The sequence below is a fragment of the Flavobacterium glycogeni genome, assembly GCF_048286775.1.
Classification (GTDB): domain Bacteria; phylum Bacteroidota; class Bacteroidia; order Flavobacteriales; family Flavobacteriaceae; genus Flavobacterium.
The window spans coordinates 57672-173014 of the sequence record NZ_JBLVPV010000007.1; the positions used below are offsets into that span (position 1 = coordinate 57672).

The window sequence follows — 115343 nt, forward strand, 5'->3', positions numbered from 1 at the left end:
ACTCGCTTCACTTTCGGCTTCGTTTGCTAGCGAATATTTGATAGCCTGCTCTCTTGTCCAACCTTTGGAGTGTAATCCAGTGTCCACGACTAATCGGACTGCTCTGTGCATTTCATTACCGAGCATTCCAAAATATTGATACGGATCTTGGTACAATCCAAGCTCTTTACCTAAACTTTCGGTGTATAAAGCCCAGCCTTCACCATAAGCACCAAACCAATTGAATTTTCTAAAATCTGGAAGACTGGCATTTTCTTGTTGCAATGAAATTTGGAAGTGATGTCCTGGAATGGCTTCGTGTAAAAATAAATCTTCATCTCCATAAAGATTATAATTGGCTACATCAGGGATTGGAACATAAAAAATACCGGGACGCGAACCGTCTGCCGTTCCTTGCATGTATTCGGCACTCGCCGTTTTTTCTCTAAAAGCTTCCGTTCTTCTGATTTCAAATTTTGTTTTGGGTTGCAGTGCGAATAATTTGTCTACATTCGGTTTTATTCGGGTATAAATACTTTGAAAATTAGCAATAACCTCTTCTGGTTTTGTGAAAGGTTTTAGCTCTTTTTTGTTTCTAACTTCTTCGAAAAATTGTACTAAAGTTCCTTTGAAACCTACTTGAGTTTTTACTTTTTCCATTTCGGCATTTAATCGAGCTACTTCTTTTAATCCCAATTCATGAATTTCCTCCGGGGTCATTTCGGTTGTAGTCCATTGTTTTACATGCGTTGCATACAAATCCTTTCCAAAAGGGAAGCTTCCTATTCCGCTGGTTGCTCTTGATGCAGGAAGGTATTCCTTGGTCAGGAAATCAGCCATTTTCTTGTATTGCGGAATCAATTTGTCATTGATGGTAGCCGTATATTTTGTGGTTAAGTCTTTTTTTACAGCATCAGAAAAAGAAGCAGGCATCAGTTTTATCGACGAGTAAAATAAATTATCTTCAATTTTTGGCGTTGCCATTTCAGCAAATTGTGGAATCAATTTGGTTGTTAATGATTTAGGCAGCACAATTCCTTTTGCTATTCCTTTTTTCATATACACCATTGCCGAATCGATCCAAACGGAGTATTTGTCCATTCTTTTCAGGAAATTAGTGTAGTCTTTTTCGGTTTTAAAAGGTTGTGCGCTGGTTCCTCCCGCAAATTGTCCCATTGTTAGGTGTGTTCCCCAAAATTGATGAACAGGCATGAGGTTTGTAGGTTGTTTTAGTAAATCTTTACCAATCTCAACTTCCCATTTGATGATTTCGTAGCTGTTTTTTTCTTCTTCGGATAAGCTTTCTTTATCAATAGTTTTTAGAGCAGTTTGATATTTATCAAAAAAAGCTTCTTGCGACTTTCTGTAGCTATCCGTCATTTCAAATTGCAACTGATCGTTATACTCATATTGACCATTTTGCGTGGCATCCAAAGGACTCATCGCATTTCTGTCGTCAAAATAGTTTTTGGTCAAGGTACTAAAATCTTCTTTTTTGTCTTTGGATTTACAGTTTACCAGTACTAATGAAATAATTGATGTAATAAAAACAATGGTTATTTTTCTCATAATGATTGATTGTTAAATAATTGTAGCTAATTTACCAAAAAAAATGAATTATTGACCAAATATATTGCTATCTTTAAATAGGGACTTTTTCTGTTTCCAATGCTTGTCTCAAAAGAAAAATCCCATTCGGTTTAAAGCGAATGCGATTTTGATGTTCTGTTTTTCTAAATTCTATTAAAAACTGAATTGAAATAAAAAGGAGATTTTATCCGTGATATACTCGGGACGCAATTATTTTATTTTCTTTGATGTCTAAAACTTCCGCCACCAGTAAGTCTTCTTCACCAACAACCGTTCGAATATATTCCATAAAAACGCGGTCGCCATTTGCGGTCAGTGATTTCACTTTATAATTTAAACTGGGTAAACGCTCAAAAGCATCCTGCCACCATTCTCGCAGCGCCTCTTTACCAGTAACAAAACCGTTAGTTTCCGGTTTGTACATTTTTAGTTTCGGGCTGAAATGGACAGCATCTTCATCATATAAAGACAATAGTTTTTCTAATTCTTTATTGTTAAAAGTTTCAAACCATTTAAAAGCAATTGATTGTAGTTTTTCTGGTGTCATGGTAATTAGGATTTGTTTTTAATTAAAAAATCCCTTTTCGCTTTATGCGAAAGGGATTTTATTGCTATAATTTCAAAGAAATATTAAACGTTCTTCAAATTGATAATTTCTTGTTCGGTCAGTAATCTCCAGTTTCCTCTTGGCAAATTCTTTTTGGTTAAACCAGCAAAAGCAACCCTGTCAATTCGCAACACATCATAACTAAAGTGTTCGAAAATAGAACGAACCACTTTCACGTTAGCCGATCTTAATTGCAAGCCAATTTCGCTTTTTGCTTCACCATCAATGTAGCTTACATCTTCCACAAAAACGCGGTGTCCGTCAAGTGTCAAACCTTTGTTTATTTTTTCTAAATCCTCAAATTTCAAGTTTTTGTCTAGTGAAACTTGGTAGATTTTAGATGATTTTTGACTTGGTAACGTAAACTTACGAATCATATCCGTATCATTCGTGAACAATAACAATCCAGTTGTGTTCTTGTCCATTCTTCCAACTGCACCAATTTTTGCAGTCGTAGAACCTTTAACTAATTCCAATACATTACGATATTCCTGACCTTCGTCCATGGCTGTCGTAAAGTTTTTTGGTTTATTCAGTAAGATGTACACTTTTTTCTCCGGTGTCAAAGTGGCACCGTCAAAATTCACAACATCTCCCGGTTTTACCATGTATCCCATTTCGGTAACAGGAATACCGTTTACTTTCACGGTCCCGGATTGAATATAAATATCAGCATCACGACGCGAGCACGCACCAGAATTAGCAATGTATTTATTCAAACGAATTTCGTCTTTTACTTTCGGTCTCTTTGGTGCTTGATTTGGTTTTTTCTCTACTTTATCAGTAGCGATATCGGCAACTTTAGTATTTACTTTAATTTTTTTCGGCCCTTGAGCGCGCTTCTGCATGGCAGGTTTTGGCTTATTCGAACTTGGTCTTGAGCTACTTGCTCTTGGACCACTTTTCTTATTATTGCCTTCCTTGTTATTCATAATATTCCAATAATTTGTGCAAAGATACTATTTATATAGTTGACAATCAATAACAGCCAATTATAAAAACGCTAACTATCTAGTTAATAAGCTAATTAATACGTTTTAGTTTCATTTTTTGGAGCTATTCCCGCTATTCATTACAATCTTTATATTTTTAAAGAAAAAATATAAAGGATTTCCATTGCTATCGGGGCTAACCAAATGGAGGAATTTGGGAGTTGTTGAGAAAATTGTTTTCAACCTTTTATAATCCCAAAGCAGAAATAATCTAAACCGTCATCAATAATCTTTTTCCGTGCCATAAAACACTCGGATTAATCAATACAATACAAAAAACGCCAGCTACGATAAGGAATTTGAGGACATTATGAAGTAACAGGAATTGTGCTTTTGTGTTTGATTTCCACAAGTAGGTCAAGAAAAAAATCAGACTGATGAGACAGGAATAAAAATAAATATCCATATAACCCACATCGTAAATTTCGATTAAAGCGTAAACTGGGAATACAGTTAGAATTGTCAAAACAGTAATGATTTTTTTGGATATTTCTTCGCCATAAACAATTGGAATCGTTTTGTAATCATTGGCTAAATCACCTTTTAGGTTTTCTAAATCCTTAATCATTTCTCGAATCAATAATAGTAGAAACAAAAAAGAAGCATGAGAAAAAATTACTCCAAGTTGTCTTTTGTAATTTTCGATTTCTTCAAACGGAATCTGATTGTAAAAATACAACAGTATCGCAAAAAAAGGTAAAACAGCCAGTAATGCAGCAGTTAAATTCCCTATTATCGGATATTTTTTTATTTTATGGGAATAAAACCAAATGGAAAATATATACCCTGAAAAGAATAAAAATACGCGCCAGGAAACAAACATAGCTATTAAAGCCACAATAAAATTGAGTGTAAAATAGACGCTCAGTTTGGTTTTTTGACTCACTAATCGATCCAGCATCGACTTATTAGGGCGATTGATTAAATCTTTTCGACTGTCATAAAAGTTATTGATAATATATCCTGAGGCTATCGTGAGTGAAGAGGCAAAAACAAGTATAAATAAATTGAAATCGAGTAGGATGTCAAGCGCTCTTTTTTCGGGAGCCAGAATAAATATTGCCGAAAGGTATTGCGCCAAAATTATTATTGGAATGTTATACCCTCTGACAACAGAAAATAAACTGATGATTTTCATCACTAAAAGCTTATGTTGCCTGCTTAACATTTTTTAGTAGTAGTTTTTTGTCAAGTTTTTACAATGGTATAGCAAACTTGCCTATTTATGCTCAAATTTAGGATTTTGTTTTTAAAATCAACTTGATTTCTTTGCAAAAACACACTCATGGGAATTCTTTTAAGAGGATATTGTGAAATAGCACCATTATTTATGGAAAATATAGTAGCAATAATTCTGATTTCATTTGATTCAAAAATGATTGTACTATTTTGGAGAAGAATCAGGATAAATCATTTCTCCAAATTCTTTAATTGGTAAAGGTTTGCTTAAAAGCGTTTTTACATATTTATTATTTTTTGCTTGTGTAATATCATTAGGATCTAATGTAGAGGAAAGCATGAAAATTTGAGTTTTCTTTTTCAATTCTTCGGGTAGCGTTTCATATTCCAAAAGGAATTCGAATCCATCCATTTCGGGCATTTTAATGTCTAATAGAATAATTAGAGATTCTTCAAAACTCTTTCCGTGATCAATAAGCCATTGAATTCCTTCTTTGCCATTATTGGCAGTACTTACATCAGTTATGTCAAGTGTTTTTTTTAGTAATTGTTTGGTGACAATTTGATCAATTGTATTGTCGTCAATTATCAAAATTTTATAATTGGGCCTCATATTGTTTCGGTATCGTTACTATAAATTTACTTCCAATATTCATTTTAGAATCTACGGTTATGTTTCCATTAAGATTTTCAACAGCTTCTTTTACTAAATAGAGACCTAAACCGGAGCCTTTCTTGTTGTTGTTAGTCACAAAAAACATTTCAAAAATTTTGACATGGTATTCATTATTAATTCCGATGCCATTGTCTTCAATTTCTATTTTGTAAAATTCCCCTTTGGCATACGTTTTAATTGAAATGTATTTTTTTTCTTTGCTTTCGTCAGTATATTTGATGGCATTTGACAATAAATTATTTAAAATAATTTTCAGTCTCAAGCCGTCACTAAAAACTTCATCAACTGATAATTCTTTTTTGATAGCAATTTCATTCGTCCCTTTAATATATAGATGTTGAGCAATAATCTCATCTATAACTTTATTTAAACTAACGGAAGCAACGGTTATTTTTTTTCTCTTATTTCTCGAATAATCGATTATCTCTCTTATAAATTGATCTTGCTTATCAAGGCTTTGATGCATTAGGTCTAAATAATCCCTAATTTGATCCAGATCATCTTCTAATTTCACAATTTCAATTAATCCTTTTAAAGAAGAGATAGGAGACCTTAGATCATGTGAAGCACTGTAAACAAACTTGTCAAGCTCCTTATTGGCTATTATTAAATTCCTGTTTTTATCCTCTGTTTCCTGTTTCGAGCGTCTTAGTCTGTTAACCATTACAGAATAGTAAAGGCTTACACTTCCAATGATCATCAGAGTAAAAAAGATATTGGTAAAAAGAAGATAGGTTTTAATTAAGCGAGTGCCTTCTCCAAGTGCATCAGAGAAATTACGCTCATTTATTGTTAATTTATCAGTAATGATGTTTATCCTTTGGAGAATTTTTTGCCTGTCGTCTGATTTTGAAGTATTAGCGCTTATTTTTTTATTGGCTTCATTTCCAATCGAAGCAAGTTGGTCAATTAAATAGTCAGCTTTTTTCCATTCATTAATAGCTTTTGCCAAGAAAGGAACAGCGTGGAAATGTCTAAATAGCCAAACCATATCATCCAAATCTTTCTCGTGGTTTCTGCCAGCCCTTAATCCATTTTTAATGGTGTTAATGTCATCATTATTGGTCAAACCAATTCGCGCAATACCATCTCCTTTCGGAACACTTAATTCTTCGTTGAACAATTTCCATTGAATGGGATCTTTAGTATAAAGGTAGGTGATAAGGTGGCGGGCTGCATCTTTTTGCCCTTTTGAATAATGGGATTCTCCATTTACATACGCTCTGGATGCTGACAAGATTTTAATAGTCAGGTAGTTGATGATAATCAACGAAGAGCAAGATAGAATTACTATAATCAGAGGTATGAAAATATTGCGTAGCTTAAAACTTTCAATTATTTTACTTTCAGACATATAGCTTTTTTTGTAGGTAGTAGGGCAAAAAAATCAGATGCTTAAAGATAAGATGTTTTTCTATTGAAATGTAAGATTTTGTTTAAATTTATTTTAATTTTTTTATGCAGAATAATTTGATTTTTTATTTCAAAGTTTTTTGTCGAAAAAAAAACAGGCTTCTCAATATACGGTATTGCCACAGAACCATGAAGAAATACGAATGTTACAAGACAACTTTAGCCCCGTAAATTCATGATTTTCTAGTGAGAAATAGAATTGTATTCAAAAAACAAATGGAATAGATGCAATAATAAGGATAGCAAACGGACAGCATTCAATATATAGAATTGGGCTGTCAGTTTAAATTTGCAGTAGTTTAAAGTTAGAAGTTTCTAGAACTGATACACTACTTCTAGTTTATAATCCTTCAGGGAAGCTTTGGCTTTTTCTAAATCTTCAGTGAAGCCCAAGATGTAACCGCCACCACCAGAACCACATAATTTTAAATAATAATCATTGCTGTCAATTCCTTGTTGCCAGATTCCGTGAAATTGTTCCGGAATCATTGGTTTGAAGTTATTCAAAACCACTTTTGATAATTTTTTAGTGTTCATGAACAATGATTTCATGTCACCACCAAGGAAATTTTCCACACAAGCATCAGTGTATTTCACAAATTGATTTTTCAACATAGTACGGAAACCTTTGTCTTTCAGGTTTTCCATGAAAATGTTGACCATCGGAGCGGTTTCGCCCACAATACCGGAATCCAACAAAAATACAGCGCCTTTCCCGTCAAAACTTTGATTCGGAATTCCTGTTGCTTGAATATTGTCTTTAGAATTGATCAGTATTGGAATGCTCAAATAACTGTTTAAAGGATCTAAACCAGAACTTTTTCCGTGGAAAAAACTCTCCATTTGAGAAAAGATGTTTTTTAATTGCAATAATTTTTCACGAGTTAAATTTTCCAGAACCGTGATTTTATTTTGTGCATATTTATCATAAATAGCTGCTACAAGTGCGCCACTGCTGCCTACACCATAGCCTTGAGGAATGCTGGAATCAAAATACATTCCGGTTTCAACATCATTTTTTAACGTATCTAAATCGAAAGTGACTAAATCAGGCTGTTCGTTTTGTAACGTTTCCAAATAGATAACAAAACGTCTCAAATTTCCATTTGATTTGATGGCTTCTTCAGACGGGTTTTCATCTCTTTTAAGCGCACCGTTGTAAAAATTATAAGGAATAGACAACCCTTTTGAGTCACGAATGATTCCGTATTCTCCAAAGAGTAATATTTTTGAGTAAAATAAAGGTCCTTTCATATTTAGATTGTAAATTAACAATTTGGGGTTGGTAATTATATATTGTGACAAATAATTTTTTTATAAATCAACTTGGTCTCCACGATTTGCCTCTTGAATTTCAAGATCAATTTCTTCCTGTTGTTCGGGAGATAGTTCTTTCCAGACATCTTTTTTTGGAGAGTTGAAAATAATTTTTATAGCCTCGATTATGGCCTTGTCGTCAGTTTCTAACAACATTTTGATCAATTCTAATTTCTCGGATTGAATGTCCATATTTTCAGCTCTTTAAAGAAATAAAGATAGGAAAAAAACAAATTAATTCAACAAAGCTCCATTTCCAATTTCGTCACAAATGTACTGACCATTTTGACAATAGCCAACTAATTCGTTCTTAATAAATTGTAAAACAGTAACCGCTACATTTTCAGGATATAAAACATGCACATTTGCACCGGCATCCAGCGTGAAGCAAACCGGAATTTTAGTTTCATTTCTAAATTTCCAAATCGCATTTATAATCTGTAATGTGTTCGGTTTCATCAATATAAAATAAGGCATCGAGGTCATCATCATGGCATGTAAAGTCAAGGCTTCACTCTCCACAATTTTGATGAATTCTTCCAGATTGCCGTTTTCAAAAATAGAAATCAGTTGGTCTAAATTTTCATGCGCTTGTGCAAATCGCCTTTCGGCAAAAGGATGGTTGTGCATTAAATCATGTCCAACGGTGCTGGAAACTTGTTTTTCGCCTTTGTCAACCAATAAAATGGTGTCTTGAAAATTTTTAAAATTATCATGAATTGCATTTGGAAATTCAATGCCAAAAAAATCGGAACTTCCTTCAATATTGGCGTGATTTCCCCAAACTACAACACTTCCTTTTACACTTCTGCAAGCACTACCAGAACCCAAACGTGCTAAGAAAGACGCTTTTTGAAAGAAATACTCCTCTGTCATTGCTGGGTTTAATGCTTTTTCTAAACTCATTAGGTTCATTGCCAAAGCCGCCATTCCTGATGCTGATGAAGCAATTCCGGAACTGTGCGGAAAGGTGTTTTGGGTGTCAATCGTAAAATGATAGGCTGCTAAAAACGGTAAATAGATTTCAATTCGCTCTAGGAATTTTTGGATTTTTGGTTTGAAATCTTCTTTTGGTTGTCCTTCAAAAAGCAAGTCGAATGAGAAATTATTACTCGTCACATTGAGCGCATCCCGATAGCTATCGGGAGAAATGTCTTTTTTGGCGAAAGCCAGTTTGGTAATGGTTTTACAATTATTTAACGTAAAACTTACCGAAGGATTCGCAGGAATTTGATTGTCCTTTTTCCCCCAATATTTCACCAATGCAATGTTACTGGGTGCGCTCCACTGGAAATTTCCTTCTTCAACCGAATGCGTATATTTTGATGGAATAAAATCCTTTGCTGAAATCATGAATTTAAAAATTTACGCAAAGATACTTTTTTTGGTTTATTTGTTTATTCGTTTATGTGGTTAATCGGTAGAAAGATTTAAGTAAATTTGGCCAATAAAAAAATAACCATATAAGTTGTATAAGTCCATCTAAGGGCTTGTTTAATACTCTTTTTTTTAACTTATGTTTTCTTAAATGGCTTATATGGTTTGAAAAATATTCTATTTCAAAAATTTTAAAATATAAAAATGAATAAAATTACCCGAATATTAGCTGTTGTTGTTACCTGTCTTGCTATTGGTTATTTCTCTGGAATGGTGACTAAATCAAGCATTGAAACTTGGTATCCAACGCTGATAAAACCAAGTTTTAATCCACCCAATTGGGTTTTCGCGCCTGTTTGGAGTATGCTGTATGTAATGATGGGTGTTGCTGCAGGATTAGTTTGGGACCGAATAGAAGCGGAGAAAGAAGTCGTGAAAAAAGCGTTGGTTTTCTTTGCCATTCAACTCGCACTAAATGCATTGTGGTCCTATTTGTTTTTTGGATTGCACAACCCAATGTTAGCCGGTTTAGAAATTATTGTATTATGGTTGATGATATTTGAAACGTACATTCAATTTGCCAAAATCAATAAAATTGCAGGATATTTATTGCTTCCGTATTTGGCTTGGGTAAGTTTTGCCGCCGTTTTAAATGGAAGTATTTGGTGGTTGAATAAATAATTGGCAGTTTTCTGTCGCAGTGATCAGTTAATCTTGTAATGATAAAACTAAATTATTTTGCAAAGTCTTATAACTTCTTAAATTCAATGTTCTTGGTCGATAAAAAATCCATCATCGATAAGATATTACTGTTCTCTAATAGTGTTTTCGATTTTGGATCTGCATCACAAAATTGAAGAAAAAGAGCTATTTCCTCTGGTTTTAATTTTAAAGTTTCAATATAAAATTTGTGATTGCAGGTAGTTGTCGCTAATGCTTTAAACTCAATTTGAGGAACAGTCTTTTTAACTTTCTCTTTTTCTTTTACGAATAGACCTAAAATCATTCCGCCAATTCGCATAAAATCCATTCCGTTTTCAATACTTCCATCGTAAACACCCGTTTTTAGCCTTTTTGCAGCTTTCTCTAAAGCCAATTTATCCAGCTTTCCTTGTTCATACGCTTTATCGGTACTTAATTTAATGGAAGGCATTTTTGTAACCACAACTTCTTCTAATTGTTCTGGTTTTAGGATTAACAAAATTATAAGATTACTTTTGTTAATGGTCTTTTGATCCAATACAATTTTTTTAATATCATGGTCTTTTGAAATAAAAATGAGTTCATCACCCGCTTTTACTAGCATAGAAAATTCTCCAGATGCATTTGTAATGGTAGTTTTTTTAGAACTGAAATTAGCAACTTCGACTTTTCCAACAGGAAATTGTTCGTGTAAAACTTTACCGTTAATTAGTTTTTCTGATTGTGAAAAACCAGATTGAAATACAAAAACCAATAAGGAAACAAAAAAGTAGTTTTTAATCATTCGTAATATTTTAATTACAAACATATTGAAATCATTCTATGAAAATCAAAACAGAATAATAAATTCCTGTTAATCAAAAACTAAAGTTCTCTTAATTAAAGTCTTGTAGGATAATTGCTTTAGTCTTTCATTTTTAGTTCAGTTTGTAGTAGAAAATTGTAAATGAAAACAATTTTCTTTTTTTAAAGTCTTTATAGTTTTTTGAATTCAATGTTCTTGGCATATAAAAAATCCATCATCGATAAGATATTATTGTTCTCTAATAGTGTTTTCGATTTTGGATCTGCATCACAAAATTGAAGAAACAGGTCTATTTCATCTGGTTTTAATTTTAAGTTTTCAAGATAAAACTTTTCGTCACAGCTGCTTCTTGCCAATTGTTTGAATTCAATTTGAGGTGCTTTGTCACCAGGTGTTTCTTTTACCAAAAGTTTAAATATTGTTTTTCCAATTCGAGCTAAATTCAGTCCTTTATCAATGGAAAGGTCGTCAATCCTTGTGTTTTTTAATCTTTTTTCATCTCTTTCTGCAGTAATCTCATCTCTTTTTACTTGTTCCCATTTAGTGTCTAATTTCCAATCAATCTTTGGAGTTTGTCTAATTATAATTTCTTCCAGTTCTTCGGGTTTTTTTACCATTGAAACTGATATGTTATTGGTCGTAATATCGTTTGGACTTAATTTGATTCCTTTTAAATAATATTCTTTTCTGTAAAAAATAATACTATCATTGACCTTGGCTGATAATACAAACTCACCCTTGTCATCTGTAATAGTACTTTTTTGAGTTGTTTTATTGATTACATCGACATTTTTCAGTAGGAAATTGTCGAACATGACTTTGCCGCTAATTAATTTTTCGGTTTGTGAAAAACCAGATTGAAATACAAAAACCAATAAGGAAACAAAAAAGTAGTTTTTAATCATTCGTAATATTTTGATTACAAACATATTGAAATCATTCTATGAAAATCAAAACAGAATAATAAATTCCTGTTAATCAAAAACTAAAGTTCTCTTAATTAAAGTCTTGTAGCCGCTTTGAATGCGAGTATTTGGGGGTTGAATAGATAAAAATAGTTTGAACTTATTTTTACTGATTCCTCAGTTTTTTTTAATATAAGTTATTGATTTTTAGTAACTTTGAGTTGATTGTTGAATTTATCGAACCGACCGCACCACAAAGTCTTTGGCTTTGAGGTAGTGACTTTCAGTTTTTTACCGACCTTGTTTTTGGTTTGTTTTTCAATCTTCAATCTTTGTGTCAGTCTAAGACTGGTTAACACATCCTCAAAGGCAGAGACTTTGCGGAGCATGGGTAGAGCTAAAACAGACTCTGTTGCTAAAATAGAACAACAAATTAACTTAATAAATTATAATTATGAATTCATCTGGTATATTAATCCCGATTTTAATAGGCCTAATTTGTGCAGTATTAGGCTATTTACTTGGTAAAATACTTTCCTCCGGCAAAGTCAATTCAAGCAACTTGCAATTAGAATTAGACAATTGCAGAGCCAAATCGTCCAAGCTAGAGGCTGAGTTAGCAACTTTAAAAGCTAAAAGCAGCAGCTTTGTAGCACCACATGCAGTTAATTCTGGACTTATTGGGGCTTATGTTCCTTTTGATGCGGATTTAGCATCCTCTGATTTTGGAAAAAAAGTAAAAGAAAATGATTTAAAAATCATTGAAGGAATTGGTACAAAAATCGAAGAGCTGTTCCATGCTAATGGAATTTTAACATGGGAAGTACTTTCAGAAACTTCCGTTAATCGATGTCAGGAAATTTTGGACAAGGAAGGAGAACAGTTTGTTGTTCATGATCCGAAAACTTGGCCACATCAGTCAAAATTAGCCTTTGAAGGAAAATGGAAAAAGCTGAAAGATTGGCAAAATGCACATATTGGCGGAAAAAAATAAAACTTAAAAAGCTCTCGTTGGAGAGCTTTTTTTATATGTTGTTTGCCAAAATAAATCCACTCGTCCACGCATTCTGAAAATTGAATCCGCCTGTAATCGCATCAATATTCACGATTTCACCTGCAAAATAAAGGTTTTCATGCAATTTGCTTTCCATCGTTTTGAAGTTGATTTCTTTTAAATCAATTCCGCCGGCAGTCACAAACTCTTCCTTAAACGTGCTTTTTCCGTTGACCTGAAAAGTGCCATTCGTTAACTGATTGGCTAGATTTTGTAATTGTATTTTTGACAAATCAGCCCATTTAGTTTCAGCTTCAATTCCTGAAGCGAGTACCAAACTTTCCCATAATCTATTGGTTAATTCGAAAGGGGATTTTTTTGAAACCGATTTTTTCGCGTGTTCTTGTTTTAAATCTTTTAGAGTTTTTTCGACATCATTTGTGTCAGCATCATTCAGCCAGTTTACAAAAATGGCAAACTGGTAATTTTTGTCATGCAAGATTCGTGCGCCCCAAGCGGAGAGTTTCAAAATTGCCGGCCCGCTCATTCCCCAATGCGTAATTAACAATGGTCCTGTTGAGCTGAGTTTGGTATCTTTTACCTTTACGGTTACTTGTGCTGCAACTCCGGGCAATTCTTTTATTCTGGAATCTTTGATGTTGAAAGTGAATAGGGAAGGAACCGGACTGACCACAGCATGTCCAAAATTCTGCAACATTTCCCAGACTTTAGGATTACTGCCTGTAGCTAAAATTAGTTTTTCGGCAAGATAATTTTCATTTTGGGTTTCTATTTTCCATAAAGTATCTTTTTTGAAAATAGATTGCACACTTTGTCCTGTAAGTACTGCAATTCCCAGTTTTTGTGTGGCTTTCAGGAAACAATCGATAATCGTTTGAGACGAATTCGAAACCGGAAACATGCGTCCGTCTGCTTCAATCTTTAATTCTACACCATGTTTCTCAAACCACTCGGTAGTATCACCTGAGCAAAATTGATGAAAAGGTCCTCGTAATTCTTTTTCGCCACGCGGATAAAATTTCACTAATTCATTCGGTTCGAAACAAGCGTGCGTCACATTACATCTTCCACCACCGGAAATGCGAACTTTATTCAGCACTTCTGCACCACGTTCCAGAATGGCTACTTTTAGCTTTGGGTTTTTTTCCACAATGTTGATTGCCGTAAAAAATCCTGCGGCACCACCACCTACTATTATAATGTCAAAATTTTGATTCATTTTTTTAAACCATTAAGTGAGTTAAGATTTTTAAGTTTAATCATCAGCTAGCCTTGAAAAATATTCGTTAATTAAAGGTTTGGAGGATTTTGTTATGTTGGTAGTGTTAAAATTAATAAGCAATCCTTGTGGAATACTTAGTAGTTTCATGTAGGTTAATAGTTTTGCTTCATCAATTGGATGGAATTTTTCAACTGTTTTTAACTCAACAATAATACAATCATTTACTAATAAATCCAATCGTAATGGATGCGCTAGTTCTAAATCATAGTAATCGATTGCTACATTAAATTGTTTGCTTAACATTGTACCCGTTTTTTTCTAGCTCATATTTTAAGCATTCTTCATAAATTTTTTCTAATAAACCTGGCCCTAGTTTTTTGTGAACTTTTATGGCATAACCAATAATTTCATAGGATAATTGCGTTATTTCTTTTTTTGTCATAAACTGAACTATTTACCTCGTTACTTAATTGACTTAACTCACTTAATGGTTTAAAAATAAAATCTTATTTGGAACAACGGCTATTATTATATCGAAATTCTGGTTCATATTCTATTTGGGAAATCAGTGATGATTCCGTTTATGTTGAATGTTTTTATTTTTTGAATATCTTCTAATTCATTTATGGTCCAAGGGAAAACCTGCAATCCTTTTTGTTGCATTTGAGCTGTATTTTCTTTTGTTAATAAATGAAAATGCGGATGAATGGACTTTGCCTGAATGAATTTGGCGAAAGCCAACGCCAAGTCTAAATCGGTTTCTGTTAAAACGCCAATTGGAATTTTATCATTCAAAAACGCCACTTGTTGCAACGCATTCCAATCGAAACTGGAAATTAAAAAACAATCGTATTTCCACCCTTTTTTAGCAACATATTTCTCAATAAGGGAAACCACTTTGTCTGCCGCTTCATAACTTTTAAGTTCAATATTGATAAAACAATCTTGGTTTACCAAATCAAAAACTTCCTTCAGCGTTGGAGTTTTATGTGCTCCATTTATTCGAAAAACGTTCAATTCTCGCAAAGATAATGTATTTACAAAGCCCTTTCCGTTGGTTGTTCTGTCAATGGTTTCGTCGTGAATAACAATTATTTCGCCATCGGCGCTCAAATGCACATCGAGTTCTATTCCGTCCACTTGCATGTCTAATGCTTTTTGGAAAGAAACTAATGTGTTTTCAGGTTCATACCCTTTGGCACCGCGATGTCCTATTTTGAGAATTTTTATCATAGTTTTTGCAAAGATAGACATAAAAAAAACGCCTTCATTTCTAAAGGCGTTTTGGTGAAAATTAAAATTTAATTTCTTTCTGATCCTATTTTGGAATTTAGGTTTTAATTCAATTCTAAAATCAGAACCGATTTTCCATCCAATGAAATCTCGTTTTTCAAATCGATTGTTTTTCCTGTAAAAACATCTTTTCCAGATTTGAAATTTTTGATGTTTTCCTGGAAACGATTTGTCTTGAACGTTTTCGCTTCCGCAGCATTGTTGATGACCACCATAACGGTTTCCTTCTCGTTATATCTAAAATAAACATAGACGTTGTTTTCAGGAATATAATGTGTCATTTTTCCGGAATGGATTACCGATTTCCCTTTTCTCCATTGAAACAATTTCGATGTAAAATCAAAGAATTTATTCTGTTCTTCGGTTCTCCCTGCTTTTGTGAATGCATTGTTTGTATCGCCAGCCCAACCTCCCGGGAAATCTTGACGGATGTCTGCATCGCCTTTGCCTTTGTCGCCGGCCATCCCAATTTCTGAACCGTAATACGTCTGCGGAATTCCACGGACTGTAGCAATCAGAGTCATTGCCATTTGGTATTTTTTGAAATCATTTTCATAAATGTGATTGAATCTTCCAGTGTCGTGATTTTCGACGAAAGTCAACAGGTTATTCGTATTTGTATATAAAAAATCGTTCGTGAAATTGTCGTAAACCTTAATCATTCCATCGTTCCAAGTTGCGTTGTCTTCGTTGAAAACATTCCCGAAAGCATCGTGCAATGTGAAATCCATTACACTTGGCAAATACGAATTATAGCTTTGAATGGCACTTATCGGGCTGTCTTTTTGCCAATAGGACATTTGCGCTTGGTCGTGCATCCAAACCTCTCCAACGATGTTGAAATTCGGATATTCGTCTGTAATGGCTTTGGTCCATTTTGCAATTCCAACTTTGTCATTATAAGAATACGTATCAACTCTGAACCCGTCTAAATCGGCATACTCAATCCACCAAATGGCATTTTGAGTTAGATAATTTAGAACCAAAGGATTCGATTGATTTAAGTCAGGCATTGACGGTACGAACCAACCATCCATACAGTTTTTGGCATCAATTGCTGAAGCATTGGTATCAAATTGAGTTGTCATTCTGTAGTTCGATTGCGAAAATCCTGGAAATTGATGCACCCAGTCATAGGTTGGCAAATCTTTATACATCCAATGTTCGGCACCCCAGTGATTAGTGACATAATCTTTGACCAATTTCATATTTCGCTTTTTCAATGATGCCGAAAGGCGAACATATTCTTCATTGGTTCCATAGCGCGGATCTATTTTGTACACATCCGATTGTCCGTAAGTATGGTAGGAATAGGCTTTGTCGTTGTCTTCGCAAAGCGGCGTGCTCCAAAGTGCGGTAACTCCCAATTCTTCCAGATAATCCAGGTTTTTTATAATTCCATCGATATCGCCACCATGACGTCCTCCGGGTAAACTTCTGTTAGCTTTTTCGGTAACCGATTTGTCGCTGTCGTTATTTGGGTTTCCGTTAGCGAAACGATCCGGCATAAGCAGATACATCATATCTGATGAATCGAAACTTTTGCGTTGAGCGGAATTCGGTCTCCTTTGTTTTAAAGCATATTTTTTTGTGAAAGCGACTTTTTTGTTTTTAGAAAAGGAGAAAACCAATTCCGATGCAGGGCTATTTTTGGTGTCGATGGTTACAAAAACGTAGTTCGGATTTTCAGTTTTTTTAATGTCTTTTATAACAATATTATTGGAAACAGAAACTTCATTTTGAGCAATATTTTTTCCGTAAAACATAATCTGAAGCTCCGGATTTTGCATGCCAGCGTACCAAAACGGAGGCTCGGTTTTCTGAATTTGAGCATTTACTGAAACGGATATCAATAAAACGATAACCATTATTTTATTGAATAAAAAGGTATTTATGTTGAATTGTATTTTTTGAGTACTCATAATTATTTTGTTGAATTAAGGTTCTACTGGAAATATTGTGAAACATCAAAATAAAATTTAAACCATATAAGAAATATAAGGACATCTAAGAGAAATCTATCGAAGTCTCAACTTAAAGGAACTTATATTTCTTATATGGTTAACTAAAATATTTATTTATTTTCAATTATACTAATCGCGTAACCGCCACCTTGCACAGAAAGCTGCGATAATTTTGATTTGTTGGTTACAGCCACTTTCTTGATAGTGTAAGCCTGCGGATTTGTTTTGTAATGAGCATCCTTGGCATCAGCATAAATGGTTGCCGTGTATTTTTTGCCTTTTTCAAGGAAGCTGAAATTGATGTTTGAGGTACGGCTTGTATCCCCGTTTACATTTCCAACAAACCAGTTATTGGTTCCTTTCGCTTTACGGGCTACAGTTACATAATCGCCAGGTTCAGCTTCTAAATAGTTGCTTTCATCCCAATCGATTGCTACATCTTTAATAAACTGAAATGCATCAGCAAATTTAGTGTAATGCTCAGGAAGATCCGCGGCCATTTGTAACGGGCTGTACATGGTTACATATAATGCCAATTGATTTGCCAAAGTGCTGTTTACATGCGATTTGTTATCAGGATTCAATTTGCTTAAATCCATTTCGAAAATACCAGGTGTATAATCCATTGGTCCGCCAATTAAACGGGTAAAAGGCAATACCGTTACGTGATTCGGTTTAGAACCTCCAAAAGACTGATATTCCGTTCCTCTTGCTGCTTCGTTGCCAATTAAATTCGGGTACGTTCTGCAAATCCCTGTTGGGCGAACGGCTTCATGCGCATTGACCATAATTTTATAATCGGCTGCTTTTTCAAGGGCATATTGGTAATGATTTACAATCCATTGGTTGTAATGATTTTCTCCACGAGGCAAAATATCACCTACATAGCCACTCTTCACCGCATCATATCCATTGTCTTTCATGAACTGATACGCTTTGTCCATGTGACGCTCGTAATTACGTACGGAACTAGACGTTTCGTGGTGCATAATCATTTTTACTCCTTTTGATTTTGCATACTCGTGTAAACCTTTCACATCAAAATCCGGATAAGGAGTCACAAAATCAAAAACATAATCTTTGGAGTGTCCAAACCAGTCTTCCCAACCTTCGTTCCAACCTTCAACCAGAACACCATCAAAACCATTTTGGGATGCAAAATCGATATATTTCTTTACATTAGCATTATTTGCTCCGTGTTTGCCATTGGGTTTTGCTTTTGTAAAATCAGTAACGCCAAGTAGTACCGAAGGATACTCATCCGTATAAGCCCATGAGCTTTTACCTGTAATCATTTCCCACCAAACACCAATATACTTAACTGGTTTTATCCAAGAGGTGTCCTCAATTTTGCAAGGATCATTCAAGTTTAAAGTCATTTTTGAACCCAAAATGTCTTTCGCGTCATCGCTAACGATTATCGTTCTCCAAGGAGAAACACTCGGTGCTTGAATGTATCCTTTGTCGCCTTTGGCATCTGGTGTAAGCCATGATTCAAAAACCATGTTTTTATCATCTAGATTCAAATGCATGCATGAATAATTGATTAACGCCGCTTCATGCAGATTAATATACAATCCGTCTTTAGTTTTCAGCATCAATGAAGTTTGAACTCCGGTTGAAGAAAAATTCTTTTGTGAAACGTTTGCGGTATAGGCGGCTTCAGATAATCCTCTGATTTCAGATAATTTCGATTTTGTATAATCGTATTCCTGCGTGTCATAATCGCCCGGAATCCAAAAAGCAGTGTGGTCACCCGTCATGGCAAATTGCGTTCTTTCTTCTTTGATTACAAAATAGGTAAGGTTTTTTTGAGAAGGGAATTCATAGCGAAACCCAAGACCATCTTCAAACAAACGAAAACGAATTATTAACTGTCTGTCGGTTCCTTTTTGGTTTAAGGTTACCGCAAGTTCGTTATAATGATTACGGATTTTTGCCACTTCTCCCCAAACCGGTTTCCAAGTTTCATCAAAAGTGGTTGTTTTAGTATCAATAACAGTAAAATCATTCAGTAATGATTTCGTGTCATTTTTTAGTTCAAGTCCCAATTTGCTTGATTTTACAACTTCTTTGTTTTTGTATGTAAGGTTGTAACTTGGTGTGCCATCTTTTAGAAGTGAAAACTCCATTGCAAATTTTCCTCCAGGCGATTTTAACTGTTGGGCTATAGCGATGTTGCATAAAGTAAACCAGATACAAGCGGTAAGAATTAAATTTTTCATTTTTTTTAAATTAAAAAAGTTATAAACCTGAGTTCGATTATTATTCTGTTTTTAAACTGTCGTTAATGTGTGAGATATAATTTATGTCTCTATCCTGCAAGGTCTTTTTTTGACCTTGTAGGTATGACAAATTAAACTCAACATACCTACAAGGTTTTTGAAACCTTGCAGGACTCCTTAACTTTCTAATAGTCAATAAATTATTAAAGCCGTTATTTTAGGCCATTTCAAATTTTGTAGCGATTACAGTTTGCCCATTTACGACAATGGCTAAATCTGTATCTCCATCCACAGAAAAAGTGGTTTCCTCATGATTGATCGTTACTTTCAGAATCTGATTTCTGAAATTGATTTTAAACGAATACCCTTTCCATTCTTTTGGAATTTTTGGAGAAAAATGAAGTTGGTCTTCTTTAACTCTCATTCCTCCAAAACCTTCCACAATACTCATCCAAGTTCCTGCCATCGAGGTGATATGGCAACCTTCTTCCACTTCTTTGTTGTAATCATCTAGATCCAGACGCGAAGTTCTCAAATAGAACGTATACGCCATATCCATTTTGTCTAATAAAGCGGCCTGAATCGAATGTACACAAGGAGAAAGCGAACTTTCATGAACCGTAAAGGATTCGTAAAATTCAAAATTGTTTTTTAGTTCTTCTTTCGAAAAATGATCTTCAAAGAAATAGAAACACTGTAAAACATCGGCTTGTTTGATGTAAGGCGAACGTAAAATTCTGTCCCAAGACCATTTTTGATTGATTGGTCTTTGGTTTTTGTCTAAATCGGCTACGCGAACTAATTCTTTGTCCAAGAAACCGTCTTGTTGCAAATACACGTTATGTTCTTCGGAAAAAGGGAAGTACATATTATCCGAAACTTTTTTCCAAGATTGTAATTCAGCATCCGTGATTTTTACTTTTTCGGTAATTCTTTTGTGATCCGAAGGATATTCCAATGATACTTTTTGAATCTGTTCGTACGTATATTCCAGACACCATTTGGCAATATAATTGGTATAGAAATTATTGTTTACGTTGTTTTCGTATTCATTTGGACCGGTAACGCCAAGAATTACATATTGGTTTAAATTAGTCGAAAAGTTGGCTCTTTGGTGCCAGAAACGAGCAATTCCTATTAATACTTCCAATCCTTTTTCAGGAATATAACTGTAATCGCCGGTGTATCTGTAAAAGTTATAAATGGCAAATGCGATGGCTCCATTTCTATGAATTTCTTCAAAAGTAATCTCCCATTCATTATGGCATTCTTCACCGTTCATCGTTACCATTGGATACAAAGCGGCTCCGTTAGTAAATCCTAATTTGGCAGCATTTTCAATGGCTTTGTCCAATTGATTGTAACGGTAGGTCAATAAATTTCGAGCCACTTCTTGGTCTTTGGTCGCCATGTAAAACGGAATGCAATAGGCTTCAGTGTCCCAATAGGTAGAACCTCCGTATTTTTCTCCCGTGAATCCTTTTGGTCCAATATTCAAACGGGAATCTTTTCCTAAATAGGTTTGGTTTAACTGAAAAATATTGAAACGAATCCCTTGCTGTGCTTTTACATCGCCATCAATGGTAATGTCTGACATTTCCCAAATTTTTGCCCAGGCATCAATCTGGTCTTGCATCATTTGGTCGTATCCTAATGTTAATGCAGACTGAATTACTTTTTCCGCAGCAGTATTTGTATTTTCATGGTTTAAAGAAACCGTGTACCCGCCAATTTTTTGGATGGATGATTTTTGGCCTTGAGCCACAATAACATCGTAACTAAATTGAATTTTATCGGATGTTGCATCAATATTGGAAGGAGAAATAGCTGTTTTTTCACCATTAGTCAAAATGCTATTCTGCATGAAAGTAGTTACTTTGAAATGTGTTTTGAACGTTTGAGCCGTTACAAAAGCTTCATTTCCAGATTTTTTTACGTCAAGCGGTTCCCAGAATTTTTCTTCCCAGTTGGCATCTTCATTGGTTACACCAGCGTCGATATACGGTTTGTAAATTATTTTTGAATCTTTGTTTAAAGGGATGATTTCGTAATTAATAACCCCGACTTCATCCAGAACGATTGAAAGAAAACGACGAATAGTAACTGAAATTTCAGTTCCGTTTTTTAAAGTCGCTTCAAAAGAACGATTGTACCAACCTTCTTTCATATTCAGCTCACGACGAAAGTTTTTGACTTCTGAACAGGTATTCAAATCTAATTTTTCTCCATTGATTTCGATGTCGATTCCAATCCAATTGGGTGCATTTAAAACTTTGGCAAAATATTCCGGATAACCGTTTTTCCACCAGCCCACTTTGGTTTTGTCGGGATAATATATTCCGGCAATATAACTTCCTTGGAATGTTTCTCCAGTATAATTTTCTTCAAAATTAGCACGTTGCCCCATTGCCCCGTTTCCAATGCTGAACAAACTCTCAGATGATTTCACGCTTTCTGCATCAAATCCCTCTTCTATGATAGACCAATTATCTGGTTTTATATAATCTTGATTCATTTTTTCTAATTTAAAGATTCAAAAATTTTAAAATTTAAAGATTGTAATGCTATTCTTAATCTCAAATAATTTTTGATTCTAGTTTTTTAATTTTTTAATTTTCAGTTGTTTATTAATTCCTTAATAAAGTTGGTGTCAATTTCAGTGAAATCTTCAAATATGTATTTTGCTTCATGCAAAATCGCTGCTTCACCAATTCCTACACTGGTCATGTTTCCAATATTGGCAGCTTGAACTCCTGCAACTGAATCTTCAAAAACAATGGCGTCTTCTGGTTTTGTGTTTAATAATTTAGCCGCAATCAGGAAAACTTCAGGATCAGGTTTTGCATTTGACACATCATTTCCATCGACAATAGCGTCAAAATAGGGTAGTAATCCTGTTTTTTCCAGAATGGGTCTGGCATTTTTGCTGGCTGAACCCAATGCGATTGGTTGTTTGTTTTCTTTCAGAAATTTTAAAATTGTAAAAACTCCAGGAAGAATTTCACTTTCGTCCATGTCGACTAAGTAGGATAAATAATCTTCGTTTTTTTGGATTAGCCATTTGTTTTTATCTTCTTGTGAAGCTTCCACTTTTCCTAGTTCTAATATAATATCCAAAGAGCGCACGCGGCTCACTCCTTTTAATAATTCATTATGCTCCAGTGTAAATTCAATATTTAATTCATTTGCGATTTTTTGCCACGCTAAATAATGGTATTTAGCGGTGTCAACAATCACTCCGTCCAAGTCGAATATAAATGCTTTTTTAATCATTGATTATTGTTTTATTACGTCATCAACATCCTGTACTTTAACTACTAAAACAGCAGCAATCAAGAAGCTGACTCCACTAGTGACTAATGCAAATATGGCATTGTCATTGTATAAATATTTTACTAATGGTCCGCCAATTAAGGCGTTGATAATTTGAGGGATAACGATAAAGAAGTTGAAAATTCCCATGTAAACTCCCATTTTCATTGGAGAGATTGATCCGGCTAAGATGGCATAAGGCATGGATAAAATACTCGCCCAAGCTATACCAACACCTATCATAGACAGAACTAGCCAATCTTCGTTGGGTACAAAATAGATGGAAATCAATCCAAGACCACCAACAATTAGTGAGATAGAATGTGTCAATTTTCTACCAAATTTTTTTGCGATATAGGGTAAAGCAAAAGCATAGAACGCGGAAACCAAATTGTATATGCCAAACAGTACGCCAACCCAGTCGCCGGCATTTTGATAGGCGGAACTTTTGCTATCCGTAATGGGTAAGCCGTAAATATGATGGGCAATGGCAGGAGTAGTAAAAACCCACATTCCAAAAAGACCAAACCAAGAGAAAAATTGTACCCAACTCAATTGTCTCATTGTAGTGGGCATTTTTCTAAAATCGTCAAAAATGTCTAATAGACTGGATTCTTTTTGATTGGTATCAGAAACTCTTGTTTCCTGATGTGCCATTTCGTCTTCAAATTGTGCTAATTCTTCCGGGGAATATTCTTTGGTAGTAAAAATGGAAACAAGAATTGAAGCGACAAGAATGATTGCTCCAATGATAAAAGATAAAATCAGGTGCATAGGAACGCCGCCATCTTCATTTTTATTTGAAACGCCAAACCAATTCGTCAAAACATACGGCAGCCAAGAACCAATAACGGCACCAAAACCAATTAAGGCCGTTTGTACACTAAATCCCAGCGTTCTCTGGTCGGTTCTTAAATTGTCACCTACCAATGCTCTGAAAGGTTCCATAGCAATATTGAAAGAAGCATCCATAATCATCAGCATTCCTGCACCAACCCATAAGGCAGGTAGAAACGCAATAAAAATTTCGGCTTGCGGCATTAATATTAAACCAATTGAGGCTAATAAAGCACCGACTAAAAAGAAAGGTTTTCTTCTTCCAAATTTCCCCCAAGTTTTGTCACTGTAGTGTCCAATTATAGGTTGAACAATAAGTCCCATTAAAGGGGCAATGATCCAAAACCAGGAAAGTTCGTGGACATCAGCACCAAAAATTTGAAGAATTCTGCTGGCATTAGCATTTTGAAGGGCAAAACCCATCTGTATTCCCAAGAAACCGAAACTCATGTTCCAAATTTCCCAGAAACTTAATCTACGCTTTTTCATTATCGTAATTTAAAAAATTAATACGATAAGCGCTATGCTTATCAAAACTTATCTTATTTTCGAAGTAAAAGTTGAAGCTTTGATGGGGTAAATATAAAAATATATTTCAGATTTTTATTTTTTAAAAACAAATAAAAGTAAAGAATTTCAACTACAAGGTTGTAGTAATGAATAAATTAACAAATAAAGCCTAATTAGTTGATTCTCTTTCTATCAAATGAGTTTCAATTACTTCGGTTTTATAGTTTTCATCTTCTTCATTTTCCTCAGATTCGAGTCTTTCTATTAACATTTTTGCCGCTTTATTTCCCATTTTTATTCCACTCTGACTTACGGTTGTAATAGTAGGTGTAGAATATTTTGAGATTATGCCATCGGTAAAGGCAATAACCGCTAAATCTTTAGGGACGTTTAATCCTATTTTGCTTGCGGTTTTAATTATGGTTACTGCAAAAAGCTCATTTACTGCAAAAACAGCATCAATGGCTTTGTCTTCCAGCAGTTTTCCAATGGTGATTTCGCAGGTGTCAATATCTTCAATTTTAATAATTAGGTTCTCATTAAAAGGGATCCCGTTATCCAGAAGTGCTTTTATATAACCGTCAGTCCTTAGTTTGCCTACGCTAACATAGTCAACGGTAGTTACCAAGGCAATTTTTTTTCTTCCTTTGTCAATCAAACTTTGAACCGCTTCATAAGCCGCAGATTGATCGTCTATGATTACTTTGTCGCAAAGGATGTCATTTGTAACTCTGTCAAACATCACAACCGGCATTCCTTGATTGATTACTTCTGTAATATGATGAAAGTCGCCTCTGAATTGGGTTTCTTTTGAAAGTGACATAATGAAACCGTCAATGCTGCCATTAGCAAGCATTTCCATGTTTAAGACTTCTTTGTCAAAGGAGTCGTCCGATAGGCAAATGATTACACTATAGCCGTTTTCATTGGCTACCTGTTCTATTCCGTTAATAACCGTGGAGAAGAAATGGTGAACAATTTCAGGAATAATGATCCCAATAGTTTTAGTTTTTCTGTTTTTTAGGCTAAGGGCTATATTATTGGGCTTGTAATTATAGAATTTAGCAAAGGCCTGCACTTTTAGTCTGGTTTCTTCGCCTATTTCAAGACTGTTTCTCAGAGACTTTGAAACAGTAGAGATTGATACATCTAATTCTTTTGCAATTTGTTTGAGCGTTATTTTCCTTTTCATGATGAAGATGTGGTAATAATTTATTTCTTAATAAAGATAAAATTAAATTTTATAAATGGTAATTAAACTGATAAAATTTTATGTAAATCAGAAAGTTTTCAACACTATTACGTTTTCGTAACTCAAATAAAAAGGGGTCATGTCGGAGGTGACAAATTTTACATAAATTTAACATTCGAAGTAATAGTTAAGCATAAAAATTCAAGAAAAAAATTAAATTAATTTAAACAAAAAGTATGAAAACAATTTATAAAAAGTTGTTAATTTTAGTACTGCTACTCCCTCTTAATATTCTGGCTCAGAATACTATTGGCGGAACTGTTCTCGATAAAGTATCAGGACAGCCTATTCCGGGAGTAAATATAAAAGTACAAGGTACCGCTAATGGAGTTTCTACTGATTTTGACGGTAAATATCAGTTATCTAATGTTAAGAAAGGCGATAATATCGTGTTTTCTTATATTGGATACAAAAATACGGTTGTTAACTACGATTCTCAAAAATCACTAAATGTATCTTTAGAAGAAGATTCAAATCAATTAAAAGAAGTTGTAATTCAAGTGGGTTACGGTACCGTTAAGAAGAAAGATGCTACGGGATCTGTCGATTTGATAACTTCAAAGGATTTTAATAAAGGAGCCATTACAACTGTTGATGGTTTGCTTAATGGGCGAACTCCCGGCGTTGTGGTAACTTCATCTGGTACGCCAGGCAATGAAGCTGTTATCAGAATTCGTGGTGGTTCTTCTTTGGCGGCAAGCAATGACCCATTAATTGTAATTGATGGTTTGCCAATCGATGGTGGGCTTTCTGCGGTTAATCCAAACGATATTGAAACATTCTCTATATTAAAGGATGCCTCTGCAACTGCAATCTATGGTAATAGAGGTTCAAATGGAGTGATTATCATAACTACTAAAAAAGGATCTAAAAAAGACCTTGAAGTTTCATTAAATACCTTTACTACGTTAAATACTTTGGCTAAAAAGATTGAAGTATATTCAGCTGATGATTACAGAACTTTGGTTGGCCAAGTTGCACCGAGTAAAATTGGACTTTTAGGTAATTCAAAAACAGATTGGCAAAAAGAAATTTTCCATACATCTGTTACATCAGATGTTAGTTTATCGGTAATGGGTAATTTGCTTGGAAAAATTCCTTCACGATTAACAGTTGGGAATACTGATAATAGTGGTATTTTAAGAACTTCTAATTTTAAAAGATCAACGGCATCAGTGTCATTAAATCCGACTTTTTTAGACAATCATTTAAAAATTAATCTTACCGGAAATTATTCTTACACTTACACAAGAAAAGCCGATGAAGGAGCGATTGGAAGTGCGATCTCTTATGATCCTACACAATCTGTATATGATGCCAGTTCTATTTTTGCAGGATACACTGAATGGACAGATCCAGTTTCCGGAAATCCAAGAGGAACTTCAAATCCTGTAAGTTTGTTAAATGAAAAACGAGATATTTCGAATAAACATAGGTTTTTTGGAAATATTAATGTGGATTATAAATTCCATTTTTTGCCGGAGTTAAGAGCAATATTCAATGCAGGAATGGATAAACAAGATGGAGATGGTAGTGTAACCGTGAATCCTCTTTCACGTTCAGGTTATAATTCAAGTGTTGTTGGTAATGAACAAATAGGATCTTATTCTGAGACTTGGTTCCGTAATGACAATAAAAACGTGAGTGCCCAATTAAACTATAATAAGTCATTTGGTAAACTGGATGTAGATGTTTTGGGAGGATATGAGTACCAACAATTTGATAAAAGAGATTATAAATCAGGTAACAGAAATCTTTTTGGATTGAATCTTGGGGAAGAAAAGAATGAAGATGTGTATACTGATCCAGGGAATAAACTGGGGGCTTATTTTGGACGTGCTAACTTAGGGTTCAATAGTAAATATTTGTTAACAGTTAACTTTAGAAGAGATGGTTCTTCAAAAATTTCACCGGAAAATAAATGGAAAAATTTCATGGGTTATGCTTTGGCATGGAAAATTAAAGAAGAAAGTTTCTTGAAAGATTCTAATGCGATTTCTGAGTTAAAATTGAGATTGGGTTATGGTGAAGTTGGTCAACAAAATATTAATGTTCCTATAGATTGGTTTAAAAGATATTCTACATCAAATAATAACTCCTATCAATTTGGGAATTCATTTGTAATTATATCTAAGCCAGAGGGCTATAACGAAAATTTGAAATGGGAAAGAAGCACTAAATATAATGTAGGTTTGGATTTTGGCTTTATGAATAATCGTTTAAAAGGATCTTTGGACGGTTATTTTTCAGAGACGAATGATTTATTCTCTCAGGTTGCTGAAGGATCATTACAGAATTTAAGAGTATACGGTTACAGAAATATTGGTTCCCTAAGATCTAAAGGAGTTGATTTTTCATTAAACTACCAGGCTGTACAAAATGAAAAGTTTGATCTGAATTTGAACTATAATATTGCGTACAACAAATCAGAGATAACCGATTTATTCTCTGACGGACTGCAAGTAGGAGGAGTAGGACTGGGAGGTTTTGTGCAAACACATAAAATTGGATTAGCGCCTTTCTCTTACTGGGTATATGAGCAAGTATATGATGTCGCAGGGAAGCCTATTCAAGGTGTTTATGTGGATAGAAATAACGATGGCGCCATTGACAGTAAAGATAAATACAATTACAAAAAGCCCCAAGCGGATGTTACTATGGGCTTTATGGCAAATGCAACAATCTATAAAAACTGGGATTTCTCAATGGCTTGGAGAGCAAGTTTAGGAAATTACGTTTATGATAGAATATCTGCGGATAGATCAGTATTAACTTCCATTAATAATACAGTCGATAATACCTTAAATAATGCACCGGTTGATTATAGTAACACCTTTTTTGCTTCAACTGTAAAAGAGTCTGATTATTATGTTAAAGATGGTTCCTTTTTGAAATTAGACAATATTACACTAGGATATAAATTCAACAAGGCTTTAGGAGGAAAAACATCTTTAAGATTCTATGGTGGAGTTCAAAATGTACTAACAATAACGAATTATAAAAACATTGACCCGGAAGTTTTTAATGATGGTATAGATGGGTCTATTTACCCTAGAGCAAGAATGTATATGTTGGGTGTAAATGCTAATTTTTAATAAAAAAAATAATGAAAAAATATAAACAATATTTTGACATAAGATGGGTGTTGATTACATCTCTCTTAGTAACGTTAGCTTCTTGCAGCTTGGATATCAATCCAAAAGATGATGACGATTTTACTAGCGATCAATTTTATGCTGCCCCGGATTCATATAGACAATTTTTGGCAAAAATTTATGCCGGTTTGGCTGTAACTGGTCAAAAAGGCCCTGATGGGGAATCAGATTTAGGATCTGGTGCTGGGACAGTTAATGAAGGTTTTTCTCAATATTTAAGAGGATATTGGCAATTACAGGAGCTGACTTCTGATGAGGCCATTATTGCTTGGGGAGAAAGTGACAATCCAACAATTAAAGATTTAAATTTCAATACTTGGAATGCAGATAATGTTTTCGTAGAAGCCTTTTTTGCCAGAGTTTTTTACCAAGTTAGTTTGAGTAATGAATTTTTAAGAGAGACTACTGATGCAAAACTGGATGGTAGAGGAGTTACAGGAACTTTAAGGGATGAAATTAAGAGATACAGGGCCGAGGTTCGTTTTTTAAGAGCTTTATCCTATTATCACGGTATTGATATTTTTGGGAAATTACCTTTTGGAACAGAAACGGATGCATTAGGGACGCCACCACAAATGCAAAGTAGAGCGTTTGTTTTCGATTATGTATTAAGTGAGCTTGCTGCAATAGAGAATGATATGGCTGCGCCAAAAGCAAATGAATACGGTAGAGCTGACAGAGCAGCCCTTTGGATGCTTAAGGCTAAATTATTGTTGAATTCATCTGTTTATACAGGAATTGACAGGAGTGCTGATGCATTGACCGTTGTAAATTCTATTATTGGTTCCGGATATACAATCGCGCCAATACCCTATGCTAATTTGTTTAAAGCAGACAACAATACGAATGGCGCTCAAAACGAAATTATTTTTCCTGTTATGTTTGATGGAGTAAATACAAAAACGTGGGGAGGTATGACTTATTTGATTCATGCTTCTTGTGATGGTGCTACAGCTCCATCACTTGGTATCGATTTTGGTTGGGCAGGATATAGAGTTCGTAAAGAATTTACTGACGCTGTTGGGACATCTGATGCTCGCGTTATGTATGTTTCTGGTGATACCAGTCCAGCTTCAATTTCTGATTATTCTAAGTTTGCCGAAGGGAAAAAAATAGTAAAATTCTCTAACAAGACTTCTACTGGCGGAACGGGTAAAGATCAAACACATCCAGATACTGATTTCCCATTGTTTAGAATGGCGGATGTATACCTGATGTATGCTGAATTGGCTGTTGTAAAAGGAAAAGGAAGTACCACTACAGCTTTGGGATATATCAATGATTTGAGAAACAGAGCCGGGGTTACTGCTGCTCTATTATCTGATTTGACGCCTCAATTCATATTAAATGAAAGAGCCAAAGAGTTGTACTGGGAAGGACACAGAAGACAAGATTTAATTAGGTTTAACAAGTACTTGAGTGGGTATAACTGGCAATGGAAAGGCGGAAGCCAGTCCGGTTCAGATTTGTCTTCTAATAGATCGATATTCCCGATTCCAAATAAGGAATTGAACGCTAATGTGAATCTTACTCAAAACCCAGGATATTAATAAAAAACGCATTGGGTAGTTTCTAACCAATGCGTTCCAAATAAATTTTTTATTATGAAAAAAATATTTTTAAGTTTAATTGTATTGACAGGAGCGATCAGTTCGTTAGTTTCTTGTAGTACTGAGGATCGTGATCCTGTTGCATCCGTGGTTCAAGATATTGTTTTGAGTACACCGGCAGGAGGGAATTATGTATTAACAGCCCCAACGGCAGGTACTGATGTGGTTGTGGTAAAGTGGTCGTCTGCTGATTTTGGTTATTCGTCTGCAGTGACCTATTCTTTACAAGTTGCCAAAGCAACCGATGATTTTTCTAATCCACAGTCTTTTGTTCTTGGAAGTTTTAACGAAAATTCGAATGCTACCTATGAAAAAGCGTTAACCCAAAGACAATTGAATTCAATGCTTTTAGGTGCTGGAGGAGCGATTGGAGCTGAAGGAAACTATAAAATGAGAGTTGTGGGAAGACCATCTACTCAACTTGCTTCCTCTTCAAATGGAATTAAGTCAGTTTCCCAGGAAGTTGGTTTTAAAGGAAATCCATATGACACATTTGATGAATTTGACAGAATTTATGTTCCGGGTAATTATGGTGGAGCAAGTACTTTTGCTGATTGGGCACCAGATAACGCGCCAAGATTGTTTTCGGCAAATAACAACGGGAAATACGAAGGTTTTGTGTGGATGAATAATGCTTCTCCTGCATTCAAATTTACCCCTGGTCCAGCTTGGTCTGGCGATAAGGGGGATCTTACTGAAAATCCAAATACATTTACAACATTAGGTGGGAAAGATATTAAACCAGTTGATGGCGCAGGAACTTATTTCTTTACTGTAGATTGGACTGCTGGGACTTATACTATTAGAAAAATGCAAATTGGTATTATAGGAGGAGCTACGCCTAACGGATGGGGAGCTTTAACTTATTTGGATTTTGACACGAACCCGGCTTCTCCTTATTACAGAATGTACACCAAAGATTTAGCTTTAACAGCTGGAGACTTTTTAGTTCGTCTAAAAGATGATTGGTCCGTAAAAATGGGTTCCGCATCCGGAAACAAGGAAACGATTCCTACTGGAGGTCAATTTAAAATAAAATTTGGAGGTGGTGATATGACAGTGCCAGCGGCAGGTAATTATAAAGTAGTTCTAGATATTAGAAACTCGGCCAACTACAATTTAAGGTTAATGCCAAATTAATTTTTAATCATTTATTTATATCCCATTTGAGAAATCGAATGGGATATTTTTTTTATAAAGCCATGAAATGAGCATATCGGAATTGCGAAGCAAACACCGATGAAGATATGCGAATGACGTATGACCGATAAAAACAATAAACAGTAACATATGAAAAAAACGATACTTTTATTATTATTTTTCCTTTCAATTGTAGCTTCTGCCCAGAAACAAACGGTACCTTATTCTATAAATCCAGCCACTTTTGAGGAGACAACTGCTATTACCATTACCATCAATGGAAGTAGTGTAAATGAAGCGACTTGGGGAGTTACCGGAAACGCATTATACATGTGGACCTGGTCTTTTGACAGCAATGATGCTAACAGTGTTGATTGTCCTACTAATGGTTCGTGGACTGCATCCAATGAAGCGAATAGGTTTGCCTATAATTCAATTACCGATACGTATACTAAAACCTTCACGCCAAATACCTTTTACAATAGAAATGGAATAGGTAAAATAGGGTTTCTTATTAAAGCAAAGGATGGAACTGGAGATAAAAAATCGCAAGATAATTTTGTCGAAGTTGGAATTTATCAGGTTGCATTGACTGCTCCGGCTGAGAATAGTTCTACCATTATTGCTTCAGGCGGAAGTTTGACTATTGCAGCCACTAATACCGGTGGAAATGCCAGTTATGTATTGAAAGCAAATGGCACAAATTTAAATACAAATGCCGCTACTTCAACTTATTCATATAATCATACGAATATTACAGGAAATCAAAATTACGAACTGCAGGTTACTCAAGGAACAACTGTAATCACTAAAAAGTTCAGTGCTATAGTTAATCCGAATGTAGTTAGTGAGTCTATGCCGGCAGGTTTATTGGATGGGATTAATTACAATAGTTCAGATGTGACCAAAGCAACTTTAGTTTTGGATGCACCGTTCAAAGATTTTATTTATGTAGCGGGAAGTTTCAATAACTGGCAACCTACGGCTTCTTATGCCATGAAAAAAGATCCTGTCTCTGGCAAGTTTTGGTTAGAATTAACCGGATTAGTTTCAGGTACAAATTATACGTATCAGTATTGGGTAGTTGATGCAACGCCTCTTGCAGGAACGCCTTCTTTAGTGAAAACTGCCGATCCGTATTCGACACTTGTTTTGTCTCCTTATGATGATCCTTATATTCCGGCTTCGACCTATCCAAATCCTCCAGTGTATCCTCCAGGTCAGGAACGTGAAGTGACGGTATTGCAAACGGGGCAAACGCCTTATGCTTGGAGTAGCGCCACTACAAATTTTGTTAAACCCGCTAAAGAAAAACTGGTAGTTTATGAATTGTTGGTTCGCGATTTTGATGCCAATAGAAGTTATCAGGACTTGATTAATAAAATCGATTATTTCAAAAATTTGAAAATAAATGCGATTGAGTTAATGCCCGTAATGGAATTTGAAGGCAATGAGAGTTGGGGATATAATACCTCTTTTCACATGGCTTTGGATAAATTTTATGGTACTTCAGATAAATTAAAAGAATTTGTGGATTTATGCCATCAAAACGGAATTGCCGTTATTCTTGATGTGGCATTGAACCATGCTTTTGGAAGAAATCCAATGGTTCGTATGTGGATGAACGATGCTGATGGTGACGGTTGGGGTTCTCCTTCAACGGAGAATCCGTATTTTAATGCAACGGCAATGCACAGTTATAGTGTGGGGGAGGATTTTAATCATCAACAACTTAGAACGCAGAACTATGTGCAACGTGTGATTAAACAATGGGTAGAAGAATATAAAATTGACGGGTTGCGTTGGGATTTAACCAAGGGGTTTACCCAAAATTGTCCGTCTAATGTTGCTGGTGGTCAAGATCCATGTACCAATGTTAAACAACAAGATCGTGTTGATGTTTTGAAAAAATATGCCGATTATTCTTGGGATTTAGACCCGACTCATTATACTATTTTTGAACACTTAGGGAATGATGATGAAGAGCAACTTTGGGCGAATTACAGAATTAATGAAACGCCAAGTAAAGGAATTATGATGTGGGGAATAATGACCAGTCAATACAATGAATTGTCTATGGGATATTCCGGAAATATTTCTCGTATGAATAGTACGAGCAGAGGTTTTGCCACAAATAGATTGATGGGTTATGCCGAAAGTCATGATGAAGAACGTTTGATGTATAAAAATTTACAATTCGGGAATAGTTCAAATACGGCCCATAATGTAAAAATACTAAATGTAGCTTTGTCTAGAATGTCAGCAATTGGAGCCGTTTCTTTATTGGTCCCGGGACCAAAGATGATTTGGCATTTTGGTGAGCTAGGTTGGGAAAATTCTATTTTTGCTTGTAACAATGGAACGGTAAACACTTCGTCAGATGCAATATCTGGGGATTGTAAATTAGATACCAAACAGCAACCGCAATGGGTGAATAATTGGCTTGAAAATACCAACAGAAATAAAATTTACAACGATTGGGCCAAAATGATTACGATGAAAACTGTAGAGCCTGTTTTTTCTGGAACTGCAACCATATCGAATACCAGTTCGTTGTATCCAAACATCAAAATTACCAATAGTGCTTTGGCGTCAAGCCAACTTAAAGATGTTTTGATCTTGGCTAATTTTAATGTAACCGCACAAAATGTAGCAACTGGATTTCCTTACACTGGAGAGTGGTACAATTTGATGGATAATACGACAATTACGGTTACGAATGTAAATGATCCAATAACAATTCCGGCTGGTGAATATCGAATCTATGGAAACAAAACGGCCTCTTTGGCAATAATTGATTATGAAAAAACACCAACTGTTTTGTTGTATCCAAATCCGGCTTCCAGTTATTTTACCTTAAATGCTGCGACTTCTAAAGTTCAAATTTTTTCTATAACGGGACAATTGGTAAAAACTTTTGATGCAAATCAATCCGAAGGGCATCAATTTATGATTTATGATTTGAATCAAGGTCTTTATATAGTAAAAGCGTATGATGAGAATAACGGAATTCAGGTGATGAAGTTCATTAAGAAATAATACAGTTTGTTTGTTTTAATGTTTGAAAGGCTGTCTGTAAAAGGCAGCTTTTTTATGTTTTTAAATGTGTGTTAATTGTTTTTTTCATCGTAATCACCCATTAAGGCATAATACCCAAAGGTGCCTAATCCTAACACGATTAAGGGTGTAAGTATAAAAAGGATGATAATTCCAAATACTAAATCTTCTTGTTTGCCTGACATAAATTTTGGCAATCCAAAAGTAAAGATGCAAAAATAGGCTGCTGCAGCTGCTAATGCGATCCAAACTAATCCTAAAATTCTTTTTATTTGATTCATAGCTGTGTTTTTTAAATGTGAGCGTTTTTGTCTTTATTTTTAATATAAACCATTCCAACTACAAAGCTGACTGCAGCAATAACAATAGGATACCAAAGGCCTTCGAGGTAAAACTCCGGATGACCCAAGTCTTTTGCATTGGTTACAAAATAGGTTGAAATAGCAGGAAGTAATCCTCCGAAAATCCCATTTCCTACGTGATATGGCAATGACATGGAAGTGTATCTAATTTTTACTGGGAACATTTCTACAAGAAAAGCAGCAATTGGACCATAGACCATGGTTACAAATAATACTTGGATGAATACTAGAAATACCAATGACCATTTATCATGCGAATTGATGTTAATGGTTGTTTTGATTTCCGCTTTTTGTTTTCCATTTGCTATAGATCTAGTTTGGATGTTTTTTGAGGTTGTTCCATCGGCATATTCATTATTTGTTGTTATGTAAGACTCTCCTTTTTTGATGTCAAAGGCAACTATATCATAAGTTTTTGAAAGTTTTTTGTTATTTACATTAACCGTTTCATACATGCTTTTGTAAATAGGTCTGTATAATAGGATTGCTAGTAACATCCCGCCCATCATAATGTATTTTCGACCTACTTTATCACTCAGCCAACCAAAAAAGATGAAAAATGGTGTACCAAGGATTAATGCAATTCCAAGTAATGTATCTACTTGGGAAGAATCTATCGCCATTACTGTTTTTAAAAAACTCATCGCGTAAAATTGACCGGTATACCAAACAACTCCTTGTCCCATAGTTGCTCCAAATAAAGCCAACAATACAAATTTCAAGTTGTAACGATTTCCAAAACTTTCTTTCAATGGATTTGTACTCGTTTTTCCTTCGCTTTTCGCTTTAGCAAAAACTGGAGATTCATCCATGTTTTTTCGAATCAAATACGAAACTCCAACCATGATAATAGAAACCCAAAATGGAATTCTCCATCCCCAAGCGTCAAATTGTTCTGGTGTAAGAATGTTTCTGGTGGCTAAAATTACCATCAAAGAGATGAATAATCCAACCGTTGCAGTAGTCTGAATCCAAGAAGTCCAATATCCTCGTTGCCCAACGGGAGCATGTTCGGCTACATACGTTGCAGCTCCGCCATATTCACCACCCAGCGCAAGGCCTTGAAGCAAACGAAGAATTAATACTAATAAAGGCGCCATAAATCCAATGGTTTCATAACTCGGAATACAACCGATCAGGAATGTCGCGCCACCCATTAATAGTAAAGTGACCATGAAAGTGTATTTTCTTCCAATTAAATCGCCTAATCTTCCGAAGAAAAGGGCTCCAAAGGGGCGAACTACGAATCCGGCTGCGAATGTTGCCAAGGTCGACAAGAATGCTGCTGTTGGATTATCTGAAGGGAAAAACTTTGTTGAAATTACAACAGCTAAACTTCCAAAAATGTAGAAATCATACCATTCAATCATGGTACCCATTGAGGATGCGGAAATGACTTTCCAAATTCCTTTTGTTGATTTAGTACTCATAAATTATTCTTTTTAAAATATTTTTTTGGAACAAAAAACGATATAGTTATGTTTTTACGAATATAGAATGTTAAAAGATAACTATATCATTATCTTTTTAATAAAAAGAAAATTTTTTTGTTATTCCTATGTTTTTTGAAAGATGAATTTGGAAAGTTACGGGCTAATTTAATAAACATTGGCTTTTGAAGTCAAGCCGTAAAGTGGGAGAAAATATTAAAATAAAGTCATTTGTGTTTTAATATTCTTTTTTCTGTGTGTAGATTTTGAATAAAGAATATAAAGATGGTGCGTCTTTAGAAATATAATAAAAACAAAAAACCCACTCGTTATGAGTGGGTTTTGTGGTACCTCCAGGGATCGAACCAGGGACACATGGATTTTCAGTCCATTGCTCTACCATCTGAGCTAAGGTACCTCGCTATTGCGGGTGCAAATATAGAATGATTTTTAGTTTATCCAAAACATTTTTTAAAAAAAATCAATTCGTACCTTCGCAACATCAAAAACCAAATTATGATTTTAGTTGTCGATGTTGGAAATACCAGAATTAAAGGCGCTGTATTTGAGGGTGCTATACTTTTTGAAATTTTTGTTTTTTCTAAAATAGAACTTCAAAAAAATATTGAAAATATTTTAAAAAAATTTGAAAAAATAACGGATTTGGTCGTTTCGTCTGTTGGGGATGTCGAAAAACAGTCTTTTTTAGCGCATAATAAAGTGCTAAATGTGCATTTTCTGTCTCATGAAGATCCATTTCCGTTCAACAATTGTTATGCCACTCCAAAAACTTTGGGAATTGACAGGATGGTTCTTGCTGCAGGAGCAACGCTGCAGTTTCCAAATCAGAATCGATTGGTTATTGACGCTGGAACTTGTGTTACGTATGATTTTATAGATCAGGAAAATAATTATCTGGGAGGTGCTATTGCGCCAGGATTGCGATTGCGGTACGAAGCGTTGCATAATTTTACGGCCAAACTTCCTTTATTATCCTTAGAAAGTCCGAAAGATTTCATTGGAACATCCACTTCAGAATCGATTCATTCTGGTGTGGTTAATGGTTTTGTCTATGAGATTGACGGTTTTATCGATGAATATAAAGCAAGGTATTCAAATTTTATAATAATTTTAACGGGTGGGGACACAGATTTTTTGGCTAAACGATTAAAAAATACCATATTTGCCAATTCAAATTTTCTTCTGGAAAGTTTGAATCAAACATTTCAATATAAAATCAAAAATGATTAAAAAAATTATAATAAGCGCATGTTTGCTTTTATCATTAGTGTCTTTTGCACAAGAGGGAACATCTTCTCCATATTCTTTTTACGGAATAGGGGATGTAAGATTCAAAGGAACGCTTGAAAACCGCTCTATGGCAGGAGTAGCTGTCGAACAGGACAGTATACATATGAATTTACAAAATCCAGCCAGTTACGCGAGTCTTAAATTAACTACTTTTACTCTAGGCGGGACTTATGGTACTACCACTTTAAAAAACAGTACAGAATCAGCGAATGCTAGAAGAACTACTTTGGATTATCTCGCAGTTGGTTTGCCTTTGGGTAAGTTTGGATTGGGTTTTGGATTGATTCCGTATTCTTCTGTTGGGTATAAAATTGAATCTATTTCAGAAAACGCAACAGAAAATAACAAACGTTTTAACGGCACGGGTGGTTTGAATAAAGCTTTTTTTGGTGTAGGATATAAAATTGCGCCAAATTTTAGCGTTGGTGCCGATGTGAATTATAATTTCGGAAAAATTGAAACGAATAATCTTGAGTTTATTACTGGAGTTCCTATTGGGACACGCGAATTGAATTCAGCAGATTTATCAGGAGTGAATTTTAATCTTGGAATGATGTATCAAACGAAGATTAACAAAAAAATATCTGTTTTCAGTAGTTTAACGTATTCCTTAGAAAGTACTTTGACGTCTAAAAACACTAGAAGCATTGCTACGGTAATGTATGATTCAAATTTTGGTTTAGTTGTTGTAGATCCGTTGGATGATGTTAAAACAGAGGCAAGTATAACAATGCCAGGTAAAATAGCGTTAAGCGCAGGAATAGGAGAGGCTAAAAAATGGATTGTCGGCGGTAAGATTTCGTATGGTAAAACTTCAGGTCAGTCAAATGATTATAATGACGAAGCCAATGTAGGTTATGGGAAATATGGCAGCGTTAGTTTAGGAGGATATTACATTCCTAATTACAATTCGTTTACAAGTTATGCGAAAAGAATTGTTTACAGAGCTGGTATTAAATATGAAAAAACAGGATTGGTTATCAATTCTGAATCTATAAACGATATGGGATTGACTTTAGGTTTAGGACTTCCTTTATTCGATGTTCCATTTTCTAATGTAAATTTAGGTTTTGAATTAGGGAAAAAAGGAACTACAAAAGCAAATCTTGTTCAAGAGAACTATGCAAACTTAAGTGTGAGCTTTTCACTTAATGATCAATGGTTTGTAAAACGAAAATTCAACTAAAAACAAGAATTGGCACTATTGCCAAATTTCTTCGCCAAGTTCAGCGTATGACTTTAGTCAAAAAAAAGTATATTAAATCAGTTGTCACAGTTTTTGCTGTGACACTGTTTTTTGGTTGCGAAAGTAATTTTAAGGAAATTCAGAAGATTAATTTTTCAGAATTTATTCCTACCAGTGACGCTGATATAGTAAATTTGAAATACACTGATTCGGGACGTATTACTGCAATTCTGGTAAGTTCTAAAATGCTGGATTATTCCAGTGTTGATTTTCCTTTCACGGAATTTCCAAAAGGAATTGATGTTACTTTATTCGATAAAAAAGCGAAGAAAACATTTATAAAATCCAATTATGCTATTTCTTATAAAGGCACAAGCGTCATTGATTTACAAGGAAAAGTAAAAATATTCACGGAAGATGGTCAGACGCTAGAAACGGAGCAGTTGTATTTTGATCAAAAAAACGAATGGTTCTTTACGGAAAGAAAGTTTAAATTTACGGATCCAAAAGGGACTTCAAATGGACAAGGAATCGATTTTAGTAAAGATTTCAAAGTGATTAATTCTCAAAAAATAACAGGCGAAATAGAATCTGCCGATTAATACAATACATTATGAATTACCTAAAATACACACAATACGTTTACCTTGTTTTTGGAGCTTATTTCATTTATGATGGTGTCACTAAATTAAATGATTCTGCAGGAGGAACGCCTTGGTTGAGTTTCATGATTGCAGGATTGGCTATTTTTATGTTTTTCTTTAGAAGAAAATTTGCCAAAAAATTTGATGATCGAAACAAAAAATCCTAATTAATGGAAGTTAGTATTATCATATTGTGTCTAATACTAAGTGCTTTTTTTTCAGGAATGGAGATAGCCTTTGTCTCTTCAAATAAAATTTATCTTGAAATTGAAAAAAAACAAGATAATTTCGTTTCAAAAATACTCACAAAGCTTACTGAAAAACCCACTAATTTTATAGTAACCATGCTTATTGGGAATACGATAGCGATGGTGGTCTATGGTTTTTTTATGGGCGAATTGTTGATGCAGTGGTTTGCTGCTTTAGGATTTCATTTATCAGATTGGTTAAGTTTAGTGCTTCAAATTCTGGTTTCGACACTAGTGATCTTGATTACTGCCGAGTTTCTCCCTAAAGTTTTTTTTCAAATCTATGCGAACTCATTAATTAAGATTTTTGCAGTTCCGGCGTATGTTTTTTATAAATTTTTCTATTTCATTTCTGCTTTTTTTATTGGGATTTCCGATTATATTTTAAGGAAGGTTTTTAAAACACAAAGGGATAATGTTGCGTTTTATTTCAGTAAAATAGAACTGGGAAATTATATTACGGAACAAATGAGCAGTGTTGAGGATAATGAAACTGTAGATTCTGAAATACAGATGTTTCAAAATGCCTTAGAATTTTCTGGTGTGAAAGCCAGAGATGTGATGAGTCCCCGAACAGAAATTATTGCGGTTGATGTGTTTGATTCAATAGAGAATCTAAAAGAATTATTCATAGAAACCGGTTACTCTAAAATTGTGGTGTATCAAAATTCTCTGGATGATATCATCGGTTATGTTCATTCATTTGATTTGTTTAAAAAACCAAATAACATTAAGGAAATTGTGATTTCGGTTGAGTTTGTTCCGGAAACAATATTCATAAAAGATGCCATGAATTTGCTTACTAAAAAGCGAAAAAGTGTCGCAGTAGTATTAGATGAATACGGAGGAACTTCGGGAATTATTACCATAGAAGATATTGTAGAAGAGCTTTTTGGTGAAATTGAAGACGAGCACGATTCAGACGAAGAATTGATAGAAAAAGAATTGGGAGAAGGAGTTTTTGTTTTTTCAACTCGTTTTGATGTTGAATATTTGAATGACACCTATAAATTGGCTATTCCTGAAAGTGATTCTTATGGAACACTTGGCGGTTTTATAGTAGACTTCACAAAAGAAATTCCTCAAAAAGGCGAGGCAATTACCATAGGCAGCTATCATTTTATAATTGAAGAAGCCACAAATAAGAAAATAGAATTAGTAAAAATGACCGTACAAGAGTGATTTTTTTTAAGAAAATAAAATTTCTTGCAAAATAAAACGCTACTAGTATAATTATTAATTAGATAATTGTATTTTCGCAAACTGAATATAAAAATTAACAACAATAAAATGGCAGTTTTACAAAAAATTAGACAACGTTCACTTCTTCTGATACTCGTTATCGGGTTTTGTTTATTAGCATTTATCATAGGTGATATATTCAATAGCGGTGGTTTTAGTAGTACATCAAAAGATGTAGGAAGCATCGATGGAAAAGATATTTCATTTGAAGATTTTAGAGTTAAAGTAAGTAATGTTGAAAAAAGTGGTCAAGGGATTACTGCAACAGCAGCTGCAAACAGAGTTTGGGAACAAGAAGTTTCTATAGCTTTACTAACTTCTGAATTTGATAAATTAGGACTTAGAGTAGGTGAAAAACACTTATTGGAAGTTTTGAAAGCGGATCAAAATATTGGTGGAAACCCATTGTTTTTAAATGCTGCCGGTATTTTTGACGTTGCAAAATTCAAGGAGTATTTCAAAGCTAATCCTGCACAAGCTCAATTCTTGAAAGATAGAGAGAAAGATGCTGATTTGAACGCTAAGTACCAAATGTATACTACTTTGATTAAAGCAGCAGTTTATACAACTGAAAGCGAAGGAAAGTTGAAATATGAAATGGAAGCGAACAAAGTTAACTTTGCTTACGTTGCAGGTTTATATTCTACAATTAAAGACAGTGAAGTGAAAGTTACTGATGCTGAAATTGTTGATTTCATGAAGAAAAATGAAAAAAAATACAAAGCTGACGAATCTCGTGAAGTAGAATATGTTTTGATTGAAGACAAAGCTTCTGCTACGGATGAAACGGAAGTAAAATCAAAAATAAATGCATTGTTAACCGGAAGTGTGGTTTACAACCAAGCTACAGGTAAAAACGATACGTTGCCAGGATTTAGAACAACGACGAACACAGTTGAATTTGTGAATTCAAATTCAGATGTTCCTTATGATTCAACTTACATTGCTAAAAAAGATTTACCGGCTGTAGATGCTGATAAATTGTTTAACCTTGCTCCAGGTGCAGTTTATGGGCCATATATGTTTGGAAAATACTACTGTATTTCAAAATCAATGGGAATGAAATCAGGAGTTAATGCTAAAGCAAGTCATATTTTAATTGGTTATGAAGGAACACAAGTTCCTAACCAAAAAGAAAAAAGAACAAAAGAACAAGCAAAAGCAAAAGCAGAAAGTATTTTAGCACAAGTAAATGCTAATCCGGATAGTTTCATGATGTTGGCTTTCACAAGTTCTGATGATTCATCAGCACAACAAGGTGGTGATTTAGGTTATTTTGGTCCAAACCAAATGGTGAAACCTTTTAATGATTTTGTTTTTAATAACGGTATCGGTAAAGTTGGTTTAGTAGAAACTGATTTTGGTTTTCATATTATTAAAATTACGGACAAACAAGACGGAATTCGTTTGGCTACTGTAGCTCAAAAAATTGAAGCTTCAGAAGCAACTTCTGATAAAATATTTACTCAGGCAACTAAATTAGAAATGGATGCTGCAGATAAAGATTTTAATAAAGTAGCAAAAGAAATGGGACTTAAAGTTGCTCCGGCTGTTTCTGTAAAAGGAATGGATGAAAACTTTGGAACACTAGGAAATCAAAGAACAATTGTAAGATGGGCTTTTGAGGATGGAGTTAAAGTAGGAGCTGTAAAAAGATTTGAAGTAGCTAATGTAGGTCACGTTATTGCAAAACTGAAAAGCATTGACGATTCGGGTTTAGTAGCAGTTTCAGTAGTTAGACCTTATGTGGAGCCAATTCTTAAAAACAAGAAAAAAGCAGAACTTATCAAAGCAAAAATGTCAGGTTCTTCTCTTGAAGCAATTGCAAAAGCAGTAGGAGGAACAGTGCAACAAGCAACTGGTCTTACTATGGAAAACACCATGTTGCCAGGTGTTGGTCAAGAGCCAAAAGTAGTTGGAAATGCATTTGCATTAGCGGCAAACAAATTGTCTGCTCCAATTGAAGGAAATACAGGAGTTTATGTGGTGAAAAATACCAGCACAGTAAAAGCGCCAGTTTTAAAAAGCCACGCTGCTTATGTAACTAAATTAAAAGCACAAACCGCTTCAGATGCAAATAGAGTTGTTCCTGCATTGAAAGCGAACGCTAAAATTGAAGATAACAGAAAAGATTTTAATTACTAATTCTCTAAGAAGTAATTAATCAAAATAAAAAACCCGATACATTCTGAATGTATCGGGTTTTTATTTTAATAGTTTTATCCGAAAGTCGGGATCTAATTATAGAAACTAAGACAATATCATTTCATTATACCGAATGATAGTTTTATATCCTTTTTTATTAAAGTAATCAGTAGGGTTTTCAGTTGCAATCGCCATGACAAAATCGCCTCCCCAAGCACCAAGACTTTTTATCACGCCATTAAAATCAGGAAACAAGGATTCTTTTATAGTATGTGTTTCCAGAATAATACTCATTTGTACTTCGTGTTTTTGTAATGCTGTAGCAAAAGATTGAAGCGTAGTGGCATTCAAAACTTCTGAAGTTATCTGATCATTTAAAGCAATGTTCTTCGCCAGATTATTTTTCTTATTTATGTTGTAAGCCGCTATTGCGGTTTTACTGCTTTGTTTTTTGTTGAGATACACAAAGTATAAGTTTTGTGTGAATTCAGGATTAAAGGATACTTTTTCAACCATAGGATTGCCTTGTTCCAGATGATATACAATAGGAGTGTCGTTTTGTGCGCATGCAATATCGTAGCCACTTCCTCCAAAACTGTTTTTAAGCAGTATAAAGGCATCGATTTGTAGCCATTGGGCAATATTGTTTATTAAGGTCGATGACGTTCCCAGGCCCCAGCTTTTAGGGAATCCAAGTTCAGTGTTAATGCGGTATCCGTCTGAATTTGAAATAAAATCAGGATTTAATTTAAAAGCTTCGTGTAAAATGGTCGTAAGTGTTGCTTTGACCGATTCGTTTTCAGTAATGGCTTCCTTTGAAATATCAGAAAATAAAATGGTGTCTTCAAACCAAATGCTCCCGTCAGCATCATAACTCTTCCAGATGATTTCCTTGTTGTTTCCTTCTTCTATAATGAGGTTTTGTCCCATTTTTGTGGGTAATGCAAAGGCTTTTGCACCATCAAGAACCAGATATTCTCCTGTAATTAAAAGTTTTCCGTTACTGTAGAATGTTTTTTTCATTATTCTTATTTTAATCCCTGTCAGGGTTCTAAACCCTGATAGGGATGCCGAAAATCAATGTTATTTTCTTAAATTTTCAATATAGGTAACCACAGCGCTATGTGAAACGGTATTCTTTTTGAAATATTTCTGGATTAAAATGCGTTCTTCATCATTGGCTTCAAACTGGTTGATGATGTTGTTCAAATGCATTTTCATGTGTCCTTCCTGAATTCCTGTTGTAGTCAAGGAGCGCAAAGCGGCAAAGTTTTGGGCCAAACCGGCTACGGCTACAAACTGCATTAATTCCTTGGCAGATGGTTTTTCCAGCATTTCCAATGATAATTTTACCAACGGATGCAGGGAAGTCAAACCACCAACAGTTCCTAATGCTAAAGGGATTTCCAGCCAAAAAGTAAAAATACCATTTTCTGTTTTGGCATGGGAAAGACTGGAATATTTTCCGTTTCGGGAAGCATAGGCGTGAATTCCTGCTTCGACGGCGCGGAAATCATTTCCGGTTGCCAAAACTACGGCATCCACTCCGTTCATGATTCCTTTGTTGTGCGTTACGGCACGATACGGCTCGACTTCGGCGATTTGAACGGCTTGCACAAATTTCTCGGCAAATTCTTGAGGATTCGGAATGTGTTTTTCTTCCAAGTCAGCAATCGGACAAGAAACTTCGGCTCTTACGATGCAATTTGGAACGTAATTCGAGAGAATACTCATCACCACTTCAATGTCTTTTTCAGTTTCCGTGAACAAGTCATAGTGGTGCACTTCTTCTTTCAAAGTTTTGGCAAACTGTTCCAGACACGAATTAATGAAATTAGCACCCATGCTGTCTTTGGTTTCAAAAGTGGCATGCAGCTGAAAATAATTGGGCAATAAATCAGTTTTGTCTTTTAGGGTAATGTCTAAAATTCCGCCACCGCGTTTTTGCATATTTGTTGTAATCGATTCTGTTTCTGAGAAAAATTTGCTTTTGTTTTGGGCAAAAAATAAATTCAGTTTTGAAACATCACCTTTATAGATAAAATGAACCTGACCAATTTTTTCGGTGTTGATTACGGTTGTTTTAAACCCGCCACGAGTGGACCAAAATTTAGCAGCTTTTGCGGCAGCGGCAACAACAGAACTTTCTTCAATGGCCATGGGAATGGTGCTGTATTTTCCATTAATTAGAAAATTTGGAGCAACTCCCAGCGGAATGTAGAAATTAGTTATCGTGTTTTCGATGAATTCATCATGTAATTTCTGTATTTTTTCATCAGAATTCCAGTAGTTTTTCAGCAAGGCGATGGCTTCTGTAGGTGTTGAAAAATATTGATTGGCAATCCATTTAATTTTTTCTTCTTTGGATAATTTGGAAAATCCGCTAATGGCCTTATTCATTCTCAATTGATTATAGTATGTATGCGTGCAAATATACGCTTTTAGCCGTTTTGTTAACAATCATATTATCCTCAATAAATAGGCATTAAAAATATTGTTTTTAACATTTAACACATAGAATGTAAAATTATTGTAAATTTTTCACTAAAATTGACGGTTTTTATATTTAAATAAATATCATGTATTCGAAAAAAATTATTGCATTATTTTTATTCCTATGTTTTACTGTTGTCGGCCAGCAAAAAATCACAATTGATGAAATTTATAACGGCACATTTGGTGCTCAAGGAATGGATGAATTACAGTCCATGAAAAATACAAATCAATACACGGTATTGAATTTAGACAGCCAGTCCAGAAGTGTGCAAATCGATTTGTATGATTTTGCAACTTTAAAAAAAACAGCTACACTTATAGATACAAAATCCCACAAGGATTTATCAAACGGGATTGACAGTTATACGTTTGATGCTTCAGAAAAAATGATTTTATTGGCTTGTAACACCAACCAAATCTTCCGTCACTCGTTTACTGCTGATTATTATTTGTACGATATAGCCAGTAAAAAATTAAAAAAGTTATTTGATTTTCAGGTTCAGGAACCCACTTTTTCACCGGACGGAAAAAAGATAGCATACGCCAAAGAAAATAATCTGTATGTATATGATTTAGCTTCTAATAAATCGACTCCAATAACTACAGACGGGCAAAAAAACAGTATTATCAACGGTATTACGGATTGGGTTTACGAAGAAGAATTTGCTTTTGTGAAAGCTTTTGATTGGAGCGCTGACAGCAAAAAAGTAGCTTACATACGTTTTGACGAAAGTCAGGTTCCGGAATTTTCGATGTCAATGTTTGGTAAAGAGTTGTATCCAATGATGCAAACCTTTAAATATCCTAAAGCTGGTGAGAAGAATGCTTTAGTTTCTTTACATATTTATGATGTAAACTCGAATGCGGTAAAAAATATAAATCTGGGGAATTACAATGATTTTTATATCGCCAGAATGAAATGGACGAATGATGCGAATACATTGTCTGCCCAAGTATTGAATCGCCACCAAAATAATTTGGATTTGTTGTTTATCGATGGTAATTCAGGCGCTGCAAAAGTAGTTTTGAACGAAAAAGATAAAGCGTATGTTGATGTTACGGATAACTTGACTTTCTTGAAAGACAATAGTTTTATTTGGACCAGCGAGAAAGATGGTTTCAATCATATTTACTTATATGATAAAAACGGAAAATTGAAAAACCAACTGACCAAAGGAAAATGGGAAATAACTAATTACTATGGTTTAGACGAAAAGACAAATACGGTTTTCTATCAGTCGGTTGAAAATGGATCGATTAATAGAGATGTGTACAGAATAGGTCTTGACGGGAAAAATAAAATACGTTTGTCACAAAATACAGGAACGAATGCGGCGACATTCAGTCCGAGTTTTCAATATTACATCAACACGTTTTCTAGTGCGTCTCAACCTACGACTTATACGTTGAACGATGCTAAAGTTGGAAAACAAGTACAGGTTATTGAAAACAATGAATCATTGGCTACAAAACTAAAAAGCTATAATTTACCGGCTAAAGAGTTTTTTGTTTTAAAAGCAGAAAAAGGTAATGAGCTAAATGCTTGGATGATTAAGCCAAAAGATTTTGATCCAACCAAAAAATATCCTGTTTTCATGTTCCAATATTCTGGTCCGGGTTCACAACAAGTGAATAATGATTGGAATAGCACGGATGATTATTGGTTTATGATGTTGTCACAACAAGGTTATATTGTGGCTTGTGTTGACGGACGAGGAACTGGTTTTAAAGGAGCTGAGTTTAAAAAATGCACCCAAAAAGAGTTAGGGAAATACGAAGTGGAAGACCAAATTGATGCTGCAAAAGTAATAGGAAATTACCCATTTGCGGATAAATCTAGAATTGGTATATTTGGCTGGTCGTATGGAGGATTTATGGCTTCGAATTGTATCATGAAAGGAAATGATGTTTTCAAGATGGCAATTGCTGTAGCTCCGGTTACGAACTGGCGTTTTTATGACAGTGTGTACACGGAACGTTACATGCAGACTCCACAGGAAAATGCAAGCGGATATGATGATAATTCACCTATAAATCATGTGGACAAATTGAAAGGAAAATTTCTTTTGATTCATGGTTCGGGAGATGATAATGTTCATGTTCAGAACTCCATGCAGATGATGGAAGCGTTGATTCAGGCCAACAAACAATTTGATTCACAAATTTACCCAGACAATAATCACGGGATTTACGGCGGTAAAACCAGAATTCAATTGTACACAAAAATGACTAATTTTATCAAAGAAAATTTATAACAGCACTTTATGACAAACGACTCATTGAATAAGAAAGAATTTTTTGGACATCCAAGGGCGCTTTTTATATTGTTTTTTACGGAGATGTGGGAACGGTTTTCGTTCTACGGTATGAAAGCACTTTTGATTTTTTACCTAACAAAGTACCATTTGTTTTCGGATACTGCTGGAAATTTATTGATTGGTAGTTATGCGGCTCTGGTTTATGCAGTGCCGGTAATTGGTGGTTTTATAGCTGACCGGTATTTAGGATTTAGAAAAGCAATCGTTTTTGGAGGAATATTGCTTGTTCTGGGGCATTTAGGAATGGCTTATGAAGGAAATGCCGCCACACAATCAGTCACTGGTGAGATTACAAGAGATGATGCGGCGTTACAAATATTTTACTTTTCATTATCCTTAATAATTGTTGGTGTCGGTTTTCTTAAAGCCAATATTTCTTCATTAGTTGGGGAATTGTATGAAACGGGTGATAAAAGAAGAGATTCTGGATTTACCTTATTTTATATGGGAATCAACTTAGGTTCCTTTTTGGCTACACTAATTTGTGTTTGGCTTGGTGAAAAATATGGCTGGAGTTACGGATTTGGAGCAGCGGGTATAGGGATGTTTTTTGGATTATTGACTTTTATTTCCGGAAGGAAATTGTTGATGGGAAAAGGTGAGTCTAAAGTTCCTGAAATTCTGGAGAAAAAATCTTTTGGCATCAAGAATGAATGGCTAATATATTTGCTAAGTGCTTCATCGGCATTGATTTTTTGGCAAATGGTTCAAAATCACGATGCAGTTTCATGGTCTTTAAAAATTGCAGGTGGTATTTCCTTTATTTATATTGTTTATTATGCTATTACACAGTTAGATGGAAAAGCACGTCACCAATTGATTGCTTTGACCATTTTGATAGTATTTACAATTGTATTCTGGGCATTGTTTGAACAAGCTTATACCTCTATGAATTTATTTGCTGACAGGATTTTAGACCGAACTATATTTGGTTATGAAGTTTCTGCCGGACAGTTCTTAAGTTTTAATGCCTTATTTATAATTTTGCTAGCTCCAGTTTTTGCTTGGATATGGCCAAATTTAGGAAAATATAATCCTAATACAGCTGTGAAATTTGCTTTAGCATTAGCTTTAGTTGGTTTAGGTTTTGGAGCATTAGTTATGGGAATAAATCTTTCTGGCGCAGGAAAAGTAGCAGCAATTTGGTTAATATTAGCTTATTTTTTACATACATGTGGAGAATTGAGTTTATCGCCAGTAGGACTTTCTGCAGTGACTAAATTATCCCCAGCAAAAATCGTTGGGTTCATGATGGGAGTTTGGTTTTTGGCAACAGCCAGTTCCGAATTTATTGCTTCAATTTTAGCTAATATTGCTTCTGTAGATACTTCAAATGGTACAGCACCCGATTTAAATTTAGCAAAACAGAGTTACTTAACGCTTTTTGAATACCTATTTTATACTGGACTTGGTTTTGGAATTGTTCTATTGGCACTTTCGCCAGTAATAAAAAAATTAATGCACGGAGTAGATAAAGAATTAAACAACTAATTATATGAGTCAGAATACTACAGATCAATTTTTTAAGAGTACCGTTTTAGGACATCCTGCGGGACTATTCGTTTTGTTTTTCACAGAGATGTGGGAACGTTTTTCATTCTACGGAATGCGTTCTTTATTAATATTATTTTTAACCGCTTCCTTTACAGACGGTGGTTGGGAATGGACTCGTGAAAATGCTTCTGCGTTATTTGGATCCTACGTAGGTTTGGTTTATTTATCCACAATGTTAGGCGGTTATTTTGCCGATAAAGTAATTGGTTTTAGATGGGCTGTTGTTGTTGGCGCAAGTTTGATGACTTTAGGACACGCTTCTATGGCTGTTGAAACAGAATTTTCTATTTATTTAGGATTAGTATTGTTGGTTTTTGGGAATGGTTTTTTCAAACCAAACATGACATCCATCGTATCCGAAATGTACAAAGACCGTCCGGAGAAAAAAGATGGTGCTTATACTTTATTTTACATGGGTGTAAACGCTGGGGCTTTCTTTGGTATTTTACTTTGTGGTTATTTAGGAGAAAAAGTGGGGTGGACTTATGGTTTTGGTCTTGCCGGTATTTTTATGTTCTTTGGAATGTTACAGTTTTGGTTGTCTCAAAATATCTTTGGAGATATTGGTTTAAAACCAAACAAAGAAAGCAAAGCGAAAGCAGAAGCTTTAGATACGGATAAAAGAAATCCTTTTTCACCAATACAATTAGTAGCTATTGCATTTTCATCATTAGTGGCTTTGTTGTGGCTTTTAAATGATCCAGCTTCCAAAATATCTGGAGGTAAAGTAAATATTTTTTCTTTCTTAGGAGCGAATGGTAATTCTATTGCTATAGTTTCAGCACTGGTTGTATTTATTATATTGTTGATTTATAGATTTACTCAATATTCTAAAATTACCAAAGAAAAATTAATAGCAGTTACATTCTTCGCGTTTCTGACTATTTTCTTTTGGGCCATTTTCGAACAGTCTCCAAACAGTTTAACCATTTTTGCGAATGATTACACGGATCGAGTTTTAACAGGTAATTGGAGTGTCGTATTCTTAGTGATGAATTCATTGATTACTATTTTACCATTAGTGATTATCACTTGGGTATTGATCTTATTATTCAAACAAACTTTTAAACTTTATGCTATTGCAAATGTTATTCTAAGTGTGAGTTTTGTGATTATTTGGGCAATAGCAATATGGATGTTGGCTAAAGATTATTACACTGCAGGATATTTATCATTGTCAGATGATACTTTGCAGGCGTTAAAAATTGATAAAGTGACTACTGCATTGACCGAAGTTCCTGCAACTTGGTTTTCTACATTAAATTCATTGTTCATTATTTCATTAGCACCATTATTCTCAAAATGGTGGGAAAGTAAATACAATCCTTCGGCTAATTTAAAATACGGAATTGGTATGGGATTATTAGCACTTGGTATGGCTTGTGTGGCTTTTGGTGCAAACGGAATCGAGGCAGGTGCAAAAACAGCTTCAGTAAGTATGATTTGGCTTATTTTGGTCTATCTTTTCCATACTATGGCTGAATTGTGTATTTCTCCTGTAGGATTGTCTTATGTGAGTAAATTAGTTCCTGCGAGAATGATTGCATTTATGTTTGGAGTTTGGTATCTTGCAGTTGCAATAGGAATGAAAGGAGCTGGTATGTTTGGAGAAAATATTGATAAAATTGCCAATGAGCATGGATTGAGTTATTTCTTCTGGATGTTAGCCATAATATCTATTGTGGTGGCTTTATTTTCTATTTTGATGGGGCCGGTAATTAAGAAATTAATGCATGGTGTTCGATAATTTATAGGCATCATTTTTGATTTGTCAATGATTAAAAATTATAAATATGAAAAAATTAATAGTTGCTTTAGTATTGTTTGCGGGTTCATTTGCCGTTGAAGCACAAGAATTAGTTTGGGAAACCAATGTCACTAAGGCAATGGAAGTTTCTAATAAAACTAAAAAACCAATGTTGTTGTTTTTTACGGGAAGCGACTGGTGCGGTTGGTGTATCAGGTTGCAAAAAGAGGTTTTGAAAACACCTGAATTTGCTGTCTGGGCCAAAAAAAATGTGATTTTAGTTGAATTGGATTATCCTAGAAGAGCACTACAGACTCCTGAGATTAAAAAACAAAACGAGGAATTACAACAAGCTTTTGGAATCCAAGGATTTCCTACAATCCACTTTGCTAATGGTACAACCAAAGAAGGTAAAGTAAATTTTGAAGGTTTAGGAAGTACAGGTTACGTTGCTGGTGGTCCATCTGCATGGTTAGCTGTTGCAAATGGATTTCTACATAAGAAATAATTAGTAGTTCAATTTATAATATCCCTTTTCACTCGTAGCGTGAAAAGGGATTTTTTGTTTCATACAAGTCGCTTTCCACTGTTTTTGAATCGTTTTGTAATTAGATGCATCCGCTACGACCATCTTTGGTTTTATTGTCAGTAACAGGCGATCAAAATTTATTTTAGGAGATTGAGTCAGTATGATGACATCCGGATTTATATTTTTTGGAAAAACGCCGGAACTGTCTAAAATAAAAATCTTTTTTCCATTAAAATAAAAAAGGTTTTGTAGTTCTTTTTTCTCTTTCAGAGTGCTTAAATTCTCCACTCGATACGACTTTAAAGCATTGTTTTTTTGAGCGGTTTTCAAAATACTATCATTGGCGTAGACCGCTATGTTTTCCCCGTTCCGCTCTGCAAGCAATGTGTTTCTTCTGATGTTGAAAACAATCCATTCTTGTTCGTTTTGAATGTTCCATTGAATACCCAGTGACGAAATTTGTACAATGATAATTGAAACCAAGGTCATTACTAACGTATTAAAACTGGGTTTCTTTAGCCAAATGATTGCAGTTATAATTACCAAATAACTGCTAAGCAACAGATAAAAATGCAATGGAATATCTTGTATTATAAATTGTTCCAAAGACGCAATTGTATTAATGATTTTATTCAAGAAATAAATGCTCCATTCTAGTAGTTGTGAAAGGAAGACAGGAATGCTGTTAAATACAGCTAAAAGCATGACTAAAACGCCCAAAATCATAATGATGCTCAGAAATGGAATGATAATTAAATTGGTCACAAAAAATAAACCCGGAAACTGATGGAAATAATAAATGCTCAAGGGTAAAGTGCCCATTTGTGCGGCAAACGAAACGGTAAGAATGTCCCAAATATATTTTGAAACCTTGTTTTTCGGTAACCAAATTGAGGCTAAAAGCGGTTGCAACCAAATAATGAAAAATAAGGCCAGATAGCTTAACTGAAAACCAACATCAAATAAAAAGGAAGGTTCAAAAAGCAGAATCAGTAATATAGAAACCAATAAAGTGTGATAAATATTGACACTTCTTCGTAAATGATTTCCAATGGCAACAAACGAAAACATAGTTACGGAACGCACTACCGAAGGTGCTAATCCCGCAATGATTCCGAAAGTGAATAAAGAGGCAAGAATGATAAGTAATTTTATGAATGAGCCGCGTTTAGTGTTAGGAATAGGTTTTAGGATGAAGGTGACAAAAATTAAAATGAATCCAATGTGCAGTCCTGATACCGATAAAATATGCACTGCTCCGGCATATTGATAATCCCGAATAATTTCAGGTGAGATATCCTGCTGTTGCCCCATTATTAAAGCTATGGCGACATTTAATTCGGTTTTATTAAAGTTGTTTTTTTCTAAATTATGAATAATTCTTGTTCTTAATTTAGAAGAATAGTACCAGATATTTTTCTCTATTTCAGAACCAATTTTGATTTCATCAGCATCAGCATACAGTTGCGCATAGATTTGTTTGTTCTCGAGGTATTTGCTGTAATCAAATTGGTTTGGATTATTAGGAGGTCTGTTTTTAGATAAAACTCCCTCAATAAGTAAAGGTGTCCCAATCTCGAATTCATGATGCAAGCTGTCCTTTTGAAGGTTTAAAATGATTCTTCCAGTTTGTTTTTTCTCATTTATACGATTTATAATGGCAATGTAGCGGTCACTAAACGGAGAGCTTTTTAGCTTTTCGCGAATGATTATGGAAATGGAATGTGGTTGTTCAAAAATAGCTTTATTGTGGATGTAATTGCTTTTTTGAAAATAATCAATGTGAATTACTTGGGTCGAAATTCCAATAAGAAAAGACAGGATATAAGTTGTAAAGCCAAAATAGAAAACATTCTTGCTTTTATTTTTGAATAAAAAATACAATGCTCCAAAAATACTGATGGATATGAAAAGTAAAATAAAGAGTACTGATAGCGGTGGATGAAAGTAATAAGCAAGAAGGATTCCTGAAATAAATCCAATTGTTATTCTCGCTAAAGGAAATTGGAGTACTTTCATAACTCTAAAGTACGCATTTTCAGTAAGAAACAACTTTGTTTTTTTGTGGAGTAATGGAGTGCTTTTGGTTGTTTATAACACTCTATTCAATTGCGCAAAGGCTTTCTTATAATACGGTTCTTTTGTAGAGGAAATAATTACTCCTTTTGTAGTAGAAGAATGAATGAATTTTATCTCATCATCATTGGCTTCAATGACGATTCCTACGTGATTTATTTGTGAATTTTTGTTGGTTTTAAAAAATATTAAGTCCCCTTTTTGTGCTTGTTCACGTTCGGGATTTATAACGACACCTATTTTTGACTGTTGATAAGAGTTGCGTGGAAGGGCTATATTGTTAGAGTCAAAAATAGTATACATCAAACCGGAACAATCAAAACCTGCTTTTGTTGTGCCTCCATATTTATATTTTACCCCAAGATTTTCAGCTGCTGCATCAATCAGTTCTTCTGCAAGACGATTTGTTTTTCTTTTATCGGATTTCGTTAGTTTCTCTTTTTTTGTGTCGGTTTTTTTAGAAGTGACTATGGGAGAAGTCGATTTACAAGCCGTAAAAAAAATAAGAATCAATAGTAGGAATGCGAAATGTTTCAAAAGAATATATTTTTGATGAATGTAAATAGTTACAAATTAGTTGTAAACTATTGTAAATCAGAAACAATGAATTTAGCGGTTTTTTCACTAGCACCAATGCCACCTAATTTGTCTTCTAATAACGCATATTTTTCTAAAAGCGTATTGCGATGATTGGATTCCAGGATTTTTTTTAGTTCTTCTCGAATGCGTTTTGTGGTACATTGCTCTTGAATCAATTCGGTGACCACTTCTTCATCCATTATCAAGTTTACTAATGAAATGTATTTTAGCGTAATGATTCGTTTCGCAATTTGGTAGGAAGCCCAGCTGCCTTTGTAACAGACCACTTCCGGAACTTTAAAAAGTGCCGTCTCAAGTGTAGCAGTTCCAGAAGTGACTAATGCTGCTGTTGAATTCCGCAATAAATCATAGGTTTTATTGGAGATGAATTTTATATTTTCATGAGAGATGAAATCTTTATAAAAAGAAAATTCCTGACTTGGAGCGCCGGCAATTACAAATTGATAGTCAGGGAAATCATTTACAACGCTCAGCATTACAGATAGCATTTTAGTGATTTCCTGTTTCCGGCTACCCGGTAAAATAGCGACAATTGGTTTTTCGTCTAATTGATTTTCTTTTCTAAAAAGAGTTGGATCAACTGCGGGTTGGTTGTGAATAGCGTCAATCAGCGGATGCCCCACAAACTCAACCGGGAAATGATGTTTGTCCTCGTAGAATTGTTTTTCGAAAGGTAAAATCACGTACATTTTATCAACGTCGTGTTTGATATCGGTAATTCGGCTTTCTTTCCAAGCCCAGATTTGAGGGGAAATATAATAGTGTGTTTTCATGCCTAACGCTTTGGCCCATTTTGCAATACGCAAATTGAAACCTGGATAATCTATGAAAATAAGAACATCGGGCTGAAATTCAAGAATGTCTTTCTTGCATATTTTGATGTTATTCAAAATGATTTTTAAGTTAAAAATCACTTCAATGAAGCCCATAAACGCTAATTCCCGATAGTGTTTGACTAAAGTGCCGCCAACATTTTTCATCAAATCTCCACCCCAAAATCGGATGTCAGCATTTGGGTCTTTTTTATACAGTTCTTTCATCAAATTTGAACCATGCAAATCGCCTGAAGCTTCACCCGCTATAATATAATATTTCATGCTTTCTTGATTAGGAGTTTATAAATTTGGATTTCAAACGTATAAAATCATATTTATTTTTAATAATCTGTTTTTCAATTTGCAAAGATAAACTAATATGACTGTCCGCAAAGCGGACTAAATTTACAGGACGCAAACTCTTTGAAAAAGGTAGCCACGAATTACACAAATTTTCACTAATTTTTTAAAAATTAAAATAAGAATTCGTGGCAATTCGTGTAATTCGTGGCTGAAATAATTAGTTGGTATTAGTTACGGATTGTCATGTAAACTAATAACATTTCTTAGATAAACATAGTGATAATTGCCATTATTATTACTGCTAAAACCACACCGCGAGCCATTGTTTCTTTGTTCATTTTTAGTAAAACACCAAATGTGATTAGCGTAAGAATAGAACCCAACGTTATGATTTTACCCAAGTTTCCCTGTGATTTCATAATTTCAATTCCAGCAACGAAATTAAATTCAGTAAAAAAAGTTATAAAAATATAACTCCCAAGTAGGGTAGTGGCAAATCCAATTAAAAATCCGATAAACAAGTCTGTTTTATTCATTCCATTTCCAGGTGTTAAGTTGTTGTACAGCATGATGCGCCGTCAAGTCAAATTGAACAGGAACGACGGATATGTATCCATTTTGCAAAGCCCATTCATCAGTGTCTTCGCCTTTGTCTTGGTTTACAAATTCTCCGGCAAGCCAGTAATAATCCCTTCCTTGAGGTGTTTTTCTTTTGTCAAATTTCTCTATCCAAATTGCTTTCGCTTGACGGCAAATTCGGATTCCTTTAATCTCTTTTTCTTCTAATTTTGGAAAATTTACATTCAAAACAACTCCTTCCGGCAGTCCGTTTTCTAAAACTTCTAACGAAATTTTTCGAATAAAAGATTTTATAGTGTCAAAATTGGCATTCCAATCATAATCCAATAAAGAGAATCCAATGGCAGGAATTCCTTCTATCCCTGCTTCAACAGCGGCGCTCATGGTTCCGGAGTAAATTACGTTTATGGAAGAATTTGATCCGTGATTAACACCGGAAACACATAAATCCGGTTTTCGTTTCAGAATCTCATTTACAGCAAGTTTTACGCAATCTACTGGTGTTCCAGAACAACTGTATTCTATAAAAGGATCATTTTTCTTAGAAATTTTATTCAAATACAAGGTGCTGTTTATGGTAATGGCATGACCCATGGCACTTTGAGGATTGTCAGGAGCGACCACCACGATCTCGCCTATTTCTGCCATAACGGCAATTAAAGCTCTAAGTCCGGGTGCCGAAATACCGTCATCATTTGTTATTAAAATTAAAGGTCTGTCTTTTTTCATTATTTTATGTTGCAAAAAGGGATTGATTATTGATACTTTTGAAGACAAATGTAATAACACAGAATGGAATGTGTCAACAAAAGATAAAAATATGTTATGTTGGTTCATTTAACTTAAAACAAAAGAACATTTTTATATCTTTAACAAAAATTTATGGAGACCCTGCCACTGTTGGCATAGTTTTTACCGTAACTTCGATTAAAAGATTCATGAATACTATTATAAACTTTATGAAAAGAAATTATAAAATACTACTTCTTGTTGTATGCCTTTCGGTGACATTGTTTGCGTTCAAAATGAATGCAACAAAATCAACCGATCCCGAAAAAGATAAATTGCTTTTAGAATTATTAACTTTTGTTATAGAGAAAGGGCATTATAGTCCAGCTACAATTGATGATACGTTTTCTAAAGGAATTTATAAAGATTATATTGAGGCTTTAGATCCCTCTAAGCGATTCTTTTTGCAATCAGATATTGATGAATTTTCAAAATTTGAATTGCAATTAGACGATCAGTTATTGAATAAGGATTTGACTTTTTTCAATCTGACATATGAGCGTTTGATCAAGCGTATGGAAGAAAGTAAAAAGATTTATAAGGATGTTTTGAGTAAACCTTTTGACTATTCAGTGGACGAAAGTTTCAATGTTGATTATGAAAAAGCACCTTATACAAAAAATGTGTCTGAACTTAGCGACAAATGGCGTAAGCAAATCAAATTATCGACACTTTCTTCTCTTGTTGACAAACAAAAATTAGAAGAAGATAAAAAGAAAAATGATGCCACTTATCAAATCAAATCTTTTGAGGTTTTAGAAAAAGAGACTAGAGAAAGTTCTGCAAAATCATTAGACGAATACTTTGGTTTTATTAAGGATTTAGATAGAAACGACTGGTTTTCAGTGTATATAAATTCCATAACAGCACGTTTTGATCCACACACAAATTATTTCGCAGCGGAAGAAAAAGAGCGTTTTGATGTAAGTATCAGCGGTAAGTTAGAAGGAATTGGAGCTCGTCTACAAAAGAAAAACGATCTTACTGAAATTTCTGAACTTATTTCTGGTGGTCCCGCTTGGAGAGGAAAACAGCTAGAAGCTGGAGATTTGATCATGAAAGTGGCTCAAGGTAATGGAGAAGCGGTAGATGTTGTTGGAATGCGTTTGGATGATGTTGTGAAGAAAATTAAGGGACCTAAAGGTTCAGAAGTTCGTCTTACCGTTAAAAAAGTGGATGGAACAATTAAGATTATTTCTATTATCAGAGATATTGTTGAAATAGAAGAAACGTATGCGAAATCCAGTATTGTAAATAAAAACGGATTGAAATACGGCGTGATTTATTTGCCAAAATTCTACATTGATTTTGAAAATAAAGACGGAAGAGATGCAGGAAAAGATATTGCCTTAGAAGTTGACCGATTAAAAAAATCAGGTGTGAACGGTATTATTCTTGATGTTCGTGATGACGGTGGAGGTTCTTTATCGACTGTTGTTGACATTGCTGGATTGTTTATTGAACAAGGTCCAATAGTTCAGATTAAATCAGCCGGTCTGCAAAAAGAGGTTCTTTATGACAGAGATAAAAAAATTGAATGGGATGGTCCTTTAGTAATTATGGTGAATAGTTTCTCCGCTTCGGCTTCAGAGATTCTTGCTGCTGCAATTCAGGATTATAAAAGAGGAATCATCATTGGAAGTAAGCAAACCTATGGTAAAGGAACGGTTCAAAATGTAATTGATTTAAACCAGTTCGTAAGAAGCAGTTCAATTGGTGATTTAGGAGCCATTAAAACCACTACACAAAAATTTTATAGAATTAATGGTGGATCTACCCAATTAGAAGGTGTGCGCAGCGATATTGTTATGCCGGACAGATATGCTTATTTAAAAATGGGAGAGCGTGATATTGATAATGCAATGCCTTGGGATAAAATCGATCAGGCAGATTATAGTGTTTGGAATAATAATACCAACTTTAATCAGGCAATTGTCAATAGTAAAAACAGAATTAGTACAAATCCGCAGTTTCAGTTAATCGAAGAAAATGCGAAATGGATTGACAGTAGAAGTGAAGAGAACGTTTATAGTTTGAACATTGATAAATTTAAAATTGCTCAAACTCAAATTGAAGAGAAAGCTAAAAAATATAAGCCAATTGTAAATTACAAAAGCACATTGACATTTACTTCTTTACCTTATGAAACAGAAGCGATGAGTAAGGATGTTTCGTTGAAGGAAAAAAGAGAAATGTGGCATGAAGCTTTATCAAAAGATATTTATGTGGAAGAGGCAATTAATGTTTTGGATGATTTACAACCCAGAGCAATCTCGAAAAGAAATATTCCGGTTAAAATAAAAAAGGATAAATTGGCAAAATCTTAATAAGCAAGTTGTTAACAGCTAAAACATAGAGTCATTAGTAACTAAAAACGCTCCAGAAATTCAAGAAGAATTTTTGGAGCGTTTTTAGTTTTGGTTGGTTAGGGTTTTTGTAAAAACAGTTCAGAAATCTGAATTAGAAGTTATTAGATTGTTGTACATTCAATCAAACAACAAGATCAGGAATGTATTCTGTCTTAAGTTTTAAATAGTAAAGAGTAGTAATGATTTTTATAAATAATTTAGAAATGAAAAACAGAAAATTATTAGTTTTAATATTTGTTCTTCTTAATGGAATTCTTTTTTCTTCCTGTAAAAAGAATGTGGAAGTGGATAATTCGGCAAATAATGAGAGAAGTAAATATGACTTAAAAGCAAATAAAAAACAGTTTGATAGTTTCGAAAATAATGAAACATCGATAGCTGAAATGTTTGATTTTTTGCCGACTTCCACCACCAATCTAGTTGTGAAGCACCAGTATTACACGTTGTCATATAATGAAGTTCATGAGCAAGCGGAGTGGGTGGCTTATGAATTGAAGAAAAATTATATTAAAAATAATAATTTTAAGCGTCCTTTTTTTATTGAGGATACTAAAGTAAAAACGGGATCGGCTGATTGGCGAAATTATAAAAAGACCATGTATGATAAAGGGCATCTTTGTCCGGCAGGTGATATGGAGTTTGCTTTAGATGCGTATAATGAAACTTTTTTCACTTCAAATATTTCTCCTCAAGTGCGTAATTTTAATAATGGAGTTTGGAATAGATTAGAACAAAAAGTACGGTATTGGGCTGTAAAATATGATGGAATTTATGTAATTACAGGCGGAGTTTTGGACTCTTCATTAATGACAATAGGAAAAGAGAAGGTTTCTGTTCCTGAGTTTTTTTATAAAATTTTATTGGATGATTCTGGAGAGAACTTGAAGATGATTGGTTTTCTGGTTCCCAATTCAGAAAGTAATAAACCATTATATAGTTTTGTGGTGTCAGTTGATCATATCGAAAAATTGACCGGAATTAACTTCTTTCCTAAATTGAATGACAACATTGAAAATCAATTGGAAAAAAGAACTGATTATAAAAATTGGAGTTTTAATTAGCCTTGATTAGAATTGGTTTTTTTAGAGTTTACTATTTTACCAAAACGGTAATTCGATGAAATAATTAAAACTTAGAGGTAAAAAATCGGAAACAAGAATAAGTTCTTGATAATTAAATCCAATTGAATTACCACTCGTTTACTTTATTGGCATCCATTTTTATAAATATAAACAATAATATAGTGAAGCCCCAAAGACCAGACCCTCCATAAGAGAAGAAAGGTAGCGGCACACCAATTGTTGGGAATATACCAACAACCATTGCTATGTTTACAAAGAAATGAGTAAATAAAATCCCGGCAACACAATATCCATAAACTCTGCTGAATTTTGTTTTTTGTCTTTCTGCCAGATATATTATTCTAAGAAATAAACCTGCAAAAAGAGCGATAACTACTAATGAGCCTGCAAATCCCCATTCTTCACCTACTGTTGTAAAGATATAATCGGTATGTTGTTCCGGAACGAATCCGCCTTTGGTTTGTGTTCCTTCGAGAAAGCCTTTTCCAAGCCAGCCTCCAGAACCAATGGCTATTTCTGATTGATTGGTGTTGTAACCGATTCCTTTTAGATCTACTGTTTTGCCTAAAAGTATATTAAAACGATCCCTGTGATGTTGCTTAAATACATTTTCGAAGACATAATTCACAGATAAAACAAATCCGGAAATAACTACAAAAAGCATACTGCTTAAAATAATATTCCTATCGGCTAATCTTGATTTGAAATGAACTAATATCAGGGTTGCTAATCCTATAAGAATTACATATTGTGGCTCTAATATCAGCGTTAATACAAATAAAAGTATGGTAATAAATCCTGTCCAAACATACCATGACGGTAAGCCTTCGCGGTATAAAACGATGATGAATATGCTGTATATTAAAGCACTTCCCGGGTCGGGTTGAGGAAGTATCAGGATGACAGGCAAAAGAATTATTGCAAGAGCTTGTATTTGCCTATTTGTTTCTTTTAAATTGATTTGGGTATCACTCAAATATTTGGCTAATGCCAAAGCTGTGGCCGCTTTTGCAAATTCAGAAGGTTGAATTGTAAAACTCCCTATCGCATACCAACAACGTTGACCTGCTATGGTTTTTCCAAATAAAAATAATCCTGCTAATGTAAGTAGGGAAATTCCAAAAATGATACTGGCGTATTTCTCATAAAACTTACCGTCAACAGAGAGTACGATGAATATTAAAGGAATAGTTAATACAATGAATATAAGCTGTTTTTCATAAGTGTCTTCCATCGAAGATAAAGAGGACGAATAGATATTTAGCCAACCCAAAATAACTAATAAAACATAGATTATTATGCTTATCCAGTCAATATTATTTGTTATGCTTTGGTTTTTCATCTGAATTAAATAGCTTGTTTATTCGATTTCGTGGTATCTGTTTTTACTTTCACAGTTGGAATTATTGTTTTCTTTTTTAGAAGAGAATCACTAATTCTTATTTGTAATTTAACTGCTTCAGAGAGTCCTCCTAATTTAGCATATCGACTTTGTAAACTTGTTGCGAGAATTCTTTTTTCTAGGTCAACTCTGGTGATTTTTTGTCTCAGGTATTTTTCAATCATCAAACTGGCGATAGGTCCTGCTATTGCGGCTCCATAACCACCGTTTTCAACTAAAATTGCTATTGCAATTTTTGGATTGTCTTTAGGTGCAAAAGCTACAAATATAGAATGGTCTTCCAGTTTTATTCTTTTTCCATCTATTCTCGCAAAATTTTCGGCAGTACCTGTTTTTCCACAAATATCTATCCCTTCTACACGCAGTGCACTGGCTGTCCCCATGTTGTAAACATCAAATAAACCACTAATTATAGGTTTGAAATATTTCTTGTCTATGGTGGTTACGTGTTTTGTTGTAAATTTTTTGTCAATTTTGTGGCCTTCAATTTTCTTGATGATATGAGGGGTGTAATAATATCCTTCATTGGCAATGGTTGCCATCATGTTGGCGAGTTGAATGGGTGTCATCAAAACTTCTCCCTGTCCGATAGCATTGGATATAATTGTAGTGCCTCTCCAGCCTCCGTTTGGATAGACTTTTTTATAAGTTTTTGAATCTGGTACGTTTCCTTTTTTACCAGTGGGTAAATCATAACCCATAAATTGCCCTAGCCCAAAACTTTTTACATGATTACTCCAAGTATCTACTGCGTAGGCAGGTTTTGCATATTTGGCAATGGTGCGTAAATAAGCATTTGAAAAGTAAGCGTTACAAGATCTATAAACTCCGTTGTGTAATTTGACATTTCCAAAAATTTTACAGTGACATTTTTGAAATCGCCCACGCCCGTAACTAAAACCGCCGCGACACATAAAAGTAGACTGTTCGTCCACAACGCCTTCTTGTAGCGCTACCAAACCAGTCAGGATTTTAAAAGGAGATCCTGGAGGATACTCGGCCAACAGGCCCCTGTCATAAAGCGGTTTTGCAATGGAATCGCGATACAATTGAGTGTAATTTTTAGATCGTTGTCTGCCTACTAGGATGCCCGGATCATAAGATGGAGCAGTAACCAATGCTAAAATTTCACCAGTACTCGGTTCAATCGCAACAATTCCACCTCTTTTATTGATCATTAACTCCTCGCCATATTTTTGAAGTTCAGCGTCTAGGGTAAGATTTATATCTTCTCCTTGAACAGCAATAGTATCGTATTTTCCGTCTTTATAGGAACCAATTTCTCTGTTGTATTTGTCCTTTTGAAAGTATTTTACGCCTTTTACTCCTCGTAAAAGATCTTCATAGCTCTCTTCAACTCCTTGTCTTCCTATTAAATCACCGCTATTATAATATGGATTTTTGGCAACAAGTTTTTCATTTACCTGAGTGATGAACCCAAAAACATTGGCTCCGAATTCTACTTCATAATCACGAAGGGAACGTTTTTGAAAATAAAAACCTTCATATTTTCGTAATTTTTCTTGAAAAGCGGCAAATTCACTTTTGTTCAATTGAGCTAAAAAAACAGATGGCAAACGTGGGCTGTATACTTTTGCTTTTTCAATTTTTTTAATAAAATCCTCTTTTGTAATATTTAATAATTGACAAAATTCTAAAGTATCCGTGTTTTTTAATTCTCTGGGAATGACCATGATGTCATAAGAGGCTTGGTTTGCAACTAATAACTTTCCTTTTCGGTCATAAATATACCCTCTTTCAGGATATTCATATTTTATTTTAATGGCGTTATTGTCTGATTTTAATTTTAAGGTGTCGTCAATAATTTGCAAATAAAAGATTCGTATTACAAGCAAAGATGTAGCTAGAATGATTAAGGAAGGCAATAAGACTTTTCTCATCTTTTATTAGGCTTAATAAGGTATATTATGATAATGCAAATAATTATTGTGAATACGGTACTTAATAAAGTTCGTATTAGAATATCAAAAATAAAGCTAAACTGAAATGCTTCCAGTAAAAATAACGTAAAATGATGCGCCACTACAGAGAGTAATATAAATGAGAATCTTTCAGGTGTTAAAACATCATTTAATTTTATAGTTTGATATTCATAACTCAGACCAAAAGCAAATTTAAAAATAGACGGCCTAAAATACGCTAGAACTAAACAAGCTGTAGCATGTGCTCCCCCTGAATTACTAAACATATCCATAATAAGTCCAAGTAGAAAACTCGCAACGACAAGGCCTGATTTGTTTCCATTTACAGGGTAAAGTATTATGAATAAGATGTAGGGAAAAGGGCTTATGTAGCCCAAAAAATTCATATTGTTGAATATGATAATTTGAACTGCCAATAACAGAATGAATCGAAAAATGTTGACTAACAATGCGCTATTCATCCTTTTCTCCTTTTTCTAAATTAGTAATTTCTTCACGATCTTTCCTTTTTATTATATAAACATGACCTAAATTTGTCATGTCGTTGAATAGTCTAACGTTTATTTTATAATAATTAGTTTCTTTTTCAGTATAGATATTTTCAATAGTACCTATTCCTATATTTTCTGGGAAAATTACAGATTGACCTCCAGTTACGATTGTGTCGCCTTTTCTTATCGCCGCTAGTCTCGGAACATCGATTAATTGGACGAAACCTGTGCTTTTTCCGTCCCAAACAAGTGACCCAAAGTGATTTGATTTTTTGATTTTGGCATTGATTTGAGATTTTTTATTCAGAATACTGATTACCGTCGAATAATTTGGAGATGTGTTTTCTATGATTCCAATAATTCCTAAACTGTTAATGACACCCATATCTGGTTTTACACCTTGTAATTCTCCTGAATTTAAGGTTAAATAATTTTCATGGACATTGTAGGAATTGTGTATCACTTTTGAAACGACAATATCGTCTGGTTTTACCCCTTTAATACTGTCCAGTTTTTTTATTGCAGTAGTATCTTTACGATTAAATAAAAGACTTTTCAGCTTTGCATTCTCAAGAGCAAGCGCGTCATTTTGAGTTTTTAAATTCAAGTATTCGTTCAGATTATTCACCTTTTCGTACACTCCACCACTTAAAAAGTTGGCAGAACTGATTATTTTGCTTCTGTGGAAAGAGTGGGATTGGATGGTGAGAGTTAACGAGATACCCAAAAGCAGCAAAAACAGTAATCTATTACTGTTTTTAAAAATAAAATTAAATATTTGCTGCATTTCTTAACGGTATAATGTAAATAACTGTATGTCTTGTTTTGTAATCTAATTGCTGTAAATTGACTTGAGCTTGAAGGCTGGCAAGTGTAACAAAAACCGATTACTTAATCAAAATGCTTTTAAATTTTGTAATGTTTTTAAGTGCCATACCAGTTCCTCTAACAACTGCTCTTAATGGGTCTTCAGCAATGTAAACAGGTAAATCTGTTTTTTGTGAAATCCTTTTATCAAGACCTCTTAACATAGATCCTCCACCTGCAAGGTAAATTCCTGTGTTATAAATGTCGGCTGCTAATTCTGGGGGTGTTTGTGATAAAGTTTCCATTACAGCATCTTCAATTCTTTGTATTGATTTGTCTAATGCTTTAGCAATTTCTCTATAAGAAACTTCTACTTGTTTTGGTTTACCGGTCAATAAATCTCTACCTTGAACAGACATGTCTTCCGGAGGAGTTTCTAAATCTTCTATTGCGGCGCCAATTTGAATTTTTATTTTCTCGGCAGTAGTCTCTCCAACAAAAAGATTGTGTTGCGTACGCATATAATATACAATGTCATTTGTAAATACATCACCAGCAATTTTCACTGATTTGTCACATACAATACCACCTAATGCTATTACTGCAATTTCAGTTGTCCCGCCACCTATATCTACAATCATGTTTCCTTTAGGTTGCATAATATCAATTCCAATACCTATTGCTGCTGCCATAGGCTCATGTATCAAATAGACTTCTTTACCATTAACTCTTTCGCAAGATTCTTTAACGGCTCTCATCTCCACTTCAGTAATGCCTGAAGGAATACAAACAACCATTCTTAATGCGGGAGTAAACATTCTTTTCTTCAATGCGGGGATGCTTTTTATAAACAAGCTTATCATTTTTTCAGAAGCATCAAAATCAGCAATTACGCCATCTTTCAAAGGCCTTATTGTCTTAATGTTTTCATGTGTTTTACCCTGCATCATACTTGCTTCTTTACCAACAGCAATGATTTTGCCTGAAACTCTATCACGAGCGACTATCGAAGGGCTGTCTATGACAACTTTATCATTATGTATGATTAAAGTGTTGGCGGTACCAAGGTCTATCGCAATATCCTCGGTCATGAAATCAAAAAATCCCATAAGTTTTTTAAGGGTTAAAAGTTATAAATTTGTGACGGGCAAAGTTAAACAAATTAATGTTTAAAATGACGAGTTCCTGTAAATACCATTGCAACTTTATTTTCATTACAATAATTAATACTCAATTCGTCTTTTATTGATCCTCCTGGCTGAATTACAGCAGTTATTCCAGCTTCTTTAGCTATTTCTACACAATCTGGAAAAGGAAAAAACGCATCGCTTGCCATCACAGCTCCATGCAAATCAAAGTGAAAATTATTCGCTTTTTCGATTGCTTGTTGCAAGGCATCAACTCTTGATGTCTGTCCTGTACCTGACGCAATAAGTGTACCATTTTTTGCAAAAACAATCGTATTTGATTTTGTGTTTTTACAAATTTTGGAAGCAAAAATTAAATCCTGAATTTCTTGTTCAGTAGGCTCAGTTATAGTAACGGTTCTTAAGTCCTCTTTATTGTCGGTTATGTTGTTTCTTTCTTGAACTAAAATTCCGTTTAAGCAAGTACGTACTTGTTTTTGTGGTAATTCTACTTCGTTTTGAACTAATATAATTCGGTTTTTCTTTTCTTGTAAAATTGCAATGGCTTCAGTGTCATATTCTGGAGCAATCACCACTTCGCAAAATAATTTGTTTATTTCTGAAGCAGTAGCAACATCAATTTTTGTATTCGAAATTAAAACACCTCCAAAAGCAGAAGTTGGGTCGCACGCCAAAGCCGTAAGATAGGCTTCGCTAATGGTTGTTCTTGTTGCTAAACCACAAGCATTATTGTGTTTTAATATTGCAAATGTAGGACCGTCATTTTTGAATTCATTAATCAGATTTACGGCAGCATCTACGTCTAATAAATTATTATAAGACAATTCTTTCCCATGAACTTTTTTGAACATAGCGTCAAAATCACCGAAGAAAAATCCTTTTTGATGTGGATTCTCCCCATATCTTAAAACTTGACCGTTAGCAATACTTTGTTTGTATATTGTTTCGTCAGTATTGAAATAATTGAAAATCGCAGTGTCATAATGGGATGAAACATGGAATGCTTTTGTAGCCAATAATTTTCTGTCTTCCAATGTTGTAGTTCCGTTTTGATCTGTAATCAAATCCAAAAGCAAACCATATTGGTCAACCGAGGCTACAATTACAGTGTCCTTGAAGTTTTTTGCGGCAGCGCGTATCAAAGAAATACCACCAATATCTATTTTTTCAATAATATCTGATTCACTAGCTCCGGAAGCTACTGTTTTTTCAAAAGGATATAAATCAACAATTACTAAATCTATTTGCGGGATGTTGAACTCTATCATTTGCTGGACATCACTCTCGTTGTCCTGGCGATTTAAGATTCCTCCAAAAACTTTTGGGTGTAATGTTTTTACTCTACCGCCCAGAATAGAAGGGTAGGAGGTAACATCTTCAACAGGAATTACAGGAATTCCTAAATTTTTTATAAAATCCTCAGTTCCTCCAGTAGAATAAAGTGTAACATTTTGACTGTTTAGTTGTCTTACTATAGGTTCTAATCCTTCTTTTGAAAAGACAGAGATTAATGCAGATTGAATTGTTTTTGTTGTGTTCATTGTGTAGTTATAATTATAAAATGCAAAAATAGTTTTTTAATGTGAAAATTAAGCCATTTGAAAATGAGATAATGTGTAATTTTTACGCCTATTTTCATTGTAAAGATAAAATAATTGATTCACACAGCAACGAATACATTTTTCATTAGGTTTTTGAATAATATTTATGGAATTTTACTTTAATACAAAAAAAATTTTATGCTGGTTTACCTTCGATTATTAAAAGAGAGTTTTGGCTTTGCAATGAATGCATTGCGAAACAACAAGTTAAGAACGTTGCTTTCTTTGTTAGGAGTTACTATTGGAATTTTTTCGATTATAGCTGTACTTGCGGCCGTTGATTCTTTGGACAGAAAAATAAAAAAAGATATTGGAAGTTTAGACAATAGTACTGTTTTCTTTTTTAAATATTGTTTTGGACCCACAGATGTCCCAGATTGGAAGGTTGAACAATTTCCGGATGTAACTTATGAGGAGTATAAATTTTTAAAAAATAGTTTAACTGATGTTGAAAGTGTTTGCTTTCAACTTTATGCTGGGCGAGAAACCATAAAGTATGAATCAAAAACAGTAAGTTCAATAGCTGTAGTTCCTTGTACTTATGAATTCTCTGATATTGAAAAATTAGATTTTAAAGAAGGACGTTTTTTTAGTGAGCAAGAATCAAACTCGGGGAGTAATAATGTTGTAATAGGTCATGAAATTGCAGAGTCGCTTTTTGAAGGGGTTTCTCCATTAGGGAAGGAAGTTAGGTTGTACGGACAGCGGTTTAAAGTGGTTGGGACTCTAAAAAAAGTAGGGGATAGAATGGTGAGTTTTGGTTCTAATCCTGATCATACCATTTACCCTACGGTAAATAGGATACGAAGTTTGTTTGGGGATAATAATAGATCATTTACTCCAATAGTCGTTATTAAGCCTAGTAAAGGCATTGATGTAGAAAACCTTAAAGCTCAAATTACATATAAAATCAGGAATTTTAGAGGAATTAAGTCAGGACAGATCGATACTTTTTTCATCAATTTTCTTAAAGGCGCAACTGATATGATTGATGAAACTATAGGTTTTATGAATATAGCCGGGTGGATAATTGCAGGATTTTCACTTCTTGTGGGTGGTTTTGGTATAGCTAATATCATGTTTGTTTCCGTTAAAGAACGTACCCATTTAATAGGAATTCAGAAGTCATTAGGAGCCAAAAACAGGTTTATATTGTTCCAGTTTTTATTTGAAGCTATTATCTTGTGTCTAATTGGTGGAATAATTGGATTGCTTATGGTTTGGATTATTGCGCTTATTCTAACAAATGCTTTAGATTTTGAATTTGTTTTAAGTGCGGCAAATATTGTTTTGGGAACGGGATTAGCAGTCATAATTGGATTGATCTCCGGAATCCTTCCTGCAATTTCTGCTTCAAAGTTAGATCCTGTGGAGGCGATTAGAACAGGAATGTAAGTTTTTATTTGTAAGACCAGATTTCTCAGCTATAAAAAAGGACACAAAACAGAATTGCTTTGTGTCCTTTGTATTTTATATAAAAAAGGTTCTCAATATTGATATTCTTAATCCATTTAATTTGCGAATTATTCCTTAAACAAATTCCTCAACTCCACAATTTTATGTTCGGAGGTATTCATGTCGATGACGCCTCTTCTAGGACGGTCCAAATCTAAAATGAGACACACAGTCGCCACTACAGTAAATGAGAATGCCAAGGCTAATATATGATTTTTCTGTTTTTTAATATTGCTATATCCTACGGTAAAACTAGCAAATAAAATAATCAAAAAAAGAAGCCCAAAAACAGAATTAGGAACAGTTGCATTTTTAATTGCATCTCGCGTTGTGACGATGTCAATCATATTGTTCAATGCGGGAATCATTTGATTGGAACGAACCAAGTTTTCAGGCTTTTGCGATTCTTTCATTACTTGATTCCAAATTTTGGTATAAATAAATTCTGTTTTTTTAATAGCAAGATTAATTTTGCTGGAGTCAACTCCTGCGTTGTAATACTCTATTCTTGCTTCTAAATAGTCTTTAAAGTCCGCTTTTAAAAGTTTCTTTATGCTTTCGGGATACATGTCTGCCCGTAAAACTGCTGTTCCAATATTGTTCGCTTCGTCTATTATTACGGTTCTTCTGTTGTCATATCTTGTAGCCGACATGCTAAAGGTAAAAGATAAAAGTAAGGCTAACAATCCTAAAAGTGAAGCTTCGATGGAGCCTAAGCCCTCATTAGATAAAGTCTTGTTTCTTTTGATTTCCGCTTTTCTAATCATGTAACCTATGCAATAAATAATAATCATTGATAGAAACAAAAGAGCGGCAATGATCCAAGTGGGCGTTTGGTATAACAAAGATTGATTCATAGAATTAGAATTAAATATTTTACTGTAATTAAAAAATCCCGTCTTGTTCCAAAAAACGAGACGGGATTTTCATTATCTAATATTATTATTTTGAATCAAATCAATATACAAATTAATCTTGTCTTTCAATTCTTTTCGAGGAGTGATAAAGTCTAAGAAACCATGTTCGAGAAGAAACTCGGCAGTCTGGAAACCTTCGGGTAGATCTTTACCTGTTGTGTCTCGAACTACTCTTGGTCCGGCAAATCCTATTAATGCACCCGGTTCAGAAATATTAATATCTCCTAACATTGCATAAGAAGCGGTTGTTCCTCCAGTTGTTGGATCCGTACATAAGGAAATGTATGGCAATTTTGCTTCGGCAAGTTGAGCCAGTTTTACGGATGTTTTAGCTAACTGCATCAATGAATAAGCAGCTTCCATCATTCTTGCTCCACCTGATTTTGAAATCATTACAAATGGCAACTTGTTTTTGATGGCGTGATCGATTCCTCTTGCGATTTTTTCTCCTACTACAGCTCCCATAGAGCCACCAATGAAGGCAAAGTCCATACAGCAAATTACTAGATCTTTTCCTTTGGATTTTCCAACTCCGGTACGTACTGCGTCTTTAAGTTTGGTTTTTTCCATGACATCTTTCAAACGATCTGCATATTTTTTGGTATCAACAAAATGCAGAGGATCTTTAGAAGTCATATTTTTATCTAATTCAACAAATTCATTGTTGTCAAATAAAATTTGAAAATATTCTGTACTTCCAATTCTAACGTGAAAACCATCTTCGGGACTTACAAATAAGTTACGAGCTAGTTCATCGGCATCAATAATTTTTCCAGTCGGAGATTTGTACCAAAGCCCTTTTGGAATATCCATTTTATCTTCGGTAGCAGTAGTAATCCCTTTTTCTTTTCTTTTAAACCAAGCCATTTTTCTAGTATTCAGTGTTCAGTAATCAAGTATTCAGTGTTCCGTTTTTTAGTATTCCTTTATTTAGTGTTCAATAATCAGTTTTTTGATAACTGAACACTAAAAAAACGGAACACTGAACACTATTTTTATAGTGTATTCACATTGTTCAAGTCAGCAAATGCTTGCTCAAGTCTTGTGTTGAAAGTAACTTCGCTTTCACGTAACCATTTTCTTGGATCGTAATATTTTTTATTTGGAACATCAGCACCTTCTGGGTTTCCAATTTGAGTTTTCAAATAATCAATGTTTTTTACCATGTAATCACGGATGCCTTCCGTAAAAGCAAATTGTAAATCGGTATCAATATTCATTTTTATTACTCCGTAGCTTATGCCTTCTCTAATTTCTTCCAATGTAGAACCTGAACCACCGTGGAAAACAAAGTCTACTGGGTTGTTTCCTGTATTGAATTTGTTTTGTACAAAATCTTGAGAATTTTTTAAGATTTTTGGAGTCAATTTTACATTTCCTGGTTTGTAAACACCATGTACGTTTCCAAAAGCGGCAGCAATTGTGAATCTTGGGCTTACTTTAGAAAGTTCTTCGTATGCGTAAGCAACTTCTTCAGGTTGTGTGTATAATTTTGAACTGTCAACATCAGAGTTGTCAACACCATCTTCTTCACCACCTGTAATTCCAAGTTCGATTTCCAATGTCATTCCCATTTTGCTCATTCTTTCCAAATATCCTTTGCAAATTTCGATGTTTTCTTCGATAGGCTCTTCAGATAAATCAATCATGTGAGAAGAGTACAATGGTTTTCCTGTTGCAGCAAAATGTTTTTCTGAAGCATCTAATAAACCGTCAATCCAAGGCAATAGTTTTTTTGCACAATGGTCAGTATGTAAAATTACGGTTGCTCCGTAAGCTTCCGCCAAAGTATGAATGTGTAATGCACCAGCAATTCCACCAGCGATAGCTGCTTTTTCGCCTACATTAGAAAGTCCTTTCCCTGCATTAAATTGTGCTCCTCCATTAGAAAATTGAATGATAACCGGAGCATTAAGTTTCGCTGCAGTTTCAAGAACGCTATTGATAGTATTTGATCCCGTAACATTTACTGCAGGAAGTGCAAATCCTTTTTCTTTAGCATAATTAAAAATTTCCTGAACCTGATCTCCTGTAGCTACGCCTGGTTTTATGTTGTGTGCCATTGTAATTTTTTTAGTTATTTTTTTTAGTTTTTAGTTTGCAAAAATAAGAATTAAATAGCATTAGAACGGATAATTTATTCCGAAATTTAAAACGGAGTTCGCAAAGTTGTATTCCTGAAACCATCTTTTGTTGGTTTCATTGGCTGGATTGTAGGTTTTAAATCCTAAATCAAAACGAATTACAAAAAAACTTAGGTCATATCTGAGTCCAAATCCAGTGCCTAATGCGATTTCTTTTAAGTCACTAAGACTTGTGAAAGTTGATTTCTCATCTTCTACATTATCCAGTACGTTCCAAATATTCCCGGCATCGGCAAAAAGCGCTCCTTTTAAACTGCCTAATATCTTAAATCGAAACTCTCCACTAATTAGAATTTTCATGTTAGCCTCATTGAAATCATCCAATGCACCACTGCTGCCCGGTCCTAAACCATACGGTTGCCATGCCCTGTTGTCATTTGATCCTCCTGAAAAATAACTTCTTGAAAAGGGAATGTAATCTGAATTGCCAAATGGAATGGCTATCCCAAAAAAGGATCGAAATGCAACTATTTTTTCTTTGGATAAATCCCAATGTTTTATATAATCAAATTCTGTTTTTATGTATTCTGAATATTCTAAATTGAATATTTCATAATTACCAGTTGAATTTTTCTTCTGATTTGTTGTTTTTGCAAAACCAGATAAAATAGTTCCTGCCGATTCTATTTTTGTTCTAAAAAGATAAAAGGTATTGTCAGTTAAATCCTTTTTGGTTGTTTTTGAAAAAGTAAAACTGGTTGCCAAAATAAAATCATTCTCCGTAAGCCGGAGTCTTCGTTCTTCAATACTTTTTACAGACCGAAAATCCGCGGCTTCCAATGGTTTCAAAAAGTTGGCGTTACCCGTGAGAACATCATTAGTAAAACCAACTGTGCCTTGTTCAATAAGCAAATCTTTGTCAATGTCATTGTTATAATAGGAAGGATTTGTGTTGTATTCTTTACTGATTTCATTCAAAGCATTATAGGAAGAACCGTAAACATTAAAGTAATTCTGTGTGTTTAGATTTCGTACAAATTGGGTGTTGAAAAGATCAAATCTGGCGGTATTGTTTCTTTTTGGAGTCCAGTTATACGATAGAGTTCCCGTAAAATTCTCTTTGTCTAAACCAATATTTTTTTGCTTTGCAAAACCCACAGTGATTAAAGTTGATGGAATCATGCTTTTAGGAATGATTTTTTCAGTGCTGAAAGGCATGAAAATCCTTGGAATGTTCAGTTTTAAATCCAAACCATATTCTGAAACATTGAAAAAATTATTCTTTGGATTTGCTAAATCCTTTGAAGATCCAATATTACCACGCGCCGCTAATTCAAGGGTTTCGGCTCCATTGAAAACGTTTCGTATCGTTTCAGAAACACTTAAGCCCACACCAAAATCTTGTATGTTCGAATGAGTGACATCTAATGTAGTCCCAAAACTATATTTTTTCCTTGGGGTTAAATATACTTCTGCAATCAATGATTGTGCGGTAGAGTCTCGAGGGTCAACTTTATATTGTATTGACGGATAGTTGAAAATTTTAAGATTGTTTAAATACCGTGTTGTCAAAACGGTTTTATAATCCGCAAATAATCCTCCTTTTGTAATAAAGATAGCATTGGTAATGGCTCGTGGCTTGTATTTTAATTTTTCCTGACTGTATAAGTTGAAGTTTTTATAGGTTGTGCTATCCGTAATTTTTATAGTATTAGTACTTGGAGAATAATCAGTATAAATGTTTACATCGCTTATTTTATAAATTTTAAAAGGTTCTGTTCGGGTTGAATCGCCATCTTGATAAGAATAATTATCAATCATCAAGTTTATATTTGCCTGATTGATTTTTTTAATGGTATCAATATCAAAAGTCACATAATTAGGCTGAAAATAATAGACTCCATTATTTCTAAAATGAGTGGTGATTCGGTTTTTTTCATTCTCAAAATCTTCCGTTTTATATTGATTCCCGGATTTGATAAATGTGTTGGATTTGTTTGTTTGGTACAAAGAATCCAATGCCGGTGTTAAAATAGTAGTTCTTAAAGAATCTAAAAAGTAAGCATTTCCGGGAGTAATGGCGTATTTTATTTTAGCCTTTTTAATACTCAAAGTATCTATTTTGTAAGTAGCATTTACATTAAAAAAGCCATTATTGAAATAATAGTATTTCAATCGTAATAAAGATTTGTCAGCTCTTTCTTTGTCAATAATTACGGGAGCTTCCCCGGTTCTTTTCAAGAAATCATGGATTCCGTGATACCAGAAAGATTTCCCAAGTCGATTGACTTGTTTTTCAGACAGCCATTTTGATTTTCGTTTAAATTTTTCGGGATTATTTGTAAACTTGGCTTGGTAGGTTGAATCTGGATTTAGGTTGGCAAGATTGTAAAGATTCAAGCGTAAACGATACCCCAGTAAGGTGCTGTTTGGTTTTTGATACAGTTGATTAAAAACATTTTCGTCCTTAATTGCTTTGTCATTTACAGTAATTTCGTTTTTTGTAAGCAGTAGTTTTCCGTCCGGAACTCTTTTTACAGCGTTACAAGCGCAAATTAGTATTGCAATTAGAATAAATGCAGTTATTTTTGTGGAAGTTTTTTTCAAGTGTTCTAAAATATTTAATTCAAAAGTACATTATTTTATGGTTAGTAAAAACCAAATAAAGCTTATAACGAGTTTGCAGCAAAAAAAATATAGAATTGCCAATAAATTATTTTTTGCCGAAGGCCTAAAAGGGATTCATGAACTACTGGAGTCTAATTTTGAGCTGGAACATTTGTATACTACCCAAAATGATTTTGAGGAAGTTCCTGTAGCTAAAAAAACAATCATTCAAGAAAATGATTTGAAAAAAATTACTGTATTGTCGACTCCCAATTCCTGTTTGGCGGTCTTTAAAATGCCCTTGGAAAAACCAATTATTGAAACAGGTTTGATTGTAGCGCTTGATGCTATTCGTGATCCGGGAAATTTAGGAACCATATTGCGTTTGTGTGATTGGTTTGGTGTTAAGCAGTTGTTGTGTTCAAAGGAAACAGTTGATATTTATAATCCAAAGGTCGTTCAGGCAACTATGGGTTCTATAGCCAGGGTCAACGTGAATTATATTGATCTTAATGCTTTTATTACACAAACAAAATTACCCGTTTTTGGTACTTTTATGGATGGAGAGAATATTTATAAATCGGTTTTGCCTAAAGAAGGCATTATTATTATGGGTAATGAGGCTAATGGCGTTTCGGCAGCACTTGAAAGTTTAGCCACAAACAGACTCACAATTCCTCGTTTTGGGGATCTTCAAAAAACAGAAAGTCTCAATGTAGCCACCGCTACCGCTATAGTATTAAGCGAGTTTTGTAGAGGATAAGTTTTTAATGGAAAGTAAAATTGATGAAAACCGCTCTGGTTTTCAAAGATTCTATATTGCTTGTCCAAGGACTGTTTGGGTCTTTATCTCTAATTAATTCGTCATTCATTCCAAAAACACCTCTGATGGAAGGGGAGAATATAAAATATTCTGAAAAAAGATCAATTCCAAAACCCAATTCATAATTAGTGGTCCATGCCTTTACTCTAAAACGTTGTTCTAAGTTGTCATCAATTAGTTTAGAATTGCTGGATAAGTTTAAAGTTGCAGATACGCCTCCTACTAAATAGGGGCGAATATTTCCTGTTCTAAGGGAGGAAAATTTCACTAATAATGGAAAATGGATGTAGGTGCTGTTCACTTCTCTCAGCGCATCTCCACTGTTTGTGAAATTAGGATAATGTAAATCTCTTCTTGTATAATAAAGACCCGGCTCAAATCGCAGGTCAATGTATTCCTGAAGTTTCAAATCAGCAACGATACCCACATTAAATCCAGTGGTTCTTTTTATAAGAATATCGGGTCCTACCGTTTTGTAATCTATTTTGAAATCATACGAGTTAAACCCTAAATAAAACCCATAATACATTCTCTTTTTTTGAAAATTTTCCAAATTAATAATAGGATCTCTGCTAAAAATATTTTTAGACTTTTGAGCGTATCCTTTTAGAATAAAAGCAAAAAATAGTAAGACAATTATTTTTCTCATGTTATTTTTTAGAAGCTGAGTAAATGGTAGCTACGCCAAAAGTTTGTGGTAAAGCTACAACATCTATAAACCCAATTTTTCTCAAAATATTGTTTAATACTTCGCCATAAGGGAATGCAGCTGCCGATTCAGATAAATAACCATACGCAACATCGTCTTTAGAGAAGACTTTGCCTATTAGTGGAAGAATATTTTTTGTGTAAAAATTATATCCTTGTCTGTAAGGCGTTTTGTCCGGCACCGAAGTTTCTAAAATTACAAATACACCGTTAGGTTTTAAAACTCTTAGAATTTCAGTCAAGCCTTTTTCTAAATCGTCAAAATTACGGACTCCAAAAGCAACGGTTATTGCATCAAAATAGTTGTCTTCAAAAGGCATATTTTCGGAGTCACCCAAAATCATTTCGATAGTATTAGAAAGATTTTTTGAAGCAATTTTTTTTACGCCTACTTCGAGCATTCCTGCTGATATATCTAACCCGATGATTTTTTCAGCATTTGTTTGTGCCATCAAAATGGCCAAATCACCAGTTCCGGTTGCGATATCCAGAATGATCTTCGGATTTGATTTCGCAACTATTTGCAGCACTTTTTTACGCCATTTTATATCAATGCCGAAAGAAATGACACGATTCAGATTGTCATAATTTCCAGAAATGGTGTCAAACATTTTTGCAACTTGTTCTTTTTTGCCTAGCGCTGAATCTTTATAGGGTGTTATTTTTTCTGACATTTTTTTAGTTTGTACAAATATAATACAAACTTGATGAACTTAAAATGAGTTTCAAAATTAGAATCAAGTTTTATTTTTGGTTTTTCAAACACATTCATTTAAGTAAAAAAACTAGAATTTATTTTATTTGAAATATCACTAAAAGTGGGTATTGTAACTAATGATTTTATTGTACAAATTTGTTATTCAAGAAAATAACCATATTAAATGATTAAAAGAGAATCGACCAACCAAATCAAGTGGGTAATTTTAGCGTTTTTTATCTCATTTGTTCTTGTTAGCTGTTTTGAAAATACTGTTTTACAAAACTGTATTGTAGTTAAAGCGCAACATACGTTCTTAGGATTAAATTTGTTTTTGGAAATTTTAATTTTTTTCGTCTTTAGTACCTTCGTGGTATTTGGTATTAAAGGCTTTTTTGAGATGTATTCTCAAAAAACATCAAATGTTATAATCTTCATTTCTGGAGCATTACTACTATTTGTAATTTTTATTTTATGTTATCAAATACTCTTTCAAGAGTAGGTCGTCTCTTTGATCAATGGTTAAAAAAAAAACATCCCGTAAAAAGGATGTTTTTTTGTTTTATTTTCTAATGAATGTCTGATACGAATAATTGTAGAGGTGTTTTTCGTCCTTCTCATTAAATTCTGAAACTATTATTTCCCATTCATCGTCATTAATTTCAGGGAAATGAGCATCGCCTTCAAAGTTGTGATGAACACGTGTTATTTCTATTTTGTCAGTAAAAGGGAGGCCTAAGGTATAAATTTCGCCACCACCAATTATAAATGTGTCTTCGTTTTTGGGACAAATGGCTAATGCTTTGTCCATACTATCAACGATGATGCAACCTTCGGCTTGATACTCTTTTTGTCTTGTGATTATGATGTGGGTTCTGTTAGGTAATGGTTTTGGAAAACTTTCAAATGTTTTTCTGCCCATTATAATATGATGTCCGGATGTAAGGGATTTAAATCTTTTGAAATCATTTGGTAAATGCCAAACCAGTTCGTTGTTTTTACCTAGAGCATTATTTTCGGCAACGGCCGCAATCATTATTATCATAATTGATGTACTATTATTTAAGGTCGTCGTTGTTAGCCTGTGTTTGTAATTGATCCAGTTTTTTTTGTTGTAAAGCTACAAGGCGGTCTATTTGTTCCCTTTCCCAATTTTTATTCATAAAACGATCCGTGATGAAAATTTTTATAAAATGTAAAATAAAGAGGAACAACCATATGGTGATAATCCAAATGGACCAGTGGGAATCTACGGCAATTTCGAAAAACTTATTAGCGATAAATAAAAGCAAACTTCCTAAAACGAAAAGGACAAAATGAAAATACAATCTTTTTTTTTGCTTAATTCTTCTTCTTGCATATTCATACTGTTCGTGTAGTTCTTTTTCCATTGATCAAAATTTAGTTTATAAAGGTAAAATTTATTTTGGAAAGTCACTATTTTGCTTCTACATTAATTTAACGAGAAAACGTTTTCTCTTTCTTGAATGTTAAATTTAACAGGCTTAAAATTAAGAAATTGGTCATAAATTAACATGGTTTGCCACATTGTATTAAATCTTCGTTACGTTCATTGTACGTTCAAATTCTTTTGCTTTCTTTGTTTTATAAATCTATAAATGAAATAGTTATGGCAATCAAGAAACAATTTGTTAAGACAAAACCAGTTTGTAAAGTTACCTTTTCAGTTGAAGCAAAAGAAGCAAGTCATGCTTCTGTTGTTGGCGATTTCAACAATTGGAATGTTGCTGAAGGTGCTTTGAGCAAATTAAAAAATGGTACTTTCAAAGGGGTTTTCGATGTAAACAAAGATGCGGCCTACGAATTTAAATACGTAATTGACGGAACATTTGTCAATGAGCCGGAAGCCGATTCTTTTAAGTGGAATGAGTTTGCCGGAAATGAAAACGGTGTTTTAGTAGTTTAGCTAAAACACCGTTTTTTTTATTACTTTATACCGCAACACTGCCTTTTATCAAGGCATGTGGTTCATAGCCTTCGAGCGTGAAATCTTCAAAATCGAATGCGAAGATGTCTTTTATATTGGGATTCAAAATCATTTTTGGTAATGGTTTTGGCTCACGGGACAATTGCAATTCGAGTTGTTCAAAATGATTGTTGTAAATGTGTGCGTCGCCAAAAGTGTGAATGAATTCCCCTGGCTCCAAGTCGCAAACCTGTGCAATCATCATGGTGAGCAAAGCGTAAGAAGCGATATTAAAAGGAACACCTAAGAAAATATCAGCACTTCGCTGGTACAACTGACACGATAACTTGCCGTCAGAAACATAAAACTGGAAGAAAGCATGACAAGGAGGCAAAGCCGCTTTATTGTTGGCTACATTTTCGTCAAATGATTTTGTAGTGTCCGGAAGAACCGAAGGATTCCATGCCGAAACCAACATTCTGCGACTGTTTGGATTGGTTTTTAGTTCTTTAATCAATTCTGAGATTTGATCAATTTCTTCACTATTCCAATTGCGCCATTGGTGTCCATAAACGGGTCCTAAATCCCCATTGGCATCAGCCCAAGCATCCCAAATTTTAACGCCATTTTCTTGAAGGTACTTAATATTTGTATCGCCTTTTAAGAACCAAAGCAATTCGTAGATAATGGATTTCAGGTGTAGTTTTTTAGTGGTAACCATTGGGAAACCTTCATTCAAATCAAAACGCATTTGGTAACCAAATACACTTTTTGTCCCTGTTCCCGTACGATCTCCTTTTTGACAACCGTTTTCCATCACGTGTTGCACTAAGTCTAAATATTGCTTCATTGTATCTTTATTCTATTTGCGGTAAGCAAGTTTAGTTTTTGTATATTTTTCCGTCTTTCATTACAAACATGACTTTTTCCAGCGTTTTGATAGTATTCAAAGGATTTTCATCAACTGCAATAATGTCTGCAAAGAAGTTCTCTTTGATTTGTCCTACTTCATTTCCGATGCCTAATAACATGGCATTCGTTGTTGTTGCTGATTGTATAGCGGCTAATGCAGGCATTCCGGCTTCAACCATATAGCCAAACTCTTTTGCATTTGTACCATGAGCAAAAACTCCGGCATCGGTTCCAAAAGCAATTTTGACTCCTTTTTTGTATGCTTTTGCAAAAGTAGCTTTAATTTGCGGACCAACTTCTCTGGCCTTTGGAACTACGATTTCAGGATAAAAACCATTAATTTCTGCATTTTTTTCTACCTCTTTTCCAGCGGTCAAGGTAGGAACTAAATAAGCATCGTATTTTTTCATCAATTCCATTGTCTCTTCACTCATAAAGGTGCCGTGCTCAATAGTTTTTATACCGCCCAATATGGCTCGTTGCATTCCTTCATCTCCGTGGGCATGAGCTGCGGTAAGCATATTATAATCCTTGGCAGTTGTTGTAATAGCTTTGATTTCGTCTAAAGTAAACTGAGGATTTTTGCCGCTTTTTGCCACACTTAAAACACCGCCAGTAGCTGTGATTTTAATAACATCGGCTCCTTCTTTATAGCGCTCTCTTACTGCTTTTACAGCTTCTTCAGGAGAATTGATTACGCCTTCATGTGGACCTGGATCGCCTACAAGTTTACGATTGCTTCCGTTCGTTGGATCAGCATGACCGCCTGTTGTGGCAATTGATTTTCCTGCGGTATATATTCTTGGGCCTTTTACGATTCCTTTATTAATGGCATTTCTTATGGAGATATTAACTCCGGTCCCTCCTAAATCACGTACGGTAGTGAATCCGGCTAAAAGGGTTGTTTCTGCACAACGAACCGCTTGAAATGCAATATCAGCCTCGTTGTCTAAATATTTTGACATGTAACTTTTGGTGTCGTGTTCTCCTTCAATATGCACGTGTAAATCGATAAGACCTGGTAAAATGTATTTATTTTTCAGGTCGATTTCAATGTCTTCGGGTTTGGATTTGGATACAAACCCATCTTGTATTTTTGTGATTTTGTTTTTAGAAACAACTATGGTTTGGTTGGATAACTCTTTACCAGATTGGGTATTTAGAATTTTTCCGCAGTGTAAATAATAGTCTTGAGAAAATGCAATTGTAGAAATAAATAAGGTTACGGCAATAAGGACAAATTTTGTTTTCATAGATTAGTTTTATAACAGATGTTACTAAAAATATATAAAAAAGTGCAGCATTAAATTCTGCTGCATTTTTTATGTGGTTAATCGTTTATGTATCAAATAATGCAATAATGAAAATCAAAATTAAAGTTATCTCTTCGAGATTTCGTCTCTAATTTTTGCTGCTTTTTCGTAATCTTCATGCGAAACTGCCTGATCTAACAATTCATTCAATTCCTGTAAACTATGCTTAGAATACGTTTCTCCGGATTGATTGCTTTCTTCTTCATGTCCAAAAGTTTCTGGATTAGACAGCACATCATCGATTTCTTGAGAGTCTTTATTGGGCTCCAGGGGATTAGCTTTCAGGTATATTCCAGCTTTGTCCAGAATGTTTTTGTAGGTGAAAATAGGAGCGTTAAAACGCAATGCTAAAGCAATTGCATCGGAGGTTCTGGCGTCAATAATTTCTTCTATTTTATCTCTTTCGCAAATAATACTCGAATAAAAAACACCATCAACTAACTTGTGAATAATGACTTGTTTTACCACAATATCAAAACGTTCTGCAAAATTTTTAAATAGGTCATGCGTCAGAGGACGCGGTGGTTTTATTTCTTTTTCTAATGCAATAGCGATTGATTGGGCTTCAAAAGCACCAATGACAATGGGTAATTTTCTCTCACCATCAACCTCATTCAATATCAAAGCATACGCTCCGTTTTGAGTTTGACTGTATGAAATTCCTTTTATGGATAATTTAACTAAGCTCATAATTGTTAAAATGGGTAAGTACAGCGTACTTATTTTTTGATGAAAATCAAGTTTCATTTTTTGTTAAAAAAAATGCTACTTAAAAGCAAAGATACAAATATCTTGTTTTTAAGTAGCATTTAAATCGATTTAATGATTTCCTGTTGATTAGGAATTATGTGCTTTGAAAGCTTTTAATTTCTCAATTAATTTTGGTACAATTTCAAAGGCATCTCCAACAACTCCGTAATCCGCTACTTTGAAGAATGGCGCTTCCGGATCGCTGTTGATTACGACTTTAACTTTAGAGGAGTTGATTCCCGCAATATGTTGTATCGCTCCCGAAATTCCAATCGCAATATAAAGGTTTGTAGCAACCGGTTTTCCAGTTTGTCCTACGTGTTCTCCATGAGGTCTCCATCCTAAATCAGAAACGGGTTTAGAACAAGCAGTTGCAGCTCCAAGAACTGTTGCTAATTCTTCTACCATTCCCCAGTTTTCAGGACCTTTTAGTCCACGGCCAGCCGAAACTACAATATCAGCATCAGCAATAGAAACTTTTCCAGAACCTTTTTCTACTGATTCTACTTTTACGCCAAAATCATTGTCTCCAATAGTTGGGTTAAAATCTTCTTGAGTCAATGTAGATGCATTTTCAAAAACACCATAAGAGTTTTTAGCAAGCCCAAGAACTTTTACATCTGTTGTAATTTCAGTGATGTTGAAAGCTTTGTTTGAAAAAGCATTTCTTTTTACTTGAAATGGAGCGGTACTTACTGGTAAGCCTACAACATTTGATGCATAACCAGCTTCTAAAGCTACTGCCACAAGTGATGAAAGGTAGATGCTATCTGTAGTTGATGAAAGTAAAACTAATTTTACGTTTTCTTTTTGAGCAGCTTGTTTGATGACGTCAGCGTATGCTTTTGCAGTAAATCCTGATAATTTATCATTGTTTACTTTTAATACTTTGTCTACTCCGTATTTTGATAGTTCCGAAACATCTCCTGCATTTACTGTTACCGCCGTAACGGTAGTCCCTAAAGTTTCCGCTACTTTTTTAGCGTAAGAAGCCAATTCGAATGCTACTTTTTTAAATTTTCCTTCTGCGTATTCCGCATATATTAATATTGACATAATGATTTATGAGTTTAGAGTTTAGAGTTTAGATTCCAGATTTTGAAAACTGAAAACTGCGACTGAAAACGGATTACTAGATTACTTTAGCTTCGTTGTGCAATAGATTAATTAATTCATCTAAATTATCAGCAGAAATTAATTTCACGGCTGATTTAGGAGCTGGTTTTTCAAATTTCACTGCTTTTGTATTTACAGTGGCATCAACTGGCTCCAGAATTGTCAATGCTTTAGTTCTTGCAGTCATAATTCCTCTCATGTTTGGAATACGCAAGTCTTTTTCTTCCACTAATCCTTTTTGTCCACCAATGATTAATGGTAGAGTAGTAGCAACAGTTTCTTTTCCACCATCAATTTCACGAACTGCTTTTACGCTTGTCCCGTCAACAGTCAGGTTTGTACAAGAATTAAGGAAATTGTATCCTAAGATTCCAGCAATCATTCCAGGAACCATTCCGCCATTATAGTCTAAAGATTCTTTTCCGGCGATAATTACATCGTAACCTCCGTTTTTAATCACTTCGGCAAGTTGTTTGGCAACGAAAAATCCGTCAGTAGGATTTGCGTTTACACGAATAGCTTCGTTGGCACCAATGGCTAATGCTTTTCTTAAAGTTGGTTCGGTTTCTGGTCCTCCAACATTCACAACAGTAACGGTTGCGCCTTGTTGTTCTTGAAACCAAATGGCACGTGTCAAACCAAATTCGTCATTCGGATTGATTACATATTGTACCCCATTTGTGTCAAATTCAGAATCACCGTTGACAAAGTTAATTTTTGAAGTAGTATCAGGAACGTGACTGATGCAAACTAATATTTTCATAAGTATATATTTTGATTTTTCTAAAAAGCTTTGACAAATTTAAAATAATAATTTGAATAATATACTATGCACGCATAATATTTTTGAACACTATTACGATTTCGTAGCCCGGATAGTAGCGGCATCCTTCCTGTGGCTCCTTTAGCCACAGGAAGATACAGCGGATAGCCGGAAACAGCTCCTGAAAAATATCACTATAAATCCTGATTAATTTAAAGTAATTTATGCTTTTAAGTGGTTTAAAATATTTATTTTTGCTTTTCGAAAATTAGACACATACAACATATAATATGAGAACGATACAATTTAGAGAGGCCATTTGCGAAGCGATGAGTGAAGAAATGCGTCACGATGAGTCCATCTACTTAATGGGTGAAGAAGTTGCAGAATATAATGGTGCGTATAAAGCATCTAAAGGAATGCTTGCTGAATTTGGTGAGAAAAGGGTTATTGACACTCCTATTGCAGAGCTTGGTTTTACTGGTATTGCAGTAGGATCAGCAATGAACGGGTGCAGACCGATTGTAGAATACATGACGTTCAATTTCTGTTTAGTGGGGATTGACCAAATTATAAATAATGCTGCCAAAATGCGTCAGATGACTGGTGGGCAATTCAATGTGCCAATCGTTTTTCGTGGTCCAACGGCTTCGGCAGGACAATTAGGGGCGACACACTCACAAGCATTAGAAAACTGGTTTGCGAACACTCCGGGTCTTAAAGTGGTAGTTCCATCTACGGTTTATGATGCAAAAGGATTGTTGAAAGCGGCTATTCGTGATAATGATCCTGTGATTTTCATGGAATCAGAACAAATGTATGGTGATAAAGGGGAAGTGCCAGATGGTGAATATACCATTCCACTTGGAGTTGCTGATATCAAACGTGAAGGTACTGATGTAACTATCGTTTCTTTTGGAAAAATTATCAAAGAAGCTCATATTGCTGCTGACGAATTAGCCAAAGAAGGAATTTCTTGTGAAATTATCGATTTAAGAACCGTACGTCCTATGGATTATGAGACGATTTTAACATCGGTTAAAAAAACAAATAGATTGGTAGTTCTTGAGGAAGCTTGGCCTTTTGCAAGTGTAGCTTCTGAAATTACATATATCGTTCAAGAACGCGCTTTTGATTTCTTGGATGCACCTATTCAACGTATCACAACCGCGGATACTCCAGCGCCGTACTCTCCAGTATTGCTGAAAGAATGGTTGCCAAATGCAGGTGATGTGGTAAAAGCAGTTAAAAAAGTAATGTATAAAAAATAGATCTTTTAGATTGTTAGACTTCTTAGATTGTAAGATTTTAATCTAAAAATTCTAGTAATCTAAAAGGGCTAAACTTATAACTTCATCAATTATTTATTTATTTGATGAAGTTTTTTTTTGAATGATTATGAAAAAGAATCTCTTGTTTCTCCTGTTTTTTTTATTTGTTTCAGCAAACGCAGTTTTTGCGCAAACAAAAGTGAGCGGTATTGTGGTCGATAAATTGAATCAGCCTATTCCTTTTGCAAATGTGGTTTTCAAAGATTCCAGCGAAGGAATTGTTACCAATGAGGATGGTCGGTTTTACCTCGAATCCCAAAAAACATACACGACTTTAGTAATATCTTCAGTAGGTTTTTCTGAGAAGGAAATTATTTTAGACAAGCCTGTAAACTACAATTTCAAAATTCAGCTGAACGAAGCCGAGAGCTTAAGCGAAGTAGTTGTTTTTGCCGGAAAAACGTCGAAAAAGAACAATCCTGCGTTAGACATTCTTAGAAAAATTTGGGAAAGAAAACGCAAAAACGGATTGCATTTATTTGACCAATACCAGATGGAAAAGTATGAGAAAATAGAATTTGACATGAATTCTATTGATAGTGCTTTTATGAAAAACAAACTTTTCAAAGGGATGGAATTTATATTTGATCAAATGGATACTTCCAGAGTAACCGGAAAAACCTATTTGCCTATTTTTATAAATGAATCGCTCCATGATGTTTATGGAGATAATAAATTAAAGAAAGTAAAAGAGAAAATAAAAGCCAATAAAACATCAGGGTTTAATGGAAATCAACAGATTTTGTCTTTTGTAAAAGACTTGTATTCCGATTATAATGTCTACAATAATTACTTAACTTTTTTTGACAAAAGCTTTACCAGTCCGTTATCTAAAACTGGGATTGATGTCTACAATTATGTGTTGAAAGACAGTGCATACATTGATAAAAAATGGTGTTATAATATTGTTTTTTATCCAAGACGTAAAAACGAATTGACTTTCAAAGGGGATTTCTGGGTGAATGATTCGACGTTTGCCATCAAGAAAATCAATATGGCGGTTACCAAAAGCGCCAATATCAACTGGGTAAAAGATATTTATTTAGAGCAGGAATTTGAGGTAGTCAATGATTCTGTTTTCTTGTTGACGAAGGATTATTTAATGTCTGATTTTGCTTTAAACAAAAAAGAAAGTTCCAAAGGAGTTTATGGAAAACGAACCACATTTTATAAAAATCATCAATTTAACAAGGAGCAACCAGTAGCTTTTTATAAAGATGAGGTCAATTATATGGATGACGAAGTCTACAATAAATCCGATGAATACTGGAACGAAAACCGCTTCGAAAACCTAAGCAAGGATGAATTGGGCGTTTATAAAATGCTGGATACTTTGCAAACCGTAGGTAAATTTAAGCAATTGTATAATTTAGTTTCCATCCTAGGCAGCGGTTATGTACAATTTGGTCATTTTGATTACGGACCAGTTTTTTCCACATTTGGGTATAATGAAGTGGAAGGAGTGCGATTGCGAGTAGGAGGAAGAACCTATTTTGGGCCTAACGATCCTTGGCGTATTCAAGCCTACACAGCGTATGGATTTGATGATAATAAATTCAAATATGGACTTTCAGGAAAATGGATGGTTGACAAGAAAAACCGAATCATTTTGTCCGGAGGGAATAGACGTGATATTGAACAAATAGGTGCCAGCTTAACGACCACTAACGATATTTTGGGGAGAAGTTTTGCTTCGTCCTCAGTGTTTTCGTCCGGTAGCAACGGGAAATTGACCAATATCAATTTGAGTACAGTTGCGGTAGAGATAGAACCCATTAAAAATTTAATTTTTCAAACGGGATTTTCCTATCGTACGCTGGAGTCTGCTTCTACTACGTTTAGTTTAGATTATTATACGGATATAGCAAATTCGGTTATAGAAAGTGAGGTAAAACAATCAGAAGTTAATTTTCAGGTTGAATATTCACCAAAGAGGAGAACTATTGGGGTCGGTGTGGAAAGAGACATTGTGGATAGCCATTTCAGTCGATTTTTTGTCAACTACAGCCACGGTTTTAAGGGGTTGTTGAACAGCGATTTCAAATATGATAAATTGCAATTGTATTACAAACAACCTATAATTATCGGGCCTTTAGGAAGAACCAATATTATTATGGAAGTGGGTAAAACCTTCGGGACAATTCCTTTGGGATTATTGAGTGTTATTCCTGGAAACCAAACCTATTTTACGATAGAAAATACTTTCAGTAATCTTAATTTTTATGAATTTGTATCCGACGAATATGTTACTTTGCAATGGAATCACAATTTCAATGGCAAAATTTTTTCCAGAATTCCGTTTATGCGTAAGCTCAATTGGAGAGAAATTGTATCGATAAAAGGGGTTTATGGAGCCATTTCTGATGAAAATAGAGCGATTAATGCATCGGGTTTAATTTATAATGCGCCTGAAAAAGGGTATTGGGAATACAGCGCAGGAATCGGGAATATCTTCAAAGTATTCCGTATCGATTTCGCTTGGCGCGGTAGTTATTTGAATACACCGGATACACAACGCTTTTCCATAAAAGGATCATTTGGATTTCATTTCTAAGAAAGAAACAACAAATCGCCATTCCGACGATAGGAGGAATCTGGAGCTATTTCCAGCTGTACACTTTATCTTTTTATAAGGCGAAGAAAAATCGCCTTATAAAAAGGATGCCGTTTCCATCTGGGCTAAAAAAACATCAGACTATGCAAGAAGCCATTGACTATCTTTTAGAAAAAGACACCATTTTCAAGTCAATTATTGAACAATACGGCATGCCAACCATTCCCAAAAGGCCTCAAGGTTTTGAGACTTTGGTATTGTTGATTTTAGAACAACAAGTGTCTATAGATTCGGCTAAAGCCACTTTTTTAAAAATAAAAGCCAGTCAAAAAACGGTAGCACCTGAAATTCTTCTTCAGGTATCCGATGCCGAATTTAGGAATCTTGGCGTAAGCCGTCAAAAAACGTCTTATATCAAAGCTTTGGCGACAGCCTTATTAAATAAAGATCTTGATTTAGAAAGTTTGCCAACCAAAACGGCTCAGCAAGTACGGGAAGAACTCATCAAGATCAAAGGAATAGGAAATTGGACGATTGATATCTATTTGATGTTTTGCCTTGAAGTCCCAGATTTATTGCCTTTAGGAGATATTGCGGTAGTGAATACCATAAAGGAATTGCTGGATATTCACGATAAAGGCGCCATGGAAATTCATACTATAAAATGGAGTCCGTATCGTTCTTTTGCAACCTATCTTTTATGGCATCATTATTTAAACAAACGAAATAGAACAGTGGTTTACTAAAGTGCTCACGGTTAAAATTTAATCAAGAGATAACATCAATTTTTTATTGTGCAACCGTATAGTTTCCTTATTTTTGCAGCCATAATTATAGATAAGAAAAAACTAAAATGACTGCAGACAAATTAACAACTTTCGATGTCTTAATCGAAATACCAAGAGGAAGTAGAAATAAATACGAATATGATTTCGAAATAAAAAGAATGCGTTTTGACAGAATGTTATTCTCTTCGATGATGTATCCGGCTGATTACGGATTTATCCCGGAAACATTAGCATTAGACGGAGATCCATTAGATGTTTTGGTTTTGGTAAACGAACCAACTTTTCCTGGATGTGTAATGGAAGTAAAACCAATCGGTGTTTTCCACATGGCAGATGATAAAGGACCGGATGAAAAAGTAATCTGTGTACCCGTTTCAGATCCAATCTGGAATTCATTAAATGATTTATCAGATATGAATCCACACTTACTAAAAGAAATTGAACATTTCTTTCAAGTGTACAAAGATCTTGAAAACAAGAAAGTTGATGTAGGTGGTTGGGGAGATGTAAATGAAGCGTATGCCATTATTAAAGAGTGTACAGAGCGTTTTAATCAAATTGAGAACAAACCAGAGGGATTATTTAGTATTAAATAAATAACCACTATAATTTTTATAAAAAAAGCAACATTCTGTTAAGAGTGTTGCTTTTTTGTTTAAATTCGTTTTGTTACAGTATTAATTTTAACCAAAAAACCAAACCAAAATTATGAATACAATTATGATTTATTTGCCTATTGCCATGGCATTTATTGGACTGGCATTTATGTTTGCCAAGAGAAAATGGGTTTTAAAACAAGATGCCGGAGACGGCAAAATGAAAGAGATTTCAGATTACATCTACGAAGGGGCTTTGGCTTTCCTAAAAGCAGAATATAGGTTGTTAACTTTCTTTGTAATAGGAGCAAGTGCTGTTTTAGCCGGAATTTCATTTATCGTTCCTACCACACATATATTAATAGTTGTTGCTTTTGTTTTCGGAGCTTTTTTCTCGGCTTTAGCAGGGAATATGGGAATGAAAATCGCAACAAAAACAAATGTTAGAACCACGCAGGCTGCACGTACCAGTTTGCCACAAGCACTAAAAGTTTCTTTTGGTGGTGGAACTGTAATGGGATTAGGAGTTGCGGGTTTAGCAGTTTTAGGGTTGACCACTTTCTTTATTTTTTTCTTCCACTTTTTTATGAATGGAGTTTGGACTTCTACTGAAGACATGACCATTGTATTGGAAACATTAGCCGGTTTCTCTCTTGGAGCAGAATCTATCGCTTTGTTTGCCAGAGTTGGTGGTGGAATTTATACAAAAGCGGCCGATGTTGGAGCTGATTTAGTAGGAAAAGTAGAAGCTGGAATCCCAGAAGATGATCCTCGTAATCCGGCTACAATTGCAGATAACGTAGGTGATAACGTGGGAGATGTTGCCGGAATGGGTGCCGATTTATTTGGTTCTTATGTAGCGACTGTTTTAGCGGCTATGGTCCTGGGTAATTATGTAATCAAAGACATGGGCGGAAATATTCAAGATGCTTTTGGTGGAATTGGACCAATATTATTACCGATGGCAATCGCCGGTTTTGGAATTTTATTTTCAATTATCGGAACTATGGTTGTGAAAATTACTGATGATAATGCAAAAGAAGCGCAAGTGCAAAGAGCTTTAAATATGGGTAACTGGCTTTCAATAGGATTAACCCTAATTGCATGTTATTTTTTAGTTGATTATATGCTACCAGAAACGATGAAAATGGATTTCTTTGGAGAAGGGACTAAAGAAATTTCATCCATGCGTGTTTTCTGTGCTACAATTGTAGGTCTAGCAGTAGGTGGAATCATTTCGTCAGTAACTGAATATTATACGGGATTGGGTACAAAACCCGTTATGGCTATTGTACAAAAATCAGCAACTGGAGCCGGGACAAACGTAATCGCTGGATTGGCTACAGGAATGATTTCTACGTTTCCAACCGTACTTTTATTTGCAGCAGCAATCTGGGGTTCTTATGCTTTAGCGGGATTTTATGGTGTGGCTTTGGCTGCTTCAGCGATGATGGCAACAACGGCAATGCAATTAGCAATCGATGCTTTCGGACCCATATCTGATAACGCTGGTGGAATTGCTGAAATGAGCGAATTACCAAAAGAAGTACGCACCAGAACTGATATTTTGGATTCTGTAGGAAATACAACCGCTGCAACTGGAAAAGGATTTGCGATTGCTTCGGCGGCATTAACTTCACTGGCTTTATTTGCGGCATATGTAACGTTTACAGGAATTGACGGAATCAATATTTTCAAAGCGCCTGTTTTAGCAATGTTATTTGTGGGCGGAATGATACCGGTAGTTTTCTCTGCTTTGGCCATGAATTCTGTCGGAAAAGCTGCAATGGATATGGTGTATGAAGTACGTCGTCAGTTCAGGGAAATTCCTGGGATTATGGAAGGAACCGGAAAACCGGAATATGCTAAATGTGTTGACATTTCTACCAAAGCTGCTTTGCGCGAAATGATGTTGCCGGGAATTTTGACTATCGGTTTTCCAATTGCCATTGTTTTATTAGGGAAGTTGGTTTATTCAGATAACAACCAATTAATTGCAGAAATGCTAGGAGGTTATATGGCTGGAGTTACTGTTTCTGGTGTGCTTTGGGCTGTTTTTCAAAACAATGCAGGAGGTGCTTGGGACAATGCTAAGAAATCTTTTGAAGCAGGAGTTCTGATTAATGGTGAAATGACGTATAAAGGTTCTGATGCTCATAAAGCGGCGGTCACTGGAGATACAGTTGGTGATCCGTTCAAAGATACTTCTGGACCATCGATGAATATTTTAATAAAATTGACCTGTTTGATAGGTCTTGTAATTGCCCCAATTTTAGGAAATGGAAGTCATACTATTTCGGATAAAGCACCTTTTCGAGCAGCAACTGAAATGGTTTCTAAAGAAATTTCTATCGAAAAAACGAATGTTGATGGAAAAGTAAAAGCTACCGTTAAAACAAGTATTAACGGGAAAGTTACTATTCAAAATTTTGAAGGAACTGACAAAGAGGTTCAAAGTAAGATTGATTCTTTGAAGTAAAATATATTTGTTGCTAAATAAAAATGCCTCGCAATTGCGAGGCATTTTTAATTGAGATTATAAAATTATTGTTCTAATGCATATTCTTTGATTAAAGTTGAAGCTGGAATATGTAGTGTTTCTGTTAAAACTCTAATTTGTTTAATAGTTAAAGCTCTTTTGCGTTTAAAAATTTCAGTTACTCTAGAACGACTATTTAAAATGACTCCTAAATCAGCATCTGTAAGTCCGTTTTGTTCCATCATGAACTTAATCGCTTCAATTGGGTCTGGCTCAGGAATAGGATAATGTGTTTGTTCATATTTTTCTACAAGAGTGACTAGGATATCTAATTCATCAGCTTCTTTTGTATTTGGTTTAGCATCAAAAAGAATGTTTATTCTTTCTAAAGCTAAATCGTAATCTTTTTCTGTTTTTATAGGGTTTATTTCCATTTTTTATAAGTTTTTAATGTCTTTCAAATTGTCATATTCTGGATGAGTTCCAATAAATAAAATATACACAATTTGGGTTACATAATTAATTTTTACGATTAATCGATAATGGTTCCCACAAATATTAAATACGACTTTATTATTTCCAATAAAATCAGCTGAACCAAAAATAGATTTTATGGCATTCGAATTCTCAAATGCCTTTTTATCAAACACCTGATACCAAGACAATAATTGCTGTTTTGAGTTTGGATATTGCTCCCAGAAATTTTGTAACGTTCTTTTAGCGATTATTCTCATACGTTATTTTGAACACCAAAGATAATTAAAAATTCCCTATTTGGGAAAAATAATTATATGTTTTAATTTATACTTATTGAGTTGTGAAAAGGTATTTCACTTCATTTGTTGTGCTGCGACAAATTTTAATTATAGAAATGATGGTTTTTGATAAAAATGCTATTGGTGGTGCTTATAATTTGGAGAAAGCAATTTCTTTGATAAAGCAGATGTAGATTTTTGGAAATCTTTATAACAAAAAATGCCTCGCAATTGTGAGGCATTTTTGTTTGTAAAATGGAATAATTTTCTAGAATAACCCGTTCAATTCTGCGTCGATACGGTTAAAAATAGTTCCTAAATCTTCAGGGTTGTCAACAAAGTTGATATTGTCGACATCAATAATCATTAGTTTTCCTTTGTCGTAGGTTTGAATCCAACCTTCATAGCGTTCGTTCAAACGACTCAAATAATCAATAGATATTGAGTTTTCGTATTCACGACCACGTTTGTGTATTTGTCCGACTAAATTAGGGATAGAACTTCTTAAATAAATCAATAAATCAGGTGCTTTAACCGTAGATTCCATTAATTCAAAAAGAGAGGAATAATTCTGGAAATCACGATTGGTCATCAAACCCATCGCGTAAAGGTTAGGCGCGAAAATATGAGCATCTTCATAAATAGTTCGGTCTTGTACGATTTTTTTACCACTTTCACGAATTTGTATCACCTGACGGAAACGACTATTCAAGAAATATATTTGTAAATTAAAAGACCAACGTTCCATTTGATGATAAAAATCATCCAAGTATGGATTGTCAACTACGTCTTCAAAATGCGGTTCCCATTTGAAATGTTTCGCTAATAGACGTGTTAAAGTTGTTTTTCCGGAACCTATATTTCCTGCTATTGCTATGTGCATTACGGTATTGTGATTTTATAATTTGTAATTCCTGCTGATGTAAAAATAGATAAAATTTGGTCCTTGTAATAGAATTTTTTAAACGTTTTTTCTGAAATTTCAATTTCAGTTTTTTTACCTTTTTCTAAATCCTGCAAAATCAAAACAGAGTCCTTGGAATAAATAAACTGACTCTCATTAATAATTGCAATCGAATCAAAATCAGGAATTATTCCCTTACTTATTATTTTTCCAAAAATGTCACATACGTACCAGTTGTTTTTATTGTCAACCCAATGAAAGACATTGAAATCTGAAGAATAATTCTTGATGCTTTCTGTGAAAGGAACGGAAATGGTCTTGTACTCCTTGTTTAAATAATCATAAAGTCCCAGTTGCTGATTCATGCTGTTGTAAATCCAAAACTGATTTTGAGAAGCGATCCCAATTGCAATTGCTACAATAGGAATTTCACGCTCTGAAAAATTGATTTTTTGGGTTTCATTCAATTGATTGTCCAATACAATAACAGTGTTGAAATTTTCGTAAAATAAGACGATTTTAAGTGGGTTTTGCAAGTCAACTTTGGTGATTTTACCCAAAGAAATATTTTTATATTCTAAAGTATCTCGCGTATTAATTTTAGAAAAAACATTGTTTTTAATAGTGTAATAAAAACCAAATGAATCGTATCCTAAAAACGCATCTCCATCAAAACGAATGGAATCAATTTTAAGGGAAGTTAGTTTTTGGTTCTGACTTGATATAACTGAGAACGAGGCGATAAACAGTAATAGCACTAATTTCTTCATGAAAGCGAAATTACAATTAAACCTTTTGTAATTAGGAATGTCTTATTATTATTTTAACAGAATACTAGTAACAAAAACAGTATTTTTCAGTCTCATTTATTAAAATCCAAAAGTATGTATAAAGTAATTTTCACATTAGTAGTAACAGTCGCATCATTTATGGGACTTCACGCTCAGGAATTTCAAGGAATGGCAGTTTACGAATCGAAAACGAGCACCTCCGATTTTAAAACGCGAATGGAAGGCAATAAGGACATGACTCCGGATATGCAAAAAATGATTGAGGAAAGAATGAAGAAAATGTTCGAAAAAACATTCATCCTTAATTTTGATAAATCGGCATCAATATACAAAGAAGAAGAAAAGCTGGATACTCCAGGCCAAGGTGGTGGCGGAATGAGAATGATGATGTCTATGACCGGCGGCGGCGGAACGTATTATAAAAATGTAAAAGACAAATCGTATACCGTTGATAAAGAGTTCATGGGGAAAGAGTTTCTTGTAAAAGATTCGTTGCCTAATTTGCAATGGAAAATGGAAAGTGAAACCCGAGTTATTGGTGGTTATAATTGTTTCAAAGCAACTGCCGTGCGCCCTGCAAGCAAAACAGATTTTAGAAATTTCAGACCAAAAAAAGAAGATGCCGCAACAACAAAACCAGCGGATGCAGCTAAGAAAACAAATCTTATGGATGAGTTGGATATGCCTAAAGAAACTATAATTACAGCTTGGTATACTCCGGAAATTCCAGTGAATCAAGGACCGGAAAACTACTGGGGATTGCCGGGTTTAATATTGGAAGTAAATGACGGTAAAACGGTTACTTTATGTTCGAAAGTGGTTCTGAATCCTAAAGTTAAAACCGAAATAAAAGCGGCAACTAAAGGAAAAGTAACGACTCAAAAAGAATTTGACGAAATTGTATTGAAAAAAATGGAAGAGTTCAGAGAAATGAACCATGGGCGTGGAGGTAATGGCGGAATGCACATGAGAATAGGAGGGTAAAGATATATTATAATTAACCTTTAAAATTAATAATTAAAGATTTATCAATTATTCCTAAATGAAAAATACAATACTAGTTGCCCTGTTTTTTATTGCCTCAATTTCCTTTGCACAATCCGTTAAATTAGAAGGGTTAATTACCGATTCAAAAACTGTTGGGCTTGAAATGGCCAATGTTATGGCGGTTAATAAAGCCACAAAAGCGATGGATTCTTACGCCATAACAAATGACAAAGGGAAGTTTGTTCTTAATCTAAAACCAAATACTGCGTATAGCTTAAAAATCAGTTATTTGGGAATGCAGAATAAAGAGCTGGAAATCACCACAACTTCAGAAAACAGCATTAAAAATATTGTGCTTGAAGAAGGCGGAATTGAATTGGATGGTGTTGAAATTGTTCGTGAAATGCCGGTTTCGATAAAAGGAGATACCATTGTTTATAATGCCGATTCTTTCAAATCCGGAACAGAACGAAAACTGGAAGACTTATTGAAAAAACTGCCTGGTGTTGAGGTAAACGCTGATGGTGAAGTGGAAGTTGAAGGAAAAAAAGTTTCCAAATTAATGGTGGAAGGCAAAGACTTTTTTGATGGTGATACTAAGCTAGGAGTAAAAAATATTCCTGCTGATGCCATTGATAAAATCCAAGTGTTGCGAAACTATAGCGAAATTGGTGCGCTAAAAGGCGTGGAGAATAATCAGGATAATATTGCGATGAATATCAAACTAAAGTCAGGAAAGAAAAATTTCTGGTTTGGAGATATGACGGCAGGAATTGGAGTAGCACATGAGGAAAGTCGCTATTTGATAAACCCAAAATTGTTTTATTATAATCCAAAATACAGCATTAACTTAATTACGAATTTTAATAATATTGGGGAATTGCCTTTGACGGTTCAGGATTATTTTAAATTCACGGGCGGTTTTAGAGGCATGATGCAAAAAGGTGGTTCCAGTTTTAATGTGTCTTCGAATGATTTGGGTATTTCACTTTTAAGAAATAACCAAGCAAAGGAAATTGAGACTAAATTTGGAGCTACAAATTTTTCGTACAATGTAAATAAAGCGTGGACTTTAAGTGGTTTTGGAATTCTTTCTTCTTCTGAAACTGATTTAGAAACAAAGTCACAAACGAATATTTTACAGCCTAATTCTTCTGAAATTCTTTCTACAGAGAATCGTCAGGAAACCGCAAATCAAAAAAGTAATTTAGGATTATTCAAATTGAGTTCCAGCTATAAACCAACTACGAAGTTTCAATTTGATTATGACATACTGGCTAAATTGTCCAAACAGGATGAAAACAATTCGTTATTGAGAGAATCTATTGTCAGCAATAATGCTACAACTGAAAACATCAATACATTAAAAAAACAAGATCCAATTTCAGTAAATCAAAACCTGAGTTTGTATTACACGCAAAGCGATAAAAATATTTTTGCTTTCGAAATGCAACATTTGTATCAAGAGGAAGATCCTTTTTATAATGCTAATTTACAGTCGCAACCTTTTAATTTAGCCGATTATATTTCTGGTCAAAATAGAAATAACATCAACCAAAGTCGTTTTGTAAAAACCAATAAGATTGATGCTAAATTGGATTATTATTACATGGTTACCCCAAAAAGTAACATCAATGTTACGTTAGGAAATACGTATTCCCATCAAAATTTCAATTCCAGTATTTTTCAGATTTTGGATAACGAAACAGTCAACAATTTAGATGATGTTGCGAATACAAATGATGTGAATTACAACTTCAACGATACGTTTTTGGGATTGCATTATAAGATTTTGAGTGGGAAATTCACTTTTACTCCTGGAGTAAGTCTGCATTCCTATACTATGACAAATGAGCAATTAGGAACCAATAATGGTCAAAATTTCTTCAGAGCATTGCCGGATTTCTTAGCGATTTATCAAATTAAAAAGTCGGAAACATTAACCTATAATTTTTCGTACACCAATAATTTCACCGATATTAACCAACTAGCCGAAGGATTTATTTTCTCAAATTACAACAGTTTGACAAAAGGAAACCGACTTTTAGAAAACGCTACCGCACAAGTACATTCGTTGCGTTACTTTAAATACAACATGTTTAATTTTGAAAATATCACCGCTTTTGTCAATTATTCCAGAAGAGTCGATGCGATAAAAACCCGAGCCGTATTCAACGGTGTAAATCAAACGTCATCTCCTTTTAATTCTGATTTTGCCGATGAAACTTTGTCCGGAAATGGTTCTTACGGGCGTTCTTTTTTGAAGAATTACAAAGCCTCTCTGGGAGCCAATTTAAATTGGTCAAAATTCAACAACATTCAGAATAATGTGTTCTCAACAAACGAGAGTTTTATCCAAAGTTATACTTTGAAAGCGTCTACGAATTACAAGAACATGCCCAATCTGGAGTTGGGGTATAATATTGTAACCAACGATTATAACAATGCTACTTTTTACACGGAAAAGCCTTTTGCAAGACTGGATTATTTCTTCTTGAAAAGCTTCTCATTTGTAACGGAGTATGAATTTTATCATTATTATAACAACACCAAAACAGTCAATAATGAATATGATTTCTTGAGTGCCAGTTTGATTTATCAAAAGAAAGGCAGCAAGTTAGAATATAAAGTTAGTGGGACTAATTTATTGAACACTACCTCATTAAATGATGATAATTTCACTCAGTTTGCAACCAGAACCTCTCAATATACCGTTCAGCCACGGTATGTAATTTTTTCTTTAAAGTATAATTTGTAGTAAATTTGCCAGAAGATAAAAGGCCTTTGAAGTTTATTCTTCAAAGGCCTTTTTTTAGTTTTTAATTCCCAATAGTACTTTGATTTGGAACTGATCTACCGTTTTTTTATTTCCTTTTCTTTTTCCACCTACGTTCATGTAGTATATTAAAATCGTGTATTTAGGAGTTTCAATTTTTTGTGTAATCTTTTGTTTCCAATTTTCATTATAATCAAAATCTGGGGTTTGATTCACAAAATCAACAATCTTCAACGGAACAATGTCCTGATTGATTTGTAAGTCTACGCCGTATTCTTTTTTAGTAGAAATAATAGAATAAGACTTATTGTCGATGATAATACAATCGTTACATTCTAAATCTTCAGTATTCAAGATAGAAAAAGACATGTCATAACCTTGAATGTTTTCTATCTTTTGATTGTCGTTTTCGTAAAAATTATAGAAATACTCGTTATTGTTGTTTATTTTTTGGTCGTATTGAGCGCGATAATCGAGTCCTAATGCCTTCATGATTTGGGAGGAATTTGGATTTTTGTCCTTTTTAATCAGGGCAGTTAGTTTGTCTTTTGCAAATGGAAGAAGCACTTCTGAGCCATAGTTTTCTTCTAAAAAATCCACGATACTGCTTAAATCTTGTTCTTGTTCGAAAGTAAGTTTTTCCTTTTCTATTTTTTGCAAATAGGACTCAAATCTGGAAAGCTGACTGTTTTTAGATATTGTATCAGCACTTTGTGGCCCAAGAATGGTAAGCAAAGCTGTTATGCACATTGTGATAGGAATGAACTTTATTTTAGGTTCTTTTTTGATTATAAAATAGGCTACTACAATCGTTAACCAAATTGATAATGCCAATACATAATAGCGTTCATGTGTGAATCCGTAGAGATGGATTCTATATAAAATAGCCCAAAACAACAATGCCAATAACGGGACTAATAAATAAAAAAACCAACGGTTAAAGGTTCGCATCCAAAGATTTCCAGTTTCTTCGGCAATAGGATGTACGAGTAAAAAAGAGAGTATTCCAAAGATGGCAAAAACTAAAACGAGATTAGAAACCCAGCCCACGGGTAGAGAAAGTGTGACTAAGATTTTAGTTTCATAACAAATCAAAATCACCAGGTAAATGCTGATTAATGGAAGCAATACATATTGAGTGAAATTTTTAAGCCCTTTAGGATACTTTAAAATAAGTGGAGTCGATTCATTGTTGGTTTCAGGAACGCCGGATAAAAAGAAAAGGGTATTAAATATTCCTGCGATGATGAAAAATAAGTGAAGATATATTTTATCGTAAAAATCTATATTGAATAAATGATGTACCGCTAAAATAGCCAAGGATAATCCGGAATACAGCACAACGCTATACAAACCAGCGGTTAAAATACGCAGGAAAATTTGTTTGTTGAATTCCCAAAATTCCTCTTGGTCATAGGCTTTTGGTAAAAAACCAGCAAACGAAACCAGTAGATGGAATGCAATATCGAGAACCAAAAATTGTAATGCTTCTACCTCCGTTATTTTTTCCGAAAAGCTAAATATAAAAGAAGTTACTAATCCGCCAAGTAGTAAACTCGTTAAAAATCGAATCCAACTGTTTTTCTGAGTCGCGGAGAAATATAAACTAACGGAAAGAAATAAAACCAAACACAGCGAGCAACACATGATGCTTTTAGTATAAAAATTCTCCATTGTATCATTTCTTTCCTCTGAGAGTGAAATTGCGAATGCGGTCGCTAAAATCGTCAGTATGGTTTCTAGAGGGAATCTGAAAATGGTTTTTTGTGAAGCTAGCAATACGCTTTGGAAAGAAGGGAATTTAGCCATAATTTTGGTAAGTTATTTTTTACTAAGTAAGGAAAAATACCGCACATAGCCAAACAAAAACCCCGAAGTCTGCAGTAGCAGAATTCGGGGTTTGATATGTAATCAGATTTAAATTTCTATGGTTCTAAAACCAAAATTACAATCCAAATGCTGTTTTAACTTGGTCAACGAAATCTAATTTTTCCCAAGTAAACAATTCAACAGTAACTGTTTTTTCGTTTCCACCTGGAGCAGAAAAAGTTTTAGTAACTGTTTCTGGAGTACGACCCATGTGCCCGTAAGCAGCAGTTTCGCTATAGATTGGGTTTCTTAATTTCAAACGTTGCTCAATAAAGTAAGGACGCATATCAAAAATAGCTTCTACTTTTTTTGCAATTTCACCATTGGTCAAATTCACTTTTGAAGTTCCGTACGTATCGATAAAAATACCCATTGGTTTAGCAACTCCAATTGCATATGAAACCTGTACTAAAATCTCGTCAGCAACACCCGCTGCAACTAAGTTTTTAGCGATATGACGGGTTGCATAAGCGGCACTTCTGTCTACTTTACTTGGATCTTTTCCAGAGAATGCACCACCACCGTGAGCCCCTTTTCCACCGTAGGTATCCACAATGATTTTTCTTCCTGTCAATCCGGTATCTCCGTGAGGTCCTCCAATTACGAATTTCCCGGTTGGGTTAATATGGTATTGGATTGCATCGTTGAATAAATGAGCATGCGTTGGATTTTTTGCAATAATCCTTGGAATCAATATTTCGATGATGTCTTTTTTGATTTTTGCAAGCATTGTTGCTTCTTCGTCAAAATCATCATGTTGTGTCGAGATTACAATAGCATCAATACGAGTTGGCTTATTGTCATCACTATATTCTAAAGTCACTTGAGATTTAGCATCAGGACGCAAATACGTAATTTCGTTATTTTCACGTCTTAAAACAGCTAATTCCTGCAATAATTTATGAGATAAATCAAGTGCCAATGGCATGTAATTTTCTGTTTCATTAGTAGCGTAACCAAACATCATTCCTTGGTCACCGGCACCTTGTTCTTCTGGATTTGCTCTGTCAACTCCTTGATTAATATCAGCAGATTGTTCGTGAATAGCAGAAAGAATTCCACAAGAATTGGCTTCAAACATGTACTCGCTTTTTGTGTAACCAATTTTTCTGATTACATCACGAGCGATTTGTTGCACGTCTAAATATGTATTTGATTTTACTTCACCAGCCAAAATTACCTGACCAGTAGTTACTAAAGTTTCGCAAGCTACTTTTGAGTCAGCATCAAATGCCAAAAAATTATCAATTAATGCATCCGAAATTTGATCTGCAATTTTGTCTGGATGTCCTTCGCTTACAGATTCTGACGTAAATAAATAGGCCATAATAATTATTATTTTAAAATTAAGCGAGAAAAAATAATTGCTGAAAAGGACTAAAGAAGAGTTTCTGCTTTAGCATTTTTTCTACTGAAAAATTTTCAGTATTCATAATGAATTGATTTCATTATGAAGAGGTTGCAATCAGTTCAAATTTTTCCTCTTGTATTCGGGTGCAAATGTATGAAACCATTTTGAATTGCAAATTAATCTTAACTTTTTTTTGTTGATAAATCTTTTCATCTGCTTATATAAATATAAAAGAGAATGTTGGGTTCGTTTTTCTTTGTATTTTTTTTTGAAACTTATTTGGAAAATTCAGAAATAGTTAGCATATTTGTTACAACAAAAAAAGAAAGATGAAATTTAATGTGTGTAATATGTCAAAAGCCATTCAGGAAAAGTCCTGTGGGTTGTCTATTGCTTAAATTTAAATTAAAATTTATATAGCAAAAGCCTCCCAAGAAAATGGGAGGCTTTTTTTTTGAAATCTATTTAGCTTAAAACAAAACAATATTAATTACAGAATGAATAACCTGAAAATCCAGAATACAAATAATTTTAAAGTCAAAAATATGATTTGTGCCAATGCCATTATGTGCATTCGTGTCTGTTGATTCCAAAAGTATAAGTTTATAACACAACTTAAAACCCCTTTTGGATACGTATCTAAAAGGGGTTTTTTCATTAAAATTAGTTTGCAAGTATAAGAAGATTTCAGAATTCAAAAACAATTTAAAACAAAACTAACATCGTAAATTCAAATAGTATGAGCACATTAAAGTATTTCCCAAAGACATTGCGGCTACTAAAAGGCTTTAGTTTCAGAACCAAAGCAGAAAAGGAAAGCGATTCAAAAAACGAATTGACACATCCAAGATTTGAAATATCAAAAAATGACCCTTTGGCACAAAAAATAGTGCCGAGTTCATTACTATTTCAAATGTATTCAAAAGAAAATGAAGAACTTTTTATTTAAAAAGGGGATCGTTATTTTAGCTTTTGAATCTTCGATAGTAAATCTCAAATTATGATTTCGACGAAAGATAAAACCATAGTCTTGTGTTTTCTCTTTCGTCGGGATAATGATTATGCGTGCGATTTTTCAAGTCAATTTGCAATAAATCAATTAGAACCAATTTGATAAAAATTTGGTTGTTTAAAAAAATAGTAGTTAATTTGTGCCTTTAAGTTCAAAAACGTATTGAAATGTTATAAAGAAAGGCAGAGGGATTAGACCCGATGAAGCCTTAGCAACCCTTCGATTTATCGAAGAAGGTGCTGCATTCTACCTTTATTCTGTCCCGAAGCCTCGGGATATTTCAGAATCTAAAGGAAAGATAACACAAAGAATTCTTCTAGTTCACTTCTAGCTTTCTTTCTAATATTTCCAGACACAAATCAAAAATCATAAAAGATTTGAAATTGGAAAATAAACCAACATCTATTACATTACAAAATTTCACCACCGAAAGTGGGGCTTTTTATGCTACCTTAAACTTAAGTTTTCAAGTTTTTGGACCAGTTTTACATACAGCTCCAATCGTTTTGGTAAATCATGCCTTGACTGGAAATTCCCAAGTTGTGGGAGATAAAGGTTGGTGGAATGATTTAATTGGAGCGCACAAAACCATCGATACCAATAAATATACAATACTGGCTTTTAATGTTCCGGGAAATGGTTTTGATGATGCTATCATTGAAAATTATTCGGATTTTAATACCAGAGACATTGCCAAAATTTTTATCGAAGGCATTCATTTCCTTAAAATAGAGCGACTTTATGCTATTATTGGTGGCTCTGTTGGCGGAGGAATTGCTTGGGAACTGGTGGCTTTAGAACCAAAAATCACGCAACATTTAATTCCTATTGCAACCGATTGGAAATCGACGGATTGGTTAATTGCCAATTGCTTTTTACAGGAACAAATTCTGAAAAACTCGTCAAAACCTATTGAAGATGCTCGAATTCATGCCATGCTTTGTTACCGGACTCCAGAATCTTTTGCTGCAAAATTTCAGAGAACCACCAATGAGGAATTAGCTATTTTCAATGTAGAAAGCTGGTTGTGGCATCATGGTGAAAAGCTTCAAAAACGCTTTCAAATTTCGTCTTACAAAATGATGAATCAATTGTTGAAGACGATAGATATTACCAGAAACAGTGATTCATTTGAAGAAATAACGTCAAAAATCGAAGCTGATATTCATATTATAGGTATCAATTCAGATTTGTTTTTTACTGCAAATGAAAATAAAGCAACTTACGAGGAATTAAAAAAATATAAAAATAATGTCACCTATCAGGAAATTGTTTCCATTCACGGACACGATGCTTTTTTGATAGAATACAAACAATTAGACAATTTGCTTGCAGCTATTTTTTAGAGGCAACACAACACAACACACAAAATGAAAATATTAAAATTTGGAGGTAAATCTTTATCGAATGGCGACGGAATAAATAAGGTAGTTGCGATTATTACAGATAAAGTAAATCAAGGAGAAGAAATTGCAATTGTGGTTTCAGCAAGAGGAAATGCTACAGATGAGTTGGAAGAAATTTTAAGTATTGCTTCTAAAAATGGAGATTACAAACCTTTATTTGAGGATTTCAAAAAATACCAACAAGACGATTATCAAGAGGTAGATTTGTCTGAGGAATTCAATGTTTTGGAAAAATTATTCGAAGGCGTAAGTTTAATTGGCGATTACAGCAATAAAATTAAAGACCAAATTTTATCAAAAGGAGAATTGCTTTCTGCAAAATTACTGACAGCTATTCTGATTGGAAATGGAATAAATGCCCGTTTTGCAGATACTCGAGAGTTGATAAAAACGGATTCTAAATTTGGTGATGCACAACCTTTGGAACAAATTTCGAAGAAAAATGTAATCAATTATTTCAAACAAAATAACGGAACAACCGTGAACATTGTTACTGGTTTTATTGGTTCTAATAACAATAATGACACCACCACTTTAGGAAGAAATGGCAGTAATTACACCGCTTCTTTGATTGCGAATTACTTAAATGCGGACGAATTACAGAATTATACACACGTAGACGGAATTTATACGGCGAATCCGGATTTAGTGCTTGATGCTAAAAAAATTGACCATTTGACTTTTAATGAGGCGAATGAGTTGGCTAATTTTGGTGCGACAATTCTTCATGCAAAAACCATTATTCCTTTGTTGGAAAAAAACATTCCACTTCGTATTTTGAACACATTCAACCACGAAAATAAAGGAACATTAATCACATCCAATTCTAACAAAGAAGGAATTAAAACACTTTCGGTACTTGAAAATGTTTCGTTAGTGAATCTGGAAGGAAGAGGATTGCTGGGGAAAACTGGAGTTGATGCCCGTATTTTTAGAGTGATGGGAGACAACGATATTAGCGTAAGCATCATTTCTCAAGGCTCTTCAGAAAGAGGGATTGGTTTGGTAGTTGCTGCTGATAAAGCGACTAAAGCAATGATTGAATTAGAGAAAGAATTCGAAAATGATTTCTATTCAAAAGATGTGAATAAAATCACGGTAACGGATAATGTTTCGGTAATTTCTATCATTGGCCAGGATTTGAGTACGTTTCACAAGCCTTATACGGCGTTGATAAAAAATAAAATTGTCCCGATTCTTTTCAATAATACGGTTACGGGCAAAAACGTGAGTTTGGTTGTGAAAAAATCGCAACTGAACAAAGCCTTAAACGTGATTCACGGAGAGATTTTTGGAGTTTCAAAGAAAATCAACATCGCTATTTTCGGACATGGATTAGTGGGCGGAACGTTGATTAACCAAATATTGGAATCAGCCGCAACTATCGAGAAAAGAAAAGATATCAAACTGAATGTTTTTGCTATTGCGAATTCAAGTAATGTACTTTTAAATAAAAACGGCGTTACTCCAAATTGGAAAAATGAAATTCAAAACAATGGCTTTTCTTATACTATCGATGATGTAATTGCTTACGCAAATGAGCATCATTTGGAGAATTTGATTGCGATTGATAATACGGCAAGTGCGACATTTGTTGAAAATTATATTCCTCTGGCAGAAAGCAGTTTCGATTTGATTTCTTCTAATAAAGTTGCCAATACGTTGAGTTATAGTTTTTATAAAAAACTGCGAAAAGTATTGGCGGATAATCAAAAGAGTTATCTTTATGAAACCAATGTTGGAGCTGGATTACCGTTGATTGATACGATTAAATTATTGCACCTTTCAGGAGAAAATATCACGAAGATTAAAGGCGTTTTCTCTGGAACATTGAGTTATTTGTTCAATAATTTTTCTGCAAAAGACGCTTCGTTCAGCGAAATATTGAAGGAAGCAATTGATAATGGATATACCGAGCCAGATCCAAGAGAAGATTTGTGTGGGAATGATGTTGGTCGAAAATTATTGATTTTGGCAAGAGAATTAGACTTGCAAAATGAGTTTGAAGAAGTTGATATTCAAAATTTAATCCCAGAACATTTACGGGAAGGTGATGTTTCTGATTTTCTAAATAAACTGACGGAGTTTGATCCAATCTATGCTAAAATAAAAGCGGAACAAAAACCAAATCACGTGTTGCGATATATAGGTGAATTGTCAGGCGATTTGCAAAATGATAAAGGAAATCTGGAAGTAAAACTAGTTTCTGTACCATCAGATACGGCTTTAGGTGGATTGAAAGGTTCTGATTCTTTCTTCGAAATTTACACAGAATCGTATGGCGACAGACCAATTGTTATTCAAGGCGCAGGCGCAGGATCAGCAGTAACGGCGAGAGGTGTTTTTGGAGATATTTTGAGATTGTCGGATAAAGGGTAATGATTTAAGATTTTTAGAAGTATTAAAAAAGCAATGTTTTATGAAGCATGATTTAAAAGTAAAAAGTAATGAAATATTTCAATCAAGAAACAGAAAGAGTTTTATTTAGAAAAGTGACCATGTCTGATGTGGAAATTTGGAGTAAATTTTTTATAAATAATGAGATGCTCAAGTTTGTGGGAATTGATATGTTAAAAGAGCCAGAAGTTCTAGCAACAGAATGGATTTCGAGACAATTAGAACGTTACGAATCACATGGATTAGGACATCTTGCTGTTGTCGAAAAGCAAACAGGGAATCTCATAGGAATGAGCGGGATAATACCTCGAGAAGTTGATGGTAAAAATGAAATGGAAATAGCCTATTCATTAAAACAAGAGTTTTGGGGTAAAGGTTATGCCACTGAAATTGCAACACATTTAAAGAAATTCGGACTTGAAAACGGCATTTCAAATCGGTTTGTTTCCATCATTGCAAAAGAGAATACAGCCTCTATAAACGTAGCAAAGAAAAATGACATGACCATTTTGTATGAAACAAATTATTTAGGAATGGATGTTTTTGTACTTGGGGTTGAGCAAGAATAGGAACGATATAAAACAAATAAACTCAATGAAAATAACATTAGAAAGAGTAAACGACAACTTCCATTTTGAATTAAAAAATGAACGTGGTCACTTAGTAAATGTAGATAGCCGACCAGAATTTGGCGGAGATGATAAGGGCGCAAGTCCAATGGAATTGGTATTAATGGGTGTTGCGGGTTGCAGCGCGATTGATATGATTTCGATTTTGAAAAAACAACGTCAGGAAATCACTTCTTTCAAAGCTGAGGTAGAAGGGGAACGCATACAAGTAGGAGAAGCGAAACCATTCAAGGATATTACAGTAGTGTTCTTTTTAGAAGGGCCTATCAATGAAGAAAAAGCTGCCAGAGCGGCACAACTTTCTTTCGAAAAATACTGTTCGGTTTCTAAAACATTGGAACCAACAGCAACCATACATTACAAGGTAGTTTTGAACGGAGTTGAATTGGCGTAAGTAATCAATTTCAACAACTTCTAACTTCTAATTTCTAACTTCTAACTTTAAAAAATGAACGAACAAGAATTTGGTTTTGAAACCGAAGCCATCCGTACCCAATTAGAAAGAACGCAATATTTAGAGCATTCAGTGCCTTTGTACTTAACGTCAAGTTTTGTGTTTGAAGATGCCGAAGACATGCGCGCTTCCTTTGCCGAGGAGAAAGATAGAAATATTTATAGCAGATACAGCAACCCAAACACGAACGAATTTGTTGATAAAGTGTGCAAAATGGAAGGTGCGGCAGCTGGTTTTGCCTTCGCTTCAGGAATGGCAGCAGTGTATTCAACCTTGACAGCTTTATTGAAATCTGGAGATCATATTGTTTCTTCTAGTAGTGTTTTTGGAGCGACACATTCTTTATTTATCAATTATTTTCCAAAATGGAATATTGAAACCTCCTATTTTGATATTAATAAGCCGGAAACAATTGAAAGTTTCATCACACCAAATACAAAGATTCTTTTTGCGGAATCACCTACCAATCCTGCTGTTGATATTATCGATTTAGAACTGTTAGGAGCTATTGCCAAAAAACATAATTTGATTTTGGTAATTGACAACTGTTTTGCAACACCTTATCTGCAACAACCGATAAAATGGGGTGCGCATTTAGTGGTACATTCCGCTACAAAGTTAATGGACGGTCAAGGCAGAGTTTTGGGAGGAATAACAGTTGGTGATGCTGAATTGATACAAAAAATCTATTTATTTTCTCGACTTACAGGGCCTTCTTTATCGCCATTTAACGCTTGGGTGTTATCAAAAAGTTTAGAAACTTTAGCGATTCGTTTAGACAGACATTGTGAAAATGCCTTGAAAGTAGCGGAGTTTCTGGAAAGCCATCCTCAGGTTAATAAAGTGAAGTATCCTTTTTTGAAATCGCATCCGCAATACGAAATTGCTCAAAAGCAAATGAAGTTGGGTGGAAACATTGTAGCTTTTGAAATAAAAGGCGGTCTTGAAGCCGGAAGAAACTTTTTGGATAAATTAAAACTATGCTCTTTATCACCAAATTTGGGAGATACCAGAACAATTGTTACACATCCGGCATCAACAACACATAGCAAATTATCTGTTGAAGAACGTTTGGCAGTCAGTATTACTGATGGTTTAGTACGTGTTTCAGTAGGATTGGAAACAGTGAAAGATGTAATTGCTGATTTAGAGCAAGCGCTTTCCTAAGGATTTTAGTCCCGAAGCTTCGGGAGTAGATTAACGATTTTTGATCCAATCGAATGCGAACTGACGAAGTATTTCAGATTTGTTGTACCTTCAAAAATCGTTAATCTCTATTAACTGTTGTTATTTGTTTAGAAATGAAACCAAGATTAATCATTTTATCGGATTTGTGGGGTAAAGAAAATTCGGACTGGATTTCAGGGTATGTTGAATTATTGAATGATAAGTTTGATATTGAGTTTTACGATTGTTGTGAATTAGGAAATATTGACAAAACTAATTATAACGAAAAAAATGGCCACAGTCAGTTTGTTAATGGAGGAATTGAAAAGGCAGTTGAGAATCTTTTGAAAATTGAAAAGTATCAAATAGATGTTTTAGCTTTTAGTATTGGCGGAACAATTGCATGGAAAGCAGCGTTGAAAGGATTGAATGTTAGAAAATTATTCGCCGTTTCATCAACAAGATTGCGATATGAAAATGAAATTCCCAATGGAGTAATAAAACTCTATTATGGAGGAACTGACAGCAATAAACCAAATGACGATTTGTTAAAAAAATGGTCTGTAGAATTTGAAATTTTAAAAAATAGGGATCACAGTTTTTATACAGAAAAGGATTTTATTGCATCTATTTGTGGTGAAATTTTAAAATATTTTCATACAATTTGCTGATAAAGGGATAAAGTTTGTAGTTTCGTAGAGATAATTAAAAAACGATTTAATCAATTTTTTGATAAATCTAAAATCGTTAATCATAATTCTTCAATCAAAAATCTTTTAAATGCTTTCAAAAAAAACAAAATACGGAATAAAGGCTTTGACTTTTTTGGCACGCCAGAAAGATCAAACGCCGATACAAATTGCTGAAATAGCGAAGAGTGAACATATTTCGATTAAGTTTTTGGAAAGTATTTTACTACTGTTACGCCATTCTGGTTTTTTGGGAGCCAAAAAAGGAAAGGGCGGAGGGTATTATTTGATTAAGGATCCTAAGGAAATAAATATGGCCCATGTCTATCGAATTCTCGAAGGGCCAATTGCATTACTTCCTTGTGCCAGCCACAATTTTTATGAGCCATGTGACGACTGTACGGATGAGGCCACTTGTGCAGTTCGTAAGCTTATGACAGAAGTTCGTGACAATACGCTTATGATATTGGAAAACAATACACTGGCTGATATTGCATTTTAGATAATAAATTACAAAATAAATTTTGTAGTTAAGTTAAAAGTTCTATTTTTGCATAATAATCTACCATTCCGATGGGGTAATGGATTTTAATAGATAGTTGAATTTTAAAAGCATGGGCAAAGAATTGAAAGAGATTAATATCAATGTAAAATCGGGAACTACTTTCGCGGAACGTTTATGGGTTGTAATTCCTGTTGTTTTGTTGGTAGGGTTGTTTTCGACATTAGTGTACAATCATTATGCAGAGTTTTCCTGGAATGGCTTTTTGGCTGGCTTCAATCAGGAATTTTTAATCTTTTTCTGTATCGGGATATTTGCGCAATTAGTGGATGGAACTTTAGGAATGGGTTATGGAGCAACCTCTACTTCTTTTTTATTGGCGTATGGAATTCCGCCAGCAATCAGCAGTACAGGTGTTCACGTTGCTGAAATGTTTACTACCGGAGCTTCTGCCATTTCTCATCATCGATTTGGGAATATCAATAAAAAACTAGTGAGACATTTGTTAATTCCGGGTGTTTTGGGTTCTATTGCAGGTGCTTATTTATTGTCGGATGTGATTGACGGGGATGCGATAAAGCCTTTTATTGCGGTGTATATGATTGCGCTGGCAGTTATAATTATCAGAAAAGCAATGCAAAAAAACATCATTAAAAAGAAAACCAAACGATTGAATATTCTAGCTTCTTTCGGAGGTTTTATGGATGCTGTTGGTGGTGGTGGCTGGGGACCAATTGTTACTTCTACCTTATTAGGACGCGGTAGAAATCCTAGATATACTATCGGTTCTGTAAATGCAGCCGAGTTTGCAGTAGCTTTTGCCAGCGGTGTAACATTTATGCTTTTTGGAGGAATTCAAGGATGGCAAGTGATTATAGGGTTGATTTTAGGTGGTGTGATTGCCGCTCCAATTGCCGCTATTTTAGTCAATAAAATAAAGAGAAAGCCTATGATGATTTTGGTAGGTATTTTAATTATTGTTTTGAGTTTAAAAACACTGTCTAAATTAATATAAAAGAACCCTTTTAGTCCCGATGGCTATCGGGATTGAACCCTGATAGGGTTATAACAATCAAATTATGAGTGCAACAATAGCAAATACTTTATTAGAAAAAACAGCAGGGTTCTCCATTGAAGAGACTTTGGCTTTTTTGGCTAATGAATACAAAGGTAAAGTAGTTTTTTCGACTTCTTTTGGACAGGAAGATCAGGTAATTACAGCTTTAATTGCTAAAAATGATTTGCCGATTACCATTTTTACATTGGATACTGGAAGATTATTTCAAGAAACATATGATGTTTTTCATAAAACAGTCAAAAAATATAAAGTAGCCATTCAAACTTATTTTCCTGAAGCTAGCGATGTAGAAAATTTGTTGAATAAAAAAGGACCAAACAGCTTCTACGAATCGGTGGAGAACAGAAAAGAATGTTGTTTTATTCGTAAAGTAGCACCGTTGACTAAAGCTTTGAAAGGAAATGAAATTTGGATAACCGGTTTACGTGCTGAACAATCAGAAAACAGAAATGATTTGGTAGCCTTTGAATACGATGCTCATTTCAATATCATAAAATTCAATCCATTGTTGAAATGGAGTTTAGCAGACGTTCAAAAATATATTGATGATAATAATGTGCCACAAAATGCTTTGCACAAAAAAGGTTTTGTAAGTATTGGTTGTGCGCCTTGTACGAGAGCCATTGTAGAAGGAGAAGACATCAGAGCAGGAAGATGGTGGTGGGAATCCAGTCATAAAGAATGTGGTTTACACCAAAAATAAGTTAGAAATAAAAAAATAAACGAACGAAACTCCGTCCAGTCTCCCTCCCCTTCGGGGAGGGTTGGGGAGGGGAAAATATAAATAACATGAGCACACTATTAAAAACAAATGCTTTAGAAAGCGAAGCAATTTACATATTCAGAGAAGTGATTTCTCAATTTGACAAACCCGTTTTGCTTTTCTCTGGTGGGAAAGATTCAATCACGTTGGTGCGTTTAGCACAAAAAGCATTTTTCCCTGCGAAAATCCCTTTTCCATTACTACACGTGGATACGGGGCACAATTTCCCGGAAACGATTGCCTTTAGAGATAAATTAGTTGCTGAATTAGGATTAGAATTAATCGTTCGTAATGTTCAGGATGCTATTGATGAAGGAAAAGTTGTGGAAGAGTCTGGTAAATATTCAAGCAGAAACAGTTTGCAAACCACAACACTTTTGGATGCTATTGAAGAATTCAAATTTGATGCTTGTATTGGCGGTGCGCGTAGAGACGAAGAAAAAGCCAGAGCGAAAGAACGTATTTTCTCTGTTCGTGATGATTTTGGTCAATGGGATGAAAAAAATCAACGTCCAGAATTGTTTGATCTTTTGAACGGAAAAATTGAAAATGGTCAAAACGTACGTGTTTTTCCAATTTCAAACTGGACAGAGTTGGATGTTTGGAGTTATATTGAACAAGAACAAATCGAAATTCCATCTATTTACTTTTCGCACAAACGTAAAGTATTCATAAGAGACGGTATGATTTGGTCACATTCTCCTTTTGTATATCAAGAAGAAGATGAAGAAATCGAAGAAAGAATTGTTCGTTTTAGAACAGTAGGGGATATGAGTTGTACGGCTGCTGTTGATTCTTATGCAGCAACTATTCAAGAGGTTGTTGGAGAGATTCGTTCTTCAACCATTTCTGAAAGAGGAGCCAGAATCGATGACAAACGTTCTGAGGCTGCTATGGAAAAAAGAAAACAACAAGGTTACTTTTAGAATCCCCACCCCAGCCCTCCCCGAAGGGAAGGGAGGTATAGGAGAAAAAAGATGAATAAAAAAGTGAATTTTTAATTAAATAAAACGCCAGACTCGTCTCCCTTCCCTTTGGGGGGAGGGTCGGGGAGGGGAAAATATAACGGTAATATGGAAGTTTTAAAAATAGCAACAGCAGGAAGTGTAGATGACGGAAAAAGTACTTTAATCGGTAGATTATTATACGATACAAAATCATTGACTACAGATAAGATTGAAGCGATAGAAAAAAGCAGCAAGCAAAAAGGATACGATTACCTGGATTTTTCTTTGGCTACTGATGGTTTGGTTGCCGAAAGAGAACAAGGAATTACGATAGACGTAGCACATATTTATTTCTCTACAGCCAAAAAGAGTTACATCATTGCCGATACTCCAGGTCACGTAGAATATACTCGTAACATGGTTACAGGAGCCTCAACTTCACAAGTATCTATCATTTTGATTGATGCCCGTAAAGGAGTTATTGAGCAAACGTACCGTCACTTTTTTATCAATAATTTATTGAGAGTAAAAGATGTGATTGTTGCGGTAAACAAAATGGATTTGGTTGATTATTCGGAAGAAGTATACAACAAAATCAAAGCTGATTTTCAAGCATTAAATGCAAAAAGCGCCTACAAAGAACAAAACGTAAGTTACATTCCGTTAAGTGCAATCAATGGCGGGAATGTGGCTGACAGGTCTGAGAATATGCCTTGGTATACTGGACAAACTGTTTTGGAACATTTGGAAGGTTTAGAACCAAATGATATATACGAAAACGGAAAAGCACGTTTCCCTGTTCAAACGGTTATCAGACCAAAAACGGAAGAATATCACGATTTTAGAGGGTATGCTGGAAAATTATATGGTAACAATATCAAAGTAGGGGATGCTGTAACGGTTCTTCCTTCTTTAACAGAATCAAAAGTGACGAATATTCACTTTTTTGACCAACAGTTTGATGAAGCTACAGCGGGATCTTCAATCACTATCGAATTAGAAAATGACATCAATGTGACCAGAGGAGATATGATTGTGAAATCTAATGAGCTTCCCAAAATTGAGAAAGATATCACAACAACTGTTTGTTGGATGGACAGCAAAAAATTAGTGGCAGGTGCAAAATATTTTGTGCAACACAACACCAATAGAGTTTTGGCTAAAATAGACAGTGTAAAAAATGTAATCGCAACCGATTATTCTGGAACAACTCCAGCGACTCAATTAGCTATTAATGAAATTGGAGAAGTAACCATTAAATTGAGCAAAGCCATTTATTTTGATGCTTATAATGATAATAAATCTAACGGAGCTTTCATCTTAATAGATGCTGCAACCAACACAACAGCAGGAGTTGGTTTTATAAAATAGTTTTTTAGCTTTTGCTAAAGAATTAAAGGAATTAAAAAGATATCGATTAACAGCTAGGAGCCAATGCTAATAGCCTAAAACCATACAAAATGCAAAGTTTTAGAACCGAAATAGAAGATCCGATTGTTCAAAAAGACATTATCGATTTAGAAAGAAAAATTGCTTTATTCCGTGACGGGAAAATCGATGACGAACGTTTTCGTAGTCTTCGTTTAGCAAGAGGTGTGTACGGTCAGCGTCAGGAAGGCGTTCAAATGATTCGTATCAAACTGCCTTTTGGTAAAGTAACAAGTGAACAATTGCACCGTATTTGTAAAGTTTCAGATGAATATTCAACTGGGCGTTTACACATTACAACGCGTCAGGATATTCAAATTCACTATGTAAGTTTAGACAGAACTCCTGAACTTTGGGCTGAATTAGAGAAAGATGATGTTACCTTGAGAGAAGCTTGTGGAAACACCGTGAGAAATATTACGGCTAGTGAAACAGCTGGTATCGATTTAGATGAACCTTTTGATGTATCGCCTTATGCACACGCTTTGTTTCAATTTTTCTTGAGAAATCCAGTGTGTCAAGAAATGGGACGTAAATTCAAAATGTCATTTTCTTCTTCAGATAAAGATACGGCGTTGAGTTATTTACACGATTTAGGATTTATTCCAAAAGTGGTAAACGGCGAAAGAGGTTTTAAAGTAATGCTTGGTGGAGGATTAGGTTCTCAACCAAGTCATGCCGAATTATTGTCGGAGTTTATTCCGGTAAACCAAATTATCCCAACAACCGAAGGCGTTCTAAGAATATTTGATCGTTTCGGAGAAAGAGCCAAACGATTGAAAGCACGTATGAAATTCCTAATCAAAGATATTGGGAGAGACGAGTTTTTGCGATTGGTGGAAGAAGAGAAAAAAGCCTTGTCATACCAAACGGTCGAAATCGATACGACTGCTTTTGAAGGAGAAATTCCTGCTCCTTTATTGGTGGCACCAAAAGTAGTAATTGAAGACACAGTTGCTTTCGAAGCTTGGAAAAAATCAAATGTTTTTTCTCAGAAACAAGCAGGATATGTTGCTATTGGTATTAAGGTACTTTTAGGAGATTTTTATACAGACAAAGCAAGATTATTAGCCGATTTAATCAAAAATTATGGTGCTAATGAATTGCGTTTTACGTTGAGACAAGATATTCTGATACGTCATGTAAAAGAAGAAGATTTACCATTTTTCTACCAAGAATTGGCTAAGCTTAATTTTGTTGATTTAGGATACAATTCCACAGCCGATATCACCGCTTGTCCGGGAACGGATACGTGTAATCTTGGGATTGCAAGCAGCACCGGAATTGCAGTAGAACTGGAAAGAGTTTTGGAAACAGAATATCCACAATACAGCAACAATCAAGAAATCACGATTAAAATCAGTGGTTGTATGAATGCTTGTGGACAACACAATATGGCCGAAATTGGTTTCCAAGGAATGTCAATTAATGCAGGAAAACTAGTTGCTCCAGCGCTTCAAGTATTATTAGGTGGTGGAAATTTAGGAAATGGATCAGGAAGATTTTCGGATAAAGTGATCAAAATTCCAAGCAGAAGAGGACCTGATGCGTTGCGTTTCATCTTAAATGATTTTGAAGCGAACGGAAACGGACAATCATTCTTGAATTATTATGATGCCAAAGGAGAGAAATATTTCTATGAGTTTTTGAAACCATTAGCAGATGTAACTAATTTGACCGAAGCTGATTTCGTAGATTGGGGAAATGCCGATAACTATGTAAAAGCGGTTGGAGTTGGAGAATGTGCCGGTGTTGTAATTGACTTAGTGGCTACATTATTATTTGAAGCTAAAGATAAATTAACGTTTGCTCAAGAAGCTTTTGAAGATAAGAAATGGGCTGATGCTATTTATTTGGCTTATGCAGGTTTTGTAAATGGTGCCAAAGCATTATTGCTTGCCGAAAATCAAAAGACCAATAATCACGCTGGAATTATCGATTTGTTTGATACTGTTTTTATTGAAACCAATAAAATTGTATTGGAGTCTTCGTTAAGAGATTTGGTATATCAAATCAACCAAAATGAACCTTCGGGGGAATTTGCACAAAAATACATTCAAGAAGCAGCAGCCTTTTTTGAAAATATAGAATCGTATAGAGCAAAAGATTTAGCAGATGAGAAATAAAGTAAAACCATTCGTAACCTTAGTTGGAGCAGGTCCGGGAGATCCTGATTTGCTTACCATCAAAGGCGCAAAAGCACTTGCCGAAGCTCAAGTGGTTTTGTATGATGCTTTGGCTAATGAGGAAATCTTGACTTATGCGCC

General features: G+C 34.5%; 97 protein-coding genes, 1 tRNA gene and 1 riboswitch (2 of these 99 cut by a window edge). Of the genes, 42 read left to right on the top strand and 56 right to left on the bottom strand.

The genetic code is table 11. The features are described from left to right. The 9 genes from ACNQGX_RS07670 to ACNQGX_RS07710 all read right to left on the bottom strand — a co-directional run. Nucleotides 1-1548, bottom strand: the 5' portion of a protein-coding gene (locus tag ACNQGX_RS07670) for a DUF885 domain-containing protein (protein WP_417975333.1). 219 nt of this gene lie to the left of the window's left edge; the window shows 1548 of its 1767 coding nt (coding positions 1-1548); it begins with the start codon at nucleotides 1546-1548; the stop codon falls past the left edge of the window. A 205-nt stretch (nucleotides 1549-1753) separates the two neighbouring features. Next, nucleotides 1754-2116, bottom strand: coding sequence for a nuclear transport factor 2 family protein (locus ACNQGX_RS07675; RefSeq protein ID WP_131915552.1), 363 nt, complete (start codon nucleotides 2114-2116; stop codon nucleotides 1754-1756). A gap of 83 nt (nucleotides 2117-2199) precedes the next feature. After that, on the bottom strand, nucleotides 2200-3108 hold the full coding sequence (locus ACNQGX_RS07680) for a pseudouridine synthase (RefSeq protein ID WP_417975334.1): 909 nt from the start codon (nucleotides 3106-3108) through the stop codon (nucleotides 2200-2202). Nucleotides 3109-3379: 271 nt separating this feature from the next. Beyond that, on the bottom strand, nucleotides 3380-4336 hold the full coding sequence (locus ACNQGX_RS07685; protein WP_417975335.1) for a geranylgeranylglycerol-phosphate geranylgeranyltransferase: 957 nt from the start codon (nucleotides 4334-4336) through the stop codon (nucleotides 3380-3382). Nucleotides 4337-4552: 216 nt separating this feature from the next. Next, entirely contained in the window at nucleotides 4553-4939 is a 387-nt protein-coding gene (locus ACNQGX_RS07690) for a response regulator (protein WP_417975336.1), read from the bottom strand. A gap of 4 nt (nucleotides 4940-4943) precedes the next feature. Beyond that, nucleotides 4944-6377, bottom strand: coding sequence for a sensor histidine kinase (locus ACNQGX_RS07695; protein ID WP_417975337.1), 1434 nt, complete (start codon nucleotides 6375-6377; stop codon nucleotides 4944-4946). 374 nt (nucleotides 6378-6751) lie between these two features. Further along, a complete protein-coding gene (locus ACNQGX_RS07700; RefSeq protein ID WP_131915547.1) occupies nucleotides 6752-7690 on the bottom strand; it encodes a mevalonate kinase family protein in 939 nt (312 codons plus the stop codon). 60 nt (nucleotides 7691-7750) lie between these two features. Further along, on the bottom strand, nucleotides 7751-7945 hold the full coding sequence (locus ACNQGX_RS07705) for a hypothetical protein (RefSeq protein ID WP_417975338.1): 195 nt from the start codon (nucleotides 7943-7945) through the stop codon (nucleotides 7751-7753). A gap of 42 nt (nucleotides 7946-7987) precedes the next feature. Next, complete coding sequence (locus ACNQGX_RS07710) at nucleotides 7988-9106, bottom strand: diphosphomevalonate decarboxylase (RefSeq protein ID WP_417975339.1); 1119 nt, start codon at nucleotides 9104-9106, stop codon at nucleotides 7988-7990. 228 nt (nucleotides 9107-9334) lie between these two features. On the opposite strand from ACNQGX_RS07710, the gene ACNQGX_RS07715 reads away from it, so the two are divergent. Beyond that, nucleotides 9335-9811 (top strand): TspO/MBR family protein, encoded by a 477-nt coding sequence (locus ACNQGX_RS07715; protein WP_417975340.1) that lies wholly within the window; start codon nucleotides 9335-9337, stop codon nucleotides 9809-9811. Nucleotides 9812-9878: 67 nt separating this feature from the next. Here ACNQGX_RS07715 and ACNQGX_RS07720 read toward each other — a convergent pair whose 3' ends face one another. Continuing rightward, on the bottom strand, nucleotides 9879-10616 hold the full coding sequence (locus tag ACNQGX_RS07720) for a hypothetical protein (RefSeq protein WP_417975341.1): 738 nt from the start codon (nucleotides 10614-10616) through the stop codon (nucleotides 9879-9881). Nucleotides 10617-10807: 191 nt separating this feature from the next. Then, nucleotides 10808-11542: a hypothetical protein gene (locus tag ACNQGX_RS07725; RefSeq protein WP_417975342.1), complete on the bottom strand. Its 735-nt coding sequence runs from the start codon at nucleotides 11540-11542 to the stop codon at nucleotides 10808-10810. A 454-nt stretch (nucleotides 11543-11996) separates the two neighbouring features. Here ACNQGX_RS07725 and ACNQGX_RS07730 point away from each other — a divergent pair, with 454 nt between their 5' ends. Continuing rightward, entirely contained in the window at nucleotides 11997-12536 is a 540-nt protein-coding gene (locus ACNQGX_RS07730; protein ID WP_417975343.1) for a hypothetical protein, read from the top strand. Nucleotides 12537-12567: 31 nt separating this feature from the next. On the opposite strand, the gene ACNQGX_RS07735 is transcribed toward ACNQGX_RS07730, so the two are convergent. From ACNQGX_RS07735 to ACNQGX_RS07780, 10 genes are all read right to left on the bottom strand, one after another. Further along, entirely contained in the window at nucleotides 12568-13776 is a 1209-nt protein-coding gene (locus ACNQGX_RS07735; RefSeq protein WP_417975344.1) for a BaiN/RdsA family NAD(P)/FAD-dependent oxidoreductase, read from the bottom strand. 36 nt (nucleotides 13777-13812) lie between these two features. Then, a complete protein-coding gene (locus ACNQGX_RS07740) occupies nucleotides 13813-14082 on the bottom strand; it encodes a GxxExxY protein (protein WP_417975345.1) in 270 nt (89 codons plus the stop codon). After that, nucleotides 14063-14221, bottom strand: coding sequence for a GxxExxY protein (locus ACNQGX_RS07745; RefSeq protein ID WP_417975346.1), 159 nt, complete (start codon nucleotides 14219-14221; stop codon nucleotides 14063-14065). The genes ACNQGX_RS07740 and ACNQGX_RS07745 overlap by 20 nt, the downstream gene beginning before the upstream one ends. A 104-nt stretch (nucleotides 14222-14325) precedes the next feature. Beyond that, the gene (locus ACNQGX_RS07750; RefSeq protein ID WP_417975347.1) at nucleotides 14326-15012 is read right to left on the bottom strand and encodes a glycerophosphodiester phosphodiesterase; all 687 of its coding nucleotides are present in this window, start codon (nucleotides 15010-15012) and stop codon (nucleotides 14326-14328) included. 104 nt (nucleotides 15013-15116) lie between these two features. After that, nucleotides 15117-16940 (bottom strand): glycoside hydrolase family 13 protein, encoded by a 1824-nt coding sequence (locus ACNQGX_RS07755; protein ID WP_417975453.1) that lies wholly within the window; start codon nucleotides 16938-16940, stop codon nucleotides 15117-15119. Between the two features lie 206 nt (nucleotides 16941-17146). Continuing rightward, the gene (locus ACNQGX_RS07760; protein WP_417975348.1) at nucleotides 17147-19261 is read right to left on the bottom strand and encodes a glycoside hydrolase family 97 protein; all 2115 of its coding nucleotides are present in this window, start codon (nucleotides 19259-19261) and stop codon (nucleotides 17147-17149) included. A 217-nt stretch (nucleotides 19262-19478) separates the two neighbouring features. Further along, nucleotides 19479-21776, bottom strand: coding sequence for a glycoside hydrolase family 65 protein (locus ACNQGX_RS07765; RefSeq protein ID WP_417975349.1), 2298 nt, complete (start codon nucleotides 21774-21776; stop codon nucleotides 19479-19481). 101 nt (nucleotides 21777-21877) lie between these two features. Further along, the gene (pgmB, locus tag ACNQGX_RS07770) at nucleotides 21878-22534 is read right to left on the bottom strand and encodes a beta-phosphoglucomutase (RefSeq protein WP_417975350.1); all 657 of its coding nucleotides are present in this window, start codon (nucleotides 22532-22534) and stop codon (nucleotides 21878-21880) included. Between the two features lie 3 nt (nucleotides 22535-22537). After that, entirely contained in the window at nucleotides 22538-23899 is a 1362-nt protein-coding gene (locus ACNQGX_RS07775) for an MFS transporter (protein WP_417975351.1), read from the bottom strand. A gap of 190 nt (nucleotides 23900-24089) precedes the next feature. Then, nucleotides 24090-25112, bottom strand: coding sequence for a LacI family DNA-binding transcriptional regulator (locus tag ACNQGX_RS07780; RefSeq protein ID WP_417975352.1), 1023 nt, complete (start codon nucleotides 25110-25112; stop codon nucleotides 24090-24092). Between the two features lie 236 nt (nucleotides 25113-25348). Here ACNQGX_RS07780 and ACNQGX_RS07785 point away from each other — a divergent pair, with 236 nt between their 5' ends. The 4 genes from ACNQGX_RS07785 to ACNQGX_RS07800 all read left to right on the top strand — a co-directional run bounded on the left by ACNQGX_RS07785 (nucleotide 25349) and on the right by ACNQGX_RS07800 (nucleotide 34116). Then, a complete protein-coding gene (locus tag ACNQGX_RS07785; RefSeq protein ID WP_417975353.1) occupies nucleotides 25349-28267 on the top strand; it encodes a SusC/RagA family TonB-linked outer membrane protein in 2919 nt (972 codons plus the stop codon). Nucleotides 28268-28278: 11 nt separating this feature from the next. Then, a complete protein-coding gene (locus tag ACNQGX_RS07790; RefSeq protein ID WP_417975354.1) occupies nucleotides 28279-29877 on the top strand; it encodes a RagB/SusD family nutrient uptake outer membrane protein in 1599 nt (532 codons plus the stop codon). A gap of 54 nt (nucleotides 29878-29931) precedes the next feature. Beyond that, entirely contained in the window at nucleotides 29932-31077 is a 1146-nt protein-coding gene (locus ACNQGX_RS07795; protein ID WP_417975355.1) for a SusE domain-containing protein, read from the top strand. A gap of 150 nt (nucleotides 31078-31227) precedes the next feature. Further along, entirely contained in the window at nucleotides 31228-34116 is a 2889-nt protein-coding gene (locus tag ACNQGX_RS07800) for an alpha-amylase family glycosyl hydrolase (protein ID WP_417975356.1), read from the top strand. 71 nt (nucleotides 34117-34187) lie between these two features. Here the strand turns inward: ACNQGX_RS07800 and ACNQGX_RS07805 are convergent, their stop codons facing one another. The 3 genes from ACNQGX_RS07805 to ACNQGX_RS07815 all read right to left on the bottom strand — a co-directional run bounded on the left by ACNQGX_RS07805 (nucleotide 34188) and on the right by ACNQGX_RS07815 (nucleotide 36344). Further along, the gene (locus tag ACNQGX_RS07805; protein ID WP_131915521.1) at nucleotides 34188-34415 is read right to left on the bottom strand and encodes a DUF6814 family protein; all 228 of its coding nucleotides are present in this window, start codon (nucleotides 34413-34415) and stop codon (nucleotides 34188-34190) included. Between the two features lie 11 nt (nucleotides 34416-34426). Next, nucleotides 34427-35926, bottom strand: a complete 1500-nt coding sequence (locus ACNQGX_RS07810) for an MFS transporter (protein WP_417975357.1) — start codon at nucleotides 35924-35926, stop codon at nucleotides 34427-34429. 345 nt (nucleotides 35927-36271) lie between these two features. Further along, a tRNA-Phe gene (locus ACNQGX_RS07815) sits at nucleotides 36272-36344 on the bottom strand. A 98-nt stretch (nucleotides 36345-36442) separates the two neighbouring features. Here ACNQGX_RS07815 and ACNQGX_RS07820 point away from each other — a divergent pair. The 6 genes from ACNQGX_RS07820 to ACNQGX_RS07845 all read left to right on the top strand — a co-directional run bounded on the left by ACNQGX_RS07820 (nucleotide 36443) and on the right by ACNQGX_RS07845 (nucleotide 42702). Continuing rightward, nucleotides 36443-37177, top strand: a complete 735-nt coding sequence (locus ACNQGX_RS07820; protein ID WP_417975358.1) for a type III pantothenate kinase — start codon at nucleotides 36443-36445, stop codon at nucleotides 37175-37177. Beyond that, entirely contained in the window at nucleotides 37170-38423 is a 1254-nt protein-coding gene (locus ACNQGX_RS07825; RefSeq protein ID WP_417975359.1) for a BamG family beta-barrel-assembly machinery protein, read from the top strand. Before ACNQGX_RS07820 ends, ACNQGX_RS07825 begins: the two co-directional genes overlap by 8 nt. A gap of 47 nt (nucleotides 38424-38470) precedes the next feature. Then, nucleotides 38471-39025 (top strand): LPS export ABC transporter periplasmic protein LptC, encoded by a 555-nt coding sequence (gene lptC / locus ACNQGX_RS07830; RefSeq protein ID WP_417975360.1) that lies wholly within the window; start codon nucleotides 38471-38473, stop codon nucleotides 39023-39025. Between the two features lie 11 nt (nucleotides 39026-39036). Further along, nucleotides 39037-39234, top strand: a complete 198-nt coding sequence (locus tag ACNQGX_RS07835; RefSeq protein ID WP_417975361.1) for a hypothetical protein — start codon at nucleotides 39037-39039, stop codon at nucleotides 39232-39234. A 3-nt stretch (nucleotides 39235-39237) separates the two neighbouring features. Beyond that, nucleotides 39238-40497, top strand: coding sequence for a hemolysin family protein (locus ACNQGX_RS07840; protein ID WP_417975362.1), 1260 nt, complete (start codon nucleotides 39238-39240; stop codon nucleotides 40495-40497). A gap of 108 nt (nucleotides 40498-40605) precedes the next feature. Continuing rightward, nucleotides 40606-42702 carry a peptidylprolyl isomerase gene (locus ACNQGX_RS07845; RefSeq protein WP_417975363.1) on the top strand — a complete coding sequence of 699 codons (2097 nt, stop codon included), beginning with the start codon at nucleotides 40606-40608 and terminating at the stop codon, nucleotides 42700-42702. A gap of 105 nt (nucleotides 42703-42807) precedes the next feature. On the opposite strand, the gene ACNQGX_RS07850 is transcribed toward ACNQGX_RS07845, so the two are convergent. Both ACNQGX_RS07850 and ACNQGX_RS07855 read right to left on the bottom strand, forming a co-directional pair. Beyond that, nucleotides 42808-43725, bottom strand: a complete 918-nt coding sequence (locus ACNQGX_RS07850; RefSeq protein ID WP_417975364.1) for a GYDIA family GHMP kinase — start codon at nucleotides 43723-43725, stop codon at nucleotides 42808-42810. Nucleotides 43726-43785: 60 nt separating this feature from the next. Beyond that, nucleotides 43786-45102, bottom strand: coding sequence for a hydroxymethylglutaryl-CoA reductase, degradative (locus ACNQGX_RS07855; RefSeq protein WP_417975365.1), 1317 nt, complete (start codon nucleotides 45100-45102; stop codon nucleotides 43786-43788). 179 nt (nucleotides 45103-45281) lie between these two features. Between ACNQGX_RS07855 and ACNQGX_RS07860 the strand changes: the two genes are divergently transcribed. The 4 genes from ACNQGX_RS07860 to ACNQGX_RS07875 are packed head-to-tail and all read left to right on the top strand — an operon-like array spanning nucleotide 45282 to nucleotide 51325. Continuing rightward, on the top strand, nucleotides 45282-47453 hold the full coding sequence (locus ACNQGX_RS07860; protein ID WP_417975366.1) for a S9 family peptidase: 2172 nt from the start codon (nucleotides 45282-45284) through the stop codon (nucleotides 47451-47453). Between the two features lie 9 nt (nucleotides 47454-47462). After that, the gene (locus ACNQGX_RS07865) at nucleotides 47463-49007 is read left to right on the top strand and encodes a peptide MFS transporter (RefSeq protein ID WP_417975367.1); all 1545 of its coding nucleotides are present in this window, start codon (nucleotides 47463-47465) and stop codon (nucleotides 49005-49007) included. A gap of 4 nt (nucleotides 49008-49011) precedes the next feature. Further along, a complete protein-coding gene (locus ACNQGX_RS07870) occupies nucleotides 49012-50817 on the top strand; it encodes a peptide MFS transporter (RefSeq protein WP_417975368.1) in 1806 nt (601 codons plus the stop codon). 46 nt (nucleotides 50818-50863) lie between these two features. Beyond that, the gene (locus tag ACNQGX_RS07875; RefSeq protein WP_417975369.1) at nucleotides 50864-51325 is read left to right on the top strand and encodes a thioredoxin family protein; all 462 of its coding nucleotides are present in this window, start codon (nucleotides 50864-50866) and stop codon (nucleotides 51323-51325) included. Here the strand turns inward: ACNQGX_RS07875 and ACNQGX_RS07880 are convergent, their stop codons facing one another. The 5 genes from ACNQGX_RS07880 to surE form a co-directional block, all read right to left on the bottom strand. Next, nucleotides 51326-53365 (bottom strand): ComEC/Rec2 family competence protein, encoded by a 2040-nt coding sequence (locus ACNQGX_RS07880; protein ID WP_417975370.1) that lies wholly within the window; start codon nucleotides 53363-53365, stop codon nucleotides 51326-51328. Nucleotides 53366-53437: 72 nt separating this feature from the next. Beyond that, nucleotides 53438-53959: a C40 family peptidase gene (locus ACNQGX_RS07885; protein ID WP_417975371.1), complete on the bottom strand. Its 522-nt coding sequence runs from the start codon at nucleotides 53957-53959 to the stop codon at nucleotides 53438-53440. 47 nt (nucleotides 53960-54006) lie between these two features. Continuing rightward, nucleotides 54007-55119: a lipid-A-disaccharide synthase gene (lpxB, locus tag ACNQGX_RS07890; protein ID WP_417975372.1), complete on the bottom strand. Its 1113-nt coding sequence runs from the start codon at nucleotides 55117-55119 to the stop codon at nucleotides 54007-54009. A gap of 284 nt (nucleotides 55120-55403) precedes the next feature. After that, nucleotides 55404-55676, bottom strand: a complete 273-nt coding sequence (locus tag ACNQGX_RS07895) for a hypothetical protein (protein WP_417975373.1) — start codon at nucleotides 55674-55676, stop codon at nucleotides 55404-55406. Further along, entirely contained in the window at nucleotides 55669-56448 is a 780-nt protein-coding gene (gene surE, locus ACNQGX_RS07900) for a 5'/3'-nucleotidase SurE (protein WP_417975374.1), read from the bottom strand. Before surE ends, ACNQGX_RS07895 begins: the two co-directional genes overlap by 8 nt. A 209-nt stretch (nucleotides 56449-56657) precedes the next feature. Between surE and ACNQGX_RS07905 the strand changes: the two genes are divergently transcribed. Together ACNQGX_RS07905 and ACNQGX_RS07910 are read left to right on the top strand one after the other, a co-directional pair. After that, entirely contained in the window at nucleotides 56658-58835 is a 2178-nt protein-coding gene (locus ACNQGX_RS07905) for a carboxy terminal-processing peptidase (RefSeq protein WP_417975375.1), read from the top strand. A 245-nt stretch (nucleotides 58836-59080) separates the two neighbouring features. After that, complete coding sequence (locus ACNQGX_RS07910; protein ID WP_417975376.1) at nucleotides 59081-59938, top strand: DNA/RNA non-specific endonuclease; 858 nt, start codon at nucleotides 59081-59083, stop codon at nucleotides 59936-59938. Nucleotides 59939-60065: 127 nt separating this feature from the next. Here the strand turns inward: ACNQGX_RS07910 and rodA are convergent, their stop codons facing one another. The 6 genes from rodA to purH all read right to left on the bottom strand — a co-directional run bounded on the left by rodA (nucleotide 60066) and on the right by purH (nucleotide 67291). Beyond that, nucleotides 60066-61301: a rod shape-determining protein RodA gene (rodA, locus tag ACNQGX_RS07915; protein WP_131915497.1), complete on the bottom strand. Its 1236-nt coding sequence runs from the start codon at nucleotides 61299-61301 to the stop codon at nucleotides 60066-60068. A gap of 5 nt (nucleotides 61302-61306) precedes the next feature. Continuing rightward, a complete protein-coding gene (mrdA, locus tag ACNQGX_RS07920) occupies nucleotides 61307-63262 on the bottom strand; it encodes a penicillin-binding protein 2 (protein ID WP_417975377.1) in 1956 nt (651 codons plus the stop codon). After that, on the bottom strand, nucleotides 63259-63765 hold the full coding sequence (locus ACNQGX_RS07925) for a rod shape-determining protein MreD (RefSeq protein ID WP_417975378.1): 507 nt from the start codon (nucleotides 63763-63765) through the stop codon (nucleotides 63259-63261). Before ACNQGX_RS07925 ends, mrdA begins: the two co-directional genes overlap by 4 nt. Then, nucleotides 63758-64582, bottom strand: a complete 825-nt coding sequence (gene mreC / locus ACNQGX_RS07930) for a rod shape-determining protein MreC (protein ID WP_417975379.1) — start codon at nucleotides 64580-64582, stop codon at nucleotides 63758-63760. The genes ACNQGX_RS07925 and mreC overlap by 8 nt, the downstream gene beginning before the upstream one ends. A gap of 100 nt (nucleotides 64583-64682) precedes the next feature. After that, complete coding sequence (locus ACNQGX_RS07935; protein WP_073205523.1) at nucleotides 64683-65711, bottom strand: rod shape-determining protein; 1029 nt, start codon at nucleotides 65709-65711, stop codon at nucleotides 64683-64685. A gap of 53 nt (nucleotides 65712-65764) precedes the next feature. Then, complete coding sequence (gene purH, locus ACNQGX_RS07940) at nucleotides 65765-67291, bottom strand: bifunctional phosphoribosylaminoimidazolecarboxamide formyltransferase/IMP cyclohydrolase (RefSeq protein WP_417975380.1); 1527 nt, start codon at nucleotides 67289-67291, stop codon at nucleotides 65765-65767. A gap of 198 nt (nucleotides 67292-67489) precedes the next feature. Between purH and ACNQGX_RS07945 the strand changes: the two genes are divergently transcribed. Then, nucleotides 67490-68746, top strand: coding sequence for an ABC transporter permease (locus ACNQGX_RS07945; RefSeq protein ID WP_417975381.1), 1257 nt, complete (start codon nucleotides 67490-67492; stop codon nucleotides 68744-68746). A gap of 128 nt (nucleotides 68747-68874) precedes the next feature. On the opposite strand, the gene ACNQGX_RS07950 is transcribed toward ACNQGX_RS07945, so the two are convergent. From ACNQGX_RS07950 to tamL, 4 genes are all read right to left on the bottom strand, one after another. Then, on the bottom strand, nucleotides 68875-69663 hold the full coding sequence (locus tag ACNQGX_RS07950; RefSeq protein WP_417975382.1) for a bestrophin-like domain: 789 nt from the start codon (nucleotides 69661-69663) through the stop codon (nucleotides 68875-68877). A 72-nt stretch (nucleotides 69664-69735) separates the two neighbouring features. After that, on the bottom strand, nucleotides 69736-70590 hold the full coding sequence (gene accD / locus ACNQGX_RS07955) for an acetyl-CoA carboxylase, carboxyltransferase subunit beta (RefSeq protein WP_417975383.1): 855 nt from the start codon (nucleotides 70588-70590) through the stop codon (nucleotides 69736-69738). A 128-nt stretch (nucleotides 70591-70718) separates the two neighbouring features. Continuing rightward, nucleotides 70719-71786, bottom strand: a complete 1068-nt coding sequence (gene fbaA / locus ACNQGX_RS07960; RefSeq protein ID WP_417975384.1) for a class II fructose-bisphosphate aldolase — start codon at nucleotides 71784-71786, stop codon at nucleotides 70719-70721. A 60-nt stretch (nucleotides 71787-71846) separates the two neighbouring features. Next, on the bottom strand, nucleotides 71847-74414 hold the full coding sequence (gene tamL, locus ACNQGX_RS07965) for a translocation and assembly module lipoprotein TamL (RefSeq protein ID WP_417975385.1): 2568 nt from the start codon (nucleotides 74412-74414) through the stop codon (nucleotides 71847-71849). Nucleotides 74415-74451: 37 nt separating this feature from the next. Between tamL and ACNQGX_RS07970 the strand changes: the two genes are divergently transcribed. Next, on the top strand, nucleotides 74452-75177 hold the full coding sequence (locus tag ACNQGX_RS07970) for a TrmH family RNA methyltransferase (protein WP_417975386.1): 726 nt from the start codon (nucleotides 74452-74454) through the stop codon (nucleotides 75175-75177). Between the two features lie 4 nt (nucleotides 75178-75181). Here the strand turns inward: ACNQGX_RS07970 and porT are convergent, their stop codons facing one another. The 4 genes from porT to ACNQGX_RS07990 form a co-directional block, all read right to left on the bottom strand. Beyond that, nucleotides 75182-75886, bottom strand: a complete 705-nt coding sequence (gene porT / locus ACNQGX_RS07975) for a type IX secretion/gliding motility protein PorT/SprT (protein ID WP_417975387.1) — start codon at nucleotides 75884-75886, stop codon at nucleotides 75182-75184. A gap of 1 nt (nucleotide 75887) precedes the next feature. Next, complete coding sequence (ubiE, locus tag ACNQGX_RS07980; protein ID WP_417975388.1) at nucleotides 75888-76619, bottom strand: bifunctional demethylmenaquinone methyltransferase/2-methoxy-6-polyprenyl-1,4-benzoquinol methylase UbiE; 732 nt, start codon at nucleotides 76617-76619, stop codon at nucleotides 75888-75890. A gap of 585 nt (nucleotides 76620-77204) precedes the next feature. Continuing rightward, complete coding sequence (locus tag ACNQGX_RS07985; RefSeq protein ID WP_417975389.1) at nucleotides 77205-77687, bottom strand: dihydrofolate reductase; 483 nt, start codon at nucleotides 77685-77687, stop codon at nucleotides 77205-77207. Between the two features lie 13 nt (nucleotides 77688-77700). Further along, the gene (locus tag ACNQGX_RS07990; RefSeq protein WP_417975390.1) at nucleotides 77701-78033 is read right to left on the bottom strand and encodes a 2TM domain-containing protein; all 333 of its coding nucleotides are present in this window, start codon (nucleotides 78031-78033) and stop codon (nucleotides 77701-77703) included. 239 nt (nucleotides 78034-78272) lie between these two features. Between ACNQGX_RS07990 and ACNQGX_RS07995 the strand changes: the two genes are divergently transcribed. Then, the gene (locus tag ACNQGX_RS07995) at nucleotides 78273-78569 is read left to right on the top strand and encodes an isoamylase early set domain-containing protein (RefSeq protein ID WP_131915483.1); all 297 of its coding nucleotides are present in this window, start codon (nucleotides 78273-78275) and stop codon (nucleotides 78567-78569) included. A gap of 25 nt (nucleotides 78570-78594) precedes the next feature. On the opposite strand, the gene ACNQGX_RS08000 is transcribed toward ACNQGX_RS07995, so the two are convergent. The 5 genes from ACNQGX_RS08000 to ACNQGX_RS08020 form a co-directional block, all read right to left on the bottom strand. Next, nucleotides 78595-79419: a thymidylate synthase gene (locus ACNQGX_RS08000; protein ID WP_417951213.1), complete on the bottom strand. Its 825-nt coding sequence runs from the start codon at nucleotides 79417-79419 to the stop codon at nucleotides 78595-78597. 31 nt (nucleotides 79420-79450) lie between these two features. Then, complete coding sequence (locus ACNQGX_RS08005; RefSeq protein WP_417975391.1) at nucleotides 79451-80734, bottom strand: metal-dependent hydrolase family protein; 1284 nt, start codon at nucleotides 80732-80734, stop codon at nucleotides 79451-79453. A gap of 126 nt (nucleotides 80735-80860) precedes the next feature. Next, nucleotides 80861-81484, bottom strand: coding sequence for a bifunctional nuclease family protein (locus tag ACNQGX_RS08010; protein ID WP_131915685.1), 624 nt, complete (start codon nucleotides 81482-81484; stop codon nucleotides 80861-80863). Nucleotides 81485-81631: 147 nt separating this feature from the next. Beyond that, the gene (locus tag ACNQGX_RS08015; RefSeq protein ID WP_417975392.1) at nucleotides 81632-82600 is read right to left on the bottom strand and encodes an electron transfer flavoprotein subunit alpha/FixB family protein; all 969 of its coding nucleotides are present in this window, start codon (nucleotides 82598-82600) and stop codon (nucleotides 81632-81634) included. Between the two features lie 76 nt (nucleotides 82601-82676). Then, nucleotides 82677-83423, bottom strand: a complete 747-nt coding sequence (locus tag ACNQGX_RS08020; RefSeq protein ID WP_131915479.1) for an electron transfer flavoprotein subunit beta/FixA family protein — start codon at nucleotides 83421-83423, stop codon at nucleotides 82677-82679. 290 nt (nucleotides 83424-83713) lie between these two features. On the opposite strand from ACNQGX_RS08020, the gene ACNQGX_RS08025 reads away from it, so the two are divergent. The 5 genes from ACNQGX_RS08025 (at nucleotide 83714) to ACNQGX_RS08045 (ending at nucleotide 91171) form a co-directional block, all read left to right on the top strand. Next, the gene (locus ACNQGX_RS08025) at nucleotides 83714-84694 is read left to right on the top strand and encodes a pyruvate dehydrogenase complex E1 component subunit beta (protein WP_091204253.1); all 981 of its coding nucleotides are present in this window, start codon (nucleotides 83714-83716) and stop codon (nucleotides 84692-84694) included. Between the two features lie 127 nt (nucleotides 84695-84821). After that, complete coding sequence (locus ACNQGX_RS08030; protein ID WP_417975393.1) at nucleotides 84822-87308, top strand: DUF5686 and carboxypeptidase-like regulatory domain-containing protein; 2487 nt, start codon at nucleotides 84822-84824, stop codon at nucleotides 87306-87308. Nucleotides 87309-87451: 143 nt separating this feature from the next. Beyond that, complete coding sequence (locus ACNQGX_RS08035; protein ID WP_417975394.1) at nucleotides 87452-88054, top strand: DNA-3-methyladenine glycosylase family protein; 603 nt, start codon at nucleotides 87452-87454, stop codon at nucleotides 88052-88054. A gap of 107 nt (nucleotides 88055-88161) precedes the next feature. Beyond that, entirely contained in the window at nucleotides 88162-88692 is a 531-nt protein-coding gene (locus ACNQGX_RS08040) for an inorganic diphosphatase (RefSeq protein WP_131909433.1), read from the top strand. A gap of 112 nt (nucleotides 88693-88804) precedes the next feature. Further along, nucleotides 88805-91171: a sodium-translocating pyrophosphatase gene (locus ACNQGX_RS08045; RefSeq protein ID WP_417975395.1), complete on the top strand. Its 2367-nt coding sequence runs from the start codon at nucleotides 88805-88807 to the stop codon at nucleotides 91169-91171. A gap of 65 nt (nucleotides 91172-91236) precedes the next feature. Here the strand turns inward: ACNQGX_RS08045 and ACNQGX_RS08050 are convergent, their stop codons facing one another. From ACNQGX_RS08050 to ACNQGX_RS08065, 4 genes are all read right to left on the bottom strand, one after another. Further along, a complete protein-coding gene (locus ACNQGX_RS08050) occupies nucleotides 91237-91605 on the bottom strand; it encodes a helix-turn-helix domain-containing protein (RefSeq protein WP_417975396.1) in 369 nt (122 codons plus the stop codon). A gap of 3 nt (nucleotides 91606-91608) precedes the next feature. Next, the gene (locus tag ACNQGX_RS08055; protein WP_417975397.1) at nucleotides 91609-91905 is read right to left on the bottom strand and encodes a type II toxin-antitoxin system HigB family toxin; all 297 of its coding nucleotides are present in this window, start codon (nucleotides 91903-91905) and stop codon (nucleotides 91609-91611) included. 289 nt (nucleotides 91906-92194) lie between these two features. Continuing rightward, nucleotides 92195-92809, bottom strand: a complete 615-nt coding sequence (locus ACNQGX_RS08060; protein ID WP_131915468.1) for a deoxynucleoside kinase — start codon at nucleotides 92807-92809, stop codon at nucleotides 92195-92197. Next, entirely contained in the window at nucleotides 92809-93600 is a 792-nt protein-coding gene (locus tag ACNQGX_RS08065) for a hypothetical protein (protein WP_417975398.1), read from the bottom strand. Before ACNQGX_RS08065 ends, ACNQGX_RS08060 begins: the two co-directional genes overlap by 1 nt. A 114-nt stretch (nucleotides 93601-93714) precedes the next feature. On the opposite strand from ACNQGX_RS08065, the gene ACNQGX_RS08070 reads away from it, so the two are divergent. Both ACNQGX_RS08070 and ACNQGX_RS08075 read left to right on the top strand, forming a co-directional pair. Continuing rightward, a complete protein-coding gene (locus tag ACNQGX_RS08070) occupies nucleotides 93715-94605 on the top strand; it encodes a GLPGLI family protein (RefSeq protein WP_417975399.1) in 891 nt (296 codons plus the stop codon). Nucleotides 94606-94663: 58 nt separating this feature from the next. Continuing rightward, entirely contained in the window at nucleotides 94664-97366 is a 2703-nt protein-coding gene (locus ACNQGX_RS08075; RefSeq protein WP_417975400.1) for a carboxypeptidase-like regulatory domain-containing protein, read from the top strand. Between the two features lie 54 nt (nucleotides 97367-97420). On the opposite strand, the gene ACNQGX_RS08080 is transcribed toward ACNQGX_RS08075, so the two are convergent. Both ACNQGX_RS08080 and metK read right to left on the bottom strand, forming a co-directional pair. Next, a complete protein-coding gene (locus ACNQGX_RS08080; protein ID WP_417975401.1) occupies nucleotides 97421-99193 on the bottom strand; it encodes a DUF4153 domain-containing protein in 1773 nt (590 codons plus the stop codon). A gap of 136 nt (nucleotides 99194-99329) precedes the next feature. Further along, nucleotides 99330-100580 (bottom strand): methionine adenosyltransferase, encoded by a 1251-nt coding sequence (gene metK / locus ACNQGX_RS08085; RefSeq protein ID WP_417975402.1) that lies wholly within the window; start codon nucleotides 100578-100580, stop codon nucleotides 99330-99332. A 763-nt stretch (nucleotides 100581-101343) separates the two neighbouring features. Here metK and ACNQGX_RS08090 point away from each other — a divergent pair. The 14 genes from ACNQGX_RS08090 to cobA all read left to right on the top strand — a co-directional run. Next, entirely contained in the window at nucleotides 101344-101553 is a 210-nt protein-coding gene (locus ACNQGX_RS08090) for a hypothetical protein (RefSeq protein WP_417975403.1), read from the top strand. A gap of 230 nt (nucleotides 101554-101783) precedes the next feature. After that, a riboswitch (SAM riboswitch) is annotated at nucleotides 101784-101921 on the top strand. A 78-nt stretch (nucleotides 101922-101999) separates the two neighbouring features. Further along, nucleotides 102000-102962 (top strand): alpha/beta fold hydrolase, encoded by a 963-nt coding sequence (locus ACNQGX_RS08095; protein WP_417975404.1) that lies wholly within the window; start codon nucleotides 102000-102002, stop codon nucleotides 102960-102962. A 24-nt stretch (nucleotides 102963-102986) separates the two neighbouring features. Next, the gene (gene thrA, locus ACNQGX_RS08100; protein WP_417975405.1) at nucleotides 102987-105401 is read left to right on the top strand and encodes a bifunctional aspartate kinase/homoserine dehydrogenase I; all 2415 of its coding nucleotides are present in this window, start codon (nucleotides 102987-102989) and stop codon (nucleotides 105399-105401) included. Between the two features lie 68 nt (nucleotides 105402-105469). Further along, nucleotides 105470-105988, top strand: a complete 519-nt coding sequence (locus ACNQGX_RS08105) for a GNAT family N-acetyltransferase (RefSeq protein WP_417975406.1) — start codon at nucleotides 105470-105472, stop codon at nucleotides 105986-105988. A gap of 25 nt (nucleotides 105989-106013) precedes the next feature. Next, nucleotides 106014-106442 (top strand): OsmC family protein, encoded by a 429-nt coding sequence (locus tag ACNQGX_RS08110; RefSeq protein WP_417975407.1) that lies wholly within the window; start codon nucleotides 106014-106016, stop codon nucleotides 106440-106442. Nucleotides 106443-106496: 54 nt separating this feature from the next. Then, nucleotides 106497-107669, top strand: a complete 1173-nt coding sequence (locus ACNQGX_RS08115; RefSeq protein WP_417975408.1) for a trans-sulfuration enzyme family protein — start codon at nucleotides 106497-106499, stop codon at nucleotides 107667-107669. A gap of 134 nt (nucleotides 107670-107803) precedes the next feature. After that, nucleotides 107804-108340: an alpha/beta hydrolase gene (locus ACNQGX_RS08120; protein ID WP_417975409.1), complete on the top strand. Its 537-nt coding sequence runs from the start codon at nucleotides 107804-107806 to the stop codon at nucleotides 108338-108340. A gap of 109 nt (nucleotides 108341-108449) precedes the next feature. Continuing rightward, nucleotides 108450-108860: an RrF2 family transcriptional regulator gene (locus ACNQGX_RS08125; protein ID WP_099713589.1), complete on the top strand. Its 411-nt coding sequence runs from the start codon at nucleotides 108450-108452 to the stop codon at nucleotides 108858-108860. 112 nt (nucleotides 108861-108972) lie between these two features. Further along, nucleotides 108973-109875 carry a sulfite exporter TauE/SafE family protein gene (locus ACNQGX_RS08130; RefSeq protein WP_417975410.1) on the top strand — a complete coding sequence of 301 codons (903 nt, stop codon included), beginning with the start codon at nucleotides 108973-108975 and terminating at the stop codon, nucleotides 109873-109875. A gap of 64 nt (nucleotides 109876-109939) precedes the next feature. Beyond that, nucleotides 109940-110641, top strand: a complete 702-nt coding sequence (locus tag ACNQGX_RS08135; RefSeq protein WP_417975411.1) for a phosphoadenylyl-sulfate reductase — start codon at nucleotides 109940-109942, stop codon at nucleotides 110639-110641. An 86-nt stretch (nucleotides 110642-110727) separates the two neighbouring features. Beyond that, the gene (gene cysD, locus ACNQGX_RS08140) at nucleotides 110728-111627 is read left to right on the top strand and encodes a sulfate adenylyltransferase subunit CysD (protein WP_417975412.1); all 900 of its coding nucleotides are present in this window, start codon (nucleotides 110728-110730) and stop codon (nucleotides 111625-111627) included. Nucleotides 111628-111774: 147 nt separating this feature from the next. Further along, a complete protein-coding gene (locus ACNQGX_RS08145; protein ID WP_417975413.1) occupies nucleotides 111775-113019 on the top strand; it encodes a sulfate adenylyltransferase subunit 1 in 1245 nt (414 codons plus the stop codon). A gap of 89 nt (nucleotides 113020-113108) precedes the next feature. Further along, nucleotides 113109-115202 carry a nitrite reductase gene (locus ACNQGX_RS08150; protein ID WP_417975414.1) on the top strand — a complete coding sequence of 698 codons (2094 nt, stop codon included), beginning with the start codon at nucleotides 113109-113111 and terminating at the stop codon, nucleotides 115200-115202. Continuing rightward, nucleotides 115192-115343, top strand: the 5' end (the start) of a protein-coding gene (gene cobA, locus ACNQGX_RS08155) for a uroporphyrinogen-III C-methyltransferase (protein WP_417975415.1). 625 nt of this gene lie beyond the right edge of the window; the window shows 152 of its 777 coding nt (coding positions 1-152); its start codon is at nucleotides 115192-115194; its stop codon lies beyond the right edge, outside the window. Before ACNQGX_RS08150 ends, cobA begins: the two co-directional genes overlap by 11 nt.

Bases quoted from the DNA above. Each gene is read 5' to 3' on its own strand.
- porT (WP_417975387.1), bottom strand. From the start codon at position 75,886: ATGAGAAAAATAATTGTCTTACTATTTTTTGCTTTTATTCTAAAAGGA.
- ACNQGX_RS08015 (WP_417975392.1), bottom strand. From the start codon at position 82,600: ATGTCAATATTAATATATGCGGAATACGCAGAAGGAAAATTTAAAAAA.
- ACNQGX_RS07850 (WP_417975364.1), bottom strand. From the start codon at position 43,725: ATGAAAAAAACATTCTACAGTAACGGAAAACTTTTAATTACAGGAGAA.
- ACNQGX_RS07895 (WP_417975373.1), bottom strand. From the start codon at position 55,676: ATGAATAAAACAGACTTGTTTATCGGATTTTTAATTGGATTTGCCACT.
- ACNQGX_RS07935 (WP_073205523.1), bottom strand. From the start codon at position 65,711: ATGGGATTTTTTGATTTCATGACCGAGGATATTGCGATAGACCTTGGT.
- ACNQGX_RS07735 (WP_417975344.1), bottom strand. From the start codon at position 13,776: ATGAATCAAAATTTTGACATTATAATAGTAGGTGGTGGTGCCGCAGGA.
- ACNQGX_RS08105 (WP_417975406.1), top strand. From the start codon at position 105,470: ATGAAATATTTCAATCAAGAAACAGAAAGAGTTTTATTTAGAAAAGTG.
- ACNQGX_RS07700 (WP_131915547.1), bottom strand. From the start codon at position 7,690: ATGAAAGGACCTTTATTTTACTCAAAAATATTACTCTTTGGAGAATAC.
- lptC (WP_417975360.1), top strand. From the start codon at position 38,471: ATGACTTTAGTCAAAAAAAAGTATATTAAATCAGTTGTCACAGTTTTT.
- ACNQGX_RS08130 (WP_417975410.1), top strand. From the start codon at position 108,973: ATGGGCAAAGAATTGAAAGAGATTAATATCAATGTAAAATCGGGAACT.
- ACNQGX_RS07740 (WP_417975345.1), bottom strand. From the start codon at position 14,082: ATGTTAAGCAAACAATTTAATGTAGCAATCGATTACTATGATTTAGAA.
- ACNQGX_RS08020 (WP_131915479.1), bottom strand. From the start codon at position 83,423: ATGAAAATATTAGTTTGCATCAGTCACGTTCCTGATACTACTTCAAAA.
- ACNQGX_RS07845 (WP_417975363.1), top strand. From the start codon at position 40,606: ATGGCAGTTTTACAAAAAATTAGACAACGTTCACTTCTTCTGATACTC.
- ACNQGX_RS07785 (WP_417975353.1), top strand. From the start codon at position 25,349: ATGAAAACAATTTATAAAAAGTTGTTAATTTTAGTACTGCTACTCCCT.
- fbaA (WP_417975384.1), bottom strand. From the start codon at position 71,786: ATGGCACACAACATAAAACCAGGCGTAGCTACAGGAGATCAGGTTCAG.
- ACNQGX_RS07995 (WP_131915483.1), top strand. From the start codon at position 78,273: ATGGCAATCAAGAAACAATTTGTTAAGACAAAACCAGTTTGTAAAGTT.
- ACNQGX_RS07720 (WP_417975341.1), bottom strand. From the start codon at position 10,616: ATGATTAAAAACTACTTTTTTGTTTCCTTATTGGTTTTTGTATTTCAA.
- ACNQGX_RS07680 (WP_417975334.1), bottom strand. From the start codon at position 3,108: ATGAATAACAAGGAAGGCAATAATAAGAAAAGTGGTCCAAGAGCAAGT.
- ACNQGX_RS07805 (WP_131915521.1), bottom strand. From the start codon at position 34,415: ATGAATCAAATAAAAAGAATTTTAGGATTAGTTTGGATCGCATTAGCA.
- ACNQGX_RS08005 (WP_417975391.1), bottom strand. From the start codon at position 80,734: ATGAAAACAAAATTTGTCCTTATTGCCGTAACCTTATTTATTTCTACA.
- ACNQGX_RS08090 (WP_417975403.1), top strand. From the start codon at position 101,344: ATGAGCACATTAAAGTATTTCCCAAAGACATTGCGGCTACTAAAAGGC.
- ACNQGX_RS07765 (WP_417975349.1), bottom strand. From the start codon at position 21,776: ATGAATCAAGATTATATAAAACCAGATAATTGGTCTATCATAGAAGAG.
- ACNQGX_RS07675 (WP_131915552.1), bottom strand. From the start codon at position 2,116: ATGACACCAGAAAAACTACAATCAATTGCTTTTAAATGGTTTGAAACT.
- ACNQGX_RS07925 (WP_417975378.1), bottom strand. From the start codon at position 63,765: ATGAATAGCGCATTGTTAGTCAACATTTTTCGATTCATTCTGTTATTG.
- mreC (WP_417975379.1), bottom strand. From the start codon at position 64,582: ATGCAGCAAATATTTAATTTTATTTTTAAAAACAGTAATAGATTACTG.
- ACNQGX_RS07910 (WP_417975376.1), top strand. From the start codon at position 59,081: ATGAAAAACAGAAAATTATTAGTTTTAATATTTGTTCTTCTTAATGGA.
- ACNQGX_RS07685 (WP_417975335.1), bottom strand. From the start codon at position 4,336: ATGTTAAGCAGGCAACATAAGCTTTTAGTGATGAAAATCATCAGTTTA.
- ACNQGX_RS07950 (WP_417975382.1), bottom strand. From the start codon at position 69,663: ATGAATCAATCTTTGTTATACCAAACGCCCACTTGGATCATTGCCGCT.
- purH (WP_417975380.1), bottom strand. From the start codon at position 67,291: ATGAACACAACAAAAACAATTCAATCTGCATTAATCTCTGTCTTTTCA.
- ACNQGX_RS07795 (WP_417975355.1), top strand. From the start codon at position 29,932: ATGAAAAAAATATTTTTAAGTTTAATTGTATTGACAGGAGCGATCAGT.
- ACNQGX_RS08055 (WP_417975397.1), bottom strand. From the start codon at position 91,905: ATGAGAATAATCGCTAAAAGAACGTTACAAAATTTCTGGGAGCAATAT.
- mrdA (WP_417975377.1), bottom strand. From the start codon at position 63,262: ATGAGAAAAGTCTTATTGCCTTCCTTAATCATTCTAGCTACATCTTTG.
- ACNQGX_RS08050 (WP_417975396.1), bottom strand. From the start codon at position 91,605: ATGGAAATAAACCCTATAAAAACAGAAAAAGATTACGATTTAGCTTTA.
- ACNQGX_RS08040 (WP_131909433.1), top strand. From the start codon at position 88,162: ATGACTGCAGACAAATTAACAACTTTCGATGTCTTAATCGAAATACCA.
- ACNQGX_RS08010 (WP_131915685.1), bottom strand. From the start codon at position 81,484: ATGAGCTTAGTTAAATTATCCATAAAAGGAATTTCATACAGTCAAACT.
- cysD (WP_417975412.1), top strand. From the start codon at position 110,728: ATGAGCACACTATTAAAAACAAATGCTTTAGAAAGCGAAGCAATTTAC.
- ACNQGX_RS08025 (WP_091204253.1), top strand. From the start codon at position 83,714: ATGAGAACGATACAATTTAGAGAGGCCATTTGCGAAGCGATGAGTGAA.
- ACNQGX_RS07755 (WP_417975453.1), bottom strand. From the start codon at position 16,940: ATGGTTATCGTTTTATTGATATCCGTTTCAGTAAATGCTCAAATTCAG.
- surE (WP_417975374.1), bottom strand. From the start codon at position 56,448: ATGAAAAAAGACAGACCTTTAATTTTAATAACAAATGATGACGGTATT.
- ACNQGX_RS07800 (WP_417975356.1), top strand. From the start codon at position 31,228: ATGAAAAAAACGATACTTTTATTATTATTTTTCCTTTCAATTGTAGCT.
- metK (WP_417975402.1), bottom strand. From the start codon at position 100,580: ATGGCCTATTTATTTACGTCAGAATCTGTAAGCGAAGGACATCCAGAC.
- pgmB (WP_417975350.1), bottom strand. From the start codon at position 22,534: ATGATTAAAAAAGCATTTATATTCGACTTGGACGGAGTGATTGTTGAC.
- ACNQGX_RS07695 (WP_417975337.1), bottom strand. From the start codon at position 6,377: ATGTCTGAAAGTAAAATAATTGAAAGTTTTAAGCTACGCAATATTTTC.
- lpxB (WP_417975372.1), bottom strand. From the start codon at position 55,119: ATGAAATATTATATTATAGCGGGTGAAGCTTCAGGCGATTTGCATGGT.
- ACNQGX_RS07750 (WP_417975347.1), bottom strand. From the start codon at position 15,012: ATGATAAAAATTCTCAAAATAGGACATCGCGGTGCCAAAGGGTATGAA.
- ACNQGX_RS07780 (WP_417975352.1), bottom strand. From the start codon at position 25,112: ATGAAAAGGAAAATAACGCTCAAACAAATTGCAAAAGAATTAGATGTA.
- ACNQGX_RS07760 (WP_417975348.1), bottom strand. From the start codon at position 19,261: ATGAAAAATTTAATTCTTACCGCTTGTATCTGGTTTACTTTATGCAAC.
- ACNQGX_RS07865 (WP_417975367.1), top strand. From the start codon at position 47,463: ATGACAAACGACTCATTGAATAAGAAAGAATTTTTTGGACATCCAAGG.
- ACNQGX_RS08150 (WP_417975414.1), top strand. From the start codon at position 113,109: ATGCAAAGTTTTAGAACCGAAATAGAAGATCCGATTGTTCAAAAAGAC.
- ACNQGX_RS07775 (WP_417975351.1), bottom strand. From the start codon at position 23,899: ATGAAAAAGCGTAGATTAAGTTTCTGGGAAATTTGGAACATGAGTTTC.
- ACNQGX_RS07905 (WP_417975375.1), top strand. From the start codon at position 56,658: ATGAATACTATTATAAACTTTATGAAAAGAAATTATAAAATACTACTT.
- ACNQGX_RS07710 (WP_417975339.1), bottom strand. From the start codon at position 9,106: ATGATTTCAGCAAAGGATTTTATTCCATCAAAATATACGCATTCGGTT.
- ACNQGX_RS08125 (WP_099713589.1), top strand. From the start codon at position 108,450: ATGCTTTCAAAAAAAACAAAATACGGAATAAAGGCTTTGACTTTTTTG.
- ACNQGX_RS08120 (WP_417975409.1), top strand. From the start codon at position 107,804: ATGAAACCAAGATTAATCATTTTATCGGATTTGTGGGGTAAAGAAAAT.
- ACNQGX_RS07715 (WP_417975340.1), top strand. From the start codon at position 9,335: ATGAATAAAATTACCCGAATATTAGCTGTTGTTGTTACCTGTCTTGCT.
- ACNQGX_RS07970 (WP_417975386.1), top strand. From the start codon at position 74,452: ATGGTTAGTAAAAACCAAATAAAGCTTATAACGAGTTTGCAGCAAAAA.
- ACNQGX_RS08065 (WP_417975398.1), bottom strand. From the start codon at position 93,600: ATGAAGAAATTAGTGCTATTACTGTTTATCGCCTCGTTCTCAGTTATA.
- ACNQGX_RS08115 (WP_417975408.1), top strand. From the start codon at position 106,497: ATGAACGAACAAGAATTTGGTTTTGAAACCGAAGCCATCCGTACCCAA.
- ACNQGX_RS07880 (WP_417975370.1), bottom strand. From the start codon at position 53,365: ATGAAAGTACTCCAATTTCCTTTAGCGAGAATAACAATTGGATTTATT.
- ACNQGX_RS07730 (WP_417975343.1), top strand. From the start codon at position 11,997: ATGAATTCATCTGGTATATTAATCCCGATTTTAATAGGCCTAATTTGT.
- ACNQGX_RS08045 (WP_417975395.1), top strand. From the start codon at position 88,805: ATGAATACAATTATGATTTATTTGCCTATTGCCATGGCATTTATTGGA.
- ACNQGX_RS07840 (WP_417975362.1), top strand. From the start codon at position 39,238: ATGGAAGTTAGTATTATCATATTGTGTCTAATACTAAGTGCTTTTTTT.
- ACNQGX_RS08145 (WP_417975413.1), top strand. From the start codon at position 111,775: ATGGAAGTTTTAAAAATAGCAACAGCAGGAAGTGTAGATGACGGAAAA.
- ACNQGX_RS07820 (WP_417975358.1), top strand. From the start codon at position 36,443: ATGATTTTAGTTGTCGATGTTGGAAATACCAGAATTAAAGGCGCTGTA.
- ACNQGX_RS07725 (WP_417975342.1), bottom strand. From the start codon at position 11,542: ATGATTAAAAACTACTTTTTTGTTTCCTTATTGGTTTTTGTATTTCAA.
- ACNQGX_RS07745 (WP_417975346.1), bottom strand. From the start codon at position 14,221: ATGACAAAAAAAGAAATAACGCAATTATCCTATGAAATTATTGGTTAT.
- ACNQGX_RS07705 (WP_417975338.1), bottom strand. From the start codon at position 7,945: ATGGACATTCAATCCGAGAAATTAGAATTGATCAAAATGTTGTTAGAA.
- ACNQGX_RS07875 (WP_417975369.1), top strand. From the start codon at position 50,864: ATGAAAAAATTAATAGTTGCTTTAGTATTGTTTGCGGGTTCATTTGCC.
- ubiE (WP_417975388.1), bottom strand. From the start codon at position 76,619: ATGTCAGAAAAAATAACACCCTATAAAGATTCAGCGCTAGGCAAAAAA.
- rodA (WP_131915497.1), bottom strand. From the start codon at position 61,301: ATGAAAAACCAAAGCATAACAAATAATATTGACTGGATAAGCATAATA.
- ACNQGX_RS07985 (WP_417975389.1), bottom strand. From the start codon at position 77,687: ATGATAATAATGATTGCGGCCGTTGCCGAAAATAATGCTCTAGGTAAA.
- ACNQGX_RS08030 (WP_417975393.1), top strand. From the start codon at position 84,822: ATGAAAAAGAATCTCTTGTTTCTCCTGTTTTTTTTATTTGTTTCAGCA.
- ACNQGX_RS07990 (WP_417975390.1), bottom strand. From the start codon at position 78,033: ATGGAAAAAGAACTACACGAACAGTATGAATATGCAAGAAGAAGAATT.
- ACNQGX_RS08070 (WP_417975399.1), top strand. From the start codon at position 93,715: ATGTATAAAGTAATTTTCACATTAGTAGTAACAGTCGCATCATTTATG.
- ACNQGX_RS08110 (WP_417975407.1), top strand. From the start codon at position 106,014: ATGAAAATAACATTAGAAAGAGTAAACGACAACTTCCATTTTGAATTA.
- ACNQGX_RS08135 (WP_417975411.1), top strand. From the start codon at position 109,940: ATGAGTGCAACAATAGCAAATACTTTATTAGAAAAAACAGCAGGGTTC.
- thrA (WP_417975405.1), top strand. From the start codon at position 102,987: ATGAAAATATTAAAATTTGGAGGTAAATCTTTATCGAATGGCGACGGA.
- ACNQGX_RS07945 (WP_417975381.1), top strand. From the start codon at position 67,490: ATGCTGGTTTACCTTCGATTATTAAAAGAGAGTTTTGGCTTTGCAATG.
- ACNQGX_RS08000 (WP_417951213.1), bottom strand. From the start codon at position 79,419: ATGAAGCAATATTTAGACTTAGTGCAACACGTGATGGAAAACGGTTGT.
- accD (WP_417975383.1), bottom strand. From the start codon at position 70,590: ATGGCTTGGTTTAAAAGAAAAGAAAAAGGGATTACTACTGCTACCGAA.
- ACNQGX_RS08080 (WP_417975401.1), bottom strand. From the start codon at position 99,193: ATGGCTAAATTCCCTTCTTTCCAAAGCGTATTGCTAGCTTCACAAAAA.
- ACNQGX_RS07860 (WP_417975366.1), top strand. From the start codon at position 45,282: ATGTATTCGAAAAAAATTATTGCATTATTTTTATTCCTATGTTTTACT.
- ACNQGX_RS07870 (WP_417975368.1), top strand. From the start codon at position 49,012: ATGAGTCAGAATACTACAGATCAATTTTTTAAGAGTACCGTTTTAGGA.
- ACNQGX_RS07810 (WP_417975357.1), bottom strand. From the start codon at position 35,926: ATGAGTACTAAATCAACAAAAGGAATTTGGAAAGTCATTTCCGCATCC.
- ACNQGX_RS08075 (WP_417975400.1), top strand. From the start codon at position 94,664: ATGAAAAATACAATACTAGTTGCCCTGTTTTTTATTGCCTCAATTTCC.
- ACNQGX_RS07825 (WP_417975359.1), top strand. From the start codon at position 37,170: ATGATTAAAAAAATTATAATAAGCGCATGTTTGCTTTTATCATTAGTG.
- ACNQGX_RS07835 (WP_417975361.1), top strand. From the start codon at position 39,037: ATGAATTACCTAAAATACACACAATACGTTTACCTTGTTTTTGGAGCT.
- ACNQGX_RS08035 (WP_417975394.1), top strand. From the start codon at position 87,452: ATGCAAGAAGCCATTGACTATCTTTTAGAAAAAGACACCATTTTCAAG.
- ACNQGX_RS08060 (WP_131915468.1), bottom strand. From the start codon at position 92,809: ATGCACATAGCAATAGCAGGAAATATAGGTTCCGGAAAAACAACTTTA.
- ACNQGX_RS07855 (WP_417975365.1), bottom strand. From the start codon at position 45,102: ATGAATAAGGCCATTAGCGGATTTTCCAAATTATCCAAAGAAGAAAAA.
- ACNQGX_RS07790 (WP_417975354.1), top strand. From the start codon at position 28,279: ATGAAAAAATATAAACAATATTTTGACATAAGATGGGTGTTGATTACA.